We start from the raw sequence: 112,091 nt of genomic DNA, 5'->3' as shown, positions 1-112,091 counted from the left end.
TTCACCAAGGGCGACAGCGATCTGTCCCTGCGATTCGATCTGACCGTACCGCTGGCAAAGTATGTTGCCCAGCACTATGGCGAGCTGACCTTCCCGTTCCGCCGTTTCCAGATCGGCAAGGTTTACCGCGGTGAGCGCGCACAGCGCGGCCGTTTCCGCGAGTTCTATCAGGCGGACATCGACGTCATCGGTGACGGCAAGCTGGACATCATCAACGAGGCCGAGGTGCCGAGCATCATCTACAAGACGTTCACCTCGCTCGGTCTTCAGCGCTTCAAGATCCGCATCAACAACCGCAAGGTGCTTAACGGCTTCTTCGCTATCCTCGGTCTGACCGAGAAGGCCGGCGACGTGATGCGTACCATCGACAAGCTGGAGAAGATCGGCGCAGAAAAGGTAAAGACCATTCTGGTTGAGGATTTCGGCGTGGAAGCAGCTGCGGCTGACGAGCTGCTGAAGTTCATCGAGACCCCGGGCGGCACCGAAGGTATCCTCGCGGCGCTGGAGGGCTACAAGGGCAGGAACGAGGTATTCGACCTCGGCGCAGAGGAGCTGAAAACGGTTGCAACCTATATGCAGGCGTTCGGCGTTCCGGCTGACCACTTCGAGATCGACCTGACGATTGCCCGCGGTCTGGACTACTACACCGGCACCGTTTATGAGACCGCTATGCTCGACCATCCGGAAATCGGTTCCATCTGCTCGGGCGGCCGCTACGACAACCTTGCCGAGTACTACACCGACAAGCAGCTTCCGGGCGTTGGCATTTCCATCGGTCTGACCCGTCTGTTCTACGTTCTCGGTGAGCAGGGCTACCTGAACGACCAGATGAACAAGGCACCGGCGGACGTACTTATCCTGCCGATGACCGACGACATGGGCGCGGCCATCAAGACCGCTACCGCTCTGCGCGAGTCGGGCATCCGCACCCAGCTGTACAGCGAGCAGAAGAAGTTCAAGCACAAGATCGGCTACGCCGACAAGCTGGGCATTCCGTTCGTTATCTTCCTCGGCGAGGATGAGATCAACGCGGGCGTGGTCGCTGTCAAGGATATGGAGAGCGGCGAGCAGGTCAAGGTTTCGCTTGACGAGGCAGCAAAGCTCATCCATGACGGTCTTGCGAAGAAAAACGCAGGCAAAGTAATCTGCGACAAATAAATCGCTAAATTGCAGGGCGGGCGACCCCCCGCCTTTGGTAGAGATAGATTTTCAACTGAATATGGAGGGATTGTTTATGAAACAGCTTGTTTACGGCGGTATTCTCATGATAACCGGCATGCTCGGTGTCATTGCGGCTATTCTGGCGCTTTCCGCGTCGATTGCCGACAACGCTTCCATTATGTTCCTTATCGCCTTCGCCGGCATCATTCTGTTTGCGATTATGGCCTTTCTCGGCTATTATGAGCATGTCCGCCCGGCAATGAAGGATAAGGATTCCGAGTAAGGAGGCCGTCTTATGGATAAACTGCGTAAGACCATCATTCGCTGCACGGGATTTCTGTGCGCTGCGATTTTTCTGGCAAACGGATTTATTGTCATGCCGATTGCGTCCCTCATTATCGGCTTTATCGCCGCTTATCTTGTGGGTTCCGACGCTGTGGAAGATGTGATCTCCACAATCAAGGAAACCGGCGATAAATAAAGAAATTGTTCAAAATACTTAGTAATAAGGATTGATAAACATGAATAACACATCTATTGCAGGCATGAAGCGCACGCATATGTGCGGCGATCTTCGCCTGGAGCACGCCGGTCAGACCGTTACCGTAAACGGCTGGGTTGACCGCGTGCGCGACAACGGCGGCGTACTGTTCCTGCTGCTGCGCGACCGCGCGGGCATTGTACAGTGCACGTTCGACAAGTCGGTCAATGCTGACCTGTTCGACATTGCCTTCACCTGCCGCACCGAGTTCGTTGTAGCGGTAAAGGGCAAGCTGGTGGCCCGCGATGAGGCAGCCATCAACAAGAAGATGCCGACCGGCGAGGTTGAAATTATTGCCGAGGACATTCGCATTCTGTCCAAGGCGGAGACCACCCCGTTCGAGATTGACGACACCAAGGAGGTCGGTGACCAGATTCGTCTGAAGTACCGCTACCTCGATCTGCGCCGTCCGTCCATGCAGAAGAACCTGATGCTTCGCCACCGCGTAACGCAGGTTGCCCGCAACTACTTCGATGAGCACGGCTTCCTCGAGATCGAAACCCCGATGCTCACCAAGTCCACGCCGGAGGGCGCGCGCGACTACCTCGTGCCGTCCCGCGTACATCCGGGCAAGTTCTATGCCCTGCCGCAGTCTCCGCAGCAGTACAAGCAGCTGCTCATGCTGTCCGGCATGGACCGCTACATTCAGATCACCCGCTGCTTCCGCGACGAGGACCTGCGTGCCGACCGTCAGCCGGAGTTCACCCAGATCGACCTTGAGATGTCGTTCGTTGAGCAGGATGACGTTATCGCCGTCAACGAGGGCTTCCTCCAGCGCGTATTCAAGGAAGTGCTCGATGTTGACATTCAGCTGCCGCTGCCGCGCATGACCTGGCAGGACGCCATGGACAAGTACGGCTCGGACAAGCCGGACGTTCGCTTCGGCTTTGAGATCAAGGATATTTCCGACATCGCCAAGGACTGCTCGTTCAAGGTGTTCAAGGACACCGTAGCGAACGGCGGTACGGTTCGTCTCATCAACGTAAACGGCTACGCGGACAAGTTCCCGCGCAAGGAGATTGACAAGCTCGGCGAGTTCGTCAAGACCTACCGCGCAAAGGGTCTTGCATGGATGAAGCTCGCCGCAGACGGCAGCATGACTTCTTCGTTCGCCAAGTTCCTGTCCGAAGACGAGATTGCGGCCATCAAGGAGCGTGCAGGCGCCAAGGAGAATGACCTGCTGTTCGTTGTTGCCGATGCAAACTGGCAGACCGCCGCTGTTGCTCTGGGCGCGCTGCGCTGCGAGCTGGCTAAGCGTCTGGGCCTTGCCAAGAAGGACGACTTCAAGCTGCTGTGGGTCACCGAGTTCCCTCAGTTCGAGTACAGCGAGGAGGAGAACCGCCTCGTTGCCATGCACCATCCGTTCACCGCACCGATGGACGAGGATATCCCGCTGCTGGACACCGATCCGGCAAAGGTTCGTGCCAAGGCGTACGACATTATCCTCAACGGCTGTGAGCTGGGCGGCGGCTCCATTCGTATCCACGATCCCGAGCTGCAGACCAAGATGTTCGAGGCCCTCGGCTTCACCGAGGAGAAGGCCAAGGAGCAGTTCGGTCACCTGATCACTGCGTTCTCCTACGGCGCACCTCCGCACGGTGGTCTGGCTTACGGTCTGGATCGTCTGTGCATGCTGCTCGCCGGTCTGGATTCCATCCGCGATGTGATCGCCTTCCCGAAGGTTCAGAACGCGTCCGACCTGATGATGAACTGCCCGGATATCGTAGACGACAAGCAGCTGGACGATCTCTCTATCGCAGTTACCCGCGTAGAAGAAACGCCTGAGGCATAAATTCTAACGACTTGAGAAGCCGCTGCGGAAACACCACAGCGGCTTTTCCGTTTCTGCGAAAGGAGCAACTTTTTTGAGCATTGAACATAAGGTTCAAAACGAAACCGGACGAAATCCGTACCGAATCGGTGCAAACGTACTGCTGCTCGTTGCGTTTTTCCTGCTGTTCCATCCCCTGCTGAGCAGGGGCTCGCTGATGTATCAGCCGACCATCTCGCACTGGCTGACCGCGGGTGCATTCGTGCCGCTGGTGCTGCGTCCGTGGCGCCGCAACCACCCGTTTGCGGAAAATCACACGCGGCTGTACGCGGCGGTTCTGCTGGTGCATGACGTGCTGCTGTTCCTGTCTGCGGCGGCTGTCAGCCTGATCCTGGTGGAATACATGGTCAAGGGCTGCGTCATCACGCTCAAGCAGTCGTTTTTTCAGGGCTGGATCTGCTATGTGGCGGTTTATGCAGCAGCGTATCTGATCTGCGGCAACGTGCGTATCGGCGTATGCCTCGGCATGGCAATTTCGATGATCCACGGCATGATCGACCACTACGTTATGCTGTTCCGCGGCACGCCTGTCATGCTGAGCGACATTGCCGCCATCGGCACGGCAGCCAACGTGTCCAAGGGCTACTCCGCACCGATAGAGCTTTCCGTGCTCCGCGCCGCAGCGGCGGCTGTGCTGTTCTGCGTGAGCGTGTGCCTGATGCAGCGCAGCTTCAAGGTGCACAAGCGCTGGTACTTCCGCAGACTGTTTTCGCTGCCGTGTGTGCTCGTGCTGGCGTTCATCGCCTACACCGGCATCCAGACGGTCGGCACCGGACTGGCGTTCTGGCAGTCCAGCCGCCAGTACAGCGAGATTTTCTACTTCCTGCGCTGCGCGACCAGCTCGTTTGTCAAGCAGCCGGAGGGTTACAGCGCGGATTCGCTTTCTGACGCACAGAGCGAATTTACCGGCAAACAGGGCACGAAAACGCCCAATCTGATCGTGATCATGAACGAATCCTTCTCGGATCTCGGCTCGGTCGGTGCGCTTGAGACCAACGAGGACCCCATGCCGTATGTGCACAAGCTGATGCAGGGTCAGGAGAACACCATCAGCGGTCAGCTGACCGTTTCGACCTTCGGCGGCGGCACCGCCAACACCGAGCTGGAGTTCCTCACCGGCGATTCAATGGCGTTCCTGCCGTACAACTGCTCGGCGTATCAGGTGTTCATCAAAAGCGAAATGCCCAATCTGACCTCGGGTCTGGATTCACTCGGCTACCAGACGGCGGCGATTCATCCCTATCTGTCCACCTCGTGGAACCGCACGAACGTTTACCGCTTCTTCGGCTTTGAAGCGCAGTATTATCAGGACGATTTTGCCGCTGACGCCGGTCGTGTGCGCGATTTTATCAGCGACAGCGCAAGCTACAAGAAGATTTTCGAGCTGTACGAGAGCAAGAGGGAAAACACGCCGCTGTTCGTGTTCAACGTAACGATGCAGAACCACGGTGGCTACGACTGGGACGGCGACGGTTACTTCGACAAGCGCATCTGCCTCACCGGCGAGGAGCAGGACAAGTACCCGACGGTTGACCAGTACCTATCGCTCGTGCGGTACAGCGACGACGCCGTGCAGGAGCTGATCAGCTACTTCTCCAAGGTGGATGAGCCGACGGCGATCGTGTTCTTCGGCGACCACCAGCCCAATCTGCCGGAGGACTTTTACAACACCCTGCTCGAGAGTCAGCGCGGCGATCTCTCGGATGCCGAGCTGCGCCAGAAAAAGATGGTAACACCGTTCTTCATCTGGGCGAACTACGACATCGAGGAGCAGACAAACATGCAGATCAGCGCGAACTATCTGTCCGCGTATGCGCTGAACGCGCTCGGCTGCTCGACCTCGGGCTTTGACCAGATGCGCCTTGCCCTGCAGCAGCAGATTCCGGTGATGAACGTCAACGGTTATCACCTGCCGGACGGCTCCTGGTATCCGCAGAGTGAACAGCCGGAAAACGACCTGCTGAACGATTATCATCATGCGGAATATGCGCAGATTTTTGACGCAAAAAATCGCAGCGATGAATGGTATACACCGTAATTTCGTACAGAATCCCCGCTTTATGCGGGGATTTTTTCCTTGTAAAAAAGATACATTTTTGCGAATTTTTTTGTTGTTGTTGATAATTTTTTAACGTTTACTTTGTAAATCTGCTTTCAGTTAACGTCGAAATGCACAAATACGCCTTCTTGTTTATGTGCAAGTATCCAAAGTGCAAAAAAAGTAAAAAAAATGTTTTGCTATAGCCTCTGTATAGTGTTAGAATAACTCTCGGACAAACGGCAACGCGGTTTGCCCTTTTAACAGATCTTCAGTCCTTCGATTGACGGTCTTGTTTTTTGGGATCTTGCGGGCACGCGCACGCAAGCGCAGACCGAGGCCGTCATTCAGAAATCGTTTCGGTGGATTTTGAGGGATCTCCGCCGGGACACGAAATTTTTACAAGGGGAGAAAAAGATGAACTTCGTAAACTCCATGGCGTTTACCGCGATCACCTTCGTGGCGTTCACGGCACTCGTCGCACTCATCTCGTGGTGGAAAACCCGCGGTGACAACCTCGACACGCAGGACGGCTACTATCTCGGCGGCCGCAGCCTGACCGGCCCGGTCATCGCCGGTTCTCTGCTGATGACCAACCTTTCCGCAGAACAGCTCGTTGGCAACAACGGTCAGGCAGTTCGCGTCGGCATGTCCACCATGGGCTGGGAGGTAACCTCTGCAATCGCTCTGGTAATCCTCGCATTCGTACTGATGCCGAAGTACCTGAAGACCGGTCTGACCACCGTTCCGCAGTTCTTTGAGCAGCGCTACGACGAAGGCACCCGCCGTCTGGTTTCCATCATCGTACTGCTCAGCTACGTTGTAATCATGCTGCCGAACATCCTGTACGCAGGCGCACAGGTATTCGTAAACATCTTCGGCATTGACGAGATGTTCGGTATTTCCCGTTTCGCAGCAATCGCAATCGTCTGTGTTGCAACCGCAATCATCGGTTCTATCTACGCCATCTTCGGCGGCCTGAAGGCAATCGCACTGTCCGACTCCATCAACGGCCTCGGCCTGATCGTCGGCGGCCTGCTGGTTCCGGTATTCGGCTTCATGTTCCTGTCCGGCCAGCTCGGCGGTGACGGCTCCTTCGCAGACGGCTTCTCCAAGTTCCTGCACACCAATCCGTCCTACCTGAACGCCATCAACGAGGTTAACACCCCGGAGCCGTGGCTCCCGTGGCCGCTGCTGTTCACCGGTCTGCTGGTCAACAACATGTACTACTGGGCAACCAACCAGTCCATCATTCAGCGTACCTTCGGTGCTAAGAACCTGAAGGAAGCACAGAAGGGCGCCGTATTTGCAGGCTTCCTCAAGATCATGACTCCGCTGATCATCGTTGTTCCGGGCGTTATCTGCGCACTGGCTTACCCGGGCATGGACTGGGGTTCCGGCGACTCCGCTTACCCGATGCTGGTAGCACAGGTTATGCCGAAGCCGATCCTGGGCTTCTTCGCTGCTGTAATGTTCGGCGCGATCCTGTCCTCCTTCAACTCGGTACTGAACTCCGCATCCACCATCTACGCACTCGACATTCACCGTCCGCTGTTCAACCCGACCGCTTCCGATGCACGCATGGTTAAGATCGGTCAGAACTTCGGTACTGTAGTAGCAGTTGTTTCCACCATCATGTCCCCGTTCATGCTGTACATGGGCGGCATCACGAGCTTCGTAAACTCTGCTTTCGCTGCGTTCAACACCCCGATCTTTGTTTGCCTGCTGTGCGGCTTCTTCTGGAAGAAGGTTCCGGCTATCGCTGCTAAGATCGTCATCCCGGTACACGTTGTTCTGTACTTCATCCTCCAGTTCGGTCTGCGTAACGTAATCCCGGCACTGAACAACATCCACTACCTGTACTTCACCGCGATCCTGTTCGTATTCGACATGCTGCTGATGTGGGTAATCGTTAAGAAGCATCCGCGTGCAACCGATTTCGAGCTGAAGGACGTAGGCGCTGTAGATCTGACCCCGTGGAAGAACGGCAAGATCTGGGCTACCGTTACCCTGCTGATCATGGTTCTGGCTTATATCATCTTCTCTCCCCTTGGCTTCGGCAAGAGCGAGAAGACCACCTACCAGAACTACCTCGAGAATCAGACCACTGCTTCTGTTTCCGATTCTGTTCAGTAATGCAACTCAAAACGACCGTCGAAAGACGGTCGTTTTTTTATGCCTGTCCCCTATGCAAATCCGCAAAAACGTGCTATGCTAATACTAAGGCGAGAACGCCCGCACAAGGAGGAATCACCATGAAGGAACACTATAAAGGTATCGGCCATATTGCGATCTACACCGTAGATATGGACCAGAGCATTGCATTTTACGAGATGATCGGCGGCAGTGTATTCAAGCGCGACGGCGTAGAGACACCGGAGGGCCTGAAGAAGCTGGCGCTCGTTGAATTCGGCGGCTTCCTGCTCGAGCTGATCGAGCCGCCCGCAGGCACGCTCGTGCCGTCCGGTGAGGGCAGCATCCCGCACTTTGCCGTTTACGTTGACGACCTCGACAAGACCGCGGCTGACCTCAAGGCGGCAGGCGTTATCAGCTTCACCGCACCGGAGAAGAAGGTGCTGCCGAATACCTTCGGCGGCCTGCAGAACTGGTTCTTTACCGGTCCGTCCGGTGAGCAGATCGAGCTGCTGCAGATGCTGTAAAAATGAACTCCTCCCGTCTGAAGCGATGGGAGGAGTTCTTTTATTCTATACCGGTACCGCAGAGCGGGCTGAGCGCAAGGATAGCGCCATTTCCCCTTTCCCATTCTCCATTCAGCATACTTGCAACCGCAAAAAAGCTCCCAACCTCACGGTTGGGAGCTTTTGTAAACCTAAAGCGAGTTTATCGCGCGCTATTAATAGTGGCGAGACTCGAACAGATGATCCTCGATGCGCTTGCGGGCAGCCTGAACCTCAGCCTTCTGAGATACCTCAGCTACGCCTACACGCCACCAAGCCTCGTAGCCTGCGGACATGGTCTTCGGCAGAACCTTCATGTCGATCAGGGTGGAAACGGTCTGCTTCTTGGAATCCTCGATTGCAGCCTTCAGCTCGTCAAGAGTCTTAACGGTGTAGGTCTTGCAGCCGTAAGCAGCGCCGATTGCAGCGTAATCTACCTGGATTACCTTGCCCTTGTGTACGCCGTTGGTTACGCCTTCCTCAAGCATGTTCTTCTCGGTGCAGATGGAAGCGTTGCCGTTGGAAACCTCGAGGTTGTTGATGCAGCCGAAGGAAGCGTTATCGAACAGCATAACGTTGATCTTGTGGCCCATCTGAACCGAAGTGATCAGCTCAGAGTGCAGCATGTCGAAGGAACCGTCGCCGCACATAGCGTAAACTTCCTGATCCGGGCAAGCGATCTTAGCGCCCAGAGCGGAGGCAACCTCGTAACCCATGCAGGAGTAACCGTACTCCATGTGGTAGGTGTTCTCCTTGCGGGCACGCCACAGACCCTGCATGTCGCCCGGCAGAGAGCCTGCTGCTGCACATACGATAGCGTTGTCATCGATCATGTGGTTGATGGTGCCCAGAACGGTGGTCTGGCACAGCTTGCAGCCGGTATCCTCGATGTACTTCTCAACGCACTCACGGTTGTCGTCGTTGCACTCCGGGGTGAAGTGCTCCGGATCGGTGTACTCAACCTTGTCCAGACGCTCAACCTCAGTCCACCACTCCTTGCGCAGAGCAGCAACTTCCTCAGCGTAAGCCTTGTCGGTGTGGTAGCCGATCTTAGCCAGCTCCTCGCCGATTGCGGTCAGAGCCTCGTTTGCGTCAGCAACGACCGGAGTAGCGTCCATCTTGTAAGCCTGGAACTCAGACGGGTTGATGTTGACGAACTTCGCGTCGGTACGGTACAGCCACTTGGAAGCGGTGGTGAAGTCGGTGTAACGGGTGCCAACGCCGATTACAACGTCAGCCTCGTGCGCCAGCTTGTTTGCAGCGATGCCGCCGGTGGTGCCCAGACCGCCGAGGTTCAGCTCGTGATCCCAAACAACAGCGGACTTGCCGGCCTGGGTCTCGCCGAATGCGATGCCGAAGTCCTCAGCGAACTTCTTGAATACCTTGTGTGCCTCAGCATAACGAACGCCGCCGCCGCAGATCAGGAGCGGCTTCTTTGCGTTCTTGATGACCTCAACAGCCTTGTCCAGAGCATACTTGGTAACCGGACGGCGGTCGATGCGCCATACACGCTTCTTGAAGAAGTCAACCGGGTAATCGTATGCTTCAGCCTGAACGTCCTGCGGCAGAGAAATTGCAACAGCACCGGTGTTAGCGGTATCGGTCAGAACACGCATAGCGGAGATCATGTCGGTCATAACCTGCTCCGGACGGTTGATGCGGCCCCAGTACTTGGTAACAGCCTGGAAAGCATCATGAGCGGAGATGGACAGGTTCTGCGGCTGCTCCATCTGCTGGAGAACCGGGTCCGGCTGACGGGAAGCGTAGATGTCGCCCGGCAGGATCAGAACCGGAATGTTGTTAGCGGTTGCGGTTGCAGCAGCGGTAACCATGTTGCAAGCGCCGGGGCCTACGGAAGAGGTGCAGGCGAAGATGGACTTGCGGCGCATCTGCTTAGCGTAGCCAACTGCAGCCAGAGCCATGCCCTGCTCGTTCTTGCCCTGGTAAACAACCATGTCCTTGAGCTCCTGCTCAACGCCGTTAGCGAAGCCAACTACGTTGCCGTGGCCCGGCAGCATGAAGATGCCCTTAACGAACTTGTGCTCCTGCTCGTTGCCATCCATATCAATGTAGCTGATATACTGGTTCTCGAGGAAGCGAACGAGTGCCTGAGACGCAGTCAGACGAACGGTTTCCATATGAATCATGTTGGAAATCCTCCTAAATAGAATACAAATAATGATGAATCAAAGCCAGTCTCCAACAAGCCTTGACTTAGCACCCTCCCTCTCCAAAAGGAGGGGCAAGGGAACCATAGGTTCCCAAACGCACGAGACAGGTCTCGTGCCTGCCGCGCGCACGCGGCAGATGCAGTTCCTTATCAAAGTCCAGCTCCGCCGGACTTTGATACCCCTGCCTCGGGACGTGGTGTCCCGAGCCTCGTTCGCTGTGCGAACGAGAGGGGGTTATCCGAAAAAGTTTCCTTGGGAACTTTTTCGGTATCTAAGGGAGCGAACACGCGCCTTAAAATAAACGCGAAGCGTTTGCGCGTGCGAGTTTCAGACGACCGCTTGTGATTTTCGAACAAGCGGTGTAAAAACAGCCGGTGGCTGTTTTTACAGTCTGTTTCCCGGCGTCCCCCTTAGAAGCAAGGCAACTTAGTTGCCGCTCGGGCAGTGCCAGATGTGATCGTTGGCATCGTCCTCGAGCAGCCACAGGTGCTCCTCGTCATCGATGCGGGTCTTGTCCCACGGGTCGCCCGGCAGATGACGGATGCCCCATGCGTAGCAGCAGGAGTAGCCCGGTGCGGTTACCTGGGAGTGCATCTTATCGGTGATGATAGCCAGACCGTTGTGATGGGTCTCGTAGATCTCGCCGTTGCCCCAGCCTGCGCCGAAGCCCATCGGCTTGTCGAAGCGGTAGAAGTAGCACTCCGGCTGCGGATGATGATGCGGCGGGTAAGAGGACCACTTGCCCGGCAGGTTGACAACTTCGCCCAGAACCATGTTGGAGTACGGCGCGTTGTCCAGATCGAAGCAGGTGCGTACATCACGCTTGATGCAGCCCATCAGTTCGCCCTTGTTGCCGCGTGCCCAGGTATCGGTGTCTTCCGGCTTGTACATCTTGCTCGGGAAGGTCTTTTCGTTCAAAGTCTTCTGGATGTAGATGTTGCACGGACCGTGTGCGATGATCTCGAACTTTACGCCCTTGCAAACGTGCAGGCAGGACGGGTTGTAGTCGAACGGATTCGGACGGTCTACGTCGTAGGACTCATTCTCCCACTTGATGGTGCACTTGCCGTCGAATACCAGTGCTGCAACTTCCTTCTCAGGCTCCTCGCAGCTCCAAGTGTCGCCGTCTTCCATCACGAGGAGAGCAACGTCCATCATGGCATCCTTACCGATGCCTTCGTCAAGACGGATGTACTCGTTGTATCCGCGCTTGACCTGCTTATCCATGTACATAGGAATTCCCTCCAAAAAATAATTTTTTGGTGCGGTGACCGGTATATCCCACCCGATCACGCAGATTCAGCTGTGTAAAACAGCCTATCTGTTATCATTATACCACGCCATAACAGCCAGTTTCAACCACTCATTGAACGGATTCGGCGCGGTGCGGAAAGGCTTTGGCATTCAGCACAAAAATCCGAGTGGATTTTCTCGCAAATGATACAACAAAAATACGATTGGTTTGTATCGCACTCTTGCCTTCCCTTCCTTTTTCATCTATAATTATAGCAGATATTCAAAGGATTGCTTGCAATTTCTTCAGCAGTAATAACACGATTTTAAGGTATGCACGCAGCGTGTGCACAAGAAAGGATTTTCGCCATGGATGCAGCCCGCCGAGAAAAAAAAGAGCACGGCACGCTTGCGTTTCCGTTCCAGATCTACCCCGCGCTGGACGGCAGCGAGGCCGATGACAGCGATTTTATCCCCTATCACTGGCACCCGGAGCTGGAAATCATCACGGTGGACGCGGGCCACGTTTCGCTCACCATCGCTGACCACACCTACGAGGGCACGCACGGCGATGTGTTCTTCGCCGCCGGTGAGGAATTGCACGAAATTCGTGCCGCCGGGCGGGAAAATCAGTTCCGCTCCTTCGTATTTGCGGCGGATTTCCTGCAGTTTTCGCGCGCCGACCAGAGCGAATTCGCGCTGCTGTCGCCGCTCGCCGAGGGACGGCTGCGGTTTGCCACCTGCATCCGCGCCGGTGAACCCGGGCAGAGTGAAATCCGTGCGCTGCTCGCACAGATCGTGCGCGCGTGGCAGGTGCAGGCGCCCGGCTGTCAGCTTGCCGTGAAAGCCGCGCTGCTCGGCATCGTGGCGGTGTGCGCGCAGTACGACAGACTCATCGGACATCAAATGCGCCCGGGCGCGGACTACAAGGCGCAGCAGCTTAAGGAGATCGTCGGCTACCTCGGTGAGCATTTCACCGAACCGCTCTCGCTGTCGGCGGTTGCAGCGGAGTTTGGATTGTCGCCGCAGTATTTCAGCACCTTTTTCCGGGATAATTTCGGAAGGACATTCACCCAGCATATCAATTCCCTGCGGATCGAGCAGGCGGCGCGTCTGCTCCGTGAGACCGATCTTCCGGTCATGGAGGTCGGGTTTCGCGTTGGATTTGATAATTTCAGCTACTTTATCAAGCGGTTTCGGCTTGTGTATGGCGTTTCGCCGTCGCATTATCGGAAAAACAGTTTAACTTAAACACGAGACTTGTTTTCTGCACCGGCGGAGCGGGGCACACGAACTGCGCGAGCGTGTTCGCCCGGACAGGGCGAACCCGCTGACGCAGTTTGTGTCCCCCGCCTAATTACTGCCAACAGATGTAAAAAACCTCCGTATGAACCATACGGAGGTTTTTTCTATGTCTTATCTCGTCTGCTGGGTGATAATAAACACCGGAATGTACCAAATAAGCTGATACAGCAGGATATTCATCACCGGAAGCGCGTCTGCGGCGTTCTGATACAGCAGGTAGAACACGATCAGCATACCGAGCAGGCCGGCGAACGTGCCGAGCGTCAGCGCCGAGCGGACGGCGCCCGCCAGCTTATCCGCGCCGCGGAGCACCTGCATGAACGGCCCGGCACCCTCGCGGGTGAGGATAGCTGCCGGTGCATCGCCCTTGGCGTAATTCGGATTCAGCAGACGATCCACGCCTGCCGGGTCCGGCTGGTCGGCAAAGCCGCGTCGGAGGTCAAACTCCTCCTCGACCATCGCCGGGGAGATATTGAAATCGCGAACGGCGAGGACCGCATTCATGTGCATGCGGCGCATGAGGCGCATCGCCTTATAAGTATTCTTGGTGGTCTGGTAGCGCATGGTCAGCACGCCTGCGAGCGCGTTATCCACAACCAGATACATGTTGATCTGACCCTTATGGCCGGATTCGATCGGAACGCCCATCTTGACCATGAGCGCTGCCGTGCCGAGCACGATGCGGCTGGTGCCGACAGCGCCGGTTACCCCGCCCTCGACCAGACGCACGTCACGCGCGGTGAAGGTGATGCCGAAGCGCTCTTTCGTGGTATCGGTCAGCACGCGGCCCAGCTCCAGACCGGCGGATTCGGTCAGCGCGGCTGCACAGCCGAGAATCTGCTCGTCCGTGATACGGCCCAGATTGTCGATGGCCTCAAGCTCGATCGAGCCGGTCGGGAACAGATCGTTCTCGAGCAGCATGACCTTCTCCGTGCCGCGCAGCAGGTTGGCCTGACGCGCACCCGCAATGGCTGCACCCGAGCGCAGCAGGCGGCTTGCGGTGTTCTTGTAGCTTGCGCCGAACGCGCACAGCAGACCGATCGGCGCGGACACCGACAGGATTGCCGAGAACGCCCAGAAGAAGCGCACCGGCTCGCCGCAGTTGAACGAAGCGACCAGCGACAGGATGATTGCGAGCGCCAGTGCAATCGGCGTGTAGATGAGCGAGAAGCGGTCAACCGTGTCCGGGCGCTCGATCTCGGTCAGGAACGAGCTTGCATCGTACAGCGGGCACTTGACGGCATTGCACGCATCAATCTCGCTGTCGTAGTGGCTGTAAACCGCCAGCGGCTGCTCTGCCTCGCAGACGGCACGATAGGAACGCGCCTGTGCCAGACTGCGGCCGCGTGCCTCACGCATTTCGGCGTAAAGCAGAAGGATGGAAACCGCCGTGTACGGTACGGCGACGCCGCCCTGATCCGGAAATACCAGCAGAGAGGCACAGTGCAGCAGCGATGCCAGCGCCGCGAACGACACAAGCGTGCCGCGTGCCGGACGGCCGTGCAGCAGCGAGGAAAAGCCGTTGCCGAACACGTCAATACCGATCAGCAGCGCCAGGATCTGCAGGGCAGCCAGTGCGCCGATGCCGATGGTCGGGTTCTGCAGAATATCGAGCACGACCGGAAGCGGCAGTGCCTCAAAGCTCGGTGCAAAGCTGAGATACGCGGCAGCTGCGGCAAGGATCAGCACCAGCAGCGACCGGAACGACAGAATGCCCGAACGGCGGCGTGCCGCGTGCATAGCCACCTCGGGATCGACCAGCTTGATATCTTCCTCTTCCTCGGCCTGATCGGCGGCAATGCGTGCCGCTCTTGCCTGCTTGCGCGAGATGCTTGCCTTGCGGCTTGCTTCCTCGGCAGCGGCTTCTTCCACGATCTCCTGCTGCTCGGCGGCCTTCTCGGCAGCTTCCTTTTCTGCCAGCTTGGCCTCGCGGCGTGCCTGCCGCTCTGCGATCTTCTGCGCGGTCCTGCGCTCACGCTCTTCCATTTTCTGCTCGCGCGCCGCGATGCGCGCTTCGCGCGCTTCTTCAACAGACTCGTGTTCGGCTGCGGTCTCTGCGGCCTTCTTTGCCGTTTTATCCTTCTTATTTCTGGGAGCCGTCTTTGGCTCCTCTGCCTTGGTCTCTGCCGCCGGTGCGGGCTGCGGCTCGACCGGCTTTTCCGGCTCTGCCGCTGCCTTAGGCATTGGCTCTGCCGCCTTTGCGGGCGCCTGACCGGACACCTCGGCGATGATGGAATCCAGATCAAATTCATCGGTATCCGGTACATCGCTGAGCATATTTTTCAGCGATTCCAGATCCATATCGTCTTTTCTATCCATGTTCACTTCCCCCTTAATTGCCCTGCGTGCGTCGGCGAAGTGCCTCAAACAGCAGCACAGCCGCCGCGTTGGATGCGTTCAGCGAGTTGACACGGCCTCTCATCGGGATGCTGACGATGTAATCGCACTTATCGCGGGTCAGGCGGCTGAGGCCCTGTCCTTCCGAGCCGATGATGATGGCGGTTGGGCGATCAAACGGTGCGTCATACAGGCCGACCGTACCGTCAGCCTCTGCACCGAACAGCCATACACCGCGTTCCTTGAGTTCATCGAGCGTGGACGCAAGGTTGTTTGCCTTATGTACGCCGACATACGCGAGTGCACCCGCTGCCGAACGAGCGACAGCCGCGGTCAGACCGACAGCTCTGCGCTTCGGGATGATAACGCCGTGTGCGCCTGCGGTCTCTGCCGAACGGATGATGGCACCCAGATTATGCGGGTCCTCGATGCCGTCGCAGACAACGATGAGCGGCACCTCACTGCGCTCCTCGGCGACGCGGAAAATATCGTCGAGCGAGACGTACTCCTGTGCCGCCGCCTGTGCGATAACGCCCTGATGGTTGCCGGTCGGGCTCATGCCGTCCAGCTTGCGCCGGTCGCAGGTGACGACCGGAACATGATGCCTGCGCGCTTCTGCCGCCACATCACCGATGTGTGCGCCTTCGGCCACAAACACCTTATCCACTGCACGACCTGCGCGCAGCGTTTCGAGGACGGCGTTGCGTCCCTCGATCAGCGTGCCGTCATCCTCGACCGGAGGACGGCGTCTGTTTTTTTCATATGCCATAAATTTTTACGCTCCAAAATGAGAAATAACTTTGCATATCCTCAGATACTTTCAGTTAGTTTCATTATACACACTTCCCGACTGTTTTTCAATGTTAGACACGAAAATTATACAAACATCGCCGCAAAAGTGCTGCCATAAGTTCGACAGATATCGACAATTCGCTCTGCCGCATTTACACAGCCAGATTTTAGGCGATACAATAAAACCGGACTGAAAGGAGCGAGGACATCCATGGATGGCAAAAAATTTGACAAAAACACGCTGAAAACACTTGTAATCGCGGCTTCTCTGCTGCTGAACTGCATTTTAGGCGGTGCATCGTACACCTATTATCACCATCTGGCGGAGCAGATGAACGAGACCGCTTCCCTGCAGTCGCAGGTAAGCCATCTGGAAGACTCGGTCTCCGACCTGCAGGCGCAGGCGGACGAATCCCAGCCGGCCATTGACGATTTGAAAGCGCAGGTGGCTTCGCTCACCGAGGAGAAGAACGGCCTGCAGACGCAGGTGGACACGCTCACGAGCCAGAAGGCAGATTTACAGAATCAGGTGGATACGCTCAAAGCAGGTGCATCGAGCGGTTCGTCCTCCGGCGGTTCCTCGAGTGACAGTTCGTCCGTCCCGGCAGCTTACAGCAGCTCGGACGACCAAAGCGAAACGGTTTACGTCACGGACACCGGCTCCAAATATCACAGCGCCGGCTGCCGGTATTTGAAGAAAAGCCAGATTCCAATGTCGCTTTCCGAAGCCAAGCGGCAGGGTTACACCGCCTGCTCGGTCTGCGGCGGATAACATAAAAAAGAAGCTGAGATTTTGTCTCAGCTTCTTTTGTTTGCCTGTTAAAACAGTCTATCCATATTCTGCCGCAGCATGCGAACCATACGTTCGCAGTCAAGCATGGTATCATCCGCGCCGAACATGACGGCGGTCTGATCGACTACGCTCGCATTCGGGTTGCTGCTGCCGACCACGACCCGACCGTTCTTCACGCGGTCCATTACGGTATCTGCGTTATTGATGAGGAAATCCAGTTCGTTCATCAGGCTGCTGTTGTAGTAGCGGATCGGGTTGGCCTGCTCGGTCATGCCGCTGCGGATGGTCTGCGCCTTGCGCTTGATGGAATCCAGAGCCGCCATAGCAACGGCCTTATCAGTAATCACATAGTCGGTATAGCTGCCGTTTTTTACCGCAGAATCGCAATTCTTGAACTTTTGCGTATCCGTTCGCATATCGAGCAGCTGCTTCATGAGGTTCGTCGCGTAGGTTTCCATTTCGGCGCGTTTGCTGTCCGAAAGCGGCATGCGCAGGAAGATGGCATTCACGTCGTTCTCCGCCTTGGCGCTGTACCACGTTACGTCCATGCCGGTCAGCTCACCGATGTTGCGCAGCGGCAGATAGATGGAATTCCGGTAAAACAGCGGATAAATGGTCTCGCCCTTCTGGTTCTTGAAGGTCTGCTGTTTGCCGTCCACGAGCACCTTCACGCCCTTATCGAGCGTAGCCGTGCCGGTCGCACCGACATATTTTACGCCTTCCTTGTGGTACGCATCGTCATCCGCACACGGATACGACTTTTCCGTAGTACCGGACAGGAACACCGTGCGCGATGCACTGTCCCACGAGATATTTTTGCCCATCCAGCGGCCAACCGTGCGCAGCGGCATATAGGTCGAGCCGTTGTAGCTCAGCGCCGTGTAAACCGTCTTGCCGTCCTCGCTCGGGAAGGCAGCCGGAATGCCCTCAACATAGATGTCCGCGCTCTGCGGATTGATTTTTACGGCGGTGCGGGTCTGCGCCGTATTCTGTGCAGCTGCCTGCACCGTACCCGACGGTATATAGGTCTGCACATTTGCTGCGCCTGCGCTCATCATCAGTGCGGACGCCATCAGGCAGCCCGCGAGTGTGCCGCTTACGATTTTCTTGAACTTAGTCATAATTGCCCCTCCACATAATAAAATACAGTTTTTTCTATCCATACCTATGGTATACAACAAAAATAATATTCTGTCAATCTATTTTCCTGATACTATTATAACGACCGGGAGCGCCGTTTTGTGACAACAAACCGCTAAAAAATTTTTTCAAAAAAATTTGCCACAGAAAATCCCGCTCAGGCGTTGTATAATTGAATGGTATCATTTCCAACCCGAGGGGGAACCAAATTGACACAGAAGCAAATCCTCTTTTTCGAGGAATTATATACAAAATATTACTCGATGATGGTGCAGACCGTTCTGCCCATTGTCGGCAGTCGCGATATTGCCGAGGACATTGTGGCCGACACCTTTTTCATCCTGCTGGCAAGGATAAACAGCGTGATGGAGCACGAGCAGCCGGTCAAATGGCTGTTCCGCGTGCTGAAAAACAACGCCATCAGTGAATACCGCATGCAGTGCAGACACGCGGCCGCGCCGCTTGAGGAAAACATTCTGCGTACCGCCGAACCCGAGCTGATACCGTTTTCCGGCATGCTGCCAAAGGGCTTATCCGCGTCCGAACAGCGCATTCTTACCCTGCGGCTCGCTGAGGACATGGACTATTCCACCATTTCGGAAATACTCGGCATTTCCGAGACCGCCTGCCGCAGCCAGTACAGCCGCGCACGGCGGCACTGCGCCGAACTTATGGAAAGGAGTGACGACAATGCAGGATTCTAAGCAGATTGACGAGCTGTTCCGGCTGATGGACGCGGTTTGCGAAAACGGTGATGCAGCCCTGCCTGCGCTCGAGCAGTATTTGCAGACGCAGACGGACGCGCCGGAAATCGACACAGAAGCGTCACTTAAAAAGTTCAAGGCCGACCATAAGGAATTTTTCGTCAGGCCGCACCGCGGACGGCGGCTGTGCTACCGCATTTTCGTTGTCGCGGCGGCTGTTTTCGCCGCAGGAACCGTGTTTGCGCTGGCTACCGGTCACAATCCGTTCGACTATGCGGCGATGTGGGATTCCGAGACGTTCGGCTTTTTCCAGAGCGGACATGACGATTTTGAGACCACCGAGGACGGCTATACGCATTTTCCGGATGGTACATCGGCAAACTATGAGGAAAACCATGCACTGGAAGATAGTACAGTAGATTATGACCCTAATGCTCCGCTTGGTTCGGCGGCAAACCCGATACCGGTACATGAAGAAGTAGACCCGGAATATGCAGATGTACCGGATACAGACTTGTCCGACGTAGGTTTGGAAAAAACGAAATCCACTTGGGACACTTCGCATATAACAGAGAATTTTGACATTATCAACACAGATGTTAAGACCGCATTACACGGTTTAGGCATAAACTCTCCTATCATACCGAAGAAGATTCCGCAAGGGTATGTACTGAATCAAATCAACGTATACAAAGACTATTGCTTTAACACCCTCGATATTCTTGCCTATTATGAATACACCGCAGACCCCGATAAGCCCGGTTTCATAATAACGGTAAATACTATCACAGAAGAACTCGGCGCGAGTCATATTGAAAAAGACAGCCGTCCTGTCATTGAGTACCAAAAAGGCGGGACAACATGGTATATCATGCATAATTTAGAGCACTTGAATGCAGTAACCATGCTTGGCCGCTATGAAGTTGGTTTTAGCGGTGACATATCTGTTGACGAAATGAAATCCATCATCAACTCCATCTACGAATAACAAAAACCCGATCTCCAACAGACACAATGGAGATCGGGTGCTTTTTATGCGAAAATTTTATGGTACGCGTGCGAGACGTAACCGCCGACAGCGGCGGTCATTTCCTTGGACGCCACGGCCTTATCCGCCACGGTGACGATCCACGCGATTCTTGTGCGCGGCATGGCCGCCAGCGGAAACATGTGCCGTGCGATGGCTTCGCACTCCCGCTCGGACAGACCGAAGGTATGCTTGGCGCGGTCGGCTGCGATGTGGCCGTGAATGAACCCGTGCATGTGGGCAATGCGGTGCACGCCGGAAAAATGGCTCAGATAACGACGAAAGCGCTCGCCGTGCCAGTCATAGCCGAAAAAGTCATGCAGCAGCGCGGCACGGACAACCGAAGTCGTTTCGCTCTCCGACAGACGCATCAGGCGGGCGATCTGACAGGCTGCTTCCGCTACCGCAACGGAATGGTCATACACAGAGTTGTCCAGTCCGTGGTGACAGAACGTGCGAAGCTGCTGAAAACGCGGATGTACAAGGATATCTCCCGCGTACTGCTGGATTTCACTGTCCATCGGACCCACCTTCCTTCCTTTCTTTTGATGTCTTTATTATAGTGCGCTTAGTGCACAAAATCAAGAGGTAATTTGTAACAAGTTTGTGACAAAAATACCAACAATCTGCTTAGCCGAGCGGCGGCGTGTCCAGTATCATCTGCCTGTACTCCAAATCCTCAAAGCCGAGCATGTGATAGAGAGCACTTGCCCGCACGTTGCTTTCCGTTACCTCCAGACGATACCGCGCGGCTGTGTTGTACTTTTCGTGCACCGCGGCAATGATCCTGCTGCCGATGCCCTTGCCGCGCTGCTCGTCATCCACCATGATCTCCTCCAGCCAGACGCACAGACCGCCCGCCTCGTTCGACCAGGTCAGCGCCAGCAGACAGTACGCGCACGGCTGTCCGTTCTCGTCCTCGGCAATCAGGCAGTCCGCATACGGCGTGCCGTGCAGGAGCAGCTCAAACGTGCGTTCGGCGTTCTGCTGCGGGATTTCATGGTCGCAGGCAGGTGTTTTGTAGAACGCATGGCAGCGGTCGATAAAGAATTCGCGGTCAGCGGCTTCAATAGAGCGAATACGCATAGTTTCCTCCTAAAAGAACAGGGCATGTCCGTTGACACACCCTGTTTTACTGTAGATTAAATCTGGTCGAGCGCCTGCTTGAGGTCAGCGATAATGTCCTCAACATTCTCCAGACCGACCGAAATACGCACCATGCCCGGCTCAATGCCTGCGGCAACCAGCTGCTCATCGGTCAGCTGACGGTGGGTTTCGGACGCCGGATGCAGCACGCAGGTGCGGATGTCGGCAACATGAACCTCATTGCACGCCAGCTTGAGGCTGTCCATGAACTTCATCGCCGGAGCGCGGCCGCCCTTGATGTCGATGGACATAACGCCCGAGGTGCCCATCGGCAGGTACTTCTGCGCACGCTCGTAGTGCTCGTTGCCCGGCAGTGCCGGATAGCGAACGGATGCGATCTTGTCGCTCGACTCGAGGAACTTGGCAACGGTCAGCGCGTTCTCGCAGTACTGACGCATACGCACCGGAAGGGTCTCCAGACCGAGGTTGAGCAGGAACGCCGAGTGCGCCGCCGGATAGCAGCCGAAGTCACGCATCAGCTGCATACGCGCCTTGATGATGTATGCCATCGCGCCGAACTCGCGGGTGTAGACCACGCCGTGGTAGCTTTCGTCCGGCTCGGTGAAATCCGGGAACTTGCCCGATGCCGCCCAGTCAAACTTGCCGCCGTCCACGATCACACCGCCGCCCTGTACGGCATGGCCGTCCATGTACTTGGTGGTGGAGTGGATGACAATATCCGCGCCCCATTCGATCGGTCGGCACAGCACCGGCGTTGCAAACGTGTTGTCCACGATGAGCGGCACGTTGTTCTTGTGCGCGATATTCGCCCACTTTTCAATGTCGAACACGGTCAGAGCCGGATTTGCAAGCGTCTCACCGAACACCGCCTTGGTGTTGGGCTTGAACAGCTTCTGCACTTCCTCCTCGCTCGCCTCTGCGTCCGCCCAGATGCACTCGATGCCGAGCTTTTTGAGCGTTACGCCGAACAGGTTGATCGTGCCGCCGTAGATGGTGGAAGCCGCGATGAAGCTGTCGCCTGCCGAGCACAGGTTGAGGATGGACAGCAGGGATGCCGCCTGACCCGAGGAAGTCAGCATCGCGCCGACGCCGCCCTCGAGGGACGCGATCTTCTTCTCTACCGCGTCGCAGGTCGGGTTGGCAAAGCGCGAGTAGATGCACTCTGTCGGCATATCGAACAGGGACGCGATCTTTGCGGTCGAGTCAAAGCGGTAAGTGGTGGACTGCACGATCGGCATGACGCCCGGACCGCCGTTTTCCGGCTTGTAGCCTTCATGCAGGCATTTTGTTTCGATTTTCATATAAACTACCTCTTTACTATGATTTAACACAGAAGAATCTCCATTTATTGTAGCATGCAGAAGCCTGTCGGTCAAGGCAGTTCGGTTGAACAAACGGCGATATCATGGTATGATAGAGGCAGTACGAAGGGAGGCAAACCGCATGAAGGATCTGCTCATTACTCTGCTGAATACAGCGTTCTGGTTCGGACTGCATTTCGGTACGGCTGGCGCAGTGTGCGCTCTGCCGCAGGACGTGCAGACACGGTGGTTCGACCCAAACCGGCGCTTTTTCACGGTTTCCGATTGGGAAATGCGGGTTTTCCGCAAGATCGGTCTGCCGAAATGGAAGGATCGGCTGCCGCAGTTTAATCCCGAATTTGACAAGCGGCACCTAAAATCCGGGCGGGATACGGCATACCTCGACCGTTTTCTGTTCATCACCTGCCGTGCGGAGGTGATTCATTATGTGATCGGCGTGCTCGGCTGGGTATCGCTCGGGTTTTGTCTGCTGAGTGCGAACCGGACGGCGTGGCTCATTCGGTATGCCGTTATCGCGCTCGTTATCCAGCTCGCCAACCTGCCGTTCGCGTGGATTCAGCGGTATAACCGGAAACGGCTGCTCAGCGTCCGCAAAAGGCTTTCATTACGGATAGAAGTTTGATATAATATAAAGATAGCATAAGGATAATCAAGGAGATTTTGCGATATGACAGACGAAAAAATTGCACGCATCAACGCGCTTGCAAAAAAGGCCAAGACCGAAGGACTGACCGACGCGGAGAAGAAGGAGCAGCAGGAGCTCCGCGCAGAGTACGTTGCCGATTTCCGCAAGAGCCTGAAGGCACAGCTGGACAACACGGTGGTTATCAATCCGGACGGCAGCTCGTACAAGCTGAAGCAGGACAAAAAGTGATGCAGCTGCCCGAACACGCGGCACACGCCATCCGGCGATTAGAGCGTGCCGGATTTGAGGCGTGGGCGGTCGGCGGCTGCGTGCGCGACAGCCTGCGCGGCGCAGAGCCGCACGACTGGGATCTGTGTACGTCCGCCTCTCCGGCTCAGATGCAGGCCGTGTTCGCGGACGCGCGTGTGCTCACGACCGGACTCAGGCACGGCACGCTGACCGTACTCACGGACGGCGGCCCGCTCGAGATTACCACCTACCGCACGGAGGGTGGCTACTCGGATGGGCGGCATCCGGACGGCGTGCGCTTTGTCACCGACATCCGTGAGGATCTGGCACGAAGAGATTTCACGGTCGGTGCGATGGCGTGGCACCCGGAACGCGGTCTGTGCGACCCGTTTGGTGGGCAAACCGACCTCAAAAACGGCGTTCTGCGCGCGGTCGGTAATGCAGACACCCGATTTCAGGAGGATGCGCTGCGAATCCTGCGCGGACTGCGCTTCGCATCCAAGCTAGGTTTTGCCATCGAGCCGGAAACCGCCGCTGCTATGCGGCGGCAGGTACATCGCCTGGACTGCATTGCCGCCGAGCGCATCCGCGAGGAGCTGACCGGTCTGCTGTGCGGCCGCTATGTGCAGCGCACACTGATGACTTACGCCGACCTTATCACCTCTGCCCTGCCCGAACTCGCGCCCATGCTGGGCTGTCAGCAACAGAATCCGCACCACCTGTACGATGTGTGGGAGCACACCGTGCGCGCGGTCGGTCAGGTGCCGGCCGAGCCGGTGCTCCGGTGGGCGATGCTGCTGCACGACAGCGGCAAGCCCGCCTGCAAGACCGTGGACGAGCAAGGCATCGGGCATTTCCGGGGACATCCCAGGGCGAGCCTTGCGCTGTCGCGCAAGCTCCTGCCGCGGCTGCGGTTCTCGAGCGCGGACACCGAACGCATCCTCCTGCTGGTCGAGCGGCACGACACACCGCTCGGTGACAACGAAAAGCTGGTGCGGCGCAGCCTGTCGCGCATCGGAGAGGCGCGGTTCCGCGACCTGCTGGCGATCAAAAAAGGCGATGCGGTCGGTCAGGGCACCAGCCGCGACTATGTGGCGCAGCTGTTTGAGACCGAAGCGCTGCTGAACCGCGTGCTCGCGCAGGAGCAATGCTTCTCGCTGCGGCAGCTTGCCGTAAACGGAACCGATTTACGGGCACTCGGTCTGCGCGGCAGGCCGGTCGGTGAAATGCTGCACGCCCTGCTGGACGCCGTGATAGACGGCCAGACCGACAATCGGCGGGATACGCTTCTGCGGCTTGCCCGCACCCGAATGGAGGAACAACATGTCAAATAAAGAGATTTTCATCGAAACCTACAACAAAAACATCCATCGTCCGGGCGCGGAAAAGCTGCTTGCGTGGCTCGAGGGCACGGATTTCTTCACGGCTCCCGCGTCCACGCGGTTCCACGCTGCGTATGAGGGCGGTCTGCTCGACCACTCACTCAACGTGTACAACGTGCTGATCTCCAAGCATTTCAATCCCGAGACCGACGATCTGGAAAGCTACACCATCGTTTCTCTCCTGCACGATCTGTGCAAGGCCGGTTTCTACAAGACCGAGCTGCGCAACCGCAAAAACGACCGCGGTGAGTGGGAAAAGGTGCCGGTTTACGCAGTAGACGACCAGTTTCCGTATGGTCACGGCGAAAAATCCGTATTCCTGATCGAGCGGTTCATGCGGCTGCGCACGGAGGAGGCCATCGCCGTGCGCTGGCACATGGGCGGCTTTGACGAGTCGGTCAAGGGCGGCAGCTTCGCACTCGCGCACGCGTTCGAGAAGTATCCGCTTGCCGTAAAGCTGCACCTTTCCGATCTGGAAGCGACCTATCTGCACGAAAGTCGAGGAGAATGAGCATGAAAACCAGGGAATTTTCCATCTCGACCGATCACGAGGGCATGTACAATATCACCGCCAGATTGCGTGAAGTCATCCGCGAGAGCGGTGTGCAGAGCGGTCTTGCCGTGGTGTACTGTCCGCACACGACCGCCGGTATCACCATCAACGAAAACGCCGACCCGGATGTGCAGCACGACCTGCTGCTCGGTCTGCGCGAGGCGTTTCCCGACCGGCGCGAGTTCCGGCATGCCGAGGGCAATTCGACCGCGCACCTCAAGTGCAGCTATGTCGGCCCGAGCCAGACCGTGCTCATCGAGGACGGCAAGCCCCTCCTCGGCATCTGGCAGGGCGTGTACTTCTGCGAGTTCGACGGTCCGCGCCATCGCCGCTACTATATTAAGGTAATGGCAGATAATTAACTTGCACTTGCTTTTCCGCTCTGCTATAATAAAGTCAAACATACTCTAAAAAGGAAGATATTCTCATGGAAGCACTGGAATGTATCAAAACCCGCCGAAGCATCCGCAAGTTCACCGAGCAGCCTGTGACCGAGGACGAGGTTCGTCAGGTCGTTGAAGCTGCCGCCTTTGCGCCGAGCTGGAAGAATACGCAGATCGCGCGCTACATCGTTGTGACCGACAAGGAAAAGAAGGACAAGCTGGCGGACGACTGCATGCTGGACTTCGCCTTCAACCAGAAGACCACGCACGGTGCACCGGCACTGGTCGTGCTGACCATGATCAAGGGTCGCTCGGGCTACGAGCGCGACGGCTCGTTCAGCACCCCGCTTGCCACTCACTGGCAGTCCTTTGACGCGGGCGTTGCCGCGCAGACCTTCTGCCTTGCCGCGCACGCGCTCGGTCTCGGCACGGTCATCATGGGCGTTTACGATCCCGCCGAGGTTGCCAAGGTCGTGGAAATCCCCGAGGGTCAGGAAGTGGCCGCGCTCATCGCACTTGGTCATCCGGCACAGGACCCGCAGGCTCCGGCGCGTAAGGATGTCGATACGCTGCTGCGATTTGAGTAAAAGTGCATACTTTGAGCACCGTGGAAGCAATTCTGCGGTGCTTTTCTTTTCTCGACACAAGGTGACCAGGGCACACGAACTGCCGTCGGCGGGTTCGCCCTATCTGGGCGGCTCCTTTTTCTGCACCGGAAAGCCGGGGTGCGCGAACTGCGTTAGCGTGTTCGACCCTGACGGGCGGGGAGTTTTTCGCTGAACCTCAGCGGGGAGTTGCGCTCTGCGGAGCGCGGGGATTCGCCGCGCCCGCGGCGGGGGCAAAAAGGAAGGACAACCTGCGGTTTTCCTTCCTCTTTGAACTCCTACCTTTCCCTTGCTTCCTAATCTGGCGCAGACCAGAGACCGGCGACCGCTTCGAAAAGAGGAACGGCAGTCGGGTTACCGTTGCGTGGCTCTCTCCACCTTTTCGCAGTTCACAGATAGCATACTGCTACACAGGCGAGTTACTCTACGCAGGCGCGACATAACAGTGTCGCGCAACACTTTGGCATGTTGTAACGCACGGCACCTGCGAATTAAGCATTCGGTACAATTTATCTTCGCAGGTGCCGGGCGGTATAACGCGCAAAAAAATTGGGCGGCACTGTCATGCCGCCCTCTGCGTGGACTTAATCTTATGTGTAGCAGAACGGTATCTGACACTGCGAATAGGTAAAGAAATGGGAGCACACTGTGCTCCCCTACGGTAGAAAAAATCCTCTGCCGTTCCTCTATAGTCTCAGTTCTCCCATCACCACCGTGCCCTCCAAGGGAAAGGGGTGATTCACAAGAGGGTGGAAACCGCAGGTGTCTACCCTCTTGTGCCCCGGCCGGGCAGGCCATGTCCCGCTGAATTTCAGCGAAAAACTCACAAATCCTGAATATTCATCTTCTCGATCTGCTTTTTGCGGTTCATCCCTCTGCGGCTGAGGAAGTAGATCACCAGCAGCACGATGGTCGGCATGGAGATAACGAGCAGCGTCAGCACCGTGTTGAGCACCGTCACGAACACGTCATACGAATCCACTCCGCCAACCGCATTGTCAGCCACTGAGGTCATCACCACATTCGTCACCACGTTCAGCAGGATGAACAGCTCCCCCGAAAACGTGATGGCAGGCAGTACCAGTCCCGGCACTTTGCTCTTCCGTCTGGAAAGATAGACCTGCAAAATAATCATTGCCGCGACAAACGCGATCAGAAAAATCAGCGAAATAATTGTAGAAACCGTTGCAATCAGCATTATTTGTTCCCCTCTCTCAGCTTTTTGTACTCGTTGATGAGCAGCTTCGCCGTGTCAAAATCCAGCTTGTCCTTGACCGCAAGACGCTTGATGAGCGCGATATACGGCTCCTCGTCCGCCTGCTCGCCAAGCCTGATCTTCTGGATCAGACGGTCCAGACGCAGGCGCACGGTCGGGTAGGTCACACCGTAAATGCCCGCGACCTCCTTGAGCGAACCCGACGCCAGCACGAATTTTTTGATGAACGACACGTCCTCCTCGTCCAGCGATGCAAGCCACTCCGGCATTACCTCGATTGCCACGGCTATCACTTCCTTTCATTGCAACTTCATTATAATATCAAATTATATTAAAGTCAATCTTTAATTTTATCAAAGTCCGGAAATAAAAAAACGGCACACCGTGAGATTCTCTCCGGTATGCCGTTTGCTGTTTCTTACTTACTTTTCTACTCGTTTCTGGAACGCCAGACGTTCTCCGCGCCCGTTTTCCAGCTCAATGACGCCGCAATAGGTATAGCCGAGCTTGTTCAGCAGACCCTGCATGGGCTTGTTGTTCGCGTGCGTGTCGATGCGGATGTTGCCGCACTGCTCCATGCACCAGTTCATGCAGAACGAAGCCGCGCCGTGCGTGCCCTTTGCCGCCGCGATACGGTGGACAACGCCGTACGGCGCATCGTCCAGCCAGGCGCCGCCGCGAATGACGCGGTAGGTCGGCTCGCCGTCGGTCGTAAACGCAAAGGTCGCTGCGATTTTGCCGTTGTCCTCGCAGACGTAGCTGCGGTGCAGTGCAAGATCCTTGTCCAGCATTTCCTGCGTCGGGAATCTGTCTCCCCACTGATCGGGATTGCCGTTTTCGCGCATAAATGCCCGCGCGTCCGCAAAAATTTTCTGCATCGCCGGAAGATCCTCCGGCCGGGCGTGTCGAATCTGCATTGTTATTCCTCCTTCAGCCATTCCGCGTAGAGTACCTGCCAGCGGTTTATATGCCGGTCGGGCACGCGCCCTTTCATCGGGTCTGCTGTCTCCAAATCCGCGAGCGCGAGTCCGTGCACGCCGTGCGGGAACAGGTGCAGCTCGTGGCTGATGTTCTCTCGGCGCAAAGCCGCCTCGAGCAGCAGCGTGTTCTCGACCGGAACGGTCGCGTCCGTCAGGGTGTGCCACAAAAATGTACGCGGCATGCGCGCGGAAACCAGCGTTTCCAGCGAAAATCTCCGCTGTTCCGCAGCATTTTCACCTGCCAGACGCACAAAGCTGCCGCGATGCGCATACGCTCCCGCCGAGACCACCGGATAGCACAGCACCGCCGCATTCGGTCGGTGCGCCTGCAAATCCGTGCCCGCAGGAAACCAGTCCGCGTCGTGCCACGTCGCCGCCAGCAGTCCCGCCAGATGGGCGCCCGCCGAAAATCCGCCGACCGCAATGCGGTCTGCCGCGATGCCGAGCTGTGCCGCATGTTCTCTCACCCAGGCGACAGACGCGGACAGCGTGTGCAGCGGCTTTACGCCAAGCGGCACCTCCGTGCAGTCGTACTCGAGCACGAACGCTTCCACACCGTCCCGCGCAAACGCACGCGCGACCGGTGCGCCCTCCCGGATGGAGCAGTATTCGTAGCCGCCGCCCGGGCACAGGATGAGCGCAGGCTTATTCCATCCGACCGGTGCCGGAAAATGTGTCAAAACGCCGTGATCGAGCCGCAAAACCTCTTTCATCGCGCACCTCACACGTTGTAGCGGTTGCGGATATCAATGCACGCAAGAATGCGGTCGGTCTCCGGCTTTTCGCCTGCCAGCAGGTAGTCCATGAGCAGCTCGATCGGACGTGCCCCCTGCAGGGCGGCATCCTGATCAATCAGGAAGTCGATGAGTCCGCGGCGGACATTCTCCGCATTTGCCGGAATCAAGTCGTGGCAGATCAGGTGCACCTTGCCCTGTAAACCCAGTTCACGCAGCGCGTCGCACGCGCCGAGCTGACCGTTTACCGAAACGTACACACCGCGCAGCGACGGATGCTCCTTCACGGCGCGGCACACAATATCATGCGCCAGCTGCTGATCGTCACCGCAGGTCTGCGGCGGCAGCAGGCTCAAACCGGGGAAATTTGCGGCAGCCTCGGTCTGAAAGCCGTCCACACGCTGCTGATGTGACCAGTTGTTTTCCTGACCGGCAACCAACAGGACTTCCCCGTGACCGGCGAGCAGCAGGTCCATCAGACCGGCGCTCATGCGTCCGCACGCGAAATTGTCCACGCCGACATAGCACAGGCGGCCCGAGTCCGGCAGATCCGAGTTGAAGGTAACGACCGGCATGCGCCCGGACAGCTCCTGAATACGGGCGCGTATCCGCTCGTCCTCCGCCGGAGAAAGCGCGATGCCCTGCACGCCTGCCTCGAGCAGCTCGTCGATCACGTCCAGCTGCTGCTGTGCATCGATGCCCTCAAGCGGCCGCACGAGGACCTCTGCGCCGGTGGTGGTAAAGTGCGCCGATGCGCGTTCGATCTCCTCAAATACCGTGTGCATGAACATGGTCTCGACCGACTGGACGATCACGCCGATCCTGATCGGGTTTTTCGCGCGTGCCAGCATGCGTCCCGCACGGTTCGGGCGGTAGCCTCGCTCTGCCGCAATGCGGCGCACGCGTGCCGCAACCTTGGGATCGACGCGTCCTCTGTCGTTAAGTGCCCGATCCACCGTGCCGCGGGAAACGCCCGCCAGCGCAGCGATCTCTGCCAAAGTGACTGCCATGAATTTTCGCTCCTACATACCGCGTTGCGCGGTGTCATTCCAAAGGCACCACCACACAATTTGACTGCGGTGCTTTGTGGAAATTTTGCGCTCTGACTTTGTTACGATTTCTTGCAATACATCAAGTATTGCTGCGAAACCGTGCCGCGTCAGAACACAAACTTTACTCACAAATCACTCTTGTCCAATTATGTGGTGTTACCTTTTTATTTTACACGTTTTGAACGAAAATTGCAAATGCAAATCAGTGAAATCGACAGAAATCGGTCAGTCGTCCAGCAGTTCGCCCTTGATGGAAATGGTCTTCACCTGCCACGGCAGCAGCTTGCCGCAGTGCTGCAGCGCAGTGCGGACGGCGTATTCCAGTCCGCCGCAGCACGGCACCTCCATGCGGACAACGGTTACGCTTTTGATGTTGTTCTGACGGAGGATTTCGGTCAGCTTCTCGCTGTAATCCACATCATCCAGCTTGGGACAGCCGACGAGCGTTACCTTCCCCCGGATAAAATCCTGATGGAAATTTGCGTACGCGTAAGCGGTGCAGTCTGCCGCAATGAGCAGGTTTGCGCCGTCAAAATAAGGCGCATTCACCGGCACGAGCTTGATCTGCACCGGCCACTGGCGCAGCTGGCTCGGCATCGGAATGAACGAGGCCGGCTGATTGACCGGGGCGTGTTCAATGCTCCGCGCCATGCTGCCCGGGCATCCGGTATGCGGCTGAGATTTTGCCTGCATATTGGCCTGCACAGCGGCTTCGTCATAAGCGGCGGCTTCGCGCTCGACGAACGAGATGGCGCCGGTCGGGCAGACCGGCAGGCAGTTGCCGAGGCCGTCGCAGTAGTCGTCGCGGAGCAGAGTGGCCTTGCCGTCCACCATGCCGATGGCGCCCTCGTGGCAGGCGTGGGCGCACAGGCCGCAGCCGTTGCATTTTTCTTTGTCGATTTCGATAATTTTGCGAATCATAGTGTTTTCTCCTTATATATCCTGTTTCTTGTCTTGAGATGGTTCCGCTGGAGCCGCCTACCCGGCGGGGGCACAAGAGGGTAGACACCAAGGTTTCCACCCTCTTGTGGATCACCCCTTTCCTATGAGGGCACGGCGAAATTTGCAGAGCTGAGACTACGAGGGAACGGCAGAGGATTTTTTCTTCCGCAGGACGGCCGTTGGCCGTCCATGTATCCGCGTATTCACAGTGTCGGATACCATTCTGCTACACAGGCGGGCAACTCTCCGCAGGGCGCGGCATAACCGTGCCGCGCAAATTTTTTACGCGTTATATTGGAAGGCACCTACGAAGATAAATGCTACCGAACGCCTACATTCGCAGGTGCCGTCCGTAAACTCCAGACTAACGGATTGCGCAACACAGTCATGTTGCGCCTGCGTAGAGTAAACTACATGTGTAGCAGTACACTATCTGACACTGCGAATCGGTTGAGAAAGACACGGTAGAAAAAATCCTCTGCCGTCCTCCTTTTCGAAGCGGTCGCCGCTCTCCGATTTTCGTCGGGCTATCAAGCAAGGGAAAGGTAGGAGTTCAAAGAGGAAGGGAAACCGCAGGTGTCCCTTCCTTTTTGCCCCCGCGGCGGGCGCCGCAGTCTCCCGCGCTCCGCAGAGCGCAACTCCCCGCTGAGGTTCAGCGGAAAACTCCCCGCCCGTTAGGGGCGAACACGCTCACGCAGTTCGTGTGCCCCGGTCAGCCGGTGCAGGAAAAAGAGCCGCCCCGTCAGGGCGAACCGCCTGCGCGGTTCGTGTGTCCCGCTTGACTTTACGCTCATATCTTACTATACTGAGAAGGCAAAGTATGTTGTCCCAACAACAAAACAGGAGGAAATATGAACCTGTCCATCCTTGCACGCTGCGGTCTGTTCCGCGGCATTGAAACCGCAGAATTATCCCCGCTTTTGCGCCGTCTGCACGCCTGCACGCGTGAATTTGACAAATTTCAGCCGATTTACCGTGTCGGCGATACCGCGCATGCGCTGTGCATTCTGCTCTCGGGCGGCGTGAATATCGAGCGCTGCGACGCATGGGGTCACAAGACGCTGCTCGACCACATTACGCCCGGTTTGGTATTCGCTGAAACGTACGCCTGCGTCCCCGGCACGCCCATGATGGTCTCCGCGGTGGCAGACGAGCCGTCCGAGGTGCTGTTCCTGCCGAGCGAAATGCTGCTCTCCTCTGCCGCGCAGGACAGCGCGCACAGTGTGCTTTTACGCAACCTTCTGGACGTCACCGCGCAGAAAAACCTGCTTTTGACGCGAAAAATCTTCCACACAAGTCCGAAATCCATGCGCGGCAAGCTGCTGTCGTACCTGTCCGCACAGGCGGTGCAGCACGGCTCGGACACGTTCGACATTCCGTTTGACCGTCAGCAGCTTGCCGACTACCTCGGCGTGGACCGCAGTGCGCTGTCCGCCGAGCTGAGCCGCATGCAGCGCGACGGACTCATCTCATACAAAAAGAGCCATTTTGTGCTCAACCATTCCCAATCCGATGAATAATCCACCCTGTTAAGGAGGTTTTTGTTATGAACTGCAAACCCTACATCCGCGCACATGCGGACGAACTGCTGGAAAGTCTTGCCGCGCTCGTGCGCATCCCAAGCGTAGAAGGCGTGCCGGAGGAGCATGCGCCGTTCGGCCGTGAGCCTGCCCGTGCGCTGCACGAAACGCTTGCGCTCTGCGAACAGCTGGGCTTCCGGACCGGCAATATGGACGACCGTGTCGGCTGGTGCGAGTACGGCGAAGGCGAGGAAATGGTGGCTGTGCTCGGTCATCTGGACGTTGTGCCCGCCGGCGACGGCTGGACCGAGACCGAGCCGTTTTCCGGCGAGATTAAAAACGGCCGCATTTACGGACGCGGCACGATGGACGACAAGGGCCCGATGGTGGCGGCCATCTACGCGCTGGCGGCGCTCAAGGATGCCGGATTTGCCCCCTCCAAGCGCATCCGTCTGCTGTTCGGCACCAACGAGGAAACCGGCTGCGGCGATATGTCGTGGTACGTTTCGCATGGCGGCGAACTGCCGGTGTACGGCTTCACGCCGGACGGCGAATACCCGATCATCAACGGCGAAAAGGGCATTCTCAACGGCACTTACAGCCGAAAGCTGCACCAGACCGGTGAATACCGCCTGACAAAGTTCGAGGGCGGTGCCGCCTCCAACATCTCTCCGGCGTATGCGGCGGCGGAGCTGCAGTGCCCGGCGGATGCGGCTTCCAAAATCTCCGCGGACAAGGTAACCGTCACGCCGATCGAGGGCGGCATCCGCGTGGAAGCCGAGGGCATTGCCGTTCACGGCTCGACCCCGGAGCAGGGCGAAAATGCCATCGGACGGCTGGCGCAGGCACTCAATCAGCTGCCGCTGACCGGCGAACTTGGCGACTGCATGGCATTTGTGGCAGAGCGCATCGGCATGGAGGTACACGGCGAGTCCCTCGGTCTCGCCATGCGCGATGAGCTGTCCGGCCCGCTGACGCTCAACCTCGGCGTGGCAAAATTTGAGCAGGAAACGCTGTCGCTCGTTTTCTCGGTGCGCTACCCGGTCACCTTGCAATACGAGCGCGTATACCCGCGTCTGTCGCGCGGTTTCACGCTCGGCGGCTTTACCGAAACCGAGCTGACGCACGCGGCGGCCATTTACATGCCGCCCGAAAGCGAACTCATCCGCAGACTGTCCAAGGTATATGAGGAGCAGACCGGCGAGAAGGCGGAGCTCAAGAGCATCGGCGGCGGCACCTATGCCAAGTCCATGCCGAACCTTGTCGCATTTGGTCCGATCTTCCCCGGCGATGAGGTGCGCGAGCACAAGCCGGACGAGTACATGGAGATCGAGCGCGTGCTGCAGAACGCGGAAATCATCGCGGCGGCAATGTACGAACTGGCAAAGTAAGGAGATTGTATGAGCAGAGAGACAAATATGACCGTCGGCCGTCCGACAAAACTCATTCTCGGACTGGCCGTACCGCTGATTTTGACAAATGTCGGTCAGCAGCTATACACAGTCGCAGACGCGTCCATCGTCGGGCGCGGTGTCGGTGTGGAGGCGCTGGCCGCACTCGGCGCGACCGACTGGCTGTACTGGCTGGTGCTGTGGACCGTGCAGGCCATGACGCAGGGCTTTTCCGTGCTCGTGTCGCAGACCTTCGGCTCAAACGATAAGAAGGGACTGCGCAAGGCCATCACCATGTCCGTGCTGCTGTGCGCGGCAGTCGGCATCCTGCTGACCGTGGTGTTTGTGTCCTCGGCAGGCTGGCTGCTGCACCTGCTGGACACGCCCGAGAACATCTATGACGGCGCGCACATTTATTTGACCATGATGTATGCGGGCACGCTCATCACGATGGCGTACAACATGGCAGCGGCGATCCTCCGCGCACTCGGAGACGGCAAAAGTCCGCTTATTGCCATGTTTACTGCCGGATGTCTGAACATTGTGCTCGACCTGCTGTTCGTTATCCGCTTCGGCTGGGGCATTCCGGGCGCTGCCGCCGCGACGCTGCTCGCGCAGCTGTTTGCATTCGCGTACTGCGTCATTGCGCTGCGGAAAATCCCGGCTGCGTCCGTCGAAAAGCCGGACTGGCAGCCGGACAGCAGTGTGATCCGGCGGCTGTGCCATCTTGGTCTGCCGCTCGCGCTGCAGCATTTCGTCATCGTCATCAGCGGCATCATCATGCAGGCGGTTATCAACACCTGCGGCTTTGTGTTCCTCGCGGGCTTCACCGCGACCAACAAGCTGCACGGCCTGATGGACTGCTCCGCGTCCGCGTTCGGCTACGCCGCCTCGACCTACACCGGCCAGAACTGGGGCGCAAACCGGCTTGACCGCGTGCGGATGGGTGTCCGCTCGACGCTTGTGCTGGCGCTCAGCTTTTCCGCGCTGCTGGCGGCGGGCATGATCCTGTTCGGCCGTCACGTTGTCGCCCTGTTTATCTCCGCGGATGCCGCCAACGCCGCCGAGGCGCTGTCGGTCGCGTACGATTATCTGGTCGTCATGAGCACGTTTTTGCTGTCCGCCTATGTGCTGCACACCTACCGCTCGGCTCTGCAGGGCATGGGCTTTACGACCGCGCCCATGCTCTCCGGTCTGACCGAGTTTGCAGGCCGTGTGGGTGCATCGCTGCTGCTGACCAAGGTCATCGGCGAGCGCGGTCTGTTCTACACGGACGCGGCCGCGTGGACATTCGCAGCGGTATTCCTTGCGGCATCGTACTATATCCAGCTGCTTATCATCCGAAAAAAAGGTCTGACCTATCAAAACACAAAGTAACCAAAAGAGGCTGTAAATTTAATTTACAGCCTCTTTTGCGCTTATTCGCCGTAGATTCCGGCGCGGTCGTTGATAACCAGTGTGCGGAGCAGCTCTTCGGTCAGGTCGAGCTTTCCGTGCTCATCGCCAAGCAGCCAGCCCTTGCGCGTCAGCTTCTCGACAGTCGGCTTCGCCCACGCGGGAACGGCGGAAACGCTGTTGTACGTCCTGCGGGTGTTCTCGATGATCTTCTTTACCTCGGCTTCGGTCATGTCAGGTTCCTCCTTTTTCTGTAACCCCTGCTTGAATGCTGTCCACGCGGATGCGCTCTCGACGAACGGCGCAGGACAGTTTTTGTGCGTAACATCGTAGTGGCGCACAACATTTTCGAGCGGAATACCGTATTTCGCCATCAGTTCGCGCGTCAGCGCCTGCGCCCGGCGCACGGTCTCGGGCATAAAGTAGAATTTCTCGCCGTTTTTGCGGCTGCACAGCTCAATGCCGATGCTGTTCGCGTTGCGGCAGTACGGGTGGAAATAGACGCCGCGCGTGCCGCAGTGCCATGCGATATCCGCGTCGCGGACCGACTGCCAGACCTCGTTTTCGTCCACAAAGTAGTGCGCTGAGGTCGAAATCTCCGCCCGAGCGAAGTAATCCGCATTATTTTTCGCGGTATCGCCGTCGTTCGCCGTAAAGTGAATCACCAGATAGCGGATATCCTCCTTCCCGCGTGCGGCTCGGCGGTAGTTGCCGCTGTGCGCCTGTTTGAATGCAATGTTCATCATTGCGTCACCTCCTTCAACCCTATGCCGGATGGAGGTGAAAATTGACCGAGAATGGTCAACTTTTTGAAAATTTTCGAGAAATTTTTCTGCACCGATTGTGCAGGGCACTCGAACTGCCGCAGGCGGGTTCGCCCCCAACGGATCGGTGCCAAAAACAGAGGACGCCCAAACCGGGGCAAAAAGCCGCCGTTTGTTAACAGTATATCCCTTGTATTTTCCCGTCTGGCTTGATACAATAAGCTTGTAAGAGAAAGGAGGCGTTTACAATGAAACGCTCAAAAGTTATTATAGCCGTAATTGCGATCATTGCAGTAGTCGCCGCAGCCTGTGTATATGGATATGTCCGCAGCAAGCCCGCCGATGAGCCGGAAAAGCCTGCTGTTACCAAGCCGGAGAACCCGACCACGCCGGACGACAGCAATTCCGGCAAACCGTCCGATTCCAAGACAAATGAACCTGCCGTACAGCCGGAAAACCCCAATCCGAGCGGCACGGAGTCGGTCACGATCTACGTTCCGGATGAACAGGGTGAAACACTCACGCCGACCGGCGCAGACGCGAAGGACGACTCCGACCAGTCGCTCGTGGATGCGCTCATCGCCGCAGGCTCGCTGCCCGAGGGCGTCAAGGTGCAGTCCTCGTCGCTCGAGAACGGCACGCTCACGCTCGACATGAATGCCGCCTTCGGCGAGGCGATCCGCGCCTCCGGCACCGCCGGTGAAACGCTCAAGATCTACGCACTGGTCAACACGTTCGCGCAGGCGCGCGGCGCAACCGCAGTGCTCATCACCGTGGACGGCAAGGTGCTCGAAAGCGGACACGAGGTCTACGATTACGCGATCGAGCCAAACAACTGACCTGCAAAAGAAAAGCTCCGAAACACCTGTTTCGGAGCTTTTTCTTACTTATTCATCATTTTCAGGAATTTTTCCTTGATATGCGCGGCAGCCGCGCACGGATCGTCCGCCTTCATGACGGCAGAGACCACGGCGATGCCCTTGATGGGGCTGTCAGCCAGCACGTCCATGTTATCCGCGTTCAGGCCGCCGATGGCAACCACCGGAATCGGGACTGCGCGGCACACATCGTTCAGCACGGAGACCGGCGTAACCTTGGTGGTAACGTGGGTGGTCGTCGGGTAAATGGCGCCGGTGCCGAGGTAATCCGCGCCGTCGTTGTACGCGGCAACGGCTGCTTCGACCGTCTTGGCAGTCGCACCGACGATCTTATCCGGGCCGAGCAGACTGCGGCAGACTGCCACCGGCAGGTCGCTCGCGCCGACGTGCACGCCGGCTGCATCACAGGCAATGGCAACATCCACGCGGTCGTCGATGATGAGCGGCACGCTGTAGCGGTCGGTGATAGACTTGACCTGCTGCGCCAGCTCAAGGTAGCTGCATCCGCCGGTGTCCTTCTCGCGGAGCTGAATGAGCGTTGCACCGCCCCTGCACGCCTCGTCCACCGCGTGGAGCAGGGTCTCGGTCGTGTGGTAGGTACTGTCCGTAATGACATATAATGTAGGATCAAACTGCATGATGATACTCCTTTTTTTAACTTATTGTGCCGTTTCGCATTCTTTTACCGTCTTACGAATGAAAAACAGGCTAATGACATCAACAACGTAAATAAATTGGGAAATGACCTGCCGGACTGCGGTTCCGGTGCTGATTTTGCCCTGCCTGCGCGCGTGCAGGATGAGCGCAATGCAGTAGCCGGACGAGGCCATCATGGCGAACCAGGCAACCAGCATTTGTAAGAGCACGACCGGCAGCGTCATCGGGAAAATCAGCGTAAACATGCCGTAAATCATGCCGAAAAAGAAATTCAGCAGGAACATTGGAATCGCGATGCACTTCATTGCAATGATGCAGCGCCACAGCGTCTGCCGCACCGCCGGGTCGGACAGCCGCCTGTACATCACAGCAGCGCAAATCAGATTGCAGATTGCCAACGGCCCAATAAGCAGCCAGAACAGGAATAATCCCATCTGAAATATGTCCTTATCCGTTCCTTGCGCCACAAAAGCGCACAGAAATTCGCCTGCATACGACAGCGCCAGACCGACAAAGCAAACGATTTCACAGATGCCAAAAAACTTTGCAGCCTTCATTCGCTCTCCCCTTTTAGCGCATGTTAATTTTCATCAATTTATTTTCACGATAAGCAAATCCTGTTCTTCCCCGAGTTCACCGAGCGCGGTGCCGTCCGGCTGAAACGCCATGCTGTGCCCGACAAATTTTCCGGGTGCATACTGATCTGCACCGAGCACGGTCAGACCGTTCTCGATGGCTCGCGCGCACAGCAGGGTGCGCCAGTGCAGCAGCTTGTTCTCGCCCTGCACCCAGCCCGCCGGAACGAACAGCGTCTCGGCGCCGCGCGCCTTCTGCTCGGCGGCCAGCGCCGGAAACCGAAGCTCGAAGCAGGTAATGATACCCAGTTTTCCGGCGGGTGTCTCGATGGGCAAAAACGGCCTGTCCCCTGCCCGGCACTCGTCGGATTCCCGATAGCCGAAGGCATCATACAAACGGTTCTTGCGGTGCGTTCCGCGCAGGCTGCCGCGGTCATCAAGAACCGCAATCGTATTGTATGGCAGACCGTCCGTGCGCTCGTACATGCCTGCGGCAATCCACAGGCCGTATCTCCTGCAAAGCTCACCGAGCGCAATAATGAACGCGCCGTCACACCGCTCTGCGGCCTCGATATTTTTCGACCGTGCGTTCATTTTTGCGTAATACATGCTGTATTCCGGCAAAAACAGTATTTTTGCTTCATTTTCCGCTGCCGTTTGTGCAAGGTGTTCTATTTCCCTGAGATTGGCAGTTTTGTCCTCTCCGGCGCTGAACTGCCCGATAGCAACCGTGCTCACGCCTCTCTCCAGCCCTTACATATGTCCACCCATGCCTTGAAACCGGAGAATTTCTCCAGTTCCGGGATGGTGACCTCGATGGCTGAGTTGGACGAGCCGCACGCCGGGAATACCGTCTCGAACCGTCGGAGCGATTCATCGAGATAGACCGTTACGCCGTCGTTCACGCCGAACGGGCACACGCCGCCGACCGCATGACCGATCTCCGGCTCGACCTCCTCAAACGCGAGCATTCGCGCCTTGCAGCCGAACCGCGCCTTGTACTTCGGGTTGTCGATCTTGGTGTCGCCTGCCGCAACGATGAGAATCACGCCGTCATTCGTGCGGAACGACAGCGTTTTTGCGATGCGTGCCGGTTCGCAGTGGGCGGCTTCGGCGGCCAGCTCTACGGTCGCGCTGGACACCGGGAACTCGATCACGCGATTCTCTGCGCCGAACTGACGCAGATACGCTTTTGCTTTTTCGATGGACATGGGTCTCAATCTCCTTCTGTCTGCTGCGGGATATCGTCGATCATGCTTTCGCACAGCCGACGTAAATAATTTGCAATTTCGCTGAGCGCAAGGCATGTGCACAGCCGCTCCTCCGGGTCATCCGGCGTCTCGGGCAACTGGGAGGTCAGCAGCGGCGGAATGGCTTCGCGCATGCGCTTCTTGTCCGCGAGCAGATGCTCGTAGCACGCCGCAAAGTCCACATCGTCCCGACCGGTCAGCGCCTTTACATCGTTTAAGCGCAGCGTCTGCTTCAAATGGTACACGCAGAGCAGCTGCATGATCTGCTGGCGCGTGTATTTTTTGCCCTTCACCGGCGTCATAAGCCCTTCCTTGACGTAGTTGTTGACCATGGTTTTTGTCAGCAGCTTATCCTCCGGCGTGCGCTTGCTGCCTGATAGACACTGATCGAACAGCGTCAGCACCTGATCCATATACAGGTCAAGCTGCGGCACCTCGTCGGGCATGATATCGCGGTCGGCAAAGACCGCTTCTATGGTTTTCTCCAGCCGCGGCATGGCGTTCACCTCATCTTTTACAAAATATTAACAACTGCAGTACCGAACGGAAACACGCAATTTTTCGTCTGCCCGTGCGGCCTGCAATGCTATTATTATAAGCCTTTTGCGCGCTTCACGCAAGAGTTATGCCGCTCGACAAACCCACTATACTATGGTATACTGAACGTACAATAAGCGGTAGGAGGCTTACATATGAAAAAATTCTGGCAACGCCTGGTCCTTTTCGGACTGACAGGTGCATTTTTTGTATCCTGTATCAGCTGCAGCGCGGCAAATACTGCCTCGAAGGTTCCGATTCTGATGTATCACAACCTGACGAACGACCCGTCCGCCGTGACGAGCATGACCATCACCGGCGAGCGGTTTCAGGAGGACATGGAATATCTGGAATACAACGGCTACACGCCGCTGCTCTCCTCGGATTTGATCGACATCCGAGCCGGAAAGGAAGCCATGCCCGAGCGGCCGGTCATGATCACCTTTGACGATGGTTATCGCTCCAATTACGATATTGCGTACCCGATTCTGCAGAAAACCGGCATGAAGGCCGTCATTGCGCTGATCGGCAAAAGCATCCGCGCAAACGACAACACGGAAGCGAACCGCTTTTTCCTCAAGTGGGATGAGGCAGCCGAAATGGCCGACAGCGGTCTGGTAGAGCTGGGTTCTCACACCTACAACCTGCACAACCCGCAGTACGGCGGACTGACCGCACCGGACGGCATCAACGGCATCCAGCGGCTGAAGGGCGAGTCGCAGACGGCGTATAACAAGCGCGTCGGCGAGGATCTCAAGCAGAGCATCGACCTCATCACGCAAAATACCAGCCAGAAAAACGTGCTGTTTTTCGCATATCCGTTCGGCGCGCGCGATGCGTGGATGCAGCCGCTGCTGCAGAAAAACGGTATTCAGGTCAGCGTGCTGACCAACACCGAAACAGCGTCTATCCGGCGCGGATTGACCGATTTGCCGCGTTATCGCATCACGATGGACACCAAACTGAGCGATATTCTTCCGGCGAACCCGAACGCCTCGCACGATATTACCGTGCGGGCGCACATGCCGACCATGATCAAGAATGAGAAAATCCGGCAGGAAGTCGCCCGGCACCTTCCCGCACAGGAGAGAACCATAAAGATTCCGAAATCGTATACCTGATTTTTCAAGCACTGTCTTTGATTAACAAAGACGGTGCTTTTTTTATGGTGACAATCTAGAGAAAGCACTTGCAATTTCCGAAAAATGTGGTATCATAGCAGATGTGATATAGTTTTCAACTCTACATAGTAAAGGGAGGAGTTTGTATGCCTCGTGCATTTCTCAAGGCCCGTGAGCCGTTTTCCAGTTACTCTCATTTCATCGGTGCGGTGCTCAGCGGCGCCGGACTGTTCGTGCTGCTCGTGCGGCTGCTGTTCGATTCGTCCGTCACCGGCTCGCTTGCGGCGGCTGCCGTGGTGTTCTGCCTGTCGCTGATCGCGCTGTACTCCGCAAGCAGCGTGTACCATTTCTCCGGCCGCGGCGAAGCCGTCCTGCGGCGGCTGAAAAAGCTCGACCACAGCATGATCTATGTGCTGATCGCGGGCAGCTACACGCCGATTATTCTCAAATTCATGCCTGCGCCGCGCAGCTATATCTTTCTTGGCGTGATCTGGCTGATTGCGCTGACCGGCATTGCCATCAAGCTGCTGTGGATTGACGCGCCGCGTCTCATCGGCACCGCGCTGTACCTCGCGCTCGGCTGGGCAATCGCGTTTGATTTCGGAGTCGTGCTGTCCATGCCCGCGCCTGCCATTGCCCTGCTGGCCGCCGGAGGTCTGTCGTATACGGTCGGCGGCGTGATCTATATCGCCAAAAAGCCGAATTTAGGTAAAATGATCGGGTTTCATGAGCTGTTTCATCTGTTCGTAATCGTCGGCAGCGTTTGTCATTATCTGATGGTGTTTCTATATGTTCTCTAACAAACGAGCCGTGAATCTTCATGTGATTCACGGCTCGTTTTTGTTTTCATCCGCACCCGGCAAACCATTCGGCAAACCGAAAGCAGTCTATTTTTTATGCGTTTTAGGCGCTGTTGCCTCAAAACTCATATCCAGAAGCAGCTTCATTTTATCATCTGCAACGCTTCCGTCAAGAGCCACCGTGATCCAGCTTGCCTTGCTCATATGATACGCCGGGAAAAATCCCTTTTCTCCAAGCAGCGAGCCTATCAGTATCGGATCACATTTGAAATTAACCACCTGCAGCACTTCTTCTCCCTGCAGCCCCAGTTTCACCTTTGGCACATCCATGATAACGGCAAACCATTTTTTATTACTGCTATGGCGGAACACTCCATAATTCGGATACTTTATCCACGGATGATCCGGCTCTGTACCATAATTATTCCGTATATATTTTTCTAACGCCGTTCGATCCATACTGCCATCTCCATCCCCGGTTTATATTAAGGCAACACCGCACAATTAAAGCGGCGGTGCTTTGCAGAAATTTTGTGCTCTGACTTTGTTGCAGTTTCACGGTAATACATCAAGTATTACCGCAAAACTGTGCCTCGTCAGTACGCAAAATTTACTCGCAAATCACTCTTGTTCAATTATGCGGTATTGCCTTAAAATATCATACTCTCCGTATCGCCTGCAACCTTTTCAAAATCTCCTCCCATATATTATTCAAAAAAGTACTTCTTACCGATTGACAAAAATATGGATTTGCAATATACTCTTAATTAAGAAGCAATACTAATAAAGGAGGTGCATTTTATGTAGACCAGAAACACCATTCAGCGTCAGATTGTCTTGCAGGCAGTGAATCAGATGCACAACCACCCTACCGCGGATGCGATTTATGCCGTTATCGCGGCGCAGCACCCGACCATCAGCAAGGCCACGGTTTACCGCAATCTGAACCAGCTGGCAGCTCAGGGCGAGATTTTGCGCGTGCCTGTGCCGACCGGTGCCGATCACTTTGATTTCAACATCAAGCCGCATTATCATGTGCGGTGCACCAAGTGCGGCGGCGTTTTTGATGTATTTATGCCGCCTGTCACCGATCTCATCGACCGCGTGGAGGATTCCTCCGGTGTTGAGCTGCATCGGTACGAAATTCTGTTCGAGGGTATTTGCAGCGCTTGCAGGAAAGACTAAAAGAGCGGTCAGAACGGTCTGACCGTCAAAAGAGACAAGAAGAATAGGAAAAGCGGAGAAAGGATAACTGTTATGGCAGAACTCAAGGGCACCCGCACCGAAGCAAACCTGCAGACCGCATTTGCAGGCGAATCCATGGCACGCAACAAGTACACGTTCTTTGCCTCCAAGGCGAAAAAGGACGGCTATGTGCAGATTGCGAAAATCTTCGAGGAAACCGCCGCAAACGAGAAGGAGCATGCGAAAATCTGGTTCAAGCTGCTCAACGGCGGCATTGACGATACCGCAGCCAACCTCAAGGCTGCCGCAGAGGGCGAAAACTACGAGTGGACCGACATGTATGCCACCTTCGCCAAAGAGGCGCGTGAGGAGGGCTTCGACCACATCGCGGACCTGTTCGAGATGGTCGGCGCAATCGAAAAGGAGCACGAGGAACGCTACCGCAGACTGCTCAGGAATGTCGAGGATAAGCTGGTCTTTTCCCGCGACGGCGACTGCGTATGGCAGTGCTCCAACTGCGGACATATCGTGGTCGGCAAACAGGCGCCGGAGGTTTGCCCGGTTTGTGCACATCCTAAAGCCTACTTTGAACTCAAGGCTGACAATTACTAATTGAAAATGGAGAATGGAGAATGAACCTTTTGATTTACCATTCTCCATTTTTATTTACGAATGTGCAAACGAGTTGGGAAACGGTGGGATGAGGTCATCCCGCCCTACGATAACATGAACAATCAACGCAAAATATTACACCATAATCAATATGAAACGAGGGAGAAACAACCGTTTCCCCCTCATTTTTGTTTAGTTTGCGGAGCGTACCGCGTCCTTCATGCTCTTGACGTACGCCTTGACGTGCGGCACGCACTCCATACCCATGAGAGCGGCGGCGGTCGCGGTCGCAACACCGTGCTGACCGGCGCCGGTCTCTGCGATCAGACGGGTCTTGCCCATCTTTTTCGCCAGCAGCGCCTGACCGAGCACGTTGTTGATCTTATGGGTGCCCGTGTGGTTCAAATCCTCGCGTTTGAGGTAGATCTTTGCACCGCCGAGGTCGTTCGTCATATGCTCCGCAAAGTATAGACGCGACGGACGGCCTGCGTAGTTGTTCAGCAGCTCGGTCAGCTCTGCGTTGAATTCCGGATCGTTCTTATAGTGGTTGTAGGCTTCCTCCAACTCGATAACCGCGTTCATCAGCGTTTCCGGCATATACTGACCGCCGTGTACGCCAAAACGTCCCTTGCTCATTGGTTTGCTCCTTTCACAAGCGCCGATACGCGGCGCATCTTGTCCATATCCTTTACATCGTCCGTTTCAATGCCGCTGGACAGGTCGAGCGCATACGCGCCGGTCTGTGCGGCTCTTTGGACATTGGTTTCATTCAGCCCGCCCGCGAGAAAATACGGGTGGTTTACCTGCCCGATCAGCGACCAGTCGAATGTTTTGCTGCTGCCGCCGTAGGCGTGCTTCACATAGGTAGCCAACAGCAGATAATCCACCGGCAGGGTGTCCGCCTGCTCAATGTCGCGGTGGGTCTCCACGCGCACCGCGTAGACGATGGGCGCGTTCGTCAGCTTCCTCAGCCTGTTTATATAATGTAAGCTCTCGCCGCCGTGCAGCTGGATAATGTCGATAACCTCATCGCGCACGAGCGCGGCAATATGCTCCGGCTCGTCGTTTACGAACACACCGACCGCCTTAATTTCCGGGTCGAGGTGCTCCTTGAGCCGCGCCGCGTCTAAATCCGATACATGCCGGCGGCTCTCCGCGAACACAAAGCCGATGAAATCGGGTTTTACTTTGTTTGCGGCTTCGATATCCGCTTTGCGGGTCAGTCCGCAGAATTTCAGCTTCACTTTGCGGCCTCCCGGAGTGCGTCAAGCGCCTGTTTCTTATCTGCGGCACGCATGAGGTACTCGCCTACCAGAACCGCGTCTGCGCCCGACTGGGACGAAACCGACCGGTTGCCGTGCTTTGCAACCGGCACACCGCCTGCCGCCGCCACGAATGCGGCGGTCGTGGAGATGTTGAACGAGCCGACCTCGTCACCGCCGGTGCCGACAATGTCCATGACCGCGCCCTTCGGCTCAATGTGCGCGCCCTTTTCGCGCATGACCTCGGCGCAGGCGGTAATCTCGGTGATGGTTTCGCCCTTCATGCGGAGCGCCGTCAGCAGGGTTGCCATTTCGATGTCGGTCGCGGTGCCGTCCATCATTTCCTCCATTGTTGCACGAGCGATGGTGTAGTCCAAATCACGACCGTTGATCGCTTCGTGAATTGCAAGCTGAATCATTATATATCGACCTTTCTATTACATCTATTATATCATTACTAATTGATATCTTCTCCGTAGGGCAGCCCGCCCTACGGTTCTGGTCAAACTTTACATAGACAGAAAGTTTTTCATAATGGTTGTTCCCTGCGGTGTAAGAATGGATTCCGGATGAAACTGCACACCGTAAATCGGCATGATCTTATGCCGCACAGCCATGATCTCTCCTCTTTCATCGCGGGAGATGACTTTCAAACACTCCGGCAGACTGTCCGGTGCGGCGACCAGAGAATGATAGCGCGCTGCCATCGTTTTCTTTGCCAGACCCTTGAACTGCGGCTCGTCGGTATCCACCTCGACGATGCTCTGCTTGCCGTGCATAAGCTGCTGCGCGTGCTCAATTTTGCCGCCGAACGCTTCGCAGATGGCCTGATGACCGAGGCACACGCCAAGGATCGGGATGCTGCCGCCGAGCCTGCTTACCACTTCCTCGCAGATGCCCACGTCCTTCGGATAGCCGGGCCCCGGAGAAAGAATGATGTGCGAGGGATTCAGTCCCTCGATTTCGCTGACGGTGAGCGCGTCATTGCGGACAACGCGCATATCCGGCTCGATAGCCGCCGCCTGCTGAAACAGGTTATAGGAAAAAGAATCGTAATTGTCGATCAGGAGAATCATTATCCGTCTACCTCCGATGCACGCTCGATGGCGTTCATAACTGCCTTTGCCTTGTTTGCGCTTTCCATATACTCGTTATACGGCACGGAATCCGCAACGATGCCGCCGCCCGCCTGCACGGTCACGGTGCCGTTCTTCTTGGCAGCCATGCGGATGGCGATGCAGGTATCCATATTGCCGGTGAAATCCAGATAGCCGAGTGCGCCGCCGTATACGCCGCGCGGCTCACTCTCCTGCTCCTCGATGATTTCGCAGGCGCGGATCTTGGGTGCGCCGGACAGCGTTCCCGCCGGAAGCACGGCTTCGATGGCGTCGCACGCATCGTACTTTTCGTCAATGTCGCCCTCGACCTGCGAGCAGATGTGCATGATCTTGGAATAGCGGTGGATCATCATGTAATCGGTGACCTCCACCGTGCCGATCTTGGACACGCGGCCGAGGTCATTTCTGCCGAGATCGACCAGCATATTGTGCTCGGAAAGCTCCTTTTTGTCCGCGAGAAGCTCGTTCTCGAGCACCTTGTCCTCCTCCGGCGTTTTGCCGCGCGGACGCGAGCCTGCAACCGGGAAGGTGGTCAGGCGGCCGTTATCCAGTCGGATGAGCGTTTCCGGAGAGGAACACATGATCTCGTCCCCATCAGTGGAGAGGAACACCATGTACGGTGAGGGATTGGTGGTGCGGAGCACGCGGTACGCCGAAAGCAGGCTGTCCTGATACGGACTGGAGAACTGACGCGACTGCACCGCCTGAAAGATATCGCCGTCAAAGATGTATTCGCGGATTTTCTCCACGATATCGGCGTACTGCGCCTCGGTGACGTTGCAGGTGAAGCTCGGCCTGCCGGTTGCCTTGAGCGGCGGAAGCGGGGTCTGGTCGTTGATCAGCGCCGCCATACCCTCGAGTGCCGCACACGCCTTGCCGTAATTCTCCATCACGCTGTCGGTCTTCATGTTGACGATGAGCACGATCTTCTGCTTGAGGTGGTCATACGCAATGACCTTGTCGAACAGCATCAGATCAAAATCATCCCATGCGCCGCGCTTGATTTTGAGCGTCGGCTCCGCGTAGCCGAGCATGGCATACGCGAAGTAGCCAACGAAACCGCCCGTGAACGGCGACTGCCCCTCGAGCCGCGGTGCTCGGTGAGCGGCTTGTCGGTCTTGACCGTCTTGTTGACCGTACCCTCGAGCGTTACCGTGCCGTTTTTGCAGGTCGCACGCAGGATCGGGTCGTAGCCGAGGAAGGAGTAGCGCGCCCATTTTTCGCCGCCCTCCACGCTCTCCAACAGGAAAAAGCGGTCGGAACGGGTCTGCAGCCGGCGCAGCAGCGAAATCGGCGTTGTCATATCGGCGTAGATCTCGCGGCAGACCGGAATGGTCGTATACTCCTTCGCGAGCTTCAAAATCTCGTCACAGCTTGGGGTAATCATTGTGTTTTCCTCCATCTGCATAACAAGCGCGGTAAAAACCGTATTCATCGTGTTTTATCTCTTGGGTTCGTGCAAGCGTCGTAGACGCAATAAAAAAGGCTTCTGTCCTATGATACAAACGTATCATGGGACAAAAGCCTGTTACTTCTGCGGTACCACCCAAATTGGCGTACAAAAACGTCCACTCTGCCGTGTGCAAACACACACGCTCCCATGATAACGGCGGGAATCCCGTCAGCCATACTCTCTCTGCGGATTTGAGGCTGCCCTCACAAGTCCATTCAGTAACGTCCTCTGCTGCTCTCCTCACACCACCGGAAAGCTCTCTGGAAGCACGGTCTCGCTCTTACTCACTCTTGTTCTGCGGTTTTGCTTTTTCTGAAATCAGTATATTCCTACGATGAAAATTTGCCAAGTGGATTTTCTGTGTTTTTTTGCAAATCCCACTTTTTCTCTATGTTATTTTGCAATGGGATAGGACGGGCACACCGCGCCGAGCGGACAGCCCTCGCACTTCGGGCTGCGGGCGGTGCAGTGCTCGCGGCCGAACAGCACCAGCCGGTGGCAGAAATCGGACGATTCCGCCGGGTCGAGCAGCTTTCGCAGGGCATTTTCGACCTTTACCGGGTCCTTCTCGTTCTTGACAAAGCCCAGCCGGTTGGACAGCCGGATGCAGTGCGTATCGCACACAATGGCCGGTTTGCCGAAAATATCCCCGAGGATGAGGTTGGCGGTCTTGCGGCCGACGCCCGGGAGCTTGAGCAGCTCCTCCATGGTATCCGGCACCCTGCCGCCGTAATTGGCGATGAGCATCATGGCGCACGCCTTGAGGTCGCGCGCTTTGGTGCGGAACAGGCCGCAGGTCTTGATGGCCTCGGCAATCTCCTCCTCGGACGCATCCGCGAAGCTCTGCAGGGTCGGAAACTGCTTGAATAATTTTTCTGTCACAATATTGACGCGCGCGTCCGTGCACTGCGCGGAAAGCCGGGTGGCGAACAGCAATTCATAATCGTGTGTATAATGCAGGGCGCAGACCGCCTCCGGATAGACGGTTTTCAGCAGTTCGGTAACGGCGGCGGCACGTTCTTTCTTAGTCATTTTGTTATCCCCTCTCCACAAGTTTTCCTACGATAATTGTAGCATATTGTCGAAAAAAGGGCAACCGTTTGCACAAAAGTGCACAATGTAACAATTTCACTATAAACTGCTAAAGCGGTAACGCAAAAATCAGATGTTTGTCAATAGATTCCATGCGAAAAATGTGGTTAAATTATAATAGTAAATTCTTATCCGGCAGGAGGCTGTATCATGGTTCGTCAAGCAATGGACTTCGTGACAGCGTTCGACCCCGAACTCGGACGTATGATCGAAGCGGAATACAAACGACAGGCGCGCAACATTGAGTTGATCGCCTCGGAAAATATAGTCAGCGAGGCTGTTATGGCGGCAATGGGCAGCGTGCTGACCAACAAGTACGCCGAAGGCTATCCCGGCAAGCGCTACTACGGCGGCTGCGAATGCGTTGATGAGGTGGAAAACCTCGCAATCCGCCGCGTGTGCCAGCTGTTCGGCGCGAAATACGCGAACGTGCAGCCGCACTCGGGCGCGCAGGCGAACATGGCGGTCTATCAGGCGCTGTGCAAGCCGGGTGATACCGTGCTCGGCATGAGCCTGGACAACGGCGGTCACCTGACCCACGGCTCGCCGGTCAATCAGTCCGGCCTGCTGTACAACATCGTGCCCTACGGCGTGGATGAGAACGGTCTCATTGACTATGATGCGCTCCGTGCCCTTGCAAAAAAGGAGCAGCCGAAGATGATCATCGCCGGTGCGTCCGCGTACCCGCGCGCCATCGACTTTGAAAAATTCGCTGAAATCGCACACGAGGTCGGCGCGTACCTGTTCGTTGACATGGCGCACATTGCCGGTCTGGTGGCTGCCGGTCTGCACCAGAGTCCGGTCCCCTACGCGGATGTCGTCACCACCACCACGCACAAGACGCTGCGCGGTCCGCGCGGCGGCGTCATCCTGACGAACGATGAGGAACTGGCAAAGAAGTTTAACAAGGCCATCTTCCCCGGCACACAGGGTGGCCCGCTCGAGCATGTCATCGCCGCAAAGGCGGTCTGCTTCGGTGAGGCGCTCAAGCCGGAGTTCAAGGCGTACCAGCAACGCGTCGTCACCAATGCCCGCGTGCTCGCGGACGCACTCCGGAAGCAGGGCTTCGACCTTGTGGCGGGCGGCACGGACAACCATCTGATGCTCATCGACCTGCGAAAGACCGGCGTGACCGGCAAGGAGCTGCAGCGCCGTCTGGACGAAGTGTACATCACCGCCAACAAGAATGCCATCCCGAACGACCCGGAAAGTCCGTTCGTCACCTCGGGCATGCGCATCGGCACGCCCGCTGTCACCACCCGCGGCTTCGGTGCGCCGGAGATGCTCCGCATTGCCGAGTTCATCTGGCAGGCCGCAACCGATTTCGACAACAAGGCAAACGATATCCGCCGAAATGTACGCGATATCTGCGCAAATTTTCCAATTTACTAACAATTTTTGCCGATTCTCTACTATGGGAATCGGCTTTTTGGTTGGCTTTGTTCGGTTTGCATAATGCAAAATTACCTGTCATAAACAGTCGAGCAGATAAAGTTTTTGTAAGGTTTGAACAAAACGCTTGCCTTTTCCCGTCAGTATGCTATACTTAGATACATGAGGGAGAGCAAATCCCGCCAAATGGCTTGGAGGAAATAACAAAAGGGGAAATGCAGTAATGGGAATTAAACTGAAACTGACCGGTCTCCGGCGATTTGTCCGAACCGAGGCTGAGATTGCGGACTACACCGCGCAGGTCGCGGCAGCGCAGGACACGCTCGTGAACGGCACCGGCGCCGGAAACGATTTTCTTGGCTGGCTGAATCTGCCGGTGGATTATGACCGGGACGAGTTTGCGCGCATCAAGCAGGCGGCAAAGAAGATTCAGCAGACCTGCGATGTGCTGATCGTCATCGGCATCGGCGGCTCGTATTTAGGGGCACGGGCAGCCATCGAGTTCGTAAACGGTCAGTTCTACAACCAGACCCGCCCGGAGGGCATTCCGGAGGTGTACTTTGCCGGCAACAACATTTCGTCGTCCTACTTAAACGACATTATCAAGATGATCGGTGACCGCGATTTCTGCATCAACATCATCTCGAAGTCGGGCACGACCACCGAGCCTGCCATCGCCTTCCGCGAGCTGAAAAAGCTGTGCGAAAGCAAATACGGCAAGGAGGGGGCGCGCGAGCGCATTTTCGCCACGACGGATAAGGAGCGCGGCGCGCTCAAAAAGCTGGCGGATGACGAGGGCTACGAGACCTTTATTGTGCCGGATGACATCGGCGGCCGTTTCTCGGTGCTCACGCCGGTCGGTCTGCTGCCGATGGCTGCAGCCGGTCTGGACATTGACGCGGTGATGGCAGGCGCTGCCGCCGCCCGCGAGAACTATTCTCATGGCTCCTTGCACGACTGCGCGCGCTATGCGGCACTGCGCAATCTGCTGCTGTTCAAGGGCAAATCCATGGAGATCATGGTAAACTACGAGCCGTCGCTCGTCATGCTCGGCGAATGGCTCAAGCAGCTGTTCGATGAGTCCGAGGGCAAGGACCATAAGGGTCTGTTCGTCACCTCAGCGAATTTCTCCACCGACCTTCATTCCATCGGTCAGTTCATTCAGGACGGCTCGCGCATCATGTTCGAGACCGTGCTGTGGGTCAAGGAGCCGCGCTCCGAGATTACCATCGAGCATACCGAAGAGGACATCGACGGCCTGAATTATCTGGCAGGTCAGACCGTGCAGCACGTCAACCAGAAGGCGTACGAGGGCACGCTGATCGCCCACATGGACGGCGGCACGCCGAATATCATCATTGAGATCGACCGCACGGACGCTTGGCATTTCGGCTATCTGGTCTACTTCTTCGAGAAGGCCTGCGGCATTTCGGGTTACCTGCTCGGCGTAAATCCGTTCAATCAGCCGGGTGTTGAGGATTATAAGAAGAATATGTTTGCACTTCTGGGCAGATCGGGTTTCGAGGAGCGGAGAAAGTACCTTGAGGCTCGTGTCAAGCTGGAAGACTGATCGTCCCTTTTACCCTTTTTGTTGATGGGGTATAACTCCGGTGATTTCACTAAATCACGCACATAACCGATACCGGATACCCAAAAGATGCCGAAGGCAACTTCGGCATCTTTTCATGCCTCAAAAGAAGCACAAAAATATTGTATGATACAAAAGAATTCTCCCTTTTCAGAATTGTGTACTTATGGGAAATGAGCTTATAAATATACATTGCAAACAGCAGACATCTATTTTATAATCAAATATAAAAATCGGAACTTGAGGTGATGAAACTATGGCTGAAATACAAATTGCATGGTTAGAATTGATGACAGTTGGAGGTCTTGGTGTAATATTAGTTCTACTAGGAGTTATTTTCAATATCATTGTAAAAAGACAGAATAAATTGTGTACAAAAAAGACAGACGGTATTGTTAAACAATATGGGTTTCCTGGAAATGGAAGAGTGTACCCAATCGTTGAGTACTTTGTGAATGGAACTTGTTATAAAGCAAAGAAAAAATTTCGAGGAATTATAACAACGCAACTATCAGGAGTACCTGCACCGATGAAATCAGAAGTCTATGAAGATGAAAAAGGATGGCTACATGTAAAAACTGGAGCTATTGCAAATTTGCGTCAATTTGCGGAGCAGTTGTGGCCTATCAACAGTAAGATGACAGTTTATTATAATCCAAACAATCCTAAAAAGTGCTATGTTGATAGACCAATTTCAAAAAGTTTTACTTCCATGATGTTTATCATAATGGGGACAGTAACAATACTCTCGAGTGTACTGGTATTCTTTTTGATGCAGTTATAAATTGCAAAAGATAATTGCTAATCAGACAAATTCCAGTTTGTTGAACTGAATAGCATATTCTGACCGATAGGAGCAAGGTTAAAACCCACCTTGCTCCTTTTCCAATGCTTAAAGTTCCGTCAAATCGACGGAGGGATTGGCGGATAGGCTTATATCAACACAAAAGGTAAAAGGGAGGACTGATCCCTTTGCTGTATTCAAGGAGAGAGCGCTGTGCTCTCTCCTTTTTATTTTGCGCGTATGCCAAATTGAGAATGGAAAATGCCAAATCTCCACGCTCATTCTCCATTCTCAATTACTCCTCCCTTGCGTAAATCCCGCCCTTCCGGGTAAAATAAATGCGGTGATGAAAATGAAACTCCAAACTCCCGCAGTCTTTGCGCTGGGCGCGGCCGGCTATGCCGCGCTTGAGCTTCTCTGGCGCGGACGCACCCACTGGACGATGGCGCTGACCGGCGGTGCGGTTCTGGTCGGTCTGCGGCAGCTGCGGCGGCGCGTACACGAGGAAAACCCGCTCTCCCGCTGCCTGTGCGGCGCGGCATGCATCACGGCGGCGGAATATGTGGTCGGCTGCACGGTCAACCGGCATTTCCGGCTGCGCGTGTGGGATTACTCGCATGAATTCGGCAACGTTCAAGGGCAGATCTGCCCGAAATACGCCGTGCTGTGGACGCTGCTCGCCGCGCCGATCATGCTGCCGAAATAAGGCGAAAATGTATGCCTCTCCCCTTGCAATACGGTTTTCAATGTCTTATAATAGTGGTAAACTATGCAGAAAAGGAGACACACCATGCTGATTGCAGTCAATGCAGGAAACAGCCGCGTTTTGCTCGGCGGCTATGAGGAGGACGGACAGGTTTTTTCTGCCTCCATCGCAACCGAGCCTAAGCTGACGCGCGACGACTACGCCTGCAAGCTGCAGCAGGTGCTTTTGCTGTACGGCGTGAACGTGCGCCGCATCCACGGCGGTATTGTCAGCTCGGTCGTTCCAAGCATGGTCGGCGTGCTCGAGGGTGCGCTGCGCCTGCTCGGCATCCGCGATGTCATCGAGGTATCGAGCGGCGTCAAGACCGGACTCAACATCCGCTCCGAGCAGCCGCGGCAGGTCGGCTCGGACCGCGTAGCCGCTGCGGTGGCCGCCCGTGCCAAGGGAAAGCTGCCGTGCGTGGCGGTTACGCTCGGCACCGCGACCACGTTCACCGCGCTCGATGGGTCCGGTGCGCTGGTCGGCTCGGCCATCACGGCGGGCGTGCAGCTGAGTCTGCTCGCGCTCCGCGAGCAGGCAGCGCAGCTTCCGGCGGTCGCCATCGACGCCAAGGACGAGGGCATTCTCGCCCGGAACACGGTCGATGCCATGCGCGTCGGCGCGGTTTACGGTGCGGCGTCGCTCGTGGACGGCATGGTCGAACGCTTTGCGGAAGCGCTCGGAGAAACGCCCTACGTCGTGCTCACCGGAGAGCTTGCGCCGCTCGTCACTCCCTATCTGCGTATCCCGTTCGAGTACGATGAAAGCCTTGTGCTCGATGGTCTGCACCTGATTTGGAAGAAAAATCGGGGTTGAAAGAGATTTGGCAGCGAATTTCTATCGCTGACCACCACAATTTTTGTATTGCGCTGTACCTGTCAAAGCAGGACGGCAGCAGGAGGAATTACAAATGAATAACAAAACTACCAATGTACGGTATCTCGCGCAGCTGGCGCTGCTTGCGGCGATCGAGGTCGTGATGAAGCTGATGGGTCTGGGCAGCGTGCCAGTCGGTCCGCTGTACATGTCGTTCCTGACCGTGCCGATCGCTGTCGGCGCGATGAACATGGGTCCGACCGCCGGTGCAATTCTCGGCGGCGTATTCGGTCTGGTCAGCATGAAGGACGCCATCACCGGCGTGTCGGCTATGACAAGCGTATTTTTCCAGATCAGCCCGATCAACACCTTCGTTCTGTGCGTTGTCATGCGCGTGCTGATGGGCTGGTGCGTCGGCCTGCTGTTCCGCGTGCTGCGCCGCGTGGACCGCAAGAAGAGCTGGAGCTATTTTGTCGGTGCGATGTCCGCGCCGCTGCTGAATACCATTTTCTTCATGGGTTACATTGTTCTGGTGTTCTACAAGACCGACTACATTCAGGAGCGCGTTGCCTCTCTCGGCGTGGCTAACCCGCTGTCCTTCGTGGTTGCACTGGTCGGCGTGCAGGGTCTGATCGAAATTATCGTCGGCTGTGCGGTCGGCGGCGTGCTCGCCCGTGCGGTAGCATCGTTCCTCGGTCATTGTGCACCTGCAAAAGCAGAATAAATCATTGCTAATTGCGGCAGTTTCTCTCATTTTTCACAGAGAAACTGCCGTTTTGCGTTCCCGGAAAACCTTTCCGTACCCAGAGAATTTCCGCGCCGCCAAATGTCCGGAAGAATAGAAAAGGTTCTCAGCGTTGTTTTCATGCTCCGTGCGGCATAGTAATAGCGGAGGTGAAAAAATGCAAAAAAATCACGCAAAACGCACGGTGCTTGCCCTGTTCCTGCTGTTTGCGGTGACAGTTTCCGCGCAGGCGGCAAAAATCGCCGAGGTCATCCCGATCGGGCACACGGTCGGCATCAAAATGCAGGCGGAGGGCGTGCTGATCGTGCAGCTGACCGAGGTGCAGGGCGCGGACGGCACGCGCTCCCCTGCGAAGGAGGCGGGCGTGCAGGAGGGCGATGTGCTGTGCCGCGCCGGTGAGACCGCGCTGCACTCGAACGACGATCTGCAGAAGCAGGTCGCGCTCTCGGCGGGACAGCCGATCAAGCTAACGCTCGAGCGCGGAGACGCGGAGAAAAGCGTCACGGTGACGCCGTGCCGGGACAAAACCGGTGCATACCGCATCGGCGTGCTCGCGCGCGACAGTCTGGCAGGAATCGGCACACTGACCTACGTTGACCCGCAGACCGGCGCGTTCGGCTCGCTCGGTCACGGCATCTGCGACAGCGAGACCGGTGTGCTGCTGCCGCTGCAGGAGGGCACGATCATTCACTCGACGGTGAGCAGTGTGCAGCGCGGCAAGGCGGGTGAACCGGGTTCGCTGCAGGGCGAATTTTCGACCGAAAAACCGCTCGGAACCGTGGCGCAGAACACAGAAAGCGGCATTTTCGGCACCATGACAGACGATTCACTGTACAGCGAGCTGCAGTGCGTGCCGGTCGCGTCGGCAGACGAAATCAAAATCGGTGACGCGGAAATCCTGTCCAACGTGGACGGTGACAGCGTGCAGCGTTATTCTGTCCAGATCGTCAAGCTCTATCCGGCGAACGACGAATACGGGCGCAGCATGATGCTCCGCGTGACCGATTCGCAGCTTGCGGAGAAAACCGGCGGCATCGTGCAGGGCATGAGCGGCAGTCCGATTCTGCAGAATGGCAAGCTGATCGGCGCGGTAACGCATGTGCTGGTCGATAATCCGATGGAAGGGTACGGAATTTCGATGGAGAAAATGCTGGCGGCAAGCTGACAGAAAGAGTGAAGAATTCGCACAGGCAGGAGTTTTGCAATGGCTTACCATTTCCGCAGGGCGCACATTGTGCGCCCTTTCTTTTGGGTTAATCGCCACTGTTTTATTGTCGAAAACCGCAGTTTTGCTTGTATTTTGTCTATTTCCGGGGAATTTTGAAAATATGCGGGAATTGCAAAAGCGGTCGGTCTGACCGATCGTTTCGGGTAAATCGACAGATTTTGTCGAATTCTGTCTGCAATTTTCTGTCCATATTTTTACAAAAGGTCTTGCAAGTTATGGTAGTATATGGTAATCTATTGCCAAGAAAAAGAGATAAACTTTATCGGAAAGCTGGTTATGACATATGGATGAGAAAATTAGAGTTTTACTTGCAGACGACGACACCGAATTTTGCGCGCGTATGTCGGCGGTACTGGACAGTGCGGACGATTTTGAGCTGGTCGGCATTGCGGAAAACGGCGAAAAGGCACTTTCCGCGGTCAATGAGCTGCGGCCGGATGTACTTATCATTGAACTGATGCTGCCGGTGATGGACGGCATGAGCGTGCTCAGCCGCCTGCACGAACAGGACGGACCGCATCCGGCAGTGATGGTATTCTCGGCGTTTGCAAGTCCGCAGATCGGCGCGGAATGCGCGGCGCTCGGCGTGGATCTATTCCTGCGCAAGCCGATGGAGCCGCAGGCGGTCTGCGAGCGGCTCCGCCTGTGGCGGACCGGTCAGCTGCGCGCGGTCAAGGCCGAGGAAAGCATGGCGCTTGAGCTCCGCGTGACCGAGGTGATTCACCAGGTGGGCGTGCCGGCGCACATCAAGGGCTACCAGTATCTGCGCGAGGCCATCATGATGGCGGTCGAGGATATCGAGTCGGTCAGCGCCATCACCAAGGTGCTGTATCCGTCGATTGCCAAAAAGTTCAAGACGACCTCCTCCCGCGTGGAGCGCGCCATCCGGCACGCGATCGAGGTCGCATGGGATCGCGGCGACATCGAAACCCTGCAGAATTACTTCGGCTACACAGTTTCGGGCATCAAGGGCAAACCGACTAATAGCGAATTTATCTCGATGATTGCCGACCGGCTGCGCCTGCAGATGCGGTTTGGGGCGTAAAAAAACAATCACCACAAAACGAAACACCGGCGCAGACCATAACAGTCTGCGCCGGTGTTATTATTTAGATAATTTAAGGCTCGTCCACGATTTCCAGCTTGTCGAGTGCGAATTCCACGCACTTTAGGATCAGCTCATTGCGTGTGCGTCCGGTGCGTGCGGCAACGCGATCAAGCTGTTTTAACACCTCATTCGGCATCCGGCAGGACACAACCGAGGTCTCTCCATAGCTCTTTTTTGCGCGAATAATAAACTTTTCTTCTTTATCCATAATTATCATACCTCTGTATTATTCTACCCGATTATTTGTAGTGTTTGTATATTACAAAGGTTTACAAGTGTAGTGTTATGTGGTATACTATCAGAAAAGAAACGGAGCTGAAGTGATGAACCAAACTGTAATTATGGCAATTGTTTTCTCCATCCTTATTATAGGATTATCAATTTTACTAATCAAATTTTGGATTGAATCAATAAATGAAAATGCTAAGGAAGAACAGAAAAACTTAACTCCTTCAAAATATCCTGATGGATTTACATGTACGAGACAGTGGAGAAGATGGCATTTTGACGACACGCATCAAAAAATCTGTGTATTAATGGAAAATATGAAATCAACCCTGACTTTTTCCTTTTCTCAAATAAAGGATGTATCTGTGCTCAGTGATATGACCTCTATGCAAAATGGTAGTCCTGTCGGTCGTGCTATTGTCGGCGGTATCCTCGCAGGCGGTATTGGCGCCATCATCGGTGTTGGCAGTGGCCTGTCAGATTCCGAAGCATGCAAATCCCTGAAAGTTCGCGTTACTCTATTTAACGACCAATTTATTGATGAACCTTTTATTGCTCAGCCTGTTAAAACATCTAGTGCGTTTTACAGAAATATCTGTGCAAGCTGTAGCGAACTGTACAGTACGCTATCTCAGGCCTATTATACTGGTCATCCTGATATTCCAAATCCCGTCGAAGAAAGCCATATTGATCTGACCCAAGAAATCTCACTGCCGGATGACACTTCCAGCAACCAATAAACCACACAAAAACCGCAGCGCCCTCTCGGGCGCTGCGGTTTTCAGGTGATATGCATTTTCCTTATGTCAAATCAATGAGCCAATCTCGGGCGGTTCCGGCTTTTTCGGCTCGTTACAGTTCTCCACGCCGAGAACCTCTGCGCGGATGTCCTCCTCGATCTCCTTCTTGCTGCGGCGGCGGTCCAGACGCGAAATATACAGATACTTCCGGATCACGAACAGGATGCCGATCGACAGCACGGCGATCAGATTCTCGATCGGCGAGGTATGCTCGACGATCATCTGGCGCGCGATGGCGAGGAGCATAACGTCAACCACCGAGTCGATGGTGTAGCTGGTGATCATCTTGATCAGCTCGATGCCGATGATGATCAGGCAGGCCGAGCTCATGCGCGCCTGCAGATACGCCGGATCACCGAACAGCTTGTTCATATCGGTCATGGCGACCATGCCGATACCGGACACGATGCACGCGATCAGGATCACCATGCCAAGGGTGATCTCAACCGCTGTTGCGGCGTTGGAGAGCTTGTCTCGAAAATCAGAATTCATGGCAGTCTCCCTTTCTCTACTCCTCATCTCTTTGCATTCCTCTTTCTGCAGTTTTGTAATTTTTTATCAGCCTGTGTCTCATTCCTTGATATAAATTTAACATAGTTTTTGCGCCTTGTCAATTATTTTAACAAGTTTTGTATGGTTCACTGGTTTCTCACAAGTTTTTTATGCACTTTATCCTCATTTTAGTTATTTTGCATAATAACTTTTTATTTTTGTTGTGAGAAATTATTCGCGTTTATTTTTTGACAAACTTATCATTGTTAAGCTATAATAATATTAGAGTAAACCAATAAAAAGGCAATGCCATGCAATCAAAGGCACTGCAAAGAAAATTCTTTGAAACGGGGTGGGCAAATGGCTAATCCGCTGTTGCAGCACTACATCAAGCTGACAGAATTTCTCGGACAGGCACTTGGACCGGATTATGAGGTTGCTCTGCATGATATGACCGACAAAAACCGCTCCATAGTAGCCATCGCCAACAATCACATCAGCGGCCGGGAGATCGGCGCACCGCTTACCAATGTGGCGCTCAAAATCCTGATGGACAAAAGCTACGAAACGCAGGACTACCGTCTGCACTACTGCGGTCTCTCTGCCGAGGGCAAAACGCTGCGCTCGAGCACAATGTTCATCAAGCACAACGGCAAGCTGGTCGGCATGCTGTGCATCAACTTTGACGACAGCCGGTATTTGGCCGCCAGCGAAAACGTGCTGCGGCTGTGTCATCCGGATATTTTTATCGACGACCATATCGCACCGCAGCAGGCCGAACCCGGTGATCCGTTCCCGCGAGCGGTTCCGGCAACGACCGAGAGCTTCCACAACTCGATCGACGCGGTGGCAGGCGATGCGGTCGGCCGCGAACTCATCCGCCTCGGCGTGACCGCCGACCGTCTCACACCGGACGAGCGCATGCAGATTATTGCTTCGCTTGAAAACGGCGGTATCTTCCTGCTGAAGGGCGCGGTCAAGGATGTGGCTGACGCGCTGCACTGCTCGCAGGCCAGTGTGTACCGCTATCTTTCCCAGATTAAAAAGGACGACAGCAATTCCGCTTCGGAATAACAAGATTAAAACTCAAACGGCAAAACCGGAGCGAAATTCTTCCGATTTTGCCGTTTTACTTTACTTCACTTTAGTCTGATAGCAGGAGGTTGCTCTTATGGTTCAAAATTACATACGTCGGTTGTTCTGGCTGATCCTGGGTGTCGCGGTCAGCTCGGTCGGCATCGCGATGATGCTGCAGGCAAATGTCGGACTTGAGCCGTGGAGCGTGCTGCAGCAAGGCATGTCGCTGCGAACCGGCATGACCTACGGCACGGCGTCCGCTATCGCAGGCGCGGCAGCCATCCTCACGGCCGTGCTCTTCGGTGAGAGCTTCGGTTTAGGCACGATCATCAACATTGCGGGCTGCGCGGTCATAATCGACGCGATTCAGGCGGCGCACCTCATCCCGCAGATGCACGGATTGGTGAGCGGCATTGCCATGCTCATCGGCGGTCTGGAGCTGCTTGCGCTCGGCACCTGGCTCTACATGAAAAGTGCGCTCGGCAGCGGCCCCCGTGACGCGCTGATGGTCGCGCTCGCGCGTAAGTTCGGGCGGTCTGCCGGTGCGTGCCGCGCGGTCGTGGATGTGCTCGTAACGGTCATCGGCTTTTTTCTCGGTGGTCCGGTCGGTGTCGGCACCATTATTTCCGCCGTCGGACTGGGTCCGCTGATCAACCTCAATTTTGCAGCCGTGCGGTTCAAGCCCGCCGAGGTGCATCAGGAAAATGTGGCGGAAACCATTGCGAGAATTACCGGAAAGCGGTAATTCTCCATTTTTCATCATCAATTTCAATTTATTTGTGGTCGCATCTCCGGCACTGAATCATCTCACTCATTGGGTCTGCCCTTTTCTTTTGCATATGCACAAAATTCTCCCGTAAAACACAAAAACCGCCCCGTAGACCGGAGCGGCATTTCCTCAAATACTTCAGCTATTGGGAACGGCGGCTCGGTGCAGCGAGCCGCCGTTTGCAGCTATATTACAGCGCGGCGCCCCGGTTTTGTCAAGTGACAGAACCGGGGCTGTTGTTTTTCACGTTTTTTACAAAATCACACATCCTGCGCCCGATAATACGGAACCGGGTCTGCTGTGCCGAACAGGCCAATCCCATCCATATCCTCGATGAGCAGTGTATCATCGGTTTTGCTGACATACAAATTCAGCCAAATATCGTCGCCGCTATCGGCTATGGACTGACACCAGTCGGGCAGGCTCCCTACCGCCTCGGTATCGTACAGCGTGAACGCAACCGTGTACATATCGTACTGATCGGACGGATACGCCTCCGGATAGTAATACTCGTCGGGGTCATCGTACAGACACCACGCGCTGGCCGTGCTCTTGAACGTGCCGCCGTCCGCCGAGGTATACAGAATCGCCCATTCGTCGTTCGACTGGTCGTAGTGCAGACGGAAGGTGTCGCTGTTATCGATCACCATGCCGCTGTCCGTGCCGAGAATGCTGCTGAGATCCTGCGCCGCATAGCTGTAATCCGAATCGTAATCCGGCGCGGGGGAATTTCCGAAGCTGCTCTCGATTTCCGGCACCAGATCATCCACCACAAACGCGATGAGCGTCGGCACAAGCTGCAGCAGCGCGATAACAATTATCGCAATCACCACACCCTTTGCGCTGTTTTTCTTCGGCTTATCCTTGATGGGACGCGCCTTGCTCTTCGCCGTTTTCGCCGAGCTGCTGTTCTCTATCGTCGGATGATATTCGGTATAGGTCTCACGCGGCTTGCCGCGCCATTTCGGCTCGGGTCTCGTCATGCGGCCCTTGCTGCCCGCGCGTGCGCCGCACATCGGACATACGCGTTCCTCGTCGTCAAAATGGATACCACAGTGCTGACATTTCACAGGACACACCTCCCTTTTACTACCTCCATCATACCAGAGATATACCGTTCAGGCAAGAGAAAAAGGATACACAAGTGTGTATCCTTTTTCTGTTATTCGAGATTGAGCTTGTGCGTGAGAATCCAGCGCGTCACAAGGAAACACACCGCATCGCTGATGAGTTCGAATACGCAGCAGAACCGCAGCATCAGATGCGCCGCATCCATCGGCGTGATGGTCTGCATGGTGCTGTCAAGCCAGCGTACCATCGCATCGGCAAGCGCCTCCGGCATGACATTGCCCCCGCCCATCATCACCAGAAGCAGGAGAACCTGCACTGCGGTAGAAAGAACAACGTACCACACGACCGACATCAGCAGGCGGTGCTTGCCCGCCAGATGGCCGAGCGCCATGCACATATAGACGAACAGCGCCATGTCCGCAATGCCGAGCACCGCCAGCACGAGCAGCTCCAGCCCGAACAGCAGGCCGCCGCTCCGCGCCACACCCTTTATCATATCGACAAACAGGGTGCCGAAGGACATATCGGCAAAAATGCCGATGCTGAGGAACGCCGCGATGCCGCTCAGCGCGATCATAACCACCGCGATAATGGTTTTACTGAGCAAATGCTGCGTCACCGTGACCGGCAGGGTGAACATGAGGTAGCCCTCACTGCCGAGCAGGTTTTTGTAAAAACGCTGGATGAGAATGACAGCCGTTACCACAAACGCCGCCATCATCACGCCCATATAAAGCATGGAGCTGATGGCCGGCAGCATAAAGCCGAACGTGCTGTTCTGCGGGATACTGTACAGCAGATGCGTGACGAACGACATGAGAATCAGCACGCCGTACAGCGGCAGACAGATACGCGCACAGGCTTTCCACTCATATTTCAACAGCTTTAACATGCAAACACCTCCCGGAACAGTGCGTCAACCGATTTTCCGTGTTCCTCGCGGATATGGTCAACCGTATCGTGCAGCACCATCGCGCCTTCCTTGAGGAAAATGACCTCATCGAGTACACGCTCCACATCCGCGATGAGGTGCGTAGACAGCAGAACGGACGCGTCCTCGCTGTAATTCGAGAGAATGGTGCTCAGAATGTAGTCGCGCGCCGCCGGATCAACACCCGCGATCGGCTCATCGAGCACATACAGCTGCGCCTTGCGGCTCATGGTGAGGATGAGCTGCACCTTCTCCTGATTGCCCTTGCTGAGCGTTTTCAGGCGGCTGAGCGGGTCGATCTGCAGCGAATCCAGCATGTCGGTTGCCTTTACGCGGTCAAAATCCGTGTAAAAATCCGCAAAGAACGAAATCAGGTCGTTGACCTTCATCGCATCGTTGAGATAGTTTTTGTCGGGCAGATAGCTGATGATGCTGTGCGTGTAGGTGCCCGGCGCCTGACCGTCAATGAGCACCGAGCCGCTTGTCGGCTGCAGCAGACCGTTCAGCAGCTTGATAGTCGTTGTTTTGCCTGAGCCGTTCGGGCCGAGCAGACCGATAAACTGTCCGCGGCCGAGCGTCAGATTCAGATTATTGAGCGCGGTCTTTTTACCGTAGTTTTTTGTCAGTCCCTGACAGATAACCAGTTCGTTGTTATCCATTGTTCTTCTCCTCCCCACTGCGTTTCTCCAGAAGCGCCACAATGTCCTGCTCGGTGAAGCCAAGCTGGCTCATGCCGGACAGAAATTCCGTGATGCGCTCTCCTGCGATTTGCTCTCTTACCTTACCAATCATTTCTCTGTCCTCCGTTACATAGCGTCCGCTCGTGCGGTTGGTGAACATCAGGCCTTCGCGCTCCATTTCCGCAAGCGCACGCTGCATGGTGTTCGGGTTGACACCCGCCTGAGCCGCCAGCTCGCGCACCGGCGGTACCTTTTCACCCGCCGCAAGCTGTCCGCTGACGATCTGCTCGGTCAGTTTTTCCACAAGCTGTTGATAGATCGGACGATCCCCCCGCAATTCCCATTGCATAAGCTCTCTCCTTTCGTTTTATTGTACTATGATAATAATACAAGCATACAGATTTGTCAAGACCTGTTTGTAAATATTTTTCCGGTGCAAATTGAGAATTGAAAATGGAGAATGGAGAATTATTGTGATGGGCGAATCGGTGTTTAATAATTGAATTTATGAAAATCGAAACCAAATTCACATTTTACAACATCGGCATTATCTCACGATAGGTATTCGTAGGGTGCGACGACCTCGGCGCACCGTATCAAACGGTTGGTACAATTTATCCCGTAGGGGCGAACAGTGTTCGCCCACACACGACCAACGATAACGCCGATTTTGGGCGCACACTGTGCGCCCCTACGGTTATGCGTGTGCAGATAATTTACACGGCGGGGCACCCCAGGGTGGCTTCTCTTGCCCTTACGGGCAATTCACCTTCTGAGGGCACCCCGCCCTACAGTATAATATTGTATTATGGTATGTTGGTTAAACCATTGGATAAAATGTATCCCGTAGGGTGCGACGACCTCGGCGCACCGTATCAAACGGTTGGTACAATCTGTATTCGGATACGTGCCCATTTAACCATATCGTGGGCGGCCAATGACCGCCCCTACGGGATAACCGTTGCAGATGAATTTACATGCGGTGCGCCGGGGTCGTACCCCAGGGCACCTTCTCTTGCCCTTCGGGCAATTCACCTTGGCGCACCCTACGGTAAATATTGTGCAAGTGATAAAATTTGTACCACAAAATCAAATGCAAACGATATGCACCCGATAAAAAAACGGAGAACGGAAAACCCTAACGGTAATTCTCCATTCTCCATTTTTCATTCTCAATTCTTCTCGATATCTCGAAACACGTTCGGCAAATAGAGTTCATGCTTCGGAATCTTCTCCCACGAAAACGCTTTGACGAGTTCCTTCGCGGAGACCGGCTCTGCGGTGTCGGTCAGTCCTGCGGCGCAGGCGAGTGCGCCGATGACCTGCTCAGGTGTGAATTTCTCCCGCAGAAGGCCGAGGTCGAGGTCCTCATCGCGCTTGGACAGGCGGCGTCCGTCATGGTCGCACAGCAGCGGGATATGGATGAAGTTCGGCGGCGTGAAGCCGAACAGCTCATACAGCCAGATCTGGCGCGGCGTACTGCCGATGAGATCGTGCCCGCGCACGACCTCGGTCACGCCGGACAGGCCGTCATCCACCACGACCGCCAGCTGATACGCGAACACGCCGTCCGACCGCCGGATGATGAAGTCGCCGCACTCCTCGGTGAGCGTTTCGGTATACTCGCCGTACACGCCGTCCGTGAACGTGATGGTGCGCTCGGGCACGCGCACGCGCGTTGCAGGCGCACGCTTTCTGCGCTTTTCGGCCACTTGCTCGGGTGTCAAATCGCGGCAGGTTCCGGCGTAGACCACCCTGCCGTCCGACAGGTGCGGCGCGCTTGCGGCGTGCAGGGCCGCTCTCGAGCAGAAACACGGATACAGCAGACCTTTTTCGCGCAGAATCGCCTCATATTTCTCGTAAACAGCCGTGCGCTCGGACTGATACGGGATTTCGCCGTCCCAGTCTAACCCTAACCACCGCAGGTCGTCGATAATTAAATCCGCAAAGCTGCGCGGACAGCGCATTTCGTCCAAATCCTCAATCCGCAGCAGAAATTCGCCGTTCTGCTGCCGCGCACTCAGCCATGCCAGCAGCGCGCACAGCACGTTGCCGAGGTGCATGCGGCCGCTCGGACTGGGTGCAAAACGTCCGATGGTGTGCATGTTTTTCACTCCTTATTGCTTTTTCTTCTTGGGTTTCGGTGCCGGAAGTTCGTCATACATGGCACGCAGCAGCTTCTGCAGGAAGGCGGCATCGTCGGTTTTTGTCACCCGCAGCATGGGTTTTGCGCCGTCATACGGAAATTCATAAGGCGCATCCGGAAGGCAGCTTATCGCAGCTTTGACCGGTTTGACCAGCAGGCGGTTATCGTAAATTCCACCGACGATTCTGCCGTTGTAATAGAGTATGTACTCCCCCATCATGGGTCGATGCGTTACGCCGTCCAGTCCGGACAGGCGGTCTAATATTTCCGCGAGAAATTCTTTTGTGGTTGCCATTATCGTCCTCTTTTCCAAGGTTTCCCCGTCACATAGCCTTTTTGATACCAGTATTCATCGTCAACGGGATTCATTTTGCGCTTTTTATGGAACAGGCGGTACATGTAAAACAGGCTTCTGACCTTCGCGCACGGCGTGACATTTCCGGCATTTTTCTGAATGACAGAAACCGTTTTCTCCACCTTTTGCTGAATTTTGTGCATGAAATTCTCGGGCATGCTGCTCCAGTCGTATCCCCAGACGGCCTGCGTGATAACGTGCGTGCGGCCGATGCCCCAGTAGTTCATGCTGTCGCGCAAATCCCGGACGGTGGATTTCATGCCGCCGCCCGCTGCGGTCGTGATGATGAGCGCCTGCTTGCACATCAGCGACAGGTCGGGACGGTGCACCAGCCAGCGGTACGCAAAGTGGTCGAGCAGGGTCTTGACCTGCCCCGGAATATGATAAACGTAGGTCGGCGCACAGAAAATGATCAGCTCAGAGTCGTCAATCGCGGCGATGAGCTTCTGCATGTATTCGTGCCCGCCGCACTTGTCCTCGCGGCCGTTCATGCATGCATAGCAGCCCGCGCAGACATGCGGCATATCCTGCGGCAGATAAAATTCGTGCAGCGTGCCGCCCGAAAGCAGGCGGTCGAGCACCATCTGTGCAATGCCGTAGGTGGACGATTTGGTTTTCCGTTTGTGCGGATAGAGTATGGTTATGTTCATAGTGAACATCCTTTCTTGTGTAGAACAAATGACAGGATTAGGGATTTCCGTTTTGTGAGTGAACACGGTTCGCCCTTGCGGTTGCACATATGCAGATAATTGACGAGTGACACGCTCTCCGCTCTCACGCATCCTCCTGCCTTAAACTCCTACCTTGTAATATTACCACATTCACCCTATGCTTTACAACTCCCCTGCTTTCTTGTATAATGTAGGCAAACGAGGTGACACACATGAAAAAACGAATGCTTGCGCTGCTGCTGGGTCTGCTCTGCACTGGACTGTCGGCCTGCGGCAGCACGGACACCGCCGCAAAGGACGAAACGCCGTCCGCGCCGACCGTCGAGCAGCCCGAGCCGGAACCCACGCCGGAGGAGGTCCGCCGGACGGCGGCGGAGCAATATGCGGACGGCCTGACGCTCGAGGAGCAGGTCGCGCAGATGTTCTTCGTGCGCTGTCCGGAGACCGACGCGGCGGCGCTGACGGCGCAGTACGACATCGGCGGCTATCTGCTGTTTGCGCGCGATTTTGACGGCCAGACTAAAGAATCCGTCGCAAATACCATCACAGCCTACCAGAATGCCGCGAAAACGCCCATGCTCATCGGCGTAGACGAGGAAGGCGGCACGGTCGTGCGCGTCAGCTCCAACCCGAATCTGCGCGGCACGAAATTCCAGTCACCGCAGGCGCTGTACCGCGAGGGCGGCTTTGACCGCATCACGAGCGACACCGCCGAGAAGGACGCGCTGCTGCGCGATTTGGGTATCAACGTCAATTTTGCGCCCGTGTGCGACGTTTCGACCGACCCGAGCGATTTCATTTACGCGCGCAGCTTCGGCATGGACGCCGAGCAGACCGGCGAATACGTCCGCACAGTGGTCACGCAGATGGTCAGCGACAAGACCGGCATGGTGCTCAAGCACTTCCCCGGCTACGGCAATAACGCGGACACGCACACCGGCATCGCCATTGACGAGCGGCCGATGGACACCTTCCGGCAGTCGGATTTCCTGCCGTTTCAGGCGGGCATTGCGAGCGGGGCGCAGTCGATTCTCGTCAGCCATAATGTGGTAACGTGCATGGATGCCGACCGACCGGCGTCGCTCTCAGCCGAGGTGCACCGCATTCTCCGCGAGGAACTCGGCTTTGACGGCGTAATCCTGACCGATGACCTGATCATGGACGCCATCCGCGATTACACCGGCGGCGAAAACGCGGCGGTGCTTGCCGTACAGGCGGGCAATGATATGCTCACCTCGTCGGATTTCGAGACCCAGTACAACGCCGTGCTTGCTGCCGTGCAGGACGGCACGATTCCTGAGTCACAGATTCACGCTTCCTCCGTGCGCGTCATCGACTGGAAAATGCAGCTTGGACTGATTTCCTATGACGCGTAAACAACAGAGTCCCGGCCTTGTCGCTTGACAAAGCCGGGACTCTGCGCTATAATCTTAAGTACAAACGGCGGCCTGCTGGTAACGGGCGGTCGTTCCCCATAGTTAAGTGTTTGAGGAAACGCCGCTCCGGTTACGGGGCGGTTATTTCTTTATGTATCCTAAGATACCAAAGACGATCGTGGTGATCAACTGAAACAACAGCAGTGTTTCGGAAATTGACATCCGGATCACCTCCCTTTTTATCGAGGGAGGAACAACCTTTTTTCACCGTTTGCACTTTGATTATAGCATGCGTGTCATATTGTGTCAATCAACCGTCTTTTCAGACGGTTTTTATTTTTTTGCTGCAAGAGACGGACGCATGTATCCGTCTTTTTTCTGTCATGAAATGCAAAAAACCGCCCCAAAAGGCGGCTTATTGACAGATTTCGATTGTATATGCTATAATCGAAACGGACAAGTTCACATAGCGGTCAGACCCTCTTTCCTTTCCCGCTGTCTGCGGCAGGAAGGAGGTGGCGCGAATGCGGAAAAAGGCATTTCAGCTTTTCGTATGTACAGTAATCCTGCTGTACATCTTCTGTATAAAAGCGCGATGACCGCTCGTCTGACTCACGAACGGTCATCATAACAAATTTCGATGACTGAGGGTCTGACTGCTGAACAGTGTCCTCTTGGGTATATTATACCCGAGCAGCCCCGGCTTTGTCAAGCGACAAGGCCGGGGTTCCCTTTTACCTTTTGTGTTGATATAAGCCTATCCGCCAATCCCTCCGTCGATTTGACGGAACTCTAAGCATAGGAAAAGGAGCAAGGTGGGTTTTAACCTTGCTCCTATCGGTCAGAATATGCTATTCAGTTCAACAAACTGGAATTTTCAAATTAGTCGTTGCAAATAACCTTTGAATCTTCACCATCAATTACAATTCCCTGACGGTTGTTAATTGGGCATAGATTCAAATCCGAAAACTCAGTCATTATTTTCTCGGTAACTTTCTTAAATGGTGCTGTAAGATAATGCGGAAGAACATAGAAATCAATCAAATCAATCCCTGCATCATCTTCTTGTGAGTAGTCCTCCGGCTTTTCATCCATTTGCTCGATATATTGGATGCTTGGAGCGCATATAATTGCGCCTGCCGACTCACCGATCATCAATTTTCCATTTGCCAATTCCTTTTTCAGCAGTCCATCAGTTCCCGTTTTACGGAGCTGGTCCATAAGAAAGAAAGAATTTCCGCCGGTAAAATATATCACATCTGCTTCTTCAAAAACAGACTGTATCGTTGAATAAGCCTCCGTTGAAATATCAATTTCAGTTACGATCGCTCCCAACTTTTTGAATAATTTTCGAGCCGAGCCGACATAACCGGTGTAGCCTTCACGCAGTGAAGCTGTTGGAATAAATGCGACTTTCTTATTTTCAATTTCTTCCTTTATCAGGCTTCCTACACTTGAAAAGTGCGAACATAAAAATAATTTCATCAATATTCTCCTTTATAAATTTCGATTTTTATATTTGATTATAAAATAGATGTCTGCTGTTTGCAATGTATATTTATAAGCTCATTTCCCATAAGTACACAATTCTGAAAAGAGAGAATTCTTTTGTATCATACAATATTTTTGTGCTTCTTTCGAGGCATGAAAAGATGCCGAAGCTGCCTTCGGCATCTTTTTTGGTATCCAGTATCGGTTATGTGCGTGATTTAGTGAAATCACCGGAGTTATACCCCATCAACACAAAGGGGAAAAGGGACGGCCGGGGTTTTGCTATGCAGACGAAGTGCATGCTCAATTCATCTCAATCGCAGATATTCTTTCCGATATCCGCGGTCGCGTAGGCATTCTGCAGGGTTTTGCCGCGGGTGCCCGCCTGATACTCATAATACGCCTGACTGCCGATCATGGCGGCGTTATCGCCGCACAGGTGCAGCGGCGGCATAAACAGCTGTACGTGCTCGCGCTTTGCCATGTCCTGCAGGGCCGCCCGCAGGAAGGAATTCGCTGCCACGCCGCCCGCACACACAACGCGCCGCGCATGCGTCTGCTTGACGGCCATCTCGAGCCGCGGCACGAGCGTATGTACGACAGCCGCGCAGAACGAGGCCGCAAGGCCGTTCCGGTCGATGGTTTCGCCCTTCTGCTCGGCGTTGTGCGCCAGATTGATGACCGCCGTTTTGAGTCCCGAGAAGGAGAAATCCAGCGGCGCATCCTTGATGTGCGAATCCGGCAGCTTGTACATTTTCGGGTCGCCGTCCTGCGCCAGCTTGTCGATCTTCGGGCCGCCCGGATAGCCGACACCGAGCACGCGGGCGACTTTATCGAACGCCTCGCCTGCTGCGTCGTCGCGTGTGCCGCCGAGGATTTCAAACTCGGTGTAGCTTTTCACCATCACGATCTCGCTGTGGCCGCCGGACGCAATCAGTGTCAAAAACGGCGGTTTCAGCTCCGGATACGCCAGATAAGTAGCCGCAATGTGTCCTCGGATGTGGTGCACCGGAATGAACGGCTTGTTCATCGCAAAGGCGAGCGACTTGCCGAAGTTCGCGCCGACGAGCAGCGCACCGATCAGTCCGGGCGCACAGGTCGCGGCAACCGCGTCCACATCGTGCTTGTCCATTTCCGCGTCCTTGAGCGCCTGCTCGGTCACGCGCACGACCGCCTCCATGTGCCGCCGAGACGCGATTTCCGGCACAACGCCGCCGTACAGCGCGTGCGTGGCGATCTGCGTGTCCACCACGCTCGACAGGATTTTTCGTCCGTCCTCGGTGACGGCTGCCGCCGTTTCATCGCACGAGGACTCGATTGCAAGTATTTTCATGGTTAATCTCCTAAATTTTTCTCAAAGCACAGGCAGTTTTCCGCGCCCGCCGGACTGCCGTAGTACGGAATGACGCGATAGCCGAGCTTGGTGTACAGCGCCGCCGAATCCTCGGTCGTGCGGGCGGTCTCGAGGATGGCCTTGGTGAAGCCGTGCTTTGCCGCGTCCTGCTCGAGAGCCGCAATGACCGCGCTCGCAACGCCCTTTCGGCGGAACGCCGGCGCGATGTAAATGCGCTTGACCTCGAATGTCCCCTCGTCGATCTTCTTCCACGCGCCGCAGCCTGCGGGCTTGCCGTCCTCGTACGCAACGATGCGGCAGTTAAACAGATGCGGCAGGTTGTACTTGGCGTAGCGCTTCTCCACCTCACCGACGAGCATGAAATAATACTCGTCCAGCGCAGCGGTCAGGTCGTGAAAATCCCTGTTTTCCGCGTCAACAAAGCGAAGCTCCAGCATGGCAAAATCCTCCTTCAAATCAGTGAAATCGTCATTAAAACCGCGTTTTCTGCGGGATTGCTGTAAAAATTCTTCCGTTTCCCGACCGGTGCAAATCCGGCTCCGGTGTAGAGCGCTATCGCCGGTGCATTGCTCTCGCGTACCTCGAGCGTCACAAACGCCAGCTTGTTTTCTCCGGCTTTCGCTGTCAGCTCGGCAATCAGCGCCCGCGCGATACCCTGCCGCCGGAAGTCGGGCGACACGGCAACATTGGTAATATATCCCTCGTCGAGCACGGTCTGGCAGCCAACGTAACCCGCCGTTCTGCCGTCCTGCTCCGCCACAAGAAAGATGCCCTTGCCCAGCTCCTCGCGCAGCATGTTTTCGCTCCACGGCGCGTGAAAGCACGCGCGCTCGATCTCCGCCAGCGCCGCGAGATGGCGCTCCTGCATCACGACAATGTTCATCGGCTCAGGTTCTTGATGACCGCCTGCACGCCCTTGTCGATCTCGGCGGCAGAACGGCGGTAGGTGGCGAGATCGCCGCCGAACGGGTCGGAAATGTCCTCGGGCAGCAGTGTGAAAATCTTGTCCGCGCAGTCCGGGAACAGTTCGCACAGGCGGTCGTAGTGCGCGCCGGTCATGCAGACCAGATACTTCGCGCCGCGCGCCATCTCGGCGGTCAGCTGACGCGAGCGGTGCGCCGAAATATCCGCGCCGCGTTCTCCGGCTGCGGCAACCGCGTTCGCGGAAGCCGGAAGGCCGTTTTCGGTGTATAATCCGGCAGAAGCCGCCGTTAAACCGGTCTTTTCCTCGCCGTTATGTGCGCGGAAGAAGCCTTCCGCCATCGGGGAACGGCAGGTGTTGCCGGTGCAAATGAATATAATCTGTTCCATTGTATTTCACTCTCAACTTTATAATTGAGAATGGAGAATTGAGAATGCCGCTATCCTTGCGCGAGTTCCGTCCGTGCTGCGCACCGCACATCAATTCTCCATTCTCCATTTTCCATTTATTTCGCATCGTACCAGCTGTGCCCCGCCTTGGCCTCTGCCACGAGCGGTGCATCCATCTGGAATGCGTGCTCCATCTCCTCGGTGAGCAGGTGCATAGCGGTTTCCTGCTCGTCCTTCGGTGCTTCGAGGATAAGTTCGTCATGCACCTGGAGAATCAATCGGCTCTGCAGACCGTCTCTCAGCAGGCGGTCGCGGACGCGTACCATGGCGATTTTGATGATATCCGCGGCGGTGCCCTGAATTGGGGTATTCATCGCGACACGCTCACCGAACGAGCGCATATTGAAGTTCTTGCTCTTCAGCTCGGGCAGCGCGCGGCGGCGGCCGAACAGCGTGGAAACGTAGCCCTGCTCCCTGCCGGTCTGCTTGATGTCCTCCATATATTTCTTCACGCCCGGATAGGTGTCGAGGTAGGTTTTGATAAACTCACCCGCCTCTTTGCGCGTCACGCCGATATCCTGCGCGAGTGAGAAATCCGAAATGCCGTACACGATGCCGAAGTTGACCGCCTTGCACGAGGAGCGCATCTGCGGCGTGACCTCCTCAAGCGGCACATGGTAGACCTTAGCAGCCGTTGCGGCGTGAATATCCTGCCCGTGCCGGAAGGCTTCGATCATGTGCTCGTCCTGCGAGATATGCGCGAGCACGCGCAGCTCAATCTGCGAATAATCCGCGTCGATCAGGACGTGATTTTCGTCCGGTGCGACAAACATGCGGCGCAGTTCGCGGCCAAGCTCGGTGCGAACCGGAATATTCTGCAGATTCGGGTCGGTCGAGGACAGGCGTCCGGTGGCGGTCACGGTCTGCTGAAAATGCGTGTGAATGCGTCCGTCCACCGGACTGATGACCTTGAGAAGTCCCTCAACGTAGGTGCTTTTCAGCTTGGTCAGCTTGCGGTACTCGAGAATGCGCGGCACGATCGGGTGGTCCTCCGCGATACGCTCAAGCACCTCAACGTTGGTGGAATAGCCTGTTTTTGTCTTTTTCGGGGCGTGCAGGCCGAGTTTCTCGAACAGCACCTCGCCCAGCTGCTTGGGACTGTTGATGTTGAACTCGCCGTCCGCGTCATGATAAATCTGCTCGGTCAGGTCGCGGATACGCACGTCCAGCTTGTCACCGAAGGCACGCAGCTCGTCCGGCTCGACCGCACAGCCCGCCGCTTCCATCTCAGCCAGCACGCGCAGGAGCGGCAGCTCGATTTCGTAGTACAGCTTTCGCATGCCGAGCTGCTCGATCCGGTCAGCCGCCTCGGCGTAAATGGCGCGCAGCGCACCGACATGCTGCGCCACGGCCTTCTCGGTGTCCTCCTGACCGCCGAGCAGCGAAACCGCCGCCGGATCGTCCAGATCCAGCTCCGGCAGCTCGGCATTGCAGTACGCGAGCGCAAGGCGCGGCAGGTCGTAGCCGGACTGGGTCGGGTCGAGCAGGTACGCCGCGATGGCGGTGTCAAACACGATGCCCTTCGGGTCCATGCCGCGCTGCAGCAGCGCCCGCACGGCGGCCTTCGCATCGTGCAGCACAAGCGACAGCGTGCCGTCGAACAGGCGGCGCAGAATGTCGTTCCACGCGTCACCGAAGCTCTCCGCGAACAGGATATGCGCCGTGTCGCCGTCCAGCAGGCAAACTGCACCTAAGGTTTCCGGCACGATGGCGTACACGCGGTCGCAGTCGGTCAGCGAATCCATTAAGTTGAACGCTTCGAGCACATTCTCCACTCGTTCTGTTTTCAGCTCCGGCAGACGTGGCGCAGACACGCTCTCGCCCGAAAGGTCAAACCGCTTGATGAAATTCTTGAACTCCAGCCGGGTCAGCAGGTCGTAGAGCGCGGTCTCGTCGATGTCCTGCGCGGGCAGGTGCTCCACATCGAGGTCGAGTGGCACGTTGCGGTCGATGGTGGCAAGCCAGAAGCTGTCCTTCGCGGACTGCTCGCCGTTCTGCAGCTTGGTGCGCGCGCCCTTTTTGATGCGCTCGTCCTCGATATTCGCGTACACGCCGTCGAGCGTGCCGAAGTCGTGCAGGAGCTGCATGGCGGTCTTTTCACCGATACCGGGCACGCCCGGGATATTGTCCGACGAATCGCCCATGAGCGCCTTGAGGTCAATCAGGCGAATCGGGTCGAAGCCGTATTTCTCGCGGAAAGCGGCGGTGTCATAGGTCTGGTAGGTGGTCTGTCCCATGCGGGTGGAGACCAGCATAACGGTCGTGCCGCCGCCGACCAGCTGCAGGCTGTCGCGGTCACCGGTTACGACCACGCAGGTGTCGCCGTGCTCGTCCGCACGGCGGCTGATCGTGCCGAGCAGGTCGTCGGCCTCGTAGCCCGCCAGCTCGCAGCGGGTAACGCCCAGGGCATCGAGCACCTGCTTTGTAATCGGCAGCTGCGCCACCAGCTCATCCGGCATGCCCTTGCGGGTGGCCTTGTAGGTGTCGAATTTGAGGTGGCGGAAGGTTTTCTCCTTCACGTCAAAGCAGACGATGGTGCGGTCGGGCTGCTCCTCGTCCTGCAGTTTGAACAGCGTAGCCAGAAAGCCGTAAACCGCGTTGGTGGGCAGTCCCTCGTGGTTGGTCAGCTGCCGGATGCCGTAGAACGCGCGGTTCAATATGCTGTTGCCGTCTATCACCATGATTTTCATGTGTATTTTCCTCGCTCATTTATACATTATATATAGTATACCACAGTGGCTGCTAAACGTTAAGTTTAACGTAAATTTTTATGCCACTGGTGGTATACGCCATTCAATCATTTATAATAGCCGAATGAGGCTATTATACCACAATTTCCGCTGTACTTCCACTGTTCGAGCGGTTATCCTGCCGCGGCTTCAAGCGCCATCTGCAATGCGCCGATGACCGCCAGATGGGCAGGATAGTAAGTATAGAAAAAGTGCTTCATTTTCCATTTGCCGCGCTCATTGCCGAGCAGCAAAATCGGGAAGATCGCCAGCACGCAGAAGCGCTGCACGCCGCCCATCACACCGGCAAGCGCCAGCAGACCGACCGCAAAGCCGAGCCGCTCGCCGATGACCGGCGGAATGTCGGCGAACACGCGCTCCCAGAGCAGACGTCCGGCTTCGGCGTACAGCGGCAGCAGCACGCCGGCGAAGCCGTAGTCGATGTAGACCGTCCGGCACAGCAGGTAAAATACGGCGGCAAGCGCGGCTGTGAGCACGAGAAAGCGCAGTTTTCCGCTGCTTTTCCACGCCTCCATACCGTACAGCAGCAAAATGGACATACTCAGCGTGATGAGCGCGTTGCCGTAGAAGCTGCCGAACGGCAGGAACGCGATAACGCACACTGCGCCGCACGCGAACACGCTGCCGAAGTATCGGGCTTTGTTCCGCGTATAGCGGCAGCCCTCTGCAATGCAGTAGGAGAACAGCGGAAACGCCAGCCGTCCGATCACGCGCAGCCACACCGCCTGTGGAAACAGCGCCGCGCCAATGTGGTCGAGCGTCATGCACACGATCGCAAAAATCTTCAGTTGGTTCTTGGTCAGCAGTTTCACGCGCGTTCGCCACCTTTATGTATCAATTATAGCACGCCGAGTGGGAAAGGCAAAGGGCGTTTTCGAGGATAGCGAAGCGGTCGCAGGCACCGGCTTTGCGGTGTGCCCGAACCGCGCAGGCGGTTCGCCATTTCCGGGCGGGGATTTCGCCGTGAACCACGACGGGGACATTGCGCCGTCCGGCGCGGGGACTGCGGCACTCGCCGCGGGAGCTGCGGCACTCGCCGCGGGAGCAAAAAGGAAGGGACACCCATGGTTTCCCTTCCTCTTTGAACTCCTACCTTTCCTTCGAGGGCTTGGGTGCAAATGGTAGACTGCGTAAGCAGGAAAAGGAACGACAGTCGGGTTACACTTCCGTAGGGGCGCGCATTGCGCGTCCATTTCTCTACCTCTACGCAGTGTCGGATACCGCACTGCTACACATACGATTTACTTCCAGCAGGGCGCGGCATAACAGTGCCGCGCAACATTTTTACCTGTGCTGATTATCCACGTCCTGCGGTTGTAGCCGGTTGGCACTTGCAATCGGTTTGCGCGGCACTGTCATGCCGCGCCTGCGCAGACCCAAATTGGATGTAGCAGTACGGCAGCCGAAATGCGGAAAGGTGTTATACCACGCGGTAGTAAAAATCCTCTGCCGTTCCCCTTTTCCTGCTTACGCAGTCTACCATCTGCACCCAAGCCCTTGAGGGAAAAGGGGAGATTCACAAGAGGGTGGAAAACCGCAGGTTGTCTACCCTCTTGTGCGCCCGCCGCGCGTAGCGGCACTCCCCGTCGTGGTTCACGGCAAAACTCTCCGCCCGGAAAGGACAAACCGCCTGCGCGGTTCGGGCACACCGCAAAAGCTCTGCCTGCGAAGCCCTGTCCGAGAGTACGATCTTAACGCAAAAACCGCCCCGCAAAGCGGGACGGTTTTAGAGAGGTGTTTACTTTTTCTTGTCCGGAGGCGCTGTGTGATGACAGCTGCCGCCGCAATGTGCGCAATCGCCGCCGCAGCCGCCGGACTTCTTGACGAAGACCGAACGAACCGCAAAGAACACGACAGCCACTACGATCAAAACCAGAATTACATCACCAATACTCATGGTAAAAGCCTCCTTTCAAATACGGAAGGATCAGTTGGCGTCCACGCTCATGCGGCGCAGACCCTCGGTGGAGTCAGCCTTGGCCGGCTTGCGGAACAGCAGGAAGATGATCAGCGCGATGAATGCGATGGCAACGACCGTGCCGATACCGAAGGTCAGCTCGCCGGTGATCAGACCGCCGATCTGATAAATGATGGTGGATACAACGTAAGCGTAAGCACACATGTAGCCGATTGCAAGTGCGGTCCACTTGCCGTTGTTCATCTCACGCTTGATGGCGCCCATTGCCGCGAAGCACGGTGCGCACAGCAGGTTGAACGCCATGAAGGCATACGCGCCGACCTGCGTGAAGTCAGCAGCCAGCTCGCTCCAGATTTCGGAGCCGTCCTCTGCAACCTCGCCGACGAAGTGATACAGCTGACCGAAGGTAGCAACAACGTTCTCCTTCGCAACCAGACCCGAGATGGTGGCAACGGTTCCCTTCCAGTTGCCGAAGCCCGGCAGCGTGAAGATCGGAGCGATAACAGAGCCGATGCGCGCCATGATGGAGTTGTCGATATCGGATACCGCGCAGAACGCGCCGCCTTCCCAGCCGTAGCCGAGGGTGAACCACATAAAGATGGTGGACAGCAGGATGACGGTGCCTGCCTTCTTGATGAAGGAGGAGCCGCGCTCCCACATGGAGCGAAATACGTTGCCTGCGGTCGGAACGTGGTAGCTCGGCAGCTCCATGACGAACGGAGCCGGGTCGCCGGTGAAGATCTTGAACTTCTTGAGCATGATGCCCGAGATGATGATGGACAGCACGCCCAGAACGTAAGCGGAGAATGCGATGGTGCCGGAGCCGCCAAAGAACGCACCTGCGAACATTGCGATGATCGGCAGCTTAGCGCCGCACGGTACGAAGCAGGTGGTCATGATGGTCATGCGGCGGTCGCGCTCCTGCTCAATGGTACGGGAAGCCATGACAGCCGGTACGCCGCAGCCGGAGCCGATCAGCATCGGGATAAAGGACTTGCCCGAAAGACCGAACTTGCGGAAGATACGGTCCATGATGAATGCAACACGCGCCATGTAACCGCAGTCCTCGAGGATAGCGAGGAAGAAGAACAGGATAAGCATCTGCGGAACGAAGCCCAGAACCGCGCCGACACCGGCAACGATACCGTCCATTACCAGGCTGTAAACCCAGCCGTCCTCGTTAACGCCCATGGAGGCGAACAGCTTCTCCAGCAGCACCGGGATACCCGGCACCCATACACCGAAATCAGCCGGGTCCGGCTCCTCGGCAGTCATGGTCTCCTCGAAGGTCGCAAGAGTAACGTCCTCGGTGGTAACCTCACCGGAGTCCTCGTCCTCGAACTCGGCAGTGCCGACAACCGATGCAGCAGCCGGGTCTACCTCGATGGCAGCAGCTGCGTCAGCGATGGCGGTCTCGTCAGCCTCCTCGGCCTCGAGCGCCTCGGTCAGAGCAGCGGTGTCGATGCCGGCCTCGTCAGCAGCCTCGAGCCATGCATCGCGGCGGGTGATCTGGTCGTCGTACTCGGCGGTTGCTTCCTCATAGTCAGCAGCGCCGATGGTGAACAGATGCCAGCCGTCACCGAACACACCGTCGTTCGCCCAGTCGGTGAAGATGCCGCCCGCGGTGGTTACGGAAACGTAGTAGACCAGCCACATGACCAGTGCAAAGATCGGCAGAGCGAGGATTCGGTTGGTAACGATGTGGTCGATCTTATCCGAGGTGGACAGACCGGTCTTTTTCTTCTTTACGCAGTCCTTGACCAGCTTTCCGATGTACTGATAGCGCGCATCGGTGATGATGGACTCCGCGTCGTCGTCCAGCTCCTCCTCAACGGCGGTGATGAGCTTCTCGATCTTGTCCTGCACGTCCTTGCCGAGGGTGAAGCGCGCCTGCACCTTGCTGTCGCGCTCGAACAGCTTGACAGCGAACCAGCGGCGCTGCGCGGGCTCGGTAACATCCGCGATCAGCTTCTCGATCTCGGTGACGGCGTTCTCGATGGAGCCGCCGAAGCCGTGCACTGCCGGAGCCTTCGCAGCCTTTGCCGCCTTCTTGGCAGTCTCGACCAGCTCCCTGGTGCCCTCGCCCTTGATGGCTGCGGTCTCAACGACCGGCACGCCGAGTTCCTGAGACAGCTTCTTTACGTCGATCACGTCGCCGCGCTTCTTGACGATATCCATCATGTTCAGCGCGATAACGACCGGAATGCCCATCTCGAGCAGCTGGGTGGTCAGGTACAGGTTGCGCTCGATGTTGGAAGCATCGACGAGGTTCATGATGGCCTGCGGCTTCTCGTTTACGAGATAATCACGCGCAACGACCTCCTCCAGCGTGTACGGAGAGAGGGAGTAGATACCCGGCAGGTCGGTGATCAGGACTTCCTTATCGCCCTTGAACTTACCTTCCTTCTTTTCCACGGTAACACCCGGCCAGTTGCCGACATACTGGGTCGCACCGGTCAGATCGTTAAACATCGTGGTCTTGCCGCAGTTCGGGTTGCCGGCAAGTGCCAAACGAATTGACATGTTTTTTCCCCTTTCTTGGGATTAGTATCCGCTAACCCCTATGTAAAAAAATTTTAACGAATTTTCGTCTGCCGCAAAGCGATATCCGCGCTTCGTGCGAAGCACGCATAAAATCGGATTTGCAGCGCAAATCCATAAATTCCGGGAGCATGTATCACGGAATTTATACAAGGGACGAAAAAATGTGCCCAAAGGGCGCGGTTTTTCGTCAGCCCTCGATTGAAACCGTGGTTTCAATCGAAATCAGTCAACCTGAATCATCTCAGCGTCTGCCTTGCGAAGCGACAGCTCGTAGCCGCGCACGGTGATCTCGACCGGATCGCCCAGCGGCGCTACCTTGCGGACATAGATCTCCGCACCGCGGGTGATGCCCATATCCATGATACGGCGGCGGGTTGCACCCTCGCCCTCAATCTTGCGGACGGTTACGGTGGCGCCGACCGGCGTGTGTCTCAGATTGCTCATTTGCGTTTGCCCCCTTTGCAATTAAACCATAATGCGCGAAGCCATCTGCTCGGAGATTGCGACGCGCGCATCCTTCACGTTTACGATCACGTTGCCTGCCAGAGAAGACACAACAGTGACCTTTGCGCCCTCGACAAAGCCGAGATTCTGCAGGAACTTTCTCGTCTGGTCTTTTCCTCGAATGGTCTTTACGGTGGTCTCTACACCAACATCCATTAACGTAAGCGGCATAATGGTAATCCTCTCCTTTTCTGTAATCTCTGCGCGAAAAAAAGTGTTTTGTATCAGGTTAGACCGCTCTAACCTATTTATCATTTGAAGTTTACACCAGCTAACCTTTTGTGTCAATACGGAAAAAGCAAGTTTGTCAAAGCTAACTAATCTGCACAGAGTTGGCCGTGTCTAATTGTGCAGTATGCTGTTGCTAACTGTGGGCATCCTGCAGATAGGAGGAAGCCCGCGGTCATTGTTCCGGATGACCGCGGGCTCATGTTGAGGCTGTCAAAAAACTATCGTTTTTCGAGCAGCCTCTCGCTCGAAACCACGCTTTCGAGCGAATACTGAAGAAAAACCGCGCCCTGACGGGCACATTTTTTCTTCCCCTGTATAAATTCCGAGATACACAAGGTGAATTGCCGCATAGCGGCAAGAGAGGGTGGCCTGGGCCATGCTCCCGGAATTTATGAATTTGCTCCGCAAATTCTATTTTATGCGTGCTGACGCACGAAGCGTAAAAATTAAAATAATACTTTTTTTGACAGACTGCATGTTATCGGGGTAACGCCGCTGCCGACCAGCCTTTTCCGCAGATAGGAGGAAGCCCGCGGCCATTGTTCCGGATGACCGCGGGCTCATGTTATGTTTTGACATACCGGGCAGTATGCCATGGGGTTTCCCCCGGGACAAGAAAGGATATTTGTATCATAACTCGTGCCGTCGCACAAGCTACGACCGTAAGAAATTGTTTCGGCGCTGCGCGCAGGTATGCGCACGCCGCAAGAGAAAATCTAATTTAGAATGCTGCGAAGCCCTTGCCGAACTCCTTGCACTTTGCGATGCCGTCGTCGTCCGGGGTTTCGTTGAGGATGAGACCCTCATCGGTGTAGATGACAGCGTTTGCGTCGTTGGTACGCTGTACCCAGTCACGCATCCACTGGCCGTCGCCCCAGCCATAGGAGCCGAACAGCGCAACCTTCAGGCCGGAAATCTTGCTCTCCAGCTCGGTGAAGAACGGGTCGAACTCGGTCTCCTCGAGAACCTCAGCACCCATAGCCGGGCAGCCGAGAGCGATCTTTGCGTACTTAACAGCGTCAGCCGGGGTGGTGTCCGCAACGTTCAGTACGTCAACTTCCATGCCGCCCTCGCGGATGCCGTCTGCAATCGCGTTTGCCATCTGCTCGGTGTTGCCGGTCTGGCTCCAGAAAATAACTGCTGCTTTGCTCATAATGATCTTGCTCCTTCGCATGTATTGTTCTATATTTGTAGTTCTATCGAGTTATGCTATGCTGCAAACACTTCGAGAAGGGTTTCGCCCTTGTCAACGCGTCTGGTCACGGCGTGGCATACCCGCGATAGGCGGTCAAACAGTCGGGATGCCGCCTCGGCATCGCCGTACACCTTCCAGAGACCGCTTAATTTGCAGCCCTTTCCGGCGTATCGAATAAAGCCCACAACGTCCTCGATCGGGTATCCGAGGAACAGTCCGATTTCGTGCGGAAAGTCCTTGGACATGGCGATGCGGCGCTTGAGATTGCGCAGCAGAACATCGAGCGGCTGACCGACCGGGTACGCAAAGTGCCGGAGCACATGCTGCACCTGCGGGTCCGCCATGCGGCGTTCAAGCTGCGGCTTGTTGTATACCAGCAAGAGGAAACGTGCGCTGCAGGCGCAGACGATCTCGAAGTGAATTTCTCGCGCTGAGAACGCATCGCGGTATTCCTTTAATCGCTGCGGCAGATCGGGATATAAATTCCGGTCGCACGACACCAGACTTGCCGGTTTGATGCCCGCCAGTGTCGGCGAGCAGTAGGTCGCTAAAAGTCGATCCAAGCCATTTTGCATTGCTGATGCACCTCCCGTTTACAGTATTTCCGGTCTGTACATTTGGTATGCGTTTTTCCCGAACAGCGCGGCTGCGGTTAGCCATTCAGCCGCGCAATGCCCTGAGGCAATACCGCACAATTAAAGCTGCGGCGTTTTGCGGGTCTTTTGTGCCCTGATTTCGTTGTGATTTTTTGCAATACGTCAAGTATTGCTGCAAAACCACGCCTCATCAGTGCGCAAAATCCGCCGCAAACCGCTCTTGTTCAATTATGCGGTATTGCCTATACGGTTTTGTTCGGAATGATGCGCAAAATACAGAGGAAGCTGTTTCTTTTATAACTATTCAGCACGTTCCCGTTCCGTGAGGAAGCGTGCCGGTCAACGGGGCGTATCAGTAAGCCTCGGCTAACCATGTATATAAGTTAGCATATCCTAACCGATATGTCAAGCACTTTTTCGAGAGAAATTTTCGACCGGATTCCGCGCGGTTAGGTTTTGCTAACCATACCGTTCGGATAGACGTTTTCTCAGCGTGAGAATGGGCGTTTTTGCTGCCTTTTCGGGCGGGAAAATTTTTTCGGGATTTCCCGGATTTTCTGCACCGACCCAGCGGGGTGCGCGAACTGCCGCAGGCGTGTTCGCCCTGACGGGGCGGCTCCTTTTCTGCACCGGAAAGCCGGGGTGCGCGAACTGCGTCAGCGTGTTCGCCCTTTCCGGGCGGAGAGTTTTTCGCTGAACCTCAGCGAGGGGATTCGCCGTCTGCGGACGGCGGGAACGTCGCGGCGCCCGCCGCGGGGGGGCAAAGAGGAAGGACAACCTGCGGTTTTCCTTCCTCTTTGAACTCCTACCTTTCCCTTGCTTCCTAATCTGGCGCAGATTGCCTATATGTGACCGCTTCGAAAATAGGAACGGCAGTCGGGTTACCGCAGCGTGTCTTTCTCCGCCTTTTCGCAGTTCACAGACAGCGTACTGCTACACATATGGGCAACTCTACGCAGGGCGCGGCATAGCAGTGCCGCGCAATTCGTGAGCGCGTTGTAATAGACAGCACCTACGAGGATAAATTATACCAGACATCTAAATTCGTAGGTGCCGTGCGGTATAACGTGTTAAAGAGTTGCGCGGCACTGTCATGCCGCGCCTGCTGGAAGTAGCCGACCTGTGTAGCAGTACGCTATCTGACACTGCGAACAGGTTGCTCAAGAGGACGAACTCCGAAGGTAGTTCGTCCGCAGCAGAGAAAAACTCCTCTGCCGTTCCCTTATTTCGAAGCGGTCACATGTCGGCAATCTGCGCCAGACTAAGAAATAAAGGGAAACGGGAGTTAAGAGGGTAGAAACCGTAGGTGTCTACCCTCTTGCCCCGCCGCGGGGCGCGGCGAATCCCCGCGCTCCGCAGAGCGCAACTCCTCGCTTGATTTCAAGCGAAAAACTCCCCGCCCGTCAGGGGCGAACACGCTGACGCAGTTCGTGCACCCCGCTCAGCCGGTGCTGAAAAAAAGCTGCCGCCCGGAAAGGGTGAACCGCCTGCGCGGTTCAGTTTCCCCACTCAGCCGGTGCTGAAAAAACGAAAAGGGCATACCTTTCGGTACGCCCTAATGTATAAATTATTCCACTTCCACGCCGTTGATCCGCGCGGATTCATCCCCGGTGAGCGGAATGACAAGGCACTTCTGCCCTTCCACAACCTCGGTATGGACGTTTACGGCTCTCTCCTGCGGCATGCGCACGTCGATGACCGTGCCGGTCTCCCACGGAACATCGTCCTCGTCCGTGTCGGTGGCGTTTGCTGCCTGATGCGCCAGCTCCTGCTGCAGCACTGCCACCTTCTGCTCCAGGGCGGCGGTATGCGCCTTGACCGTGCCCTCCTCGACCAGACGGCTGTCCAGCACGTTATGCGCCTGCGGCGGCTGGTCACCGAACACCTGCTCGTACGACTTCTCGATCTGCGCGCGCACCTCATCCGGCACCTCGGCCTCGGTCGCCAGACCGGAAACCGCCTCGGCGGTCAGCTCGACCGGCGGCAGGCTCTCGTCCTCCTCCCGCTCGGCCACCATGGCGCTGATGGTCTTCTGCATCTGGAAGAACGCCGCGTCCGCCTGCTCCTCATCCTCACCGAAGGCGTCGTGCACCACGTTCTTGAATGCCAGCTTGTCCTCGGCAGCCGTGCGCTGCGCGACACAGCCGAGCACGTTCTCGATGAACTCGGGGTGCGACGGACGACCGGTCTTGACGTAGTACATCACGGCGTTGACATCGCTGCCGCGGTTTGCAAATGCCGGGTACACAAAGCCGAGGTCGGGCAGACCGACCACCCAGTCGCGCTCCCGCGCACCGATGCGGTTTTCGTCCTCCTTATAGCCGAGCGCAGGCTTCGCCAGCTCGACCGGGCAGACCGCGCACACGCAGTACGCATACAGCTCGGTGGATTCGTCCTGGTCCTCGCCCGAGGTAGCCTTGCTCGGCACGTCGTACACATCGTGGTAAACCACGATCAGGTAGTTGCCCGGGTAGCTGTACTCCTCGATCACCTGCTCGTACAGACGGTCAAGCAGCTCCTCGTTCGCCAGCTTGCTGTCCTTGAGCGTCAGCAGGTATTTCTGGTGCTCGATGCCGCTGTCGCTGCGGTCAAACTCCAATTCCAGCAGGTTTGCGCCGAGCGTGCCGCTGAACGTCTTTTTGGCGATCTCGAGGTACTTGTAGTATTCATCCTCTTCCAGTTCGGAAAACTGCTCGGTAAACTTGGTCACGATCTGCTTGCCGCTGTTGACGTAGCAGCCGCACAGACGCCCGAACGTGCATTCGGTCTTTTTCAAACGGCGGCGCAGCTCCTGCACATCGCCCTTGGTGATATTCATAGGTTTCGCTCCTTAGCGTGTGGATTCGGTATATACAAGTATACGGCATTTTCCATGCAAAAGGCAAGCATTTTCACGCAAAAAGCGGCCGACCGGGTAAGGTCAGCCGCAAATTGACAGGTTTTGCGCCTGTGTGATATACTTGTCATAAGGAAACGCCTGTTTGCATGGACAAACGGTCAGCTCCTCTTTTCCTCCCTCGGTTTGAGGCGGAAAGGAGGTGGCGTAAATGCGGAAGAAAGCACTTCAGCTTTTGGTATGTGCAGTCATTGTATTGTACATTTTCTCCGTATATGCGCGATGACCGTCCGGCGGCAACCGTACGGTCATCTGTGAAAACTTTTGACTGAACTTGGGAGCTGACCGTCCAACGGACGGCGTTTCCCTTTAATTACATTATAGCACACTTTCAGGTGCTGTCAACCTGCGGAAATTGACATTTTTCGCACGTCCTGTTATACTTAACTCGTGGAAACGCTGTTGCACACGCAGTGAGCAATCACTGCAGGCGGTCAGATCTTCTTCTTCCCCACGGTCTGTGGGCGGAAGGAGGTGCTGCGCATGAGGAAGAAAGCCTTTGAGCTTTTTATCTGTGCGGTCATTGTACTGTACATGTTCCTTATAAATGCGCGATGACCGCTTGGGCTGGCCCCCAAACGGTCATCTAACAAATGACTACTTAGAAAGGGTCTAACCGCTGCGCACAGCGTTTCCCTTTTTGTATCTTTATTATACCACACTCCCGCGCCAAGTCAAGCGCGGGAGCATTTTTATGCCTGCTCTGCGCTCTCACTCTGCCGGCTCTCTCCCGAAGCGTTCCCCGGTTTCTCCGGCGGCTGCACCCTCACCTCAGGCAGGTTTCTCTTATCGCCGGACTGCCGGAACCGATCGTCAATATGCTCACGGAGCCGTTCGGCGTGGCCGCTGCTGCGCGAGGTCACGGTGATGCTGACGCGCTCGCCTTCCTTTGCTTCCTGCCGGACGGTATGCTCCACCGCCTTATCAATGCGTGCAAACCGCGGAATTTTGCCGTCCGGCGGCTGCTCCTTGCCGGAAACGCGGGCGCCGAGCACCTGATTGAACCGGTTTACCGTATACTCCACGCTGTCCGTGCCGCCCACGATGCTGACGCTGGCATATGGCTCATACGCGGCGTACACGCTGGTGGTCGCCATGCCGCACAGGACAGCCGCACACGCCGCCCAGGTCAGCGGCTTTTTCCAACGTCTGCGGTGCTTCGCCGGAATACGAATCTCCTGTCCGACCGCTCTGTTCTTCGCGTCTACAAGGTGAACCATGCCGTCCTCCGCGAGTGCGGCGGCCTTTCCCGCTCGAATATCCGTAATTATCGCACGCATTGTTCTGCCTCCTTGCGCATGGTCTGCAGATAGGTGCAGAGGATGGGGTAATCGCCGTCGATGAGCAGCGCCGCCGCTACAATGTAATCCCGGTGACGGGTTATCGTCCGCGCCGACACGCCGCACTGCTGCGCGAGCGCCTTGATCGGCAGGCTGTGCGCGCTCTGCATGGACGCAAACAGCACCGGCGAATGCAGCAGCGTGCCGACCGCCACGGCGCAGCTGCGGCGCGTCTTGTCCGACTTGGGCGAGCTTGCCGCTAAATCATAAAACGCGAACCCGTACTTCTCAAACACCGTGTTTGCCGCCTCGATTTCCTCCTGTGCGCTGATGGGCTTTGCTTCGCTCATCTGCTCTGCGACCGCCTGCTGCATGGCGGCGTCCGCGCTCTCGCGGTCCACCGTGCCGTCGAACGTCTGCGGGGCAAGCGGCGTTTCCGCGTCAAACCGGTGCTGACTGCGGTAATGGTCGGCAAGGCGTCTGCCAATCACAAGCGACGCATACGCGCCGAACGGCCCGCTTGCCGGGTCGTAGCCCTTGATGGCTTCGTAGAAGGCCAGCAGCGCGACCGAGTATTCATCGTTGCTGCGCGTAACCGCAAAGCCTGCATGCCTGCTCGCGCACCGGAGAACAAATGCCTCATGTGCCTCAATGAACCGCTCCAAAAACGGCTCGTCCGTGCGTGCGCGGACTGCCTGTGTGCTCGTCTGCATGCCGCCGCCTCCTTTCCTTTGATATGAGACTATACCGCATAATTAAAGCTGCGGCGCTTTGTGGTATAGTCTTATTCTAGATTTGCTCTGTGTTGGAACGGTGTACCGACTGTTACCGTTCTGCGTAGACTTCCGTATGTTTTGAAGGACAAAAAAGAGCACCGCAGAATGCAAACTGCGGTGCTCTTTTCATTCGTTCAGGCTGTTGCTTTCTCGTTCTCTTCGCACGTTAGCGCGCATTCAATAGGATTGCATTGCAATCCATAAAAACGGGGAGCATGTATCAGCGCAGCGCGGTCAAGAAACCGCGCAAGGATAGCGCAAATTTTTATACTTCCGGAGGGAGAAAGTTTCAACCAACGGGCGGAACTTTCGGACGACTTTGGAACGGCCCACGGTCCGTTCCTGCTTGTCGGCGAAACTGTAGTTTCGCGACAGTCAGAGTGCTGCGAAACGCTGCAGCATCGCCGCGCACTCCGCGCGGGTTGCCGTTGCCTTGGGAGCGAGTGTCGAGGACGTTTTACCGGTCAGGATGCCGTTCTTGACGCACCACTGCACCGCCTTTTCCGCATACGCGGAAACCGAGCCTGCGTCCGTGTAGGCGGACAGGTCCGCCGCGCCGTCCGGCTCGCCGGCATAGCGGTACAGCATGGCGGCAAGCTGCTCACGGGTGATATTAGGGAAAGGTAGGAGTTCAAAGAGGAAGGGAAACCGCAGGTGTTCCTTCCTTTTTGCCCCCCGCGGCGGGTGCCGCACTCCTCCGCTGTGGTTCAGCGCCGCAAAACAAAAACACCGCAGACCCCCAGTCCGCGGTGTTTCACATTATTCCATTTCGTCAAGGACGGAAAACGCGGCAAGCTGCTCGGTATTGTCCTCGTTATACTCAATCTCGCGCGAGTACGCCTTGCAGATGCAAATCTGCGCCCAGTGCGTGAGTTCCCCGTTGGTGAGCCACTCGTACACATCGAGCAGCTGAATGACCGCCGTGCTCACGAGCGCCAGCTGCACCTTGTCCTGCACAGCGTCGTCCCCGAGCGCCTTCATAAAGTGCCGGTACAGGAAGTACGTCAGCAGGTTATCGTATTCATGGCGTTTGCCCTGATACGCCTGCAAAAAGTCATTCCTGCGGGCGATAATCTCCGGCAGGCGCGCCTTTGCGCCGGTCAGCAGCGTGCGCCAGTCATCCTTGTTGATCTCAAAGCCGAGCAGCATCTCGAGCAGGCTCGTGAGCGTGCTCTCCCGCCAGAACGCCTGCGACCACGAAGCCGTGTCCTCGTCCGTCTCGTCTGCAGCCTTGTCCTCCCCCTCGGGGAACGGGAACAGCAGGTCGTCGTACTGCTCCTGCTGCGCCTTTGCCGTGCGGTAGAGCCTGTCGGCCTTGTCATCGAACGGCGCGTCCTCACACGCCAGCCGGAACAGCGCATCGCGCATGGAAAACAGCACGTTCTCCAGTTCGGTTTCGGCCTCCGTGCCGGTTTCGGATACGCCGTCCGCCTCGGTCACGTCAAACGCCGGTGCGCCGGTCTGCGCGAGGATGAGCTCGGCGGCAGCCTCACAGCACAAGCCGAGACCGTCCTCACGGCCGTCCGAAAACCACTCGTAATACCGCGGGTGGTCGGTGCAGATCTGCGCCATTTTGTCCTCGCCTAAGTGAAGCAGCACTTCGCACAGGTTGCAGTCGTTCAGCAGCGGACACCGCTCCTCGGCGTCCAGACGAAAATGCGCCGGCTCTCCGGTCTGCGCGTCCGCAGGCGCAATGCTCGCGCGCAAACGCTCGCCAAAATCGCCGGGAACGGTCTCGTAGTACGCAAGGGAATCCTCGTCTACGTCGATCTCCCAGCCGATACAGCAGTTTTCCGTGCAGTCCGAGCCGATGCACCGGAATGCTTTGTAATACGCAGGACGGCGAATATAGCCCATCCTAATCACCTCTCTTGTCTGTCTCATTATAGCAGACACGGGCGCGGTTGAAAAGGGTTATGACGGCACCGCCTTCTCCCTTGTGTACCGCTTGACCCGCTCGTACCATTCCCGATCGAACGCGGACAGCTGTTCGCTCGACGGCCCGATTGCAGGCTGCGCCGGTGCGGGCTTTGCCCGTTTCTGCATATTCTCAGCGGTGAGAATGCCGTCACGCTCGCAGTTCTGCAGCAGCGTGCGAAAATACCCTGCCGGATTGCGCGGTGCATTCTCAGCCGTCTGTCGGGCGGTATCTAAAAACACCTCACGGTGCATACCCTTGTTCTGCAGCCTGCGCAGCTCCAGACAGAAATTATGGTCAAACTTACAATTCAGTTTTTCTTCCAGTTCGGTCGTCAGACCAGAATCAGCCGTAACTGCTTTCTCTTCTCTGGTCTGCTCTGCTCTACTGTCCTCTACTGTCCTCTGCTCTTCTGTTCTCTGCTCTTCTCTGCTCTGTGGATTTTCGGTACAACAAATCGCATTTTCCGTACGATAAATCGCATTTTCCGTGTGGGAAATAAATGCACGCAGCACAAAAGACTTGCCACTCGGATTCTTCTCCCGCATTTCCTGCTCGGTGAGAAGCCAAATGTCAAAATTGATGGGCACTGCATTACGCGTCACGGTCGCCAGAAAATACCCCATCTGTATTCTTTTGGATGTGAGAAAGCCGCGTTCATATAACGCAGCATGGAACAGGCCGCTTGCCACCAGCTGATCGACTACGGCGGCCAGTGTTTCGATCGTCACGTTTTCCAGTCCGGCGGTGTACTCGCGGAGCTGCCACAGCGTGTCCTCGCGGCCCTCGCCGCTATAAGCGATGTAGTAGCCCTTGTCGCCGTAGGCAATGTCGAGCAGGCATTCGTACACATACGGCCCGAGCACGCCGAATTTCTGCCGTGCGGCTCTCAGCTTCGGGTCACGGTACAGGCCGATGTCGCGCGGCCACCAGTCCAATCCAACTTTTCTGTTTCTGCCCATGTGAGCACCTCCCTTTACCCTACCGCCGGAACGGATAAAAAATTGACCACAAATGGTCAACTCCGAAAAAATATTTTCCGGAAAATAAAAAAACATCCCCTGTTCACAGTCAGAGGATGTTAAAATCTGTTCGCAGCCCGCGCGTAAGCGCGTATTCAATAGGATTGCTCTGCAATCCGAAAAAACCGGGAGCATGTATCTCGGTTTTTTCACTTCCGGAGGGAGAAAGTTTCTGCATAGGAACTTTCGGACGACTTTGGAACGGCCTACGGTCCGTTCCTCCTTGTCGGCGAAACTGTAGTTTCGCGACAGGTAATGCAAAAAGAGCCGAAACCAACGTTTCAGCTCTTTATGGCGGAGAGTTAGGGATTTGAACCCTAGAGACGCTCATCACGCCTACACGATTTCCAATCGTGCGCCTTCGACCACTCAGCCAACTCTCCATCTTGTTAAGTTGTTGTCGTTTTTGATGACTCATCGCTGACGACTTGTTTAGTATATAACAGAATCCCCGTTTCGTCAACCCTTTTTTCAAATTTTTTTGAAAAAGTTTTTTCAGGTCGAATTGGGGCGGATTGCAGGCGTAGGATTTGGCGTTGCGCAGACCATACAACGGCATACATTCCACCAAAGGGTTCGACCTGTAAATCATAACGATTATGGGATACCGTAAGGCAAATCCTTTCAACCGCCAAACGCAAAAAAGAAAACCGCCTGCTCTCGCAAACGGTTCTCCCCTATTTACTTCTGAAACTGCTCGCGCACTTCCATATACTTGATGATCTCCTCAACCGTGCCATCAAAGCCGAGCACGCCGCTGTTGAGCGACAGATCATAATTCCGCGCGTCATACCAGTCGTGGCCGGTGTGGTGCTTGTAGTAGCGGGCGCGGTACTCGTCGATCTCGGCAATTTTCTTCTCGACCTCGTTCTCGGGCAGCGAGTCCACCTTCATGGCCTGCTCGAGACAGAAATCCTTGTCCGCATGGACGAACACGCGCACAACATCCGGTCGGCCTGCCAGAATATAGTCGGCGCAGCGGCCGATCATAACGCACGGACCCTGATCCGCCAAACGGCGGATGATCTTCACCTGATAGGCGAACAGCGCCTCATCCTTGAGGTAGGACTTGGACGAGTCGTTCGGCACGGGCGTGTTGCCGTGATAATGCGCGCGCAGGCGCGTCAGGAAATCGCCCTTGAGACGCTCGTCCGAGAACAGCATGGCATTTACACCGCTGTCCTCACTCGCCATGGTGATGATCTCGCGGTTGTAGAACGGAATGCCCAGCTTGTCCGCCAGCATCTTGCCGACCGTCTTGCCGCCCGAACCGTACTGGCGCGCGATGGTGATAACGTAAGGTTTCATAATTTACCCCCTACATAAATTGATAATTGAGAATGGAGAATTGAGAATTGAGAATTGTGGTATCGCGCATAGCGCGATTATTTAATATCGGCGCTGTGCGCCGCACATTCATTTTCCATTTTCCATTCTCCATTTTCCATTTCCGAAATTTATTCTCCCAGATAAGCCTTCTTGATGGCATCATCATTCAGCAGATCGGCTGCCTTGCCGGTCTTGACAATTTTGCCGGTCTCAAGGACGTAGCCTCTGTCCGCGATGGACAGCGCCTTCTTTGCGTTCTGCTCTACGAGCAGGACGGTGGTGCCTGCCTTGGACACTTCCTCGATGATCTTGAAGATTTCGCCTACGAACAGCGGCGACAGACCCATGGACGGCTCATCGAGCAGCAGGATGCGCGGCTTGCTCATCAGTGCGCGGCCCATCGCGAGCATCTGCTGCTCGCCGCCGGACAGCGTACCGGCTGCCTGATTTTTACGCTCCTCCAGACGCGGAAAACGCTCGTAGACCATTTTCAGCGACTCCGGGATCTCATTCTTCGGGCGGGTGTACGCGCCCATACGCAGGTTCTCCGCGACCGTCAGACCCGCGAACACGCGGCGGCCCTCCGGAACGTGGCTCATGCCCAGCTTCACGATGGCATGACCCGGCTTGTGCGTGATGTCCTTGCCCTCAAACGTCACCGTGCCGCCCTTCGACGGCAGCAGACCCGTGACCGTGTGCAGCGTGGTGGTCTTACCGGCGCCGTTTGCACCGATGAGCGCTACGACCTCGCCCTCGTTTACCTCGAAGGAAACGTCGCGCAGTGCATGAATCAGGCCGTAATACACGTTGATGTCCTTTACTTCCAACATTGCCATACTTGTTTCCTCCTTTCTTATTCGCCCAGATACGCCTTAACGACTTCCGGATTGCTCAGCACTTCCTTGGGCGTGCCCTCAGCCAGCAGACGGCCGAAGTTGAGCACATACAGGTACTCGCAGATGCCGGAGACCAGCTTCATGTCGTGCTCGATGAGCAGGACGGTCACGCCGAACCTCTTGCGGACGATTTCGATCGTCTCCATCAGCTCCTCGGTCTCGTTCGGGTTCATGCCCGCGGCAGGCTCGTCGAGCAGCAGCAGCTTGGGGTTGGTCGCGAGCGCACGCGCGATCTCCAGCTTGCGCTGCTTGCCGTACGGCAGGTTGGCTGCCTTGTAGTCGGCTACACCGTCCAGATCGAACACGCGCAGCAGCTCCATCGCCTTTTCGTCCATCTGCTTCTCCTTTTTGCGGTAGGAGCCGAGGTGGAACATGCTTTCTGCGAACGAGTAGGTGATCTGATTGTGCAGACCGGTCTTTACGTTATCCAGCACGCTCAGCTGCGAGAACAGGCGGATGTTCTGGAACGTACGGGCAACGCCCAGTTTACAAATTTCATGCGGCTTTTTGCCGATGAGGTTCTGACCGTCCAGACGGATGCCGCCGTCGGTCGGGCGGTACACGCCGGTCAGCATATTGAATGCGGTGGTCTTGCCTGCGCCGTTCGGGCCGATGAGGCCGACCAGACCGCCCTTTTCGATTTTCATGCTCAGCTCGTCAACGGCACGCAGACCGCCGAACGAAATGCCGAGCGAAGTAACTTCCAGCATTGCCATGGCTTACACACCCTCCTTCTTGCCGCCGGCCTTTTCGGCCTTTTCCATCTGACGCATTGCGCGCTTCTCCAGCAGGCAAACCTTGAAGGAGGAGTTGTTGAACAGCATCATTGCAATCAGCAGGATCGCGTAGATGAGCATACGGTAGTTGCTCAGACCGCGCAGCAGCTCGGGCAGCAGCGTCAGCAGCGTTGCGGCGATAATCGAGCCCCAGATGTTGCCCAGACCGCCGAGAACGACGAATACGAGCACCAGAATGGAGGTGTTGAAGTCAAACTTGGCAGCGGTAACGGTGGAGAAGTTCATCGCGTACAGCGTGCCCGCCATGCCGGCGAACGCCGCGGAGACCACGAACGCGAGCAGCTTGTAGTGCGAGGTGGAGATGCCGATGGAGTCAGCGGCGATCTTGTTGTCGCGCACCGCCATAACAGCACGTCCCGTGCGGCTGTTTACAAAGTTCAGCACGAAGAACAGCGTAACGAGGATGAGCACAACGCCCGAGGTGAAGGTGGAGATCTTGGTGACGCCGGATACGCCGATCGGGCCGTTGATGATCATCTTGCCGCCGTCGCCCAGCTGGAAATTCTGGTTGACCAGGCTGAAATGCAGACCGGCATCATCCAGACCGAGATACATAACGTTTACAATGTTTTTGATGATCTCACCGAAGGCGAGAGTTACGATGGCGAGGTAGTCGCCCTTGAGGCGCAGTACCGGCACGCCGACGATAACACCCGCAATCGCCGCAAACAGTCCGGCAACGACCATGGCGACCGCCAGACGCAGCGGTGCAAGCGGAATCGCATCCGCCAGACAGGTGGTGATGACAATGCCCGCAAACGCGCCGACCGACATAAAGCCCGCATGGCCGAGCGACAGCTCACCGAGGATGCCGACGGTCAGGTTGAGCGAGATCGCCATGACAACATACGAGCAGATCGGCACGAGCAGACCCTTGATCTGGCTGGAGATGCCGCCGCCCGCGATGGCTGCCTGCACGATGATGTACGCAATAATGACAATGCCGAAGCACAGCAGCGTGTCACGTCCGCGCTTGGACGCAGCATAGGATTTTAACTTGTTCATATGACTGCCCCCTTAAACCTTTTCGCTCACATGCTTGCCGAGCAGGCCGTCCGGCTTGACCAGCAGCACCACGATGAGCACCGCGAACACGATCGCGTCCGACAGCTGCGTGGAAATGTACGCCTTGGCGAAAATCTCGATGATGCCGAGCAGAATGCCGCCGATGAACGCGCCCGGAATCGAGCCGATGCCGCCGAATACGGCAGCGGTGAATGCCTTGATGCCCGGCAGCGAGCCGGTGGTCGGCATCAGGGTCGGGTACGCGGAGCACAGCAGTACGCCCGCGATAGCGGCAAGACCCGAGCCGATCGCAAAGGTGATGGAAATGGTCGTGTTGACGTTGATGCCCATCAGCTGGGCCGCGCCCTTGTCCTCAGAAACCGCACGCATCGCCGTGCCGACCTTGCTCTTGCCGGTGAACAGCATCAGAGCGACCATGATGACAACGCACGCCGCAATGGCAACGAGCGTCACCTTGGAGATCTGCAGCTGACCGCCGAACAGGCTGAGCGCATCGCCGGTAACGACCGAGGTAAAGGTCTTCGGGTTGGAGGACCAGATCAGCAGCGCCGCATTCTGCAGGAAGTACGAAACGCCGATGGCTGTGATCAGCACCGCCAGCGACGGCGCCATACGCAGCGGCTTGTAGGCAAGTCTCTCAATAACAACACCGAGCGCGGTGCAGACAATAACAGCCAGCACAACGCCCATCCACGCCGGCCAGCCGAGATAGGTGGTAGCGCAGAAGCACATGTAGCCGCCTACCATGATAACATCGCCGTGCGCGAAGTTCAGCATTTTTGCAATGCCGTAAACCATCGTGTAGCCGAGTGCGATGATGGCGTAGATGCTGCCCAGACTGATGCCGCTGATCAAATGATTCAAAAAGCTCATGGTTTGGAACACCTCAAATCTTTATTTCTCCTGTTTATGAAATGGGGCAGTGGTTCGGCAATGGTCAAGCCACCGCCCCACCCCATAACTTTCGGTGGATGATACCTCTTTATAATAGGCGTAAAGGAGGACTGCTTCCAGACCTCCTTCACTCGCCCTTGCGTTCTTAATATGTCCCGGGCGAGCTTTGCCCGTCCGGGACACCGCTGCCCGCGCCATCGCGGCGCGACACCTTTGCCGTGCAAAGGCGAGGGGGATATCCAAAAAAGTTTCTTCGGAACTTTTTTGGTATCTAAGGGGGACAGAGTCCCCCTTAGAGGGTCTTACATACCAACGTAAGCGCCGTTCTCGATAACCATGCCCTTCGGGGACTTGGATACGGCACCGGTCTCATCCCAGGTCATGCCCTCGCCGGTCAGGCCGTCAAAGGTCATGGAGGTGAACTGCTCGATCATCTTGTCGCACAGGTCCTCAGCGGACATATCCGGCGTAGCGCCTGCATTCTCGAGTGCCTGCTTGTAAGCGTAAACACAGTCGTAAGCGTCGGCTGCGAACTGGTTCGGGGTTTCGCCGAACTGATCCTTGTACTTCTTAACGAAGGAAGCGGTCTTTTCGTCGGTTGCGTCTGCGTTGAACGGGGTCAGCAGCATAACGCCCTCGGCCAGCTTGGGATCAAAGCCTTCCATGGTCAGGATGCCGTCCATGCCGTCTACGCCGAAGAACTTCGGCTTGTAGCCCATGCTGTTTGCCTGCGTCAGGATCAGGGATGCCGGCTGATAGTACATCGGCAGGAATACCAGGTCAGCGCCCTTGCTCTTTGCATCGTTCAGCTGAACGGAGAAGTCGTTAGCAGAAGCATCGGTGAAGGTCTTGTCGGAAACGACCTCGAGGCCCTTGGCCTTTGCCTCTTCTACGAACTTGTCGTGAATGCCGGTGGAGTAAACGTCATCGTTCTTCCAGATGATCGCAACCTTGGTGCCGAGCTTCTGCTCTGCAATGTACTGCGCGGATGCGGTGCCCTGGTTCGGGTCCATAAAGCACATCTGGAATACGTTGTCCTTGCCCTCGGTTACTGCAACGGAGGATGCGGACGGGGTCAGCGCGAAAATGCGGTCGCTGTAGTTCTCAGCGGCGGTAGCCTCGCACGGCTTGGAGGTTACGGAGCCGAGGGACAGCTGCATGCCCCAGTCTTTCAGGGTGTTGTAGGCGTTGACAGCCTTCTCGGCGTCGTGCTCATCGTCCTGATAGTTCAGCTCGAACTGAATATCGCCGCCCTCAGCGTTGATCTCGTCAACAGCGATCTGCGCGCCGTTCTTTGCAGCATTGCCGTAAATAGCAGCCGCGCCGGTCAGCGGGCCGGTGCCGCCAATCTTGAAGGCAGTGCCGGAAGCGGTGCTGTCGGAGCCGCTGTTCTGCGCATCGGAGCTGCTCGAAGCGGAGCCGCCGCAGCCGGTCAGCGCCGTAGCCAGCATAGCGCCGGCAAGAAGCATACTGAGTGTTTTCTTCATGGTGAAATCTTCTCCTTTGTTTCCCCCGAATCGGCATACCCTATCGGGTGTCTTGGATTATGCTTCACATTATACTACCATTTCCGCATTTCGGCTCACTTTTTTTGCGCTGAGAATACAATTTCAGATAATCTACTGATTATCTTTTGAGTAACTTTACGTTTTTTGTATCTTCTCACAAGAACACTTGTCCGCCCTGCAAGGATTCCTGCAAATTACTTCCATCCTGCCGCCGTTTTTGCAGGGAGAGCCCGCAAAATTTTTCTCACGCTGAGAACATCATAGACTATCTTCGCTATTCATAAGATATTCGTAGGGCGGGGTGCCCCGCCCTGCGGTGTTCATTCAATCTGTGCAACATTTCAAGGAGGGTACCCCATGACCGAAAAACGCCACGGAAAAGGACTGTTATTCATCGTAACGCTGGTTCTCGCTGCCGGTGTGATAAAGTACGCCGATATCCCCTTCGCGCAGACCGTGCGCGAAAAGGCGGCTTCCGCCCTGTCCGGCGCGGCAAACGCAGACCATGTTCTCGCGGTATTCGGCGGCTCTGCCATGCCCGCAGATACCGTTCCTGCGGAATCCTCCGGCGGTGCGGACGATATTTTGGACCGCGACCAGACCCTGTTCCCCGACACGGTTGACCAGACCGTCTATCCGATGGAGTTCGAGCACGCCACGCCGGCTTCCGGCACGCTGACGTCCTCTTTCGGCAGCAGGCTCAGTCCCATCACCGGTCAGCCGGGCTTCCACTACGGGCTTGACCTTGCCGCGGACGAGGGCACGCCCATCACCGCCTTCGCGGACGGCACGGTGCGCGAGACCGGCGAATCCGGCTACGGCCTGTACGTCATTGTCGATCACGCGGACGGTTTTGCAACCCTATACGCGCACTGCAGCAGCATTTCCGCCAAAGTCGGTGATAAAGTGACCTGCGGCGAGCAGATCGCCCAGGTCGGTCAGACCGGCAACGCCACCGGTCCGCACCTGCACCTCGAGCTGTGGCACAACGGCGCGGCGCTCGATCCCGCCGACTATCTCGCACTGTGAGCCGGATTCAGGTCCGCGACGGCTTTCTTGTGCTCATGGCTGCGCTCTGGTGCGCGGATGAGAGCGGTGTGCTGCCCATTTTCCTGCTGGCGGCGGCTGTACACGAGTGCGGACACCTTTTCGTCATTCGTCTGTCCGGCGGCACGGTGCATGCCCTGTGCCTGACCGCCTGCGGCGCTGTCCTGCGGTGCAGCCTGCCGCCATCGCCGTTTTCGCGCGCCGCCATCTGCCTCGCCGGACCGGCGGCCAGCTTTGCGCTCACCGCACTGGCGAACCCGCTCGGCGCGTACCGGCTTGCCGGCGCGAGTGCCCTGCTCGGGCTGTTCAACCTGCTGCCTGTGCCCCCGCTCGACGGCGGCATGGCGCTCCGGCACCTCGCGGACGGGCGGTTTACACGCCTGCTGAACGAGATTGCGGGCGTGTCCGTTCTCGTTCTCCTTGCGGGCGGTGTCCTCCTGTGGAAGTCGGGATTTGGCGGGTGGCTGTTGCTCGCTGGATTGATGGTCGCCGCATGCAACCCACATGCACGCGCATAACCGCAGGAGCGAACAATGTTCGCCCACAACACGTTCGATTTTACGTTGTTCGGGAGCACACTGTGCTCCCCTGCGGGATAATCGTTGCAGATGAAGCCGCTCCGGAGTGCTCCGCCCTACGATAAATTCTCACAACCCTTGTAAATTTTGCCGAAATCGTGTAAAATAACGGTACAAAGATTTATCCAAACGAACCAAAAGGCTCACAAAGCCTTTTGATAGAAAGGACCGAACAATTATGCTGGGAAAACGCAGAAAAAAAACTGATCTCCCCGCCGTATGCGCTGTTATCGTAGCGGCAGGCTCCTCCCGCCGCATGGGCGGCGAAAACAAGCTGCTGCTCGAGATTGACGGCGTACCCGTCCTCGCACGCACGCTTTCCGCCTTCCAGAAATGCGCCGCCATCCGCGATATCGTGCTCGTCTGCCGCGAGCAGGACATCATGCCCTATACCGAGCTGGCGAAGGCCTTCTCCATTGACAAGCTGTGCACGGTGACGCGCGGCGGCGAGACCCGCACGGAATCCGTTCTCGCGGGCATCACGGCCGCACCGGAAAATGCCGTGCTTGTTGCCGTACACGACGGCGCCCGCCCGCTCGTCTCCGAGGCCGTTATTACCGAGGCGGTTACCACCGCCGCCGCGTGCGGTGCTGCCGCGCCGGTCGTTCCGGTCAAGGACAGCATCAAGCGCATCGAAAACGGCAATATCGCCGCCGATGTCGCCCGCGACACGCTTGCCGCGGTGCAGACCCCGCAGGTATTCCGCAAGGACCTGCTCCGCCGTGCGCTGACCTCGGCGGCCGAGCGCGGCTACAGCTTCACCGACGACTGCGCGGCTGTCGAGTCGCTCGGCACCATCGTCAAGGCGACCCACGGCAGCTACCAGAACATTAAAATCACCACGCCGGAGGACATTCTCGTTGCAGAAGCGCTCCTCACAAGGGAGGTCAAGTGATATGCGCATCGGACACGGTTACGACGTACACAGACTGGTCTCCGGCAGACCGTGCATCATCGGCGGTGTGAACATTCCGTTTGAGCTTGGTCTGGACGGTCACTCGGACGCGGACGTGCTCACGCATGCCGTCATGGATTCCCTGCTCGGCGCACTCGCGCTCGGTGACATCGGGGGGCACTTCCCGGACACCGACCCGCGCTACAAGGGCGCGGACAGCATCGCGCTGCTGCGGCACGTTGCCGCACTCGTGCGCGAAAGCGGCTGGCAGCTCGGCAATTTGGATGCGACCGTGCTCGCACAGGCGCCCAAGCTCGCGCCGCACATTCTGCAGATGCGCGAGAACCTTGCCGCCGCCATCGGCTGCGCGGTCGAGCAGGTTTCGGTCAAAGCCACCACCGAGGAGGGACTGGGCTTTACCGGCTCCAAACAAGGCATTGCCGCGCACTGCGTGTGCCTTTTAGAGCGAATCTGAACAGTCTTACATATACACTATACTATGATAATAAAGGTAACACCGCATAGCGGTATTGCCCCCAACAAAGGAAGTGAACCCAATGGATATACAGGTAAACGACATTCTTACCATGAAAAAACAGCACCCGTGCGGCAGCAAGCAGTGGCAGGTGCTGCGTATCGGTATGGATTTCAAGCTGAAATGCCTCGGCTGCGGGCACGAGGTCATGCTGCCGCGCAGCAAGGTGGAGAAAAACATCAGAACGGTAGAACGGGAGGGTGAAATCGTATGTTGATAGACGGCAGACAGATGCACATTCAGATCACCAAGGGCGATATCGGGCGGTACGTCATTCTGCCCGGTGACCCGGCGCGGTGCGAGAAGATCGCGCAGTATTTCGACGACCCGAAGCAGATCGCGCACAACCGCGAGTACACGCTGTGGACAGGCTCTCTGGACGGCGTTCCGGTTGCGGTATGCTCGACCGGCATCGGCGGTCCGTCGGCTGCCATCGCCATGGAGGAGCTGGTCGAGTGCGGCGCGGACACGTTCATCCGTGTCGGCACGTCCGGCGGCATTGTGGACAAGGTAAAGGGCGGCGATATCGTCATTGCCACCGGCGCCATCCGTCAGGAGGGCACGAGCCGCGAGTACCTCCCCATCGAGTTCCCGGCAGTCGCGGATTTTTCCGTTGTTTCCGCACTGCATGAGGCGGCGCAGGCGCTCGGCTTCCCGTATCACACGGGCGTAATCCAGTCCAAGGACAGCTTTTACGGCGAGATCCGTCCCGCGCAGATGCCCATTGCGGACGAGCTGACCGCCAAGTGGAAGGCATGGAAGGCGGCAGGCGCGCTCACCAGCGAGATGGAGACAGCCGCGCTCATGATCGTCGCTCAGGTGCTGCACGTTCGGTGCGGCGCGGTGCTCAACGTGCTGTGGAACGCGGACAATGATGACGCTCCCGCCATCCCGCCTGACGCCACCGAGCGCGGCGTAAAAGCCGCCGTGGAGGCGATCCGCGTGCTCATCCGTGAGGACAGCAAGGCATGAGTGAACAACAGAACCAGCAGACAGCGACCCTCGGCACAGCACCCGTAGGGCCGCTGCTGTTTCGGCTGGCATTGCCGACCATCACGGCACAGGTTGTCAACCTGCTGTACAGCATCGTAGACCGCATTTACATCGGACGCATCCCGCTCGAGGGCAAGCTGGCGCTGACCGGCATGGGCGTCACCTTCCCTGTCATCACGCTCATTTCCGCATTCGCGGCGCTGATCGGCATGGGCGGCGCACCGCGGGCGTCTATCGCGCTCGGTGCAAGGGAGCACGACCGCGCGGAACGCATTCTCGGAACGTGTACGGCGGCACTCTGGGCGCTTGCACTCGTGCTGACAGCACTTTTCCTGCTGTTTCAGGCACCGCTGCTCCGCCTGTTCGGCGCATCTGCCGACACCCTGCCCTACGCGATGCAGTACCTCAACCTCTACGTTCTCGGCACGGTTTTCGTGATGACATCGCTCGGTCTGAACGGCTTCATCACCGCGCAGGGCCGCTCCTCGGTGGCGATGAAAACGGTCGTTATCGGCGCGGTGCTCAACACCGCGCTTGACCCGCTGTTCATCTTCGTGTTCCGCATGGGCGTGCGCGGCGCGGCTGTAGCGACAATTATCTCGCAGGCGGTGTCTGCGGCATGGGTTCTGCGGTTTCTGACCGGAAAACAGACGGTTCTGCGCTTAAAACGCGCGTATTTCCGCATTGACCGACCGCTTCTGGCGTCCGCGGTCGGTCTGGGCGCGTCCCCGTTTGTCATGCAGTCAACAGAAAGCCTGCTCACCATTGCGTTCAACGTATCGCTGCAGAAGTACGGCGGCGACGCAGCCGTCGGCGCAATGACCATCCTGACCTCGGTGGCGCAAATGGTGCAGCTGCCGCTGACCGGTCTGGCGCAGGGCGCGCAGCCCATCCTCAGCTACGCCTGCGGCGCGAAGCGGCCCGACCGCATGAAGAAAGTCGTGCAGTTGAATCTTGCGGCGGCGTTCGTGTTCGCGTTTTCGATCTGGGCGGCTGTACAGCTGTTCCCGCATACGGTCGTGCACCTGTTTACCTCGGATGAGGAGCTGGTCGAACGCACCGTCTGGGCGCTGCGCGTCTACTTCGCGCTCGGATTTACCAATGCGTTCCAGACCGGATTCCAGCAGTCGTTTGTGGCGCTCGGCGAGGCGCGTATCTCGCTTTTTCTCGCGCTCGAGCGCAAGGTTTTCCTGCTGATACCGTTTATTTTAATCCTGCCGCACTTTTTCGCGGATAAGCTGTTCGCCGTGTTCCTCGCAGAGCCGGTCGCGGATTTATTAGCCGCGGCTACAACGACAACGCTGTTTTTGATTCGATTCAAGCAGATCACGCGAGATATGTGAGCCAATTTCCCTGCATCGGCTGTGCGGGGTACACGAGGCGCGTAGCGCTACGCCCTATCCGGGAAGCAGCCTTTTTCAGCACCGGCTGAGCGGGGTACTTGAACCGCGCACGCGGTTCACCCTATCCGGGCGGCAGCCTTTTTCAGCACCGACCCAGCGGGGTACTTGAACCGTGCACGCGGTTCACCCTATCCGGGCGGGGAGTTTTTCGCTGAACCTCAGCGGGGAGTTGCGCTGACGCCGCGCGGGCGCACAAGAGGGTAGACACCTGCGGTTTCCACCCTCTTGTGAATCACCCCTTTCCCTTGGATAGTCTGGCGCAGATTGCCGACATGTGACCGCTGCGAAAAAAGGGAACGGCAGTCGGGTTACCGCAGCGTGTCTTTCTCCGCCTTTTCGCAGTTCACAGATAGCGTACTGCTACACATACGGTTAAATCCACGCAGGCGCGACATACCCGTGTCGCGCAACTCTTTAACGTGTTATACCGGACAGCACCTACGGATTAGGCGTTTGATACTATTTATCTTCGCAGGTGCTGTCTATTACAACGCGCTCACGAATTGCGCAACACGGTCATGTTGCGCCTGCGTTGATTTAATCACATGTGTAGCAGACCGGTATCTGACCCTGCGAACAGGTTGCGAAAGACACGGTAGAAAAAATCCTCTGCCGTTCCCCTATTTCGAAGCGGTCACATATAGGAAGTCTGCACCAGATTAGGAAGCAAGGGAAAGGTAGGAGTTCAAAGAGGAAGGAAAACCGCAGGTTGTCCTTCCTTTTTGCCCACCGCCGTGGGTACGGCGTCATCCCCGCCGCGGGGCGCGGCACGTTCCCGCCGTCCGCAGGCGGCGAATCCCCCGCTGAATCTCAGCGAAAAACTTCCCGCCCGGAAAGGACGAACACGCTTACGCAGTTCGCGTGCCCCGGTCAATCCCTGCCGCGAAATTTTGAGATACAAAAAAGGCTCCGGATATGCTCCAGAGCCTTTCTCTATGCAATTTCAGCGCAAATTAACCGTTTACCGCTGCCTTCAGCGCCTCAACCTTATCGGTATTCTCCCACTTGACGCCAAGCTCCTCGCGGCCCATGTGGCCGTAGGCTGCCAGCTGCTTGTAGATCGGCTTGCGCAGGTCAAGCTGCTCGATGATTGCCGCCGGACGCAGGTCGAACACCTTCTCTACGGCCTTCTCAAGCACATCGTCGCCAACAACGCCGGTGCCGAAGGTCTCTACCATGATGGAAACCGGCTCGGCAACGCCGATGGCATACGCCAGCTGAATCTCGCAGCGCTTTGCAAGACCTGCCGCAACGATGTTCTTCGCAACCCAGCGAGCCGCATACGCGCCCGAGCGGTCCACCTTGGTCGGGTCCTTGCCGGAGAACGCGCCGCCGCCGTGACGGCCGATGCCGCCGTAGGTGTCCACGATGATCTTACGGCCGGTCAGACCGGAGTCGCCGTGCGGGCCGCCGATGACGAAACGGCCGGTCGGGTTGATGAAATACTTGGTATTCTCATCCAGCAGATGGGACGGAATGACCTTCTTTACCACCTGCTCGATCATGTCCTTGCGGATCTGCGCGAGGGACACCTCCGGGCTGTGCTGGGTGGAAATGACAACGGTATCCACGCGGACGGGCTGATTGTCCTCGTCATACTCTACGGTAACCTGGCTCTTGCCGTCCGGACGCAGATAGTCGAACATACCGTTCTTGCGTACCTCGGTCAGACGCTTTGCCAGCTTGTGCGCCAGAGAGATCGGCAGCGGCATAAGCTCCTTGGTCTCATCGCACGCATAGCCGAACATCATGCCCTGATCGCCCGCGCCGATGGCGAGGTCGGCCTCAGCGGCGCCCTCCTTGCTCTCAAGGGAGTTGTCAACGCCGAGTGCAATGTCGGCGGACTGCTCGTCGATGGCGGTCAGAACAGCGCAGGTGTCGCAGTCAAAGCCGTACTTCGCGCGGTCGTAGCCGATCTCACGAACCGTGTCGCGGACAACCTTCGGGATGTCCACATAGCAGGAAGTGGAAATCTCGCCCATTACCTGAACCATACCGGTGGTGCAGGTGGTCTCACAGGCTACGCGGGCATACGGATCCTGCGTTAAAATCTCGTTAAGGATCGCGTCCGAGATCTGGTCGCAGATTTTATCGGGATGGCCTTCCGTAACCGATTCCGAGGTGAAAAAATGATGTGCCATTAAGTATCAGTTCCTTTCTCCAGTTCATTTTCAGAGCATTAAAAAACGCTCCTCAGCGGGAGCGAAAAGTTCGTTTTGCTCCCTCATCTTTCGTATTCTTACGCCGGATTTGGCACCTTACGTTGCAAAACAACGCAGGTTGCCGGGTTTCACAGGGCCGTTCCCTCCACCGCTCTCGATAAGGATATGTATTCACTTACGCCGTATATTTTATATAAAATTTCCGGCTTTGTCAAGGGGTATTTTCGGCATCCAAGGAGAAAATCGCCGCATTGACATTTTCCGCTTGCACCGTTATAGTAATAGAGGTAAGAATTTGCCCTGCATATTTATCACATCATATGGCCTTCTCAGGCTGACGCACGGCAGCACTTACCCGCATTCACTTTGCGCCAGGGCGATACCTTATTATTGCCTGAACGGCGCTCTGTTTTGTTATGGGAGAGATCAAGGGTATTATGAATGTAAATGTTGGAATCGACATCGGCTCAACGACCGTCAAGATCGTCGTTGTGCGCGATGGAGAGATCATCCACAAACACTACGAACGGCATTTTTCCAAGGTGCGTGAAAAGGCGGTCGAGCTGGTGCGCGCGGCGCGCGAGCTCATCGGCGAGGACACGCCGCTCCGCTGTTCCATCACCGGCTCGGCCGGTTTAGGCGTGGCGAAGGCCGCGGATATTGATTTTGTACAGGAGGTGTTCGCCACCCGCAAGGCGGTAGGCGTGCACGTTCCGCAGGCCGATGTTGTCATTGAGCTGGGCGGCGAGGACGCGAAGATCGTATTCCTCACCGGTCAGCTGGAGGAGCGCATGAACGGCTCCTGCGCGGGCGGCACCGGCGCGTTCATCGACCAGATGGCGGTCCTGCTGGACGTTACGCCGTCCGAGCTCGATGAACTCGCACAGGGCGCGGAGCGCATCTACACCATCGCGTCCCGCTGCGGCGTATTCGCCAAGTCGGATATTCAGCCGCTGCTCAACGAGGGCGCGCGCAAGGAGGACGTTGCCGCGTCCATCTTCCAGGCGGTCGTCAACCAGACCATTGCCGGTCTGGCGCAGGGCCGCGAGGTCAAGGGCGATGTGCTGTTCCTCGGCGGCCCGCTGTTCTTCTTCAAGGGTCTGCAGAAGCGCTTTCAGGAGACGCTGAAGCTGGATGACGCGCACGCGCACTTCCCGGCTCTCGCGCCGTATGCCATCGCGGCGGGCGCGGCGGAGTACGCAGGCGGCACGCAGAAGACCTACACGGTCGATTCGCTGCTCGCGGCGCTTGAAAAGGCGGCAGACGCTCCGGTCGTTGCCAACTACCTGCCGCCGCTGTTCGAGGATGAGCAGCAGTACGAGGAATTCAAGAACCGTCACGCCATGCACGATGTCATGACGCAGAACGTCACCATGTACGAGGGCGACGCATATCTCGGCATCGACTGCGGCTCGACCACGACCAAGCTGGTGCTCATCGGTGAGGACGACCAGATTTTGTTCCACCACTACCAGTCCAACAAGGGCAATCCGGCGGACGTTATCCGCGAGCAGCTCACCCGCCTGTACGAGCTGTGCGGCGACCGCGTACATATCGTGTCCTCGGCGGTCACCGGCTACGGCGAAGCGCTCATCCAGAATGCCTTCGGCGTGGATTTCGGTCTGGTCGAGACGGTCGCGCACTTCCGCGCGGCGCGCCATTTCTGCCCGGATGTTGATTTCATCATCGACATTGGCGGTCAGGACATCAAGTGCTTCAAAATCCGCAACAAGTGCATCGACAATATTTCGCTCAACGAGGCGTGCTCGTCCGGCTGCGGCTCGTTCATCGAGACGTTTGCCCGCTCGATGGGTTACTCCATCGAGGAATTCTGCAAGCTGGGTCTGTTCGCAAAGCACCCGATTGATTTGGGTTCGCGCTGCACGGTGTTCATGAACTCGTCCGTCAAGCAGGCGCAGAAGGACGGCGCGGGCATTGACGCGATTTCCGCCGGTCTGTCGGTATCCGTTGTCAAGAACGCGCTGTACAAGGTCATCCGCGCCCACTCGCCGGACGACCTCGGTCAGCACATTGTTGTGCAGGGCGGCACGTTTCTCAATGACGCCATCCTGCGCTCGTTCGAGCAGGAAATCGGCCGCGACGTGACCCGCCCGGCTATCTCGGGTCTGATGGGCGCATACGGCGCAGCACTGCACGCCAAGGACAACCGCCGCGACACCACCACGCTCATCGGCACGGATATCCTCGCAGGCTTCGAGCACAACGTGCGCTCCACGCGCTGCGGTCTGTGCGAAAATCACTGCAATCTGACGATTAACGACTTCGGCGGCGGCCGCCGCTTCATTTCGGGCAACCGCTGCGAGCGTCCGCTCGGCGGCACGAAAAAGGCCGACCTGCCCAACCTTTATAAATGGAAGCTGGAAAAGCTGAAAAGCTACGGTAAGCCGTCCGGCATTGCAAACCCGATTGCAAAAATCGGTCTGCCGTTCGGTCTCAACAACTTCGAGCTGCTGCCGTTCTGGACGGCATTCCTGCGTAAACTCGGCTTCGAGACCGTCCTCAGCGACGTTTCCACCCGCGATATGTACATGCAGGGTCAGCATTCCATCCCGTCCGATACGGTTTGCTATCCGGCAAAGCTGATGCACGGCCACATCGAGAACCTGCTCGAAAAGGGCGTCGATGCCATCTTCTATCCGTGCATGACCTACAATCTGGACGAGGAACGCGCGACCAACCATTACAACTGTCCGGTCGTTGCCTACTATCCGGAGCTTTTGAAGGCGAACGTCTCCGCACTTGCGGACTTCGACTTTATGATGCCGTACTTTGAACTCGCGGACAAAAAGCGCTTCACTAAGCACGCCGTTAAGTATTTCTGCGGCAAGTACCCGCAGATCAAGAAAAAGCAGGTCATCGCCGCTGTCGAGGACGCATACATGGCGCAGGACGAATACTACATTGACGTTCGCATCGAGGGTCAGCGCGCCATCCGCTACGCGGACGAGCACGACCTTGACGTTGCCGTTATTGCAGGCCGTCCGTACCACGTTGACCCGGAGATCAACCACGGCATCGACCAGCTGATCGCGTCGTTCGGTCTGGTCATCGTGTCCGAGGATGCGGTCTGGCAGCTGACCGATGCACCCGAGGTGCATGTGCTCAACCAGTGGACGTACCACTCGCGCATGTACGGCGCAGCGAAGTACGTCACCCAGAAGGAGAACGCCCAGCTTATCCAGCTGGTGTCCTTCGGCTGCGGCATTGACGCCATCACGACCGACGAGATGCGCGCCATCTGCGAAAACGGCGGCAAAATTTACACACAGCTGAAAATCGACGAGATCAGCAACCTCGGTGCGGCAAAAATCCGTATCCGCAGTATGCTGGCCGCCGTAGAGGAGGGACGCAAGCTTGCAGAACAGCAAAACGCCTGAGGCAACGCCCGCATATTCCTACCCGCAGTTCACGGAGGAAATGCGAAAAACCTATAAGATTCTGGTACCGAACATGCTGCCCGTGCAGCTTGGACTCATCTGCCGCCTGATGAAAAACTACGGCTACGACATGGAGCTGCTGCACACCGAGGGTCCGAACATCGCGGAGCAGGGTCTGCGCAACGTACATAACGACACCTGCTACCCCGCCCTGCTGGTCATCGGTCAGCTGATGGACGCGATCGAATCCGGTAAATACGACATCCACAAGATCGCGCTCATCCTGCCGCAGACCGGCGGCGGCTGCCGTGCCTCCAACTATATCCACCTGCTCCGCAAGGCACTGGAAAAGAACGGCTACGGCTTTATTCCGGTCATTTCGCTGAACTTTTCCGGTCTGGAGAGCAACCCCGGCTTCAAGCTGACCAAGACCATGCTCGTGCAGGTGGCGTATGCACTTTTGATCGGTGATCTGATTATGATGGTCGCCAACCAGTGCCGTCCCTACGAGGTCGTGCCCGGCTCGACCGACAAGGCGATTGACATCTGCATGGACGCGGTCACGGGGCGCTTCACCGGCGAGCGCATGGTGCGCTACGGCGAGGTAAAGCACCTGTTCCGTTTCGTGCTGACCGTGTTCGGCAAGCTGAAGCTGGATAAAACGCAGAAGAAAAAGCTGGTCGGCATTGTCGGTGAGATCTACGTCAAGTTCTCGCCGCTCGGCAACAACCGTCTGGAAGAATTCCTGCTCAGCGAAGGCTGCGAGCCAGTGCTGCCCGGTCTGATGGACTTCTGCCTGTACTGCATCTACAACTCGGTCATCGACCACGAGCTGTACAGCCGCAACGGCAAAACCGCCGCCGTCTACAAGATGGTGTACCAGTTTGTGCTCGGCAAGCAGGCCGATATCATCAAAATGATGAAGAAAGACGGTCATTTCCGTCCGCCGATGCCGTTTGACGAGGTACGCAAAAAGTCGCACGCCATTATCGGTCAGGGCGTCAAGATGGGCGAAGGCTGGCTGCTCCCCGCCGAAATGGTCGAGCTGATCAGCGAAGGCGTGACCAACATCGTCTGCACCCAGCCGTTCGGCTGCCTGCCGAACCACATCGCGGGCAAGGGCATGATCCGAAAGATCCGCGAGGTCTACCCGCAGGCGAATATCGTCGCAGTGGATTACGACCCGGGCGCGTCGAAAATTAACCAGGAAAACCGAATCAAACTCATGCTTTCGAGCGCAGAGTAACGCAAAGAGGACTGCAAACGCAGTCCTCTTTTTTATGCACAGACTGTGCATTACTCGTCGATGATAGTGGTGAACGTCAGGGTTTCGCTTTCGTTCGGGTGCAATTTGCGGATACCCTGCTTGTGCTCGATGGCATGGTCAAGGTGATTGCCGTCCGGCAGGGTGCTCCACGGCTCGAGGCAGACGAACGGCACCTCGAAATCCCTATACGGGCTCCACACCGCGAAATAGTCGAAGTCGGTGAAGTCCATCGTCACACGGCGGCGGTTCTTCGTGCTGGCAATGGTCGCCGTGCGGAACGGCAGACCCTCGGTCATGACCGCATCGTTTGCAAACAGCTCGCGGGAAATCGGCAGTCTGCCGTCGGTCAGCGGAACGGAAACGCGGTCGGCGGTCAGCATGACGTTCTCGTCGGTTGCAATGCGGCTGAGTGCGTCCGTGCCCTCAAACTCCACATAGTAGTCGGTTATCTTCTCGCCGTCCTCCCAGCAGAGCGTGTAGGCGTCATGACCGCCAACCTCGTAATACATCACGGAATCGCTCGTATTCTTGACGATATGCTCCTTTTTCAGCGCATTTCCATCCAGTGTATAGCGCACGGTGCAGATAAAATCCCACGGATACATCTTTTTCGTGTACTCGCTCGGCGTGAGCGTGAATTCCGCACAGGTGCCGCTGATTTTCTGTGCCTGCCACTCCAGATCACGCCCGAAGCCGTGCTGCGTGATCTCATACGGCCTGCCGTCCACGGTGTAGGTCTTGTCCTTGAGCCGTCCCACGATTGGGAACAGAATGGGTGCATGGCGTTTCCATGCCGCCGGATCGCCCTTCCAGATGTACTCCGTGCCGTCCTTTTTGCTCGTAAAGCGGGTCAGCTCGGCACCGAATTCGTTAATTTCCACGCGAAAGCGTTCGTTTTCCAATACCTGCATGGGTTTTTCCTCCTTTACTTGAGGCAATACCACATAATTAAAGCTGCGGCTCCTTGCGCAGGCTCCGGTCGCGCTGCCGCGGCGCTTTACGCAAATCGCTCTTGTTCAATTATGTGGTATTACCTTAAGTTCAGGATACCCACTTTATCCGGTAAAGTCAAGAAAAAAGGACGAACCAACAGTTCGTCCTTTGCTTTTACTCAAGCTCCGAAATCGCTCTGCGGATTGCGGCATCCTGCTGCTCCACGGCGTCGAGCAGGCTCCTGTCCTCGAGCGGCTTATTGCCTCTCATGGCCTCGGTCAGCACAGCGCTGACCTGATACAGCCGCTCAAAGCCAAGGTTCTGCGCTACGCCCTTGAGGGTATGCGCACCGCGGAAGGCAGCCTCCCAGTCCTGCTGCAGGGCCGCGTTGTGCAGGTCGGCGCAGGACGGGTCGTCCTGATACATCTTCACGAACTTTTTCACCATGTTCTCATTGCACAGGCGCTGCAGCGTGTCCGCATAATCGCCGCCGATCTGTGCGTAAAACTCTTCCAGATTCATGTATGTACTCCTCCTCAGGTCTGTACGTCGTTGCGCTTTTGCTTTGCCCAGTACATCAGCTTGTCCGCCCGGCGGATGGCCTCGAGCAGCGGATGCGCCTGATACACACCGCCGATGCTGACGGTCGGGTGGATATTCTCGTACTGCGGTATTTCAGTTGTGTACACGGCTCCCCGAATGTGCTCGAGTGTCGAACGGAATTTCTCCGCCGGGATATGCGACAGCAGCAGCACAAATTCATCGCCGCCGTAGCGGACGAGTGTGTCCGCTGTGTTGACGCGCGCGAGAATGACATTCGCAACGTGCCGCAGCACCGCGTCGCCCGCAAGGTGGCCGTATTCGTCGTTGATCTCCTTAAAGTTGTCAATGTCGATCACCGCCAGTGCCTCCGCCTTTTCCAGCTCGGGCTGCTGATTCTCGAGGTAGCGGCGCCCGTACGCGCCCGTCACCGGATCCAGATAAAAATCCTCTCCGTGCGAGGCATCCAGCCGGAACTGCCGCCCTCCGCTCGTCACCCAAACGCTGTCGCTGAGCCTGCTGCCCAGCTCGAGCACGCACTCGCGTCCGTCCACGACCAGATAGCGCGAAATCAGCTGATACGCGCACTCGTCGGTAAGCTCCAGCTTGCTCATGCGCGTCTTGTCCTCCATGCAGCGGCAGGAAATGCATCTGCTGCATCTTTTTCCGTGATTCCACACCGGAGAGCACGGCAGGACGCGGTCCGAGAACGTGCCGTCCGCATTCAGCTGCAGGATTTCGCCCCTTTTCGGATCAACCAGCCGCACCACATCAAAAATACGGCTCATGCCCTCCATTGAAGCCGCAAGCTGCCTGCCGGTGACAGCGCCGGAATCCGGCAGCGCCATTTCCGGCAGCATGATATCGGTCTGCATCTCGCGGAACTGACCGACAGCGCCGAGATACCGCGGCTTGGCGTCACTCGACCAGAGCGCACGGGCCGCGAGCATGTACTCGTGTTCCCAGCCGACCTCCGGAAACCGCAGGGTGATCGGCATGCTGACATCCGGAGCATCCCGCGTGGTAACATACAGCGCGTTTTCCAGGCGGTGAAGGTCATCCTTGCTGAAGATCGTGAATTTTTCCGTATCCGTCGCATCATACAGACGGCTGCCAAACGGCAGCGTATCCGTGTGGTCCGTCACAGAGATGGTGCGCGTTGCCGCATCATAGTCGAACTGAATGCCGCAGGACTGCTTGGCAAAGAAGTCGGTCTTGATACGCTCGGTCTCGAGCGCCTGAATCGAGCGCCCGACCTGCGGCGTCGCCTGCTTGAGCATCATTTCGGTCGAAAGCTGCTGCGTGCGCGCCGTGCTGTGCATATATCCCTCGTTCGCCTCGCGCAGACGCTCCCTGATCTGCAGCGACGCATCGAGCAGGCACTCAAGCAGCAGCGGATTGAACGTGCCGCACTCGCCGTTTACGATCATCTGCAGGGCGGTCTCGTGGTCATACGCGGACTTGTAGCAGCGCACGCTTGTCAGCGCGTCGTACACATCGGCAACCGAAACGACCTGCGCCGCAATCGGGATCTCCTCGCCGGTCAGACCGTCCGGATAGCCGCGGCCGTCGTAGCGCTCATGGTGCCAGCGCGCGATCTCATACGCGGTCTTGAGCAGCGGCTCCTCATTCGAGAACGGCAGGTCGTGCAGGATATCCGCGCCGACCGTCGTGTGCGACTTCATGATCTCAAACTCTTCCTTTGTCAGCTTGCCGGGCTTGTTGATGATCTCATCCGGAATACTGACCTTGCCGATATCGTGCAGCGCGGACGCACTCGAGATCAGCTGAATGTCCTCCTGCGTCAGCGAATAGCGGTCGGTCTTCTGCACCAGACGGCTCAGCAGCACCTCGGTAATGGTGCGGATGTGCAGCACATGCGGGCCGCTCTCGCCGTTGCGGAACTCGACAATATGGCTGAAGATATTGATCATCAGGTCGCTGATCTTTTCTTTTTCATAAATCTGCTCGGCGGCAAGCCGCATCAGCCGCTTCTGCTTGGCGGCCAGTATCAGCGCGTTGACCACGCGGCGGCGCACGACCATGCGGTCGAACGGGCGGCTGATATAGTCGGTAACGCCGAGGTCATACGCGCGCTCGATGTGCTCGATGCCGTTCTCCGCCGAGATCATCACCACCGGGATATCCTCGATCTGGCGGTTGTTGTTCATCGCGGTCAGCACGTCAAAGCCGTTCATCTCCGGCATGCCATATCCAGCAGGATAAGGTCGATATCGGTGTGCGTCCGCAGCAGCTCGATCGCGCGTGCGCCGTTTTCCGCCTCGATAAAATTGTATTCATCACCAAGAATATCGGCTAAGATCGTGCGATTCAGCTCGGAATCATCTACGATCAGAATCGTGCTTTTCTCTTTCATTCGTGCTAAAACCTCCTGCCGGTCAAGCAATAGATGCCGTGATTGATTGATCACAGGCCGCATAAAACAAATCGTGTTCCTGCATGCATCTGCATACATAAAGCCGAGGTCTGCAGAGCAGAAAACCGGCAGGGATAACGCTAAAATAATCCAT

114 protein-coding genes, 1 tRNA gene, 1 riboswitch and 1 other annotated feature (1 of these 117 only partly in view) are annotated in these 112,091 nt (G+C 56.6%); of the genes, 46 read left to right on the top strand and 69 right to left on the bottom strand.

The window, feature by feature from the left end; all coding sequences use genetic code 11:
* From hisS to IEY11_RS02590, 7 genes are all read left to right on the top strand, one after another.
* On the top strand, window positions 1-1,158 hold the 3' portion of the coding sequence (hisS, locus tag IEY11_RS02620) for a histidine--tRNA ligase (RefSeq protein WP_119190966.1). 201 nt of this gene lie to the left of the window's left edge; only the last 1,158 of its 1,359 coding nucleotides appear in the window; the start codon falls outside the window, past its left edge; it ends in the stop codon at window positions 1,156-1,158.
* Between the two features lie 76 nt (window positions 1,159-1,234).
* Window positions 1,235-1,444: a hypothetical protein gene (locus tag IEY11_RS02615; protein ID WP_188885679.1), complete on the top strand. Its 210-nt coding sequence runs from the start codon at window positions 1,235-1,237 to the stop codon at window positions 1,442-1,444.
* 12 nt (window positions 1,445-1,456) lie between these two features.
* Complete coding sequence (locus tag IEY11_RS02610) at window positions 1,457-1,642, top strand: hypothetical protein (RefSeq protein WP_188885678.1); 186 nt, start codon at window positions 1,457-1,459, stop codon at window positions 1,640-1,642.
* Window positions 1,643-1,682: 40 nt separating this feature from the next.
* Window positions 1,683-3,494 carry an aspartate--tRNA ligase gene (aspS, locus tag IEY11_RS02605; RefSeq protein WP_161274072.1) on the top strand — a complete coding sequence of 604 codons (1,812 nt, stop codon included), beginning with the start codon at window positions 1,683-1,685 and terminating at the stop codon, window positions 3,492-3,494.
* Between the two features lie 73 nt (window positions 3,495-3,567).
* Window positions 3,568-5,571 (top strand): LTA synthase family protein, encoded by a 2,004-nt coding sequence (locus IEY11_RS02600; protein ID WP_188885677.1) that lies wholly within the window; start codon window positions 3,568-3,570, stop codon window positions 5,569-5,571.
* A 417-nt stretch (window positions 5,572-5,988) separates the two neighbouring features.
* A complete protein-coding gene (locus IEY11_RS02595; RefSeq protein ID WP_188885676.1) occupies window positions 5,989-7,707 on the top strand; it encodes a solute:sodium symporter family transporter in 1,719 nt (572 codons plus the stop codon).
* A gap of 119 nt (window positions 7,708-7,826) precedes the next feature.
* On the top strand, window positions 7,827-8,231 hold the full coding sequence (locus IEY11_RS02590; RefSeq protein ID WP_118285092.1) for a VOC family protein: 405 nt from the start codon (window positions 7,827-7,829) through the stop codon (window positions 8,229-8,231).
* 194 nt (window positions 8,232-8,425) lie between these two features.
* Here IEY11_RS02590 and iolD read toward each other — a convergent pair whose 3' ends face one another.
* Complete coding sequence (iolD, locus tag IEY11_RS02585; RefSeq protein ID WP_116704877.1) at window positions 8,426-10,387, bottom strand: 3D-(3,5/4)-trihydroxycyclohexane-1,2-dione acylhydrolase (decyclizing); 1,962 nt, start codon at window positions 10,385-10,387, stop codon at window positions 8,426-8,428.
* Between the two features lie 459 nt (window positions 10,388-10,846).
* Window positions 10,847-11,653 (bottom strand): 5-deoxy-glucuronate isomerase, encoded by an 807-nt coding sequence (locus IEY11_RS02580; RefSeq protein WP_117555212.1) that lies wholly within the window; start codon window positions 11,651-11,653, stop codon window positions 10,847-10,849.
* A 369-nt stretch (window positions 11,654-12,022) separates the two neighbouring features.
* Between IEY11_RS02580 and IEY11_RS02575 the strand changes: the two genes are divergently transcribed.
* Window positions 12,023-12,904, top strand: a complete 882-nt coding sequence (locus tag IEY11_RS02575) for a helix-turn-helix transcriptional regulator (protein WP_188885675.1) — start codon at window positions 12,023-12,025, stop codon at window positions 12,902-12,904.
* A gap of 165 nt (window positions 12,905-13,069) precedes the next feature.
* On the opposite strand, the gene IEY11_RS02570 is transcribed toward IEY11_RS02575, so the two are convergent.
* On the bottom strand, window positions 13,070-15,277 hold the full coding sequence (locus IEY11_RS02570) for a hypothetical protein (protein ID WP_188885674.1): 2,208 nt from the start codon (window positions 15,275-15,277) through the stop codon (window positions 13,070-13,072).
* A gap of 13 nt (window positions 15,278-15,290) precedes the next feature.
* Window positions 15,291-16,064, bottom strand: a complete 774-nt coding sequence (gene rlmB, locus IEY11_RS02565; protein ID WP_117555164.1) for a 23S rRNA (guanosine(2251)-2'-O)-methyltransferase RlmB — start codon at window positions 16,062-16,064, stop codon at window positions 15,291-15,293.
* 234 nt (window positions 16,065-16,298) lie between these two features.
* Between rlmB and IEY11_RS02560 the strand changes: the two genes are divergently transcribed.
* Window positions 16,299-16,859, top strand: coding sequence for a hypothetical protein (locus IEY11_RS02560; protein WP_188885673.1), 561 nt, complete (start codon window positions 16,299-16,301; stop codon window positions 16,857-16,859).
* Between the two features lie 47 nt (window positions 16,860-16,906).
* Here IEY11_RS02560 and IEY11_RS02555 read toward each other — a convergent pair whose 3' ends face one another.
* Window positions 16,907-18,001 (bottom strand): stalk domain-containing protein, encoded by a 1,095-nt coding sequence (locus IEY11_RS02555; RefSeq protein ID WP_188885672.1) that lies wholly within the window; start codon window positions 17,999-18,001, stop codon window positions 16,907-16,909.
* Between the two features lie 228 nt (window positions 18,002-18,229).
* On the opposite strand from IEY11_RS02555, the gene IEY11_RS02550 reads away from it, so the two are divergent.
* Window positions 18,230-18,724 (top strand): RNA polymerase sigma factor, encoded by a 495-nt coding sequence (locus tag IEY11_RS02550; RefSeq protein ID WP_188885671.1) that lies wholly within the window; start codon window positions 18,230-18,232, stop codon window positions 18,722-18,724.
* A complete protein-coding gene (locus IEY11_RS02545; protein WP_188885670.1) occupies window positions 18,711-19,712 on the top strand; it encodes a DUF4367 domain-containing protein in 1,002 nt (333 codons plus the stop codon). The genes IEY11_RS02550 and IEY11_RS02545 overlap by 14 nt, the downstream gene beginning before the upstream one ends.
* Before the next feature lie 44 nt (window positions 19,713-19,756).
* On the opposite strand, the gene IEY11_RS02540 is transcribed toward IEY11_RS02545, so the two are convergent.
* The 3 genes from IEY11_RS02540 to IEY11_RS02530 all read right to left on the bottom strand — a co-directional run bounded on the left by IEY11_RS02540 (window position 19,757) and on the right by IEY11_RS02530 (window position 22,159).
* Window positions 19,757-20,272, bottom strand: coding sequence for an HD domain-containing protein (locus tag IEY11_RS02540; RefSeq protein WP_188885669.1), 516 nt, complete (start codon window positions 20,270-20,272; stop codon window positions 19,757-19,759).
* 109 nt (window positions 20,273-20,381) lie between these two features.
* Window positions 20,382-20,837: a GNAT family N-acetyltransferase gene (locus IEY11_RS02535; protein WP_118647224.1), complete on the bottom strand. Its 456-nt coding sequence runs from the start codon at window positions 20,835-20,837 to the stop codon at window positions 20,382-20,384.
* Window positions 20,838-20,893: 56 nt separating this feature from the next.
* Window positions 20,894-22,159, bottom strand: a complete 1,266-nt coding sequence (locus IEY11_RS02530) for an O-acetylhomoserine aminocarboxypropyltransferase/cysteine synthase family protein (protein ID WP_110437313.1) — start codon at window positions 22,157-22,159, stop codon at window positions 20,894-20,896.
* Between the two features lie 142 nt (window positions 22,160-22,301).
* Between IEY11_RS02530 and IEY11_RS02525 the strand changes: the two genes are divergently transcribed.
* From IEY11_RS02525 to IEY11_RS02500, 6 genes are all read left to right on the top strand, one after another.
* A complete protein-coding gene (locus IEY11_RS02525; protein ID WP_188885668.1) occupies window positions 22,302-22,802 on the top strand; it encodes a glycosyl-4,4'-diaponeurosporenoate acyltransferase CrtO family protein in 501 nt (166 codons plus the stop codon).
* Window positions 22,803-22,847: 45 nt separating this feature from the next.
* On the top strand, window positions 22,848-23,054 hold the full coding sequence (locus tag IEY11_RS02520) for a DUF896 domain-containing protein (RefSeq protein ID WP_116704796.1): 207 nt from the start codon (window positions 22,848-22,850) through the stop codon (window positions 23,052-23,054).
* Window positions 23,054-24,388 (top strand): CCA tRNA nucleotidyltransferase, encoded by a 1,335-nt coding sequence (locus tag IEY11_RS02515; protein WP_188885667.1) that lies wholly within the window; start codon window positions 23,054-23,056, stop codon window positions 24,386-24,388. The genes IEY11_RS02520 and IEY11_RS02515 overlap by 1 nt, the downstream gene beginning before the upstream one ends.
* Window positions 24,378-24,947, top strand: coding sequence for a hydrolase (locus IEY11_RS02510; RefSeq protein WP_110437317.1), 570 nt, complete (start codon window positions 24,378-24,380; stop codon window positions 24,945-24,947). Before IEY11_RS02515 ends, IEY11_RS02510 begins: the two co-directional genes overlap by 11 nt.
* 2 nt (window positions 24,948-24,949) lie before the next feature.
* Window positions 24,950-25,351: a secondary thiamine-phosphate synthase enzyme YjbQ gene (locus tag IEY11_RS02505; protein ID WP_118360230.1), complete on the top strand. Its 402-nt coding sequence runs from the start codon at window positions 24,950-24,952 to the stop codon at window positions 25,349-25,351.
* 65 nt (window positions 25,352-25,416) lie between these two features.
* Complete coding sequence (locus tag IEY11_RS02500; RefSeq protein WP_188885666.1) at window positions 25,417-25,959, top strand: nitroreductase family protein; 543 nt, start codon at window positions 25,417-25,419, stop codon at window positions 25,957-25,959.
* A gap of 841 nt (window positions 25,960-26,800) precedes the next feature.
* On the opposite strand, the gene IEY11_RS02495 is transcribed toward IEY11_RS02500, so the two are convergent.
* From IEY11_RS02495 to IEY11_RS02470, 6 genes are all read right to left on the bottom strand, one after another.
* Window positions 26,801-27,175 carry a hypothetical protein gene (locus tag IEY11_RS02495; RefSeq protein WP_118478570.1) on the bottom strand — a complete coding sequence of 125 codons (375 nt, stop codon included), beginning with the start codon at window positions 27,173-27,175 and terminating at the stop codon, window positions 26,801-26,803.
* The gene (locus IEY11_RS02490; RefSeq protein WP_110437322.1) at window positions 27,175-27,477 is read right to left on the bottom strand and encodes a DUF2089 family protein; all 303 of its coding nucleotides are present in this window, start codon (window positions 27,475-27,477) and stop codon (window positions 27,175-27,177) included. Before IEY11_RS02490 ends, IEY11_RS02495 begins: the two co-directional genes overlap by 1 nt.
* A gap of 138 nt (window positions 27,478-27,615) precedes the next feature.
* The gene (locus tag IEY11_RS02485) at window positions 27,616-28,110 is read right to left on the bottom strand and encodes a GNAT family N-acetyltransferase (RefSeq protein WP_118478568.1); all 495 of its coding nucleotides are present in this window, start codon (window positions 28,108-28,110) and stop codon (window positions 27,616-27,618) included.
* A 2-nt stretch (window positions 28,111-28,112) separates the two neighbouring features.
* Window positions 28,113-28,886, bottom strand: a complete 774-nt coding sequence (locus IEY11_RS02480; RefSeq protein ID WP_188885665.1) for an alpha/beta hydrolase — start codon at window positions 28,884-28,886, stop codon at window positions 28,113-28,115.
* A gap of 8 nt (window positions 28,887-28,894) precedes the next feature.
* Window positions 28,895-29,917: a LacI family DNA-binding transcriptional regulator gene (locus IEY11_RS02475; RefSeq protein ID WP_188885664.1), complete on the bottom strand. Its 1,023-nt coding sequence runs from the start codon at window positions 29,915-29,917 to the stop codon at window positions 28,895-28,897.
* Between the two features lie 267 nt (window positions 29,918-30,184).
* Window positions 30,185-30,880 carry a 4Fe-4S binding protein gene (locus IEY11_RS02470; RefSeq protein WP_188885663.1) on the bottom strand — a complete coding sequence of 232 codons (696 nt, stop codon included), beginning with the start codon at window positions 30,878-30,880 and terminating at the stop codon, window positions 30,185-30,187.
* An 872-nt stretch (window positions 30,881-31,752) separates the two neighbouring features.
* On the opposite strand from IEY11_RS02470, the gene IEY11_RS02465 reads away from it, so the two are divergent.
* From IEY11_RS02465 to IEY11_RS02455, 3 genes are read left to right on the top strand one after another with little or no spacing between them, the layout of a single operon-like run.
* Window positions 31,753-32,421 (top strand): Crp/Fnr family transcriptional regulator, encoded by a 669-nt coding sequence (locus IEY11_RS02465; RefSeq protein ID WP_188885662.1) that lies wholly within the window; start codon window positions 31,753-31,755, stop codon window positions 32,419-32,421.
* A 26-nt stretch (window positions 32,422-32,447) separates the two neighbouring features.
* On the top strand, window positions 32,448-33,812 hold the full coding sequence (pepV, locus tag IEY11_RS02460) for a dipeptidase PepV (RefSeq protein ID WP_188885661.1): 1,365 nt from the start codon (window positions 32,448-32,450) through the stop codon (window positions 33,810-33,812).
* A 9-nt stretch (window positions 33,813-33,821) separates the two neighbouring features.
* Window positions 33,822-35,189: an MATE family efflux transporter gene (locus IEY11_RS02455; RefSeq protein WP_188885660.1), complete on the top strand. Its 1,368-nt coding sequence runs from the start codon at window positions 33,822-33,824 to the stop codon at window positions 35,187-35,189.
* A gap of 41 nt (window positions 35,190-35,230) precedes the next feature.
* Here IEY11_RS02455 and IEY11_RS02450 read toward each other — a convergent pair whose 3' ends face one another.
* Window positions 35,231-35,953, bottom strand: a complete 723-nt coding sequence (locus IEY11_RS02450; protein WP_243022771.1) for a peptidoglycan recognition protein family protein — start codon at window positions 35,951-35,953, stop codon at window positions 35,231-35,233.
* 266 nt (window positions 35,954-36,219) lie between these two features.
* Here IEY11_RS02450 and IEY11_RS02445 point away from each other — a divergent pair, with 266 nt between their 5' ends.
* A complete protein-coding gene (locus IEY11_RS02445) occupies window positions 36,220-36,810 on the top strand; it encodes a GerMN domain-containing protein (protein ID WP_188885659.1) in 591 nt (196 codons plus the stop codon).
* Between the two features lie 44 nt (window positions 36,811-36,854).
* On the opposite strand, the gene thiE is transcribed toward IEY11_RS02445, so the two are convergent.
* The 5 genes from thiE to IEY11_RS02420 are packed head-to-tail and all read right to left on the bottom strand — an operon-like array spanning window position 36,855 to window position 39,828.
* A complete protein-coding gene (gene thiE, locus IEY11_RS02440; RefSeq protein WP_188885658.1) occupies window positions 36,855-37,487 on the bottom strand; it encodes a thiamine phosphate synthase in 633 nt (210 codons plus the stop codon).
* A gap of 21 nt (window positions 37,488-37,508) precedes the next feature.
* Window positions 37,509-38,063: a DUF6652 family protein gene (locus IEY11_RS02435; RefSeq protein WP_188885657.1), complete on the bottom strand. Its 555-nt coding sequence runs from the start codon at window positions 38,061-38,063 to the stop codon at window positions 37,509-37,511.
* 33 nt (window positions 38,064-38,096) lie between these two features.
* A complete protein-coding gene (locus IEY11_RS02430) occupies window positions 38,097-38,819 on the bottom strand; it encodes a nitrilase-related carbon-nitrogen hydrolase (RefSeq protein WP_188885656.1) in 723 nt (240 codons plus the stop codon).
* Entirely contained in the window at window positions 38,816-39,292 is a 477-nt protein-coding gene (locus IEY11_RS02425) for a YbaK/EbsC family protein (protein ID WP_117492119.1), read from the bottom strand. The genes IEY11_RS02430 and IEY11_RS02425 overlap by 4 nt, the downstream gene beginning before the upstream one ends.
* Before the next feature lie 5 nt (window positions 39,293-39,297).
* On the bottom strand, window positions 39,298-39,828 hold the full coding sequence (locus IEY11_RS02420) for a DUF1836 domain-containing protein (RefSeq protein ID WP_118730322.1): 531 nt from the start codon (window positions 39,826-39,828) through the stop codon (window positions 39,298-39,300).
* 195 nt (window positions 39,829-40,023) lie between these two features.
* On the opposite strand from IEY11_RS02420, the gene IEY11_RS02415 reads away from it, so the two are divergent.
* Both IEY11_RS02415 and trhA read left to right on the top strand, forming a co-directional pair.
* The gene (locus tag IEY11_RS02415; protein ID WP_188885655.1) at window positions 40,024-40,989 is read left to right on the top strand and encodes a polysaccharide deacetylase family protein; all 966 of its coding nucleotides are present in this window, start codon (window positions 40,024-40,026) and stop codon (window positions 40,987-40,989) included.
* 146 nt (window positions 40,990-41,135) lie between these two features.
* Window positions 41,136-41,789: a PAQR family membrane homeostasis protein TrhA gene (gene trhA, locus IEY11_RS02410; protein WP_117492125.1), complete on the top strand. Its 654-nt coding sequence runs from the start codon at window positions 41,136-41,138 to the stop codon at window positions 41,787-41,789.
* An 87-nt stretch (window positions 41,790-41,876) separates the two neighbouring features.
* Here the strand turns inward: trhA and IEY11_RS02405 are convergent, their stop codons facing one another.
* A complete protein-coding gene (locus tag IEY11_RS02405) occupies window positions 41,877-42,248 on the bottom strand; it encodes an MmcQ/YjbR family DNA-binding protein (protein WP_188885654.1) in 372 nt (123 codons plus the stop codon).
* Between the two features lie 360 nt (window positions 42,249-42,608).
* Here IEY11_RS02405 and IEY11_RS02400 point away from each other — a divergent pair, with 360 nt between their 5' ends.
* Both IEY11_RS02400 and rbr read left to right on the top strand, forming a co-directional pair.
* A complete protein-coding gene (locus tag IEY11_RS02400) occupies window positions 42,609-42,974 on the top strand; it encodes a Fur family transcriptional regulator (protein ID WP_279289178.1) in 366 nt (121 codons plus the stop codon).
* A 72-nt stretch (window positions 42,975-43,046) separates the two neighbouring features.
* Entirely contained in the window at window positions 43,047-43,586 is a 540-nt protein-coding gene (rbr, locus tag IEY11_RS02395; RefSeq protein WP_188885652.1) for a rubrerythrin, read from the top strand.
* 192 nt (window positions 43,587-43,778) lie between these two features.
* Here the strand turns inward: rbr and IEY11_RS02390 are convergent, their stop codons facing one another.
* The 7 genes from IEY11_RS02390 to nth form a co-directional block, all read right to left on the bottom strand.
* Window positions 43,779-44,222, bottom strand: coding sequence for a pyridoxal-phosphate dependent enzyme (locus IEY11_RS02390; protein ID WP_407926637.1), 444 nt, complete (start codon window positions 44,220-44,222; stop codon window positions 43,779-43,781).
* Window positions 44,219-44,830 (bottom strand): phosphoribosylanthranilate isomerase, encoded by a 612-nt coding sequence (locus IEY11_RS02385; RefSeq protein ID WP_188885651.1) that lies wholly within the window; start codon window positions 44,828-44,830, stop codon window positions 44,219-44,221. Before IEY11_RS02385 ends, IEY11_RS02390 begins: the two co-directional genes overlap by 4 nt.
* Window positions 44,827-45,267: a hypothetical protein gene (locus IEY11_RS02380; protein ID WP_119215107.1), complete on the bottom strand. Its 441-nt coding sequence runs from the start codon at window positions 45,265-45,267 to the stop codon at window positions 44,827-44,829. Before IEY11_RS02380 ends, IEY11_RS02385 begins: the two co-directional genes overlap by 4 nt.
* Before the next feature lie 90 nt (window positions 45,268-45,357).
* Window positions 45,358-45,924: an anthranilate synthase component II gene (locus IEY11_RS02375; RefSeq protein WP_188885650.1), complete on the bottom strand. Its 567-nt coding sequence runs from the start codon at window positions 45,922-45,924 to the stop codon at window positions 45,358-45,360.
* Window positions 45,924-47,000 (bottom strand): anthranilate synthase component I family protein, encoded by a 1,077-nt coding sequence (locus IEY11_RS02370; RefSeq protein ID WP_407926636.1) that lies wholly within the window; start codon window positions 46,998-47,000, stop codon window positions 45,924-45,926. The genes IEY11_RS02375 and IEY11_RS02370 overlap by 1 nt, the downstream gene beginning before the upstream one ends.
* Complete coding sequence (locus tag IEY11_RS15180; protein WP_407926635.1) at window positions 46,937-47,401, bottom strand: hypothetical protein; 465 nt, start codon at window positions 47,399-47,401, stop codon at window positions 46,937-46,939. The genes IEY11_RS02370 and IEY11_RS15180 overlap by 64 nt, the downstream gene beginning before the upstream one ends.
* A 75-nt stretch (window positions 47,402-47,476) precedes the next feature.
* Window positions 47,477-47,726: a binding site (T-box leader), on the bottom strand.
* Window positions 47,727-47,812: 86 nt separating this feature from the next.
* Window positions 47,813-48,451, bottom strand: coding sequence for an endonuclease III (gene nth / locus IEY11_RS02365; RefSeq protein WP_118563992.1), 639 nt, complete (start codon window positions 48,449-48,451; stop codon window positions 47,813-47,815).
* A gap of 210 nt (window positions 48,452-48,661) precedes the next feature.
* Here nth and glyA point away from each other — a divergent pair, with 210 nt between their 5' ends.
* The 8 genes from glyA to spo0A all read left to right on the top strand — a co-directional run bounded on the left by glyA (window position 48,662) and on the right by spo0A (window position 56,854).
* Complete coding sequence (gene glyA / locus IEY11_RS02360) at window positions 48,662-49,903, top strand: serine hydroxymethyltransferase (protein WP_188885649.1); 1,242 nt, start codon at window positions 48,662-48,664, stop codon at window positions 49,901-49,903.
* A gap of 223 nt (window positions 49,904-50,126) precedes the next feature.
* Complete coding sequence (locus tag IEY11_RS02355) at window positions 50,127-51,473, top strand: glucose-6-phosphate isomerase (protein ID WP_188885648.1); 1,347 nt, start codon at window positions 50,127-50,129, stop codon at window positions 51,471-51,473.
* A gap of 274 nt (window positions 51,474-51,747) precedes the next feature.
* Window positions 51,748-52,275, top strand: coding sequence for a DUF3592 domain-containing protein (locus IEY11_RS02350; RefSeq protein ID WP_188885647.1), 528 nt, complete (start codon window positions 51,748-51,750; stop codon window positions 52,273-52,275).
* A gap of 352 nt (window positions 52,276-52,627) precedes the next feature.
* Entirely contained in the window at window positions 52,628-52,981 is a 354-nt protein-coding gene (locus IEY11_RS02345; RefSeq protein ID WP_243022773.1) for a putative ABC transporter permease, read from the top strand.
* Window positions 52,982-53,065: 84 nt separating this feature from the next.
* Window positions 53,066-53,836, top strand: coding sequence for a type III pantothenate kinase (locus tag IEY11_RS02340; protein WP_158574677.1), 771 nt, complete (start codon window positions 53,066-53,068; stop codon window positions 53,834-53,836).
* A gap of 94 nt (window positions 53,837-53,930) precedes the next feature.
* Window positions 53,931-54,560, top strand: a complete 630-nt coding sequence (locus IEY11_RS02335) for an ECF transporter S component (protein ID WP_188885646.1) — start codon at window positions 53,931-53,933, stop codon at window positions 54,558-54,560.
* A gap of 178 nt (window positions 54,561-54,738) precedes the next feature.
* Window positions 54,739-55,746 carry a SpoIVB peptidase gene (gene spoIVB, locus IEY11_RS02330; protein WP_188885645.1) on the top strand — a complete coding sequence of 336 codons (1,008 nt, stop codon included), beginning with the start codon at window positions 54,739-54,741 and terminating at the stop codon, window positions 55,744-55,746.
* Between the two features lie 346 nt (window positions 55,747-56,092).
* Complete coding sequence (gene spo0A, locus IEY11_RS02325; protein WP_118360776.1) at window positions 56,093-56,854, top strand: sporulation transcription factor Spo0A; 762 nt, start codon at window positions 56,093-56,095, stop codon at window positions 56,852-56,854.
* 73 nt (window positions 56,855-56,927) lie between these two features.
* Here spo0A and IEY11_RS02320 read toward each other — a convergent pair whose 3' ends face one another.
* Window positions 56,928-57,125, bottom strand: a complete 198-nt coding sequence (locus tag IEY11_RS02320; RefSeq protein WP_158574392.1) for an Arc family DNA-binding protein — start codon at window positions 57,123-57,125, stop codon at window positions 56,928-56,930.
* 115 nt (window positions 57,126-57,240) lie between these two features.
* Here IEY11_RS02320 and IEY11_RS02315 point away from each other — a divergent pair, with 115 nt between their 5' ends.
* Window positions 57,241-57,885, top strand: coding sequence for a hypothetical protein (locus IEY11_RS02315; RefSeq protein ID WP_188885644.1), 645 nt, complete (start codon window positions 57,241-57,243; stop codon window positions 57,883-57,885).
* A 66-nt stretch (window positions 57,886-57,951) separates the two neighbouring features.
* On the opposite strand, the gene IEY11_RS02310 is transcribed toward IEY11_RS02315, so the two are convergent.
* Window positions 57,952-58,437, bottom strand: a complete 486-nt coding sequence (locus IEY11_RS02310; protein WP_118478520.1) for a phosphate-starvation-inducible PsiE family protein — start codon at window positions 58,435-58,437, stop codon at window positions 57,952-57,954.
* A gap of 360 nt (window positions 58,438-58,797) precedes the next feature.
* Here IEY11_RS02310 and IEY11_RS02305 point away from each other — a divergent pair, with 360 nt between their 5' ends.
* On the top strand, window positions 58,798-59,511 hold the full coding sequence (locus IEY11_RS02305) for a helix-turn-helix transcriptional regulator (protein WP_116704584.1): 714 nt from the start codon (window positions 58,798-58,800) through the stop codon (window positions 59,509-59,511).
* Between the two features lie 97 nt (window positions 59,512-59,608).
* Window positions 59,609-60,259, top strand: a complete 651-nt coding sequence (locus IEY11_RS02300; protein WP_188885643.1) for a YczE/YyaS/YitT family protein — start codon at window positions 59,609-59,611, stop codon at window positions 60,257-60,259.
* A gap of 284 nt (window positions 60,260-60,543) precedes the next feature.
* On the opposite strand, the gene IEY11_RS02295 is transcribed toward IEY11_RS02300, so the two are convergent.
* The 7 genes from IEY11_RS02295 to IEY11_RS02265 form a co-directional block, all read right to left on the bottom strand.
* Window positions 60,544-61,353 (bottom strand): hypothetical protein, encoded by an 810-nt coding sequence (locus tag IEY11_RS02295; RefSeq protein ID WP_188885642.1) that lies wholly within the window; start codon window positions 61,351-61,353, stop codon window positions 60,544-60,546.
* 92 nt (window positions 61,354-61,445) lie between these two features.
* Entirely contained in the window at window positions 61,446-62,246 is an 801-nt protein-coding gene (locus IEY11_RS02290; RefSeq protein WP_188885641.1) for a hypothetical protein, read from the bottom strand.
* Window positions 62,240-62,944 (bottom strand): ABC transporter ATP-binding protein, encoded by a 705-nt coding sequence (locus IEY11_RS02285; RefSeq protein ID WP_110435051.1) that lies wholly within the window; start codon window positions 62,942-62,944, stop codon window positions 62,240-62,242. Before IEY11_RS02285 ends, IEY11_RS02290 begins: the two co-directional genes overlap by 7 nt.
* Window positions 62,937-63,314: a GntR family transcriptional regulator gene (locus IEY11_RS02280; RefSeq protein ID WP_117492165.1), complete on the bottom strand. Its 378-nt coding sequence runs from the start codon at window positions 63,312-63,314 to the stop codon at window positions 62,937-62,939. Before IEY11_RS02280 ends, IEY11_RS02285 begins: the two co-directional genes overlap by 8 nt.
* Window positions 63,315-64,137: 823 nt before the next feature.
* A complete protein-coding gene (gene gluQRS / locus IEY11_RS02275; protein WP_188885640.1) occupies window positions 64,138-65,070 on the bottom strand; it encodes a tRNA glutamyl-Q(34) synthetase GluQRS in 933 nt (310 codons plus the stop codon).
* 12 nt (window positions 65,071-65,082) lie between these two features.
* A complete protein-coding gene (locus IEY11_RS02270) occupies window positions 65,083-65,406 on the bottom strand; it encodes a TfoX/Sxy family protein (protein ID WP_188885639.1) in 324 nt (107 codons plus the stop codon).
* A complete protein-coding gene (locus IEY11_RS02265; protein ID WP_188885638.1) occupies window positions 65,406-66,116 on the bottom strand; it encodes a flavodoxin family protein in 711 nt (236 codons plus the stop codon). Before IEY11_RS02265 ends, IEY11_RS02270 begins: the two co-directional genes overlap by 1 nt.
* A gap of 233 nt (window positions 66,117-66,349) precedes the next feature.
* On the opposite strand from IEY11_RS02265, the gene IEY11_RS02260 reads away from it, so the two are divergent.
* Window positions 66,350-67,513, top strand: a complete 1,164-nt coding sequence (locus IEY11_RS02260; RefSeq protein ID WP_188885637.1) for a glycoside hydrolase family 3 protein — start codon at window positions 66,350-66,352, stop codon at window positions 67,511-67,513.
* A gap of 882 nt (window positions 67,514-68,395) precedes the next feature.
* On the opposite strand, the gene IEY11_RS02255 is transcribed toward IEY11_RS02260, so the two are convergent.
* The 27 genes from IEY11_RS02255 to IEY11_RS02125 all read right to left on the bottom strand — a co-directional run bounded on the left by IEY11_RS02255 (window position 68,396) and on the right by IEY11_RS02125 (window position 95,788).
* Window positions 68,396-68,998, bottom strand: a complete 603-nt coding sequence (locus IEY11_RS02255; RefSeq protein ID WP_118730344.1) for a Type 1 glutamine amidotransferase-like domain-containing protein — start codon at window positions 68,996-68,998, stop codon at window positions 68,396-68,398.
* Window positions 68,999-69,317: 319 nt separating this feature from the next.
* On the bottom strand, window positions 69,318-70,337 hold the full coding sequence (gene tsaD / locus IEY11_RS02250) for a tRNA (adenosine(37)-N6)-threonylcarbamoyltransferase complex transferase subunit TsaD (RefSeq protein ID WP_188885636.1): 1,020 nt from the start codon (window positions 70,335-70,337) through the stop codon (window positions 69,318-69,320).
* A gap of 2 nt (window positions 70,338-70,339) precedes the next feature.
* Complete coding sequence (locus tag IEY11_RS02245) at window positions 70,340-70,795, bottom strand: GNAT family N-acetyltransferase (RefSeq protein WP_117752299.1); 456 nt, start codon at window positions 70,793-70,795, stop codon at window positions 70,340-70,342.
* Window positions 70,796-70,809: 14 nt separating this feature from the next.
* Window positions 70,810-71,241 (bottom strand): ribosomal protein S18-alanine N-acetyltransferase, encoded by a 432-nt coding sequence (gene rimI / locus IEY11_RS02240; RefSeq protein ID WP_118285146.1) that lies wholly within the window; start codon window positions 71,239-71,241, stop codon window positions 70,810-70,812.
* Window positions 71,238-71,669: a low molecular weight protein arginine phosphatase gene (locus IEY11_RS02235; protein ID WP_188885635.1), complete on the bottom strand. Its 432-nt coding sequence runs from the start codon at window positions 71,667-71,669 to the stop codon at window positions 71,238-71,240. The genes rimI and IEY11_RS02235 overlap by 4 nt, the downstream gene beginning before the upstream one ends.
* A gap of 116 nt (window positions 71,670-71,785) precedes the next feature.
* Window positions 71,786-74,419: a DNA polymerase I gene (gene polA / locus IEY11_RS02230; protein ID WP_188885634.1), complete on the bottom strand. Its 2,634-nt coding sequence runs from the start codon at window positions 74,417-74,419 to the stop codon at window positions 71,786-71,788.
* A 173-nt stretch (window positions 74,420-74,592) separates the two neighbouring features.
* The gene (locus IEY11_RS02225; protein WP_188885633.1) at window positions 74,593-75,291 is read right to left on the bottom strand and encodes a TraX family protein; all 699 of its coding nucleotides are present in this window, start codon (window positions 75,289-75,291) and stop codon (window positions 74,593-74,595) included.
* 926 nt (window positions 75,292-76,217) lie between these two features.
* Entirely contained in the window at window positions 76,218-76,376 is a 159-nt protein-coding gene (locus IEY11_RS02220; protein ID WP_308743850.1) for a FeoB-associated Cys-rich membrane protein, read from the bottom strand.
* Between the two features lie 30 nt (window positions 76,377-76,406).
* The gene (gene feoB / locus IEY11_RS02215; protein WP_188885632.1) at window positions 76,407-78,920 is read right to left on the bottom strand and encodes a ferrous iron transport protein B; all 2,514 of its coding nucleotides are present in this window, start codon (window positions 78,918-78,920) and stop codon (window positions 76,407-76,409) included.
* A gap of 243 nt (window positions 78,921-79,163) precedes the next feature.
* Window positions 79,164-79,385, bottom strand: a complete 222-nt coding sequence (locus tag IEY11_RS02210) for a FeoA family protein (protein WP_110435064.1) — start codon at window positions 79,383-79,385, stop codon at window positions 79,164-79,166.
* Between the two features lie 21 nt (window positions 79,386-79,406).
* Window positions 79,407-79,616 carry a FeoA family protein gene (locus IEY11_RS02205; RefSeq protein ID WP_188885631.1) on the bottom strand — a complete coding sequence of 70 codons (210 nt, stop codon included), beginning with the start codon at window positions 79,614-79,616 and terminating at the stop codon, window positions 79,407-79,409.
* Between the two features lie 781 nt (window positions 79,617-80,397).
* On the bottom strand, window positions 80,398-80,829 hold the full coding sequence (locus IEY11_RS02200; protein ID WP_116704598.1) for a flavodoxin: 432 nt from the start codon (window positions 80,827-80,829) through the stop codon (window positions 80,398-80,400).
* A 56-nt stretch (window positions 80,830-80,885) separates the two neighbouring features.
* Window positions 80,886-81,446, bottom strand: coding sequence for a DUF3793 family protein (locus tag IEY11_RS02195; RefSeq protein ID WP_188885630.1), 561 nt, complete (start codon window positions 81,444-81,446; stop codon window positions 80,886-80,888).
* 1,588 nt (window positions 81,447-83,034) lie between these two features.
* Window positions 83,035-84,285, bottom strand: coding sequence for a DUF4317 domain-containing protein (locus tag IEY11_RS02190; RefSeq protein WP_118730375.1), 1,251 nt, complete (start codon window positions 84,283-84,285; stop codon window positions 83,035-83,037).
* Window positions 84,286-85,055: 770 nt separating this feature from the next.
* On the bottom strand, window positions 85,056-85,643 hold the full coding sequence (locus IEY11_RS02185) for a hypothetical protein (RefSeq protein ID WP_188885629.1): 588 nt from the start codon (window positions 85,641-85,643) through the stop codon (window positions 85,056-85,058).
* The gene (locus IEY11_RS02180; protein WP_188885628.1) at window positions 85,631-86,356 is read right to left on the bottom strand and encodes a sigma factor; all 726 of its coding nucleotides are present in this window, start codon (window positions 86,354-86,356) and stop codon (window positions 85,631-85,633) included. The genes IEY11_RS02185 and IEY11_RS02180 overlap by 13 nt, the downstream gene beginning before the upstream one ends.
* Window positions 86,357-86,794: 438 nt before the next feature.
* Window positions 86,795-87,007: an S-layer homology domain-containing protein gene (locus tag IEY11_RS02175; RefSeq protein ID WP_158580230.1), complete on the bottom strand. Its 213-nt coding sequence runs from the start codon at window positions 87,005-87,007 to the stop codon at window positions 86,795-86,797.
* Between the two features lie 171 nt (window positions 87,008-87,178).
* Complete coding sequence (gene fliB / locus IEY11_RS02170; RefSeq protein ID WP_194461852.1) at window positions 87,179-88,276, bottom strand: flagellin lysine-N-methylase; 1,098 nt, start codon at window positions 88,274-88,276, stop codon at window positions 87,179-87,181.
* Window positions 88,277-88,333: 57 nt separating this feature from the next.
* Window positions 88,334-89,299 carry a DUF4373 domain-containing protein gene (locus IEY11_RS02165; RefSeq protein WP_188885626.1) on the bottom strand — a complete coding sequence of 322 codons (966 nt, stop codon included), beginning with the start codon at window positions 89,297-89,299 and terminating at the stop codon, window positions 88,334-88,336.
* Between the two features lie 352 nt (window positions 89,300-89,651).
* A tRNA-Ser gene (locus tag IEY11_RS02160) sits at window positions 89,652-89,742 on the bottom strand.
* Between the two features lie 6 nt (window positions 89,743-89,748).
* Window positions 89,749-90,000: a hypothetical protein gene (locus IEY11_RS02155; protein WP_188885625.1), complete on the bottom strand. Its 252-nt coding sequence runs from the start codon at window positions 89,998-90,000 to the stop codon at window positions 89,749-89,751.
* A gap of 40 nt (window positions 90,001-90,040) precedes the next feature.
* A complete protein-coding gene (locus IEY11_RS02150) occupies window positions 90,041-90,667 on the bottom strand; it encodes a cytidylate kinase-like family protein (RefSeq protein ID WP_118564008.1) in 627 nt (208 codons plus the stop codon).
* Between the two features lie 149 nt (window positions 90,668-90,816).
* Window positions 90,817-91,524 carry an ABC transporter ATP-binding protein gene (locus tag IEY11_RS02145; RefSeq protein WP_188885624.1) on the bottom strand — a complete coding sequence of 236 codons (708 nt, stop codon included), beginning with the start codon at window positions 91,522-91,524 and terminating at the stop codon, window positions 90,817-90,819.
* A gap of 17 nt (window positions 91,525-91,541) precedes the next feature.
* Complete coding sequence (locus tag IEY11_RS02140; RefSeq protein WP_110435077.1) at window positions 91,542-92,300, bottom strand: ABC transporter ATP-binding protein; 759 nt, start codon at window positions 92,298-92,300, stop codon at window positions 91,542-91,544.
* 3 nt (window positions 92,301-92,303) lie between these two features.
* A complete protein-coding gene (locus IEY11_RS02135; protein ID WP_188885623.1) occupies window positions 92,304-93,386 on the bottom strand; it encodes a branched-chain amino acid ABC transporter permease in 1,083 nt (360 codons plus the stop codon).
* Window positions 93,387-93,398: 12 nt separating this feature from the next.
* A complete protein-coding gene (locus IEY11_RS02130) occupies window positions 93,399-94,280 on the bottom strand; it encodes a branched-chain amino acid ABC transporter permease (RefSeq protein WP_188885622.1) in 882 nt (293 codons plus the stop codon).
* 323 nt (window positions 94,281-94,603) lie between these two features.
* Complete coding sequence (locus IEY11_RS02125) at window positions 94,604-95,788, bottom strand: ABC transporter substrate-binding protein (protein WP_188885621.1); 1,185 nt, start codon at window positions 95,786-95,788, stop codon at window positions 94,604-94,606.
* Between the two features lie 378 nt (window positions 95,789-96,166).
* Here IEY11_RS02125 and IEY11_RS02120 point away from each other — a divergent pair, with 378 nt between their 5' ends.
* The 7 genes from IEY11_RS02120 to IEY11_RS02090 all read left to right on the top strand — a co-directional run bounded on the left by IEY11_RS02120 (window position 96,167) and on the right by IEY11_RS02090 (window position 101,200).
* On the top strand, window positions 96,167-96,838 hold the full coding sequence (locus tag IEY11_RS02120; RefSeq protein ID WP_188885620.1) for a M23 family metallopeptidase: 672 nt from the start codon (window positions 96,167-96,169) through the stop codon (window positions 96,836-96,838).
* Window positions 96,835-97,374: a site-2 protease family protein gene (locus IEY11_RS02115; RefSeq protein ID WP_188885619.1), complete on the top strand. Its 540-nt coding sequence runs from the start codon at window positions 96,835-96,837 to the stop codon at window positions 97,372-97,374. The genes IEY11_RS02120 and IEY11_RS02115 overlap by 4 nt, the downstream gene beginning before the upstream one ends.
* A 238-nt stretch (window positions 97,375-97,612) precedes the next feature.
* The gene (gene ispD / locus IEY11_RS02110; protein WP_118668118.1) at window positions 97,613-98,329 is read left to right on the top strand and encodes a 2-C-methyl-D-erythritol 4-phosphate cytidylyltransferase; all 717 of its coding nucleotides are present in this window, start codon (window positions 97,613-97,615) and stop codon (window positions 98,327-98,329) included.
* Between the two features lies 1 nt (window position 98,330).
* Window positions 98,331-98,804: a 2-C-methyl-D-erythritol 2,4-cyclodiphosphate synthase gene (gene ispF / locus IEY11_RS02105; RefSeq protein ID WP_118360806.1), complete on the top strand. Its 474-nt coding sequence runs from the start codon at window positions 98,331-98,333 to the stop codon at window positions 98,802-98,804.
* 82 nt (window positions 98,805-98,886) lie between these two features.
* Window positions 98,887-99,081 carry a DUF951 domain-containing protein gene (locus IEY11_RS02100; protein ID WP_188885618.1) on the top strand — a complete coding sequence of 65 codons (195 nt, stop codon included), beginning with the start codon at window positions 98,887-98,889 and terminating at the stop codon, window positions 99,079-99,081.
* Window positions 99,075-99,836 (top strand): uridine phosphorylase, encoded by a 762-nt coding sequence (gene udp, locus IEY11_RS02095; protein WP_110435086.1) that lies wholly within the window; start codon window positions 99,075-99,077, stop codon window positions 99,834-99,836. The genes IEY11_RS02100 and udp overlap by 7 nt, the downstream gene beginning before the upstream one ends.
* Window positions 99,833-101,200: an MATE family efflux transporter gene (locus IEY11_RS02090; protein WP_188885617.1), complete on the top strand. Its 1,368-nt coding sequence runs from the start codon at window positions 99,833-99,835 to the stop codon at window positions 101,198-101,200. The genes udp and IEY11_RS02090 overlap by 4 nt, the downstream gene beginning before the upstream one ends.
* A gap of 1,013 nt (window positions 101,201-102,213) precedes the next feature.
* Here the strand turns inward: IEY11_RS02090 and metK are convergent.
* Window positions 102,214-103,401 carry a methionine adenosyltransferase gene (gene metK, locus IEY11_RS02085; protein ID WP_188885616.1) on the bottom strand — a complete coding sequence of 396 codons (1,188 nt, stop codon included), beginning with the start codon at window positions 103,399-103,401 and terminating at the stop codon, window positions 102,214-102,216.
* Between the two features lie 80 nt (window positions 103,402-103,481).
* Window positions 103,482-103,586: riboswitch (SAM riboswitch) on the bottom strand.
* 273 nt (window positions 103,587-103,859) lie between these two features.
* Between metK and IEY11_RS02080 the strand changes: the two genes are divergently transcribed.
* Window positions 103,860-106,820 carry an acyl-CoA dehydratase activase gene (locus IEY11_RS02080; RefSeq protein WP_188885774.1) on the top strand — a complete coding sequence of 987 codons (2,961 nt, stop codon included), beginning with the start codon at window positions 103,860-103,862 and terminating at the stop codon, window positions 106,818-106,820.
* Window positions 106,798-108,066 carry a 2-hydroxyacyl-CoA dehydratase gene (locus IEY11_RS15035; protein ID WP_308743845.1) on the top strand — a complete coding sequence of 423 codons (1,269 nt, stop codon included), beginning with the start codon at window positions 106,798-106,800 and terminating at the stop codon, window positions 108,064-108,066. Before IEY11_RS02080 ends, IEY11_RS15035 begins: the two co-directional genes overlap by 23 nt.
* Window positions 108,067-108,116: 50 nt before the next feature.
* Here IEY11_RS15035 and IEY11_RS02070 read toward each other — a convergent pair whose 3' ends face one another.
* The 4 genes from IEY11_RS02070 to IEY11_RS15140 all read right to left on the bottom strand — a co-directional run bounded on the left by IEY11_RS02070 (window position 108,117) and on the right by IEY11_RS15140 (window position 111,937).
* Complete coding sequence (locus tag IEY11_RS02070) at window positions 108,117-108,998, bottom strand: aldose 1-epimerase family protein (protein ID WP_188885615.1); 882 nt, start codon at window positions 108,996-108,998, stop codon at window positions 108,117-108,119.
* Between the two features lie 196 nt (window positions 108,999-109,194).
* Window positions 109,195-109,542, bottom strand: coding sequence for an Hpt domain-containing protein (locus IEY11_RS02065; protein WP_188885614.1), 348 nt, complete (start codon window positions 109,540-109,542; stop codon window positions 109,195-109,197).
* Between the two features lie 14 nt (window positions 109,543-109,556).
* Window positions 109,557-111,767: a GGDEF/HDGYP domain-containing response regulator gene (locus IEY11_RS15145; protein ID WP_330600721.1), complete on the bottom strand. Its 2,211-nt coding sequence runs from the start codon at window positions 111,765-111,767 to the stop codon at window positions 109,557-109,559.
* Window positions 111,755-111,937, bottom strand: a complete 183-nt coding sequence (locus IEY11_RS15140; protein ID WP_330600720.1) for a response regulator — start codon at window positions 111,935-111,937, stop codon at window positions 111,755-111,757. The genes IEY11_RS15145 and IEY11_RS15140 overlap by 13 nt, the downstream gene beginning before the upstream one ends.
* Window positions 111,938-112,091 lie beyond the last annotated feature (154 nt).

The organism is Butyricicoccus faecihominis, from assembly GCF_014648015.1.
GTDB classification, from domain to species: domain Bacteria; phylum Bacillota; class Clostridia; order Oscillospirales; family Butyricicoccaceae; genus Agathobaculum; species Agathobaculum butyriciproducens.
The sequence above is the reverse complement of the archived record's forward strand: the minus strand, read 5'-3'. Positions and strand labels throughout refer to the sequence as shown.

What these genes read in the sequence shown, in the direction of transcription:
- IEY11_RS02615 (WP_188885679.1), top strand. Translation starts at nt 1,235, where the DNA reads ATGAAACAGCTTGTTTACGGCGGTATTCTCATGATAACCGGCATGCTC.
- IEY11_RS02610 (WP_188885678.1), top strand. Translation starts at nt 1,457, where the DNA reads ATGGATAAACTGCGTAAGACCATCATTCGCTGCACGGGATTTCTGTGC.
- aspS (WP_161274072.1), top strand. Translation starts at nt 1,683, where the DNA reads ATGAATAACACATCTATTGCAGGCATGAAGCGCACGCATATGTGCGGC.
- IEY11_RS02595 (WP_188885676.1), top strand. Translation starts at nt 5,989, where the DNA reads ATGAACTTCGTAAACTCCATGGCGTTTACCGCGATCACCTTCGTGGCG.
- IEY11_RS02590 (WP_118285092.1), top strand. Translation starts at nt 7,827, where the DNA reads ATGAAGGAACACTATAAAGGTATCGGCCATATTGCGATCTACACCGTA.
- iolD (WP_116704877.1), bottom strand. Translation starts at nt 10,387, where the DNA reads ATGGAAACCGTTCGTCTGACTGCGTCTCAGGCACTCGTTCGCTTCCTC.
- IEY11_RS02580 (WP_117555212.1), bottom strand. Translation starts at nt 11,653, where the DNA reads ATGTACATGGATAAGCAGGTCAAGCGCGGATACAACGAGTACATCCGT.
- IEY11_RS02575 (WP_188885675.1), top strand. Translation starts at nt 12,023, where the DNA reads ATGGATGCAGCCCGCCGAGAAAAAAAAGAGCACGGCACGCTTGCGTTT.
- IEY11_RS02570 (WP_188885674.1), bottom strand. Translation starts at nt 15,277, where the DNA reads ATGGATAGAAAAGACGATATGGATCTGGAATCGCTGAAAAATATGCTC.
- rlmB (WP_117555164.1), bottom strand. Translation starts at nt 16,064, where the DNA reads ATGGCATATGAAAAAAACAGACGCCGTCCTCCGGTCGAGGATGACGGC.
- IEY11_RS02560 (WP_188885673.1), top strand. Translation starts at nt 16,299, where the DNA reads ATGGATGGCAAAAAATTTGACAAAAACACGCTGAAAACACTTGTAATC.
- IEY11_RS02555 (WP_188885672.1), bottom strand. Translation starts at nt 18,001, where the DNA reads ATGACTAAGTTCAAGAAAATCGTAAGCGGCACACTCGCGGGCTGCCTG.
- IEY11_RS02545 (WP_188885670.1), top strand. Translation starts at nt 18,711, where the DNA reads ATGCAGGATTCTAAGCAGATTGACGAGCTGTTCCGGCTGATGGACGCG.
- IEY11_RS02540 (WP_188885669.1), bottom strand. Translation starts at nt 20,272, where the DNA reads ATGGACAGTGAAATCCAGCAGTACGCGGGAGATATCCTTGTACATCCG.
- IEY11_RS02535 (WP_118647224.1), bottom strand. Translation starts at nt 20,837, where the DNA reads ATGCGTATTCGCTCTATTGAAGCCGCTGACCGCGAATTCTTTATCGAC.
- IEY11_RS02530 (WP_110437313.1), bottom strand. Translation starts at nt 22,159, where the DNA reads ATGAAAATCGAAACAAAATGCCTGCATGAAGGCTACAAGCCGGAAAAC.
- IEY11_RS02525 (WP_188885668.1), top strand. Translation starts at nt 22,302, where the DNA reads ATGAAGGATCTGCTCATTACTCTGCTGAATACAGCGTTCTGGTTCGGA.
- IEY11_RS02520 (WP_116704796.1), top strand. Translation starts at nt 22,848, where the DNA reads ATGACAGACGAAAAAATTGCACGCATCAACGCGCTTGCAAAAAAGGCC.
- IEY11_RS02515 (WP_188885667.1), top strand. Translation starts at nt 23,054, where the DNA reads ATGCAGCTGCCCGAACACGCGGCACACGCCATCCGGCGATTAGAGCGT.
- IEY11_RS02510 (WP_110437317.1), top strand. Translation starts at nt 24,378, where the DNA reads ATGTCAAATAAAGAGATTTTCATCGAAACCTACAACAAAAACATCCAT.
- IEY11_RS02505 (WP_118360230.1), top strand. Translation starts at nt 24,950, where the DNA reads ATGAAAACCAGGGAATTTTCCATCTCGACCGATCACGAGGGCATGTAC.
- IEY11_RS02500 (WP_188885666.1), top strand. Translation starts at nt 25,417, where the DNA reads ATGGAAGCACTGGAATGTATCAAAACCCGCCGAAGCATCCGCAAGTTC.
- IEY11_RS02495 (WP_118478570.1), bottom strand. Translation starts at nt 27,175, where the DNA reads ATGCTGATTGCAACGGTTTCTACAATTATTTCGCTGATTTTTCTGATC.
- IEY11_RS02485 (WP_118478568.1), bottom strand. Translation starts at nt 28,110, where the DNA reads ATGCAGATTCGACACGCCCGGCCGGAGGATCTTCCGGCGATGCAGAAA.
- IEY11_RS02480 (WP_188885665.1), bottom strand. Translation starts at nt 28,886, where the DNA reads ATGAAAGAGGTTTTGCGGCTCGATCACGGCGTTTTGACACATTTTCCG.
- IEY11_RS02475 (WP_188885664.1), bottom strand. Translation starts at nt 29,917, where the DNA reads ATGGCAGTCACTTTGGCAGAGATCGCTGCGCTGGCGGGCGTTTCCCGC.
- IEY11_RS02470 (WP_188885663.1), bottom strand. Translation starts at nt 30,880, where the DNA reads ATGATTCGCAAAATTATCGAAATCGACAAAGAAAAATGCAACGGCTGC.
- IEY11_RS02465 (WP_188885662.1), top strand. Translation starts at nt 31,753, where the DNA reads ATGAACCTGTCCATCCTTGCACGCTGCGGTCTGTTCCGCGGCATTGAA.
- pepV (WP_188885661.1), top strand. Translation starts at nt 32,448, where the DNA reads ATGAACTGCAAACCCTACATCCGCGCACATGCGGACGAACTGCTGGAA.
- IEY11_RS02455 (WP_188885660.1), top strand. Translation starts at nt 33,822, where the DNA reads ATGAGCAGAGAGACAAATATGACCGTCGGCCGTCCGACAAAACTCATT.
- IEY11_RS02450 (WP_243022771.1), bottom strand. Translation starts at nt 35,953, where the DNA reads ATGATGAACATTGCATTCAAACAGGCGCACAGCGGCAACTACCGCCGA.
- IEY11_RS02445 (WP_188885659.1), top strand. Translation starts at nt 36,220, where the DNA reads ATGAAACGCTCAAAAGTTATTATAGCCGTAATTGCGATCATTGCAGTA.
- thiE (WP_188885658.1), bottom strand. Translation starts at nt 37,487, where the DNA reads ATGCAGTTTGATCCTACATTATATGTCATTACGGACAGTACCTACCAC.
- IEY11_RS02435 (WP_188885657.1), bottom strand. Translation starts at nt 38,063, where the DNA reads ATGAAGGCTGCAAAGTTTTTTGGCATCTGTGAAATCGTTTGCTTTGTC.
- IEY11_RS02425 (WP_117492119.1), bottom strand. Translation starts at nt 39,292, where the DNA reads ATGTCCATCGAAAAAGCAAAAGCGTATCTGCGTCAGTTCGGCGCAGAG.
- IEY11_RS02420 (WP_118730322.1), bottom strand. Translation starts at nt 39,828, where the DNA reads ATGCCGCGGCTGGAGAAAACCATAGAAGCGGTCTTTGCCGACCGCGAT.
- IEY11_RS02415 (WP_188885655.1), top strand. Translation starts at nt 40,024, where the DNA reads ATGAAAAAATTCTGGCAACGCCTGGTCCTTTTCGGACTGACAGGTGCA.
- trhA (WP_117492125.1), top strand. Translation starts at nt 41,136, where the DNA reads ATGCCTCGTGCATTTCTCAAGGCCCGTGAGCCGTTTTCCAGTTACTCT.
- IEY11_RS02405 (WP_188885654.1), bottom strand. Translation starts at nt 42,248, where the DNA reads ATGGATCGAACGGCGTTAGAAAAATATATACGGAATAATTATGGTACA.
- rbr (WP_188885652.1), top strand. Translation starts at nt 43,047, where the DNA reads ATGGCAGAACTCAAGGGCACCCGCACCGAAGCAAACCTGCAGACCGCA.
- IEY11_RS02390 (WP_407926637.1), bottom strand. Translation starts at nt 44,222, where the DNA reads ATGAGCAAGGGACGTTTTGGCGTACACGGCGGTCAGTATATGCCGGAA.
- IEY11_RS02380 (WP_119215107.1), bottom strand. Translation starts at nt 45,267, where the DNA reads ATGATTCAGCTTGCAATTCACGAAGCGATCAACGGTCGTGATTTGGAC.
- IEY11_RS02375 (WP_188885650.1), bottom strand. Translation starts at nt 45,924, where the DNA reads ATGATTCTCCTGATCGACAATTACGATTCTTTTTCCTATAACCTGTTT.
- IEY11_RS02370 (WP_407926636.1), bottom strand. Translation starts at nt 47,000, where the DNA reads ATGCTCGGCTACGCGGAGCCGACGCTCAAAATCAAGCGCGGCGCATGG.
- IEY11_RS15180 (WP_407926635.1), bottom strand. Translation starts at nt 47,401, where the DNA reads ATGAATACGGTTTTTACCGCGCTTGTTATGCAGATGGAGGAAAACACA.
- nth (WP_118563992.1), bottom strand. Translation starts at nt 48,451, where the DNA reads ATGACTAAGAAAGAACGTGCCGCCGCCGTTACCGAACTGCTGAAAACC.
- glyA (WP_188885649.1), top strand. Translation starts at nt 48,662, where the DNA reads ATGGTTCGTCAAGCAATGGACTTCGTGACAGCGTTCGACCCCGAACTC.
- IEY11_RS02355 (WP_188885648.1), top strand. Translation starts at nt 50,127, where the DNA reads ATGGGAATTAAACTGAAACTGACCGGTCTCCGGCGATTTGTCCGAACC.
- IEY11_RS02350 (WP_188885647.1), top strand. Translation starts at nt 51,748, where the DNA reads ATGGCTGAAATACAAATTGCATGGTTAGAATTGATGACAGTTGGAGGT.
- IEY11_RS02345 (WP_243022773.1), top strand. Translation starts at nt 52,628, where the DNA reads ATGAAACTCCAAACTCCCGCAGTCTTTGCGCTGGGCGCGGCCGGCTAT.
- IEY11_RS02340 (WP_158574677.1), top strand. Translation starts at nt 53,066, where the DNA reads ATGCTGATTGCAGTCAATGCAGGAAACAGCCGCGTTTTGCTCGGCGGC.
- IEY11_RS02335 (WP_188885646.1), top strand. Translation starts at nt 53,931, where the DNA reads ATGAATAACAAAACTACCAATGTACGGTATCTCGCGCAGCTGGCGCTG.
- spoIVB (WP_188885645.1), top strand. Translation starts at nt 54,739, where the DNA reads ATGCAAAAAAATCACGCAAAACGCACGGTGCTTGCCCTGTTCCTGCTG.
- spo0A (WP_118360776.1), top strand. Translation starts at nt 56,093, where the DNA reads ATGGATGAGAAAATTAGAGTTTTACTTGCAGACGACGACACCGAATTT.
- IEY11_RS02320 (WP_158574392.1), bottom strand. Translation starts at nt 57,125, where the DNA reads ATGGATAAAGAAGAAAAGTTTATTATTCGCGCAAAAAAGAGCTATGGA.
- IEY11_RS02315 (WP_188885644.1), top strand. Translation starts at nt 57,241, where the DNA reads ATGAACCAAACTGTAATTATGGCAATTGTTTTCTCCATCCTTATTATA.
- IEY11_RS02310 (WP_118478520.1), bottom strand. Translation starts at nt 58,437, where the DNA reads ATGAATTCTGATTTTCGAGACAAGCTCTCCAACGCCGCAACAGCGGTT.
- IEY11_RS02305 (WP_116704584.1), top strand. Translation starts at nt 58,798, where the DNA reads ATGGCTAATCCGCTGTTGCAGCACTACATCAAGCTGACAGAATTTCTC.
- IEY11_RS02300 (WP_188885643.1), top strand. Translation starts at nt 59,609, where the DNA reads ATGGTTCAAAATTACATACGTCGGTTGTTCTGGCTGATCCTGGGTGTC.
- IEY11_RS02290 (WP_188885641.1), bottom strand. Translation starts at nt 62,246, where the DNA reads ATGTTAAAGCTGTTGAAATATGAGTGGAAAGCCTGTGCGCGTATCTGT.
- IEY11_RS02285 (WP_110435051.1), bottom strand. Translation starts at nt 62,944, where the DNA reads ATGGATAACAACGAACTGGTTATCTGTCAGGGACTGACAAAAAACTAC.
- IEY11_RS02280 (WP_117492165.1), bottom strand. Translation starts at nt 63,314, where the DNA reads ATGCAATGGGAATTGCGGGGGGATCGTCCGATCTATCAACAGCTTGTG.
- gluQRS (WP_188885640.1), bottom strand. Translation starts at nt 65,070, where the DNA reads ATGCACACCATCGGACGTTTTGCACCCAGTCCGAGCGGCCGCATGCAC.
- IEY11_RS02270 (WP_188885639.1), bottom strand. Translation starts at nt 65,406, where the DNA reads ATGGCAACCACAAAAGAATTTCTCGCGGAAATATTAGACCGCCTGTCC.
- IEY11_RS02265 (WP_188885638.1), bottom strand. Translation starts at nt 66,116, where the DNA reads ATGAACATAACCATACTCTATCCGCACAAACGGAAAACCAAATCGTCC.
- IEY11_RS02260 (WP_188885637.1), top strand. Translation starts at nt 66,350, where the DNA reads ATGAAAAAACGAATGCTTGCGCTGCTGCTGGGTCTGCTCTGCACTGGA.
- IEY11_RS02255 (WP_118730344.1), bottom strand. Translation starts at nt 68,998, where the DNA reads ATGAAATTATTTTTATGTTCGCACTTTTCAAGTGTAGGAAGCCTGATA.
- tsaD (WP_188885636.1), bottom strand. Translation starts at nt 70,337, where the DNA reads ATGAAAATACTTGCAATCGAGTCCTCGTGCGATGAAACGGCGGCAGCC.
- IEY11_RS02245 (WP_117752299.1), bottom strand. Translation starts at nt 70,795, where the DNA reads ATGCTGGAGCTTCGCTTTGTTGACGCGGAAAACAGGGATTTTCACGAC.
- rimI (WP_118285146.1), bottom strand. Translation starts at nt 71,241, where the DNA reads ATGAACATTGTCGTGATGCAGGAGCGCCATCTCGCGGCGCTGGCGGAG.
- IEY11_RS02235 (WP_188885635.1), bottom strand. Translation starts at nt 71,669, where the DNA reads ATGGAACAGATTATATTCATTTGCACCGGCAACACCTGCCGTTCCCCG.
- polA (WP_188885634.1), bottom strand. Translation starts at nt 74,419, where the DNA reads ATGAAAATCATGGTGATAGACGGCAACAGCATATTGAACCGCGCGTTC.
- IEY11_RS02220 (WP_308743850.1), bottom strand. Translation starts at nt 76,376, where the DNA reads ATGAGTATTGGTGATGTAATTCTGGTTTTGATCGTAGTGGCTGTCGTG.
- feoB (WP_188885632.1), bottom strand. Translation starts at nt 78,920, where the DNA reads ATGTCAATTCGTTTGGCACTTGCCGGCAACCCGAACTGCGGCAAGACC.
- IEY11_RS02210 (WP_110435064.1), bottom strand. Translation starts at nt 79,385, where the DNA reads ATGAGCAATCTGAGACACACGCCGGTCGGCGCCACCGTAACCGTCCGC.
- IEY11_RS02205 (WP_188885631.1), bottom strand. Translation starts at nt 79,616, where the DNA reads ATGCCGCTTACGTTAATGGATGTTGGTGTAGAGACCACCGTAAAGACC.
- IEY11_RS02200 (WP_116704598.1), bottom strand. Translation starts at nt 80,829, where the DNA reads ATGAGCAAAGCAGCAGTTATTTTCTGGAGCCAGACCGGCAACACCGAG.
- IEY11_RS02195 (WP_188885630.1), bottom strand. Translation starts at nt 81,446, where the DNA reads ATGCAAAATGGCTTGGATCGACTTTTAGCGACCTACTGCTCGCCGACA.
- IEY11_RS02190 (WP_118730375.1), bottom strand. Translation starts at nt 84,285, where the DNA reads ATGAATATCACCAAGGGCGATGTGCAGGAGCTGCGCCGCCGTTTGAAA.
- IEY11_RS02185 (WP_188885629.1), bottom strand. Translation starts at nt 85,643, where the DNA reads ATGCGTGCGATAATTACGGATATTCGAGCGGGAAAGGCCGCCGCACTC.
- IEY11_RS02180 (WP_188885628.1), bottom strand. Translation starts at nt 86,356, where the DNA reads ATGCAGACGAGCACACAGGCAGTCCGCGCACGCACGGACGAGCCGTTT.
- IEY11_RS02175 (WP_158580230.1), bottom strand. Translation starts at nt 87,007, where the DNA reads ATGCTGTACCGCTATGCCGGCGAGCCGGACGGCGCGGCGGACCTGTCC.
- fliB (WP_194461852.1), bottom strand. Translation starts at nt 88,276, where the DNA reads ATGGGCTATATTCGCCGTCCTGCGTATTACAAAGCATTCCGGTGCATC.
- IEY11_RS02165 (WP_188885626.1), bottom strand. Translation starts at nt 89,299, where the DNA reads ATGGGCAGAAACAGAAAAGTTGGATTGGACTGGTGGCCGCGCGACATC.
- IEY11_RS02150 (WP_118564008.1), bottom strand. Translation starts at nt 90,667, where the DNA reads ATGAAACCTTACGTTATCACCATCGCGCGCCAGTACGGTTCGGGCGGC.
- IEY11_RS02145 (WP_188885624.1), bottom strand. Translation starts at nt 91,524, where the DNA reads ATGGCAATGTTGGAAGTAAAGGACATCAACGTGTATTACGGCCTGATT.
- IEY11_RS02140 (WP_110435077.1), bottom strand. Translation starts at nt 92,300, where the DNA reads ATGGCAATGCTGGAAGTTACTTCGCTCGGCATTTCGTTCGGCGGTCTG.
- IEY11_RS02135 (WP_188885623.1), bottom strand. Translation starts at nt 93,386, where the DNA reads ATGAACAAGTTAAAATCCTATGCTGCGTCCAAGCGCGGACGTGACACG.
- IEY11_RS02130 (WP_188885622.1), bottom strand. Translation starts at nt 94,280, where the DNA reads ATGAGCTTTTTGAATCATTTGATCAGCGGCATCAGTCTGGGCAGCATC.
- IEY11_RS02125 (WP_188885621.1), bottom strand. Translation starts at nt 95,788, where the DNA reads ATGAAGAAAACACTCAGTATGCTTCTTGCCGGCGCTATGCTGGCTACG.
- IEY11_RS02120 (WP_188885620.1), top strand. Translation starts at nt 96,167, where the DNA reads ATGACCGAAAAACGCCACGGAAAAGGACTGTTATTCATCGTAACGCTG.
- ispD (WP_118668118.1), top strand. Translation starts at nt 97,613, where the DNA reads ATGCTGGGAAAACGCAGAAAAAAAACTGATCTCCCCGCCGTATGCGCT.
- ispF (WP_118360806.1), top strand. Translation starts at nt 98,331, where the DNA reads ATGCGCATCGGACACGGTTACGACGTACACAGACTGGTCTCCGGCAGA.
- IEY11_RS02100 (WP_188885618.1), top strand. Translation starts at nt 98,887, where the DNA reads ATGGATATACAGGTAAACGACATTCTTACCATGAAAAAACAGCACCCG.
- udp (WP_110435086.1), top strand. Translation starts at nt 99,075, where the DNA reads ATGTTGATAGACGGCAGACAGATGCACATTCAGATCACCAAGGGCGAT.
- IEY11_RS02090 (WP_188885617.1), top strand. Translation starts at nt 99,833, where the DNA reads ATGAGTGAACAACAGAACCAGCAGACAGCGACCCTCGGCACAGCACCC.
- metK (WP_188885616.1), bottom strand. Translation starts at nt 103,401, where the DNA reads ATGGCACATCATTTTTTCACCTCGGAATCGGTTACGGAAGGCCATCCC.
- IEY11_RS02080 (WP_188885774.1), top strand. Translation starts at nt 103,860, where the DNA reads ATGAATGTAAATGTTGGAATCGACATCGGCTCAACGACCGTCAAGATC.
- IEY11_RS02070 (WP_188885615.1), bottom strand. Translation starts at nt 108,998, where the DNA reads ATGCAGGTATTGGAAAACGAACGCTTTCGCGTGGAAATTAACGAATTC.
- IEY11_RS02065 (WP_188885614.1), bottom strand. Translation starts at nt 109,542, where the DNA reads ATGAATCTGGAAGAGTTTTACGCACAGATCGGCGGCGATTATGCGGAC.
- IEY11_RS15145 (WP_330600721.1), bottom strand. Translation starts at nt 111,767, where the DNA reads ATGCCGGAGATGAACGGCTTTGACGTGCTGACCGCGATGAACAACAAC.
- IEY11_RS15140 (WP_330600720.1), bottom strand. Translation starts at nt 111,937, where the DNA reads ATGAAAGAGAAAAGCACGATTCTGATCGTAGATGATTCCGAGCTGAAT.